Origin of the sequence: Catenulispora yoronensis, from assembly GCF_039531695.1 — a bacterium.
GTDB classification, from domain to species: Bacteria; Actinomycetota; Actinomycetes; order Streptomycetales; family Catenulisporaceae; genus Catenulispora; species Catenulispora yoronensis.
Map to the genome: position 1 here is coordinate 1 of NZ_BAAAQN010000036.1, position 115,343 is coordinate 115,343.

At 70.4% G+C, this 115,343-nt stretch carries 69 protein-coding genes and 3 pseudogenes (1 of these 72 running past the window's edge); 44 read left to right on the plus strand and 28 right to left on the minus strand.

Annotated elements, in window-relative coordinates:
- Window positions 1-204: 204 nt before the first annotated feature.
- Window positions 205-636 carry a nitroreductase/quinone reductase family protein gene (locus ABD481_RS26410; protein WP_344668455.1) on the minus strand — a complete coding sequence of 144 codons (432 nt, stop codon included), beginning with the start codon at window positions 634-636 and terminating at the stop codon, window positions 205-207.
- A 146-nt stretch (window positions 637-782) separates the two neighbouring features.
- Here ABD481_RS26410 and ABD481_RS26415 point away from each other — a divergent pair, with 146 nt between their 5' ends.
- On the plus strand, window positions 783-1,445 hold the full coding sequence (locus ABD481_RS26415) for a hypothetical protein (RefSeq protein ID WP_344668456.1): 663 nt from the start codon (window positions 783-785) through the stop codon (window positions 1,443-1,445).
- Here ABD481_RS26415 and ABD481_RS26420 read toward each other — a convergent pair.
- The 5 genes from ABD481_RS26420 to ABD481_RS26440 form a co-directional block, all read right to left on the minus strand.
- Complete coding sequence (locus ABD481_RS26420; protein ID WP_344668457.1) at window positions 1,433-2,371, minus strand: hypothetical protein; 939 nt, start codon at window positions 2,369-2,371, stop codon at window positions 1,433-1,435. The two genes, ABD481_RS26415 and ABD481_RS26420, sit on opposite strands and share 13 nt — an antisense overlap.
- Window positions 2,364-3,803, minus strand: coding sequence for a phenylacetate--CoA ligase family protein (locus ABD481_RS26425; RefSeq protein ID WP_344668458.1), 1,440 nt, complete (start codon window positions 3,801-3,803; stop codon window positions 2,364-2,366). The genes ABD481_RS26420 and ABD481_RS26425 overlap by 8 nt, the downstream gene beginning before the upstream one ends.
- 292 nt (window positions 3,804-4,095) lie before the next feature.
- The gene (locus ABD481_RS26430; RefSeq protein ID WP_344668459.1) at window positions 4,096-4,488 is read right to left on the minus strand and encodes a cupredoxin domain-containing protein; all 393 of its coding nucleotides are present in this window, start codon (window positions 4,486-4,488) and stop codon (window positions 4,096-4,098) included.
- 320 nt (window positions 4,489-4,808) lie between these two features.
- The gene (locus ABD481_RS26435) at window positions 4,809-5,819 is read right to left on the minus strand and encodes a helix-turn-helix transcriptional regulator (protein ID WP_344668460.1); all 1,011 of its coding nucleotides are present in this window, start codon (window positions 5,817-5,819) and stop codon (window positions 4,809-4,811) included.
- 80 nt (window positions 5,820-5,899) lie between these two features.
- Window positions 5,900-6,892 (minus strand): aldo/keto reductase, encoded by a 993-nt coding sequence (locus ABD481_RS26440; protein ID WP_344668461.1) that lies wholly within the window; start codon window positions 6,890-6,892, stop codon window positions 5,900-5,902.
- Window positions 6,893-7,090: 198 nt separating this feature from the next.
- On the opposite strand from ABD481_RS26440, the gene ABD481_RS26445 reads away from it, so the two are divergent.
- On the plus strand, window positions 7,091-7,543 hold the full coding sequence (locus ABD481_RS26445; protein ID WP_344668462.1) for a VOC family protein: 453 nt from the start codon (window positions 7,091-7,093) through the stop codon (window positions 7,541-7,543).
- An 11-nt stretch (window positions 7,544-7,554) separates the two neighbouring features.
- On the opposite strand, the gene ABD481_RS26450 is transcribed toward ABD481_RS26445, so the two are convergent.
- Complete coding sequence (locus tag ABD481_RS26450; protein WP_344668463.1) at window positions 7,555-9,042, minus strand: hypothetical protein; 1,488 nt, start codon at window positions 9,040-9,042, stop codon at window positions 7,555-7,557.
- A gap of 167 nt (window positions 9,043-9,209) precedes the next feature.
- Here ABD481_RS26450 and ABD481_RS26455 point away from each other — a divergent pair, with 167 nt between their 5' ends.
- Both ABD481_RS26455 and ABD481_RS26460 read left to right on the plus strand, forming a co-directional pair.
- A complete protein-coding gene (locus tag ABD481_RS26455; RefSeq protein ID WP_344668464.1) occupies window positions 9,210-10,034 on the plus strand; it encodes a helix-turn-helix transcriptional regulator in 825 nt (274 codons plus the stop codon).
- 95 nt (window positions 10,035-10,129) lie between these two features.
- Window positions 10,130-11,158, plus strand: a complete 1,029-nt coding sequence (locus ABD481_RS26460) for an LLM class F420-dependent oxidoreductase (RefSeq protein ID WP_344668465.1) — start codon at window positions 10,130-10,132, stop codon at window positions 11,156-11,158.
- Here the strand turns inward: ABD481_RS26460 and ABD481_RS26465 are convergent.
- Window positions 11,118-12,359 (minus strand): arylsulfotransferase family protein, encoded by a 1,242-nt coding sequence (locus ABD481_RS26465; protein ID WP_344668466.1) that lies wholly within the window; start codon window positions 12,357-12,359, stop codon window positions 11,118-11,120. The two genes, ABD481_RS26460 and ABD481_RS26465, sit on opposite strands and share 41 nt — an antisense overlap.
- Before the next feature lie 394 nt (window positions 12,360-12,753).
- Between ABD481_RS26465 and ABD481_RS26470 the strand changes: the two genes are divergently transcribed.
- Window positions 12,754-17,118, plus strand: a complete 4,365-nt coding sequence (locus ABD481_RS26470; RefSeq protein WP_344668526.1) for a Pls/PosA family non-ribosomal peptide synthetase — start codon at window positions 12,754-12,756, stop codon at window positions 17,116-17,118.
- A gap of 102 nt (window positions 17,119-17,220) precedes the next feature.
- Here the strand turns inward: ABD481_RS26470 and ABD481_RS26475 are convergent, their stop codons facing one another.
- The gene (locus ABD481_RS26475) at window positions 17,221-23,646 is read right to left on the minus strand and encodes a ricin-type beta-trefoil lectin domain protein (RefSeq protein ID WP_344668467.1); all 6,426 of its coding nucleotides are present in this window, start codon (window positions 23,644-23,646) and stop codon (window positions 17,221-17,223) included.
- A gap of 536 nt (window positions 23,647-24,182) precedes the next feature.
- On the opposite strand from ABD481_RS26475, the gene ABD481_RS26480 reads away from it, so the two are divergent.
- On the plus strand, window positions 24,183-31,094 hold the full coding sequence (locus ABD481_RS26480) for an RHS repeat domain-containing protein (protein WP_344668468.1): 6,912 nt from the start codon (window positions 24,183-24,185) through the stop codon (window positions 31,092-31,094).
- Window positions 31,095-31,142: 48 nt separating this feature from the next.
- Window positions 31,143-31,895 (plus strand): hypothetical protein, encoded by a 753-nt coding sequence (locus ABD481_RS26485; RefSeq protein ID WP_344668469.1) that lies wholly within the window; start codon window positions 31,143-31,145, stop codon window positions 31,893-31,895.
- A 49-nt stretch (window positions 31,896-31,944) separates the two neighbouring features.
- Here ABD481_RS26485 and ABD481_RS26490 read toward each other — a convergent pair whose 3' ends face one another.
- Both ABD481_RS26490 and ABD481_RS26495 read right to left on the minus strand, forming a co-directional pair.
- Window positions 31,945-33,075 carry a hypothetical protein gene (locus ABD481_RS26490; protein WP_344668470.1) on the minus strand — a complete coding sequence of 377 codons (1,131 nt, stop codon included), beginning with the start codon at window positions 33,073-33,075 and terminating at the stop codon, window positions 31,945-31,947.
- Between the two features lie 157 nt (window positions 33,076-33,232).
- Window positions 33,233-33,334, minus strand: a pseudogene (locus ABD481_RS26495) (4-hydroxy-2-oxovalerate aldolase); the annotation flags it as partial.
- An 11-nt stretch (window positions 33,335-33,345) separates the two neighbouring features.
- Here ABD481_RS26495 and ABD481_RS26500 point away from each other — a divergent pair.
- The 3 genes and pseudogenes from ABD481_RS26500 to ABD481_RS26510 all read left to right on the plus strand — a co-directional run.
- Window positions 33,346-33,609 (plus strand): annotated as a pseudogene (locus ABD481_RS26500) (3-hydroxybenzoate 6-hydroxylase); the annotation flags it as partial.
- 103 nt (window positions 33,610-33,712) lie between these two features.
- On the plus strand, window positions 33,713-34,918 hold the full coding sequence (locus ABD481_RS26505; RefSeq protein ID WP_344668471.1) for a helix-turn-helix domain-containing protein: 1,206 nt from the start codon (window positions 33,713-33,715) through the stop codon (window positions 34,916-34,918).
- A gap of 38 nt (window positions 34,919-34,956) precedes the next feature.
- The gene (locus ABD481_RS26510; protein WP_344668472.1) at window positions 34,957-36,318 is read left to right on the plus strand and encodes a TIR domain-containing protein; all 1,362 of its coding nucleotides are present in this window, start codon (window positions 34,957-34,959) and stop codon (window positions 36,316-36,318) included.
- A gap of 23 nt (window positions 36,319-36,341) precedes the next feature.
- Here the strand turns inward: ABD481_RS26510 and ABD481_RS26515 are convergent, their stop codons facing one another.
- Together ABD481_RS26515 and ABD481_RS26520 are read right to left on the minus strand one after the other, a co-directional pair.
- A complete protein-coding gene (locus tag ABD481_RS26515; RefSeq protein WP_344668473.1) occupies window positions 36,342-37,880 on the minus strand; it encodes an amino acid permease in 1,539 nt (512 codons plus the stop codon).
- A gap of 133 nt (window positions 37,881-38,013) precedes the next feature.
- Window positions 38,014-38,988 carry a hypothetical protein gene (locus ABD481_RS26520; RefSeq protein ID WP_344668474.1) on the minus strand — a complete coding sequence of 325 codons (975 nt, stop codon included), beginning with the start codon at window positions 38,986-38,988 and terminating at the stop codon, window positions 38,014-38,016.
- Window positions 38,989-39,381: 393 nt separating this feature from the next.
- Between ABD481_RS26520 and ABD481_RS26525 the strand changes: the two are divergent.
- The 3 genes and pseudogenes from ABD481_RS26525 to ABD481_RS26535 all read left to right on the plus strand — a co-directional run.
- Window positions 39,382-39,582, plus strand: a pseudogene (locus ABD481_RS26525) (helix-turn-helix domain-containing protein); the annotation flags it as partial.
- A 307-nt stretch (window positions 39,583-39,889) separates the two neighbouring features.
- The gene (locus ABD481_RS26530) at window positions 39,890-40,165 is read left to right on the plus strand and encodes a hypothetical protein (RefSeq protein ID WP_344668529.1); all 276 of its coding nucleotides are present in this window, start codon (window positions 39,890-39,892) and stop codon (window positions 40,163-40,165) included.
- A gap of 131 nt (window positions 40,166-40,296) precedes the next feature.
- Window positions 40,297-41,094 (plus strand): hypothetical protein, encoded by a 798-nt coding sequence (locus tag ABD481_RS26535; protein WP_344668530.1) that lies wholly within the window; start codon window positions 40,297-40,299, stop codon window positions 41,092-41,094.
- Between the two features lie 22 nt (window positions 41,095-41,116).
- Here ABD481_RS26535 and ABD481_RS26540 read toward each other — a convergent pair whose 3' ends face one another.
- Both ABD481_RS26540 and ABD481_RS26545 read right to left on the minus strand, forming a co-directional pair.
- A complete protein-coding gene (locus ABD481_RS26540) occupies window positions 41,117-41,812 on the minus strand; it encodes a 2OG-Fe(II) oxygenase (RefSeq protein WP_344668475.1) in 696 nt (231 codons plus the stop codon).
- Window positions 41,809-42,228, minus strand: coding sequence for a hypothetical protein (locus ABD481_RS26545; RefSeq protein WP_344668476.1), 420 nt, complete (start codon window positions 42,226-42,228; stop codon window positions 41,809-41,811). Before ABD481_RS26545 ends, ABD481_RS26540 begins: the two co-directional genes overlap by 4 nt.
- Window positions 42,229-42,524: 296 nt before the next feature.
- Here ABD481_RS26545 and ABD481_RS26550 point away from each other — a divergent pair, with 296 nt between their 5' ends.
- Window positions 42,525-42,845, plus strand: a complete 321-nt coding sequence (locus ABD481_RS26550) for a hypothetical protein (protein WP_344668477.1) — start codon at window positions 42,525-42,527, stop codon at window positions 42,843-42,845.
- A 462-nt stretch (window positions 42,846-43,307) separates the two neighbouring features.
- Here the strand turns inward: ABD481_RS26550 and ABD481_RS26555 are convergent, their stop codons facing one another.
- The gene (locus tag ABD481_RS26555) at window positions 43,308-43,994 is read right to left on the minus strand and encodes a TetR/AcrR family transcriptional regulator (protein ID WP_344668478.1); all 687 of its coding nucleotides are present in this window, start codon (window positions 43,992-43,994) and stop codon (window positions 43,308-43,310) included.
- 228 nt (window positions 43,995-44,222) lie between these two features.
- Between ABD481_RS26555 and ABD481_RS26560 the strand changes: the two genes are divergently transcribed.
- Both ABD481_RS26560 and ABD481_RS26565 read left to right on the plus strand, forming a co-directional pair.
- Complete coding sequence (locus ABD481_RS26560; RefSeq protein WP_344668479.1) at window positions 44,223-44,837, plus strand: alpha/beta hydrolase; 615 nt, start codon at window positions 44,223-44,225, stop codon at window positions 44,835-44,837.
- A 1-nt stretch (window position 44,838) separates the two neighbouring features.
- Window positions 44,839-45,330, plus strand: a complete 492-nt coding sequence (locus ABD481_RS26565; protein ID WP_344668480.1) for a DUF2255 family protein — start codon at window positions 44,839-44,841, stop codon at window positions 45,328-45,330.
- On the opposite strand, the gene ABD481_RS26570 is transcribed toward ABD481_RS26565, so the two are convergent.
- From ABD481_RS26570 to ABD481_RS26585, 4 genes are all read right to left on the minus strand, one after another.
- Window positions 45,327-46,202, minus strand: a complete 876-nt coding sequence (locus ABD481_RS26570; RefSeq protein WP_344668481.1) for a serine peptidase — start codon at window positions 46,200-46,202, stop codon at window positions 45,327-45,329. The two genes, ABD481_RS26565 and ABD481_RS26570, sit on opposite strands and share 4 nt — an antisense overlap.
- The gene (locus tag ABD481_RS26575; RefSeq protein WP_344668482.1) at window positions 46,195-50,748 is read right to left on the minus strand and encodes a WD40 repeat domain-containing protein; all 4,554 of its coding nucleotides are present in this window, start codon (window positions 50,746-50,748) and stop codon (window positions 46,195-46,197) included. Before ABD481_RS26575 ends, ABD481_RS26570 begins: the two co-directional genes overlap by 8 nt.
- A gap of 151 nt (window positions 50,749-50,899) precedes the next feature.
- Window positions 50,900-53,233: a preprotein translocase subunit SecA gene (locus ABD481_RS26580; RefSeq protein WP_344668483.1), complete on the minus strand. Its 2,334-nt coding sequence runs from the start codon at window positions 53,231-53,233 to the stop codon at window positions 50,900-50,902.
- Window positions 53,234-53,303: 70 nt separating this feature from the next.
- Window positions 53,304-54,641 carry an FAD-dependent oxidoreductase gene (locus ABD481_RS26585; protein WP_344668484.1) on the minus strand — a complete coding sequence of 446 codons (1,338 nt, stop codon included), beginning with the start codon at window positions 54,639-54,641 and terminating at the stop codon, window positions 53,304-53,306.
- Between the two features lie 395 nt (window positions 54,642-55,036).
- Here ABD481_RS26585 and ABD481_RS26590 point away from each other — a divergent pair, with 395 nt between their 5' ends.
- From ABD481_RS26590 to ABD481_RS26600, 3 genes are read left to right on the plus strand one after another with little or no spacing between them, the layout of a single operon-like run.
- The gene (locus ABD481_RS26590) at window positions 55,037-55,525 is read left to right on the plus strand and encodes a hypothetical protein (RefSeq protein WP_344668485.1); all 489 of its coding nucleotides are present in this window, start codon (window positions 55,037-55,039) and stop codon (window positions 55,523-55,525) included.
- 32 nt (window positions 55,526-55,557) lie between these two features.
- Entirely contained in the window at window positions 55,558-57,567 is a 2,010-nt protein-coding gene (locus ABD481_RS26595) for a GMC family oxidoreductase (protein ID WP_344668486.1), read from the plus strand.
- Entirely contained in the window at window positions 57,564-58,691 is a 1,128-nt protein-coding gene (locus ABD481_RS26600; protein ID WP_344668487.1) for a ferritin-like domain-containing protein, read from the plus strand. The genes ABD481_RS26595 and ABD481_RS26600 overlap by 4 nt, the downstream gene beginning before the upstream one ends.
- A 704-nt stretch (window positions 58,692-59,395) precedes the next feature.
- Here ABD481_RS26600 and ABD481_RS26605 read toward each other — a convergent pair.
- Entirely contained in the window at window positions 59,396-59,779 is a 384-nt protein-coding gene (locus ABD481_RS26605) for an ester cyclase (RefSeq protein WP_344668488.1), read from the minus strand.
- 377 nt (window positions 59,780-60,156) lie between these two features.
- Here ABD481_RS26605 and ABD481_RS26610 point away from each other — a divergent pair, with 377 nt between their 5' ends.
- Complete coding sequence (locus tag ABD481_RS26610; protein ID WP_344668489.1) at window positions 60,157-60,744, plus strand: TetR/AcrR family transcriptional regulator; 588 nt, start codon at window positions 60,157-60,159, stop codon at window positions 60,742-60,744.
- Window positions 60,745-60,796: 52 nt separating this feature from the next.
- On the opposite strand, the gene ABD481_RS26615 is transcribed toward ABD481_RS26610, so the two are convergent.
- Both ABD481_RS26615 and ABD481_RS26620 read right to left on the minus strand, forming a co-directional pair.
- Window positions 60,797-63,142, minus strand: coding sequence for a tetratricopeptide repeat protein (locus ABD481_RS26615; protein WP_344668490.1), 2,346 nt, complete (start codon window positions 63,140-63,142; stop codon window positions 60,797-60,799).
- 15 nt (window positions 63,143-63,157) lie between these two features.
- Window positions 63,158-64,450, minus strand: coding sequence for a hypothetical protein (locus ABD481_RS26620; RefSeq protein WP_425559292.1), 1,293 nt, complete (start codon window positions 64,448-64,450; stop codon window positions 63,158-63,160).
- A 695-nt stretch (window positions 64,451-65,145) separates the two neighbouring features.
- Here ABD481_RS26620 and ABD481_RS26625 point away from each other — a divergent pair.
- The gene (locus tag ABD481_RS26625) at window positions 65,146-68,565 is read left to right on the plus strand and encodes an AfsR/SARP family transcriptional regulator (RefSeq protein ID WP_344668491.1); all 3,420 of its coding nucleotides are present in this window, start codon (window positions 65,146-65,148) and stop codon (window positions 68,563-68,565) included.
- On the opposite strand, the gene ABD481_RS26630 is transcribed toward ABD481_RS26625, so the two are convergent.
- Complete coding sequence (locus ABD481_RS26630; RefSeq protein WP_344668492.1) at window positions 68,460-70,025, minus strand: MFS transporter; 1,566 nt, start codon at window positions 70,023-70,025, stop codon at window positions 68,460-68,462. The two genes, ABD481_RS26625 and ABD481_RS26630, sit on opposite strands and share 106 nt — an antisense overlap.
- A 122-nt stretch (window positions 70,026-70,147) precedes the next feature.
- Here ABD481_RS26630 and ABD481_RS26635 point away from each other — a divergent pair, with 122 nt between their 5' ends.
- Complete coding sequence (locus ABD481_RS26635) at window positions 70,148-70,678, plus strand: ArsR/SmtB family transcription factor (protein ID WP_344668493.1); 531 nt, start codon at window positions 70,148-70,150, stop codon at window positions 70,676-70,678.
- A gap of 21 nt (window positions 70,679-70,699) precedes the next feature.
- Here the strand turns inward: ABD481_RS26635 and ABD481_RS26640 are convergent, their stop codons facing one another.
- Window positions 70,700-71,425 (minus strand): AfsR/SARP family transcriptional regulator, encoded by a 726-nt coding sequence (locus tag ABD481_RS26640; RefSeq protein ID WP_344668494.1) that lies wholly within the window; start codon window positions 71,423-71,425, stop codon window positions 70,700-70,702.
- A 244-nt stretch (window positions 71,426-71,669) separates the two neighbouring features.
- On the opposite strand from ABD481_RS26640, the gene ABD481_RS26645 reads away from it, so the two are divergent.
- The 15 genes from ABD481_RS26645 to ABD481_RS26715 are packed head-to-tail and all read left to right on the plus strand — an operon-like array spanning window position 71,670 to window position 99,710.
- Window positions 71,670-76,730 carry an amino acid adenylation domain-containing protein gene (locus ABD481_RS26645; RefSeq protein ID WP_344668495.1) on the plus strand — a complete coding sequence of 1,687 codons (5,061 nt, stop codon included), beginning with the start codon at window positions 71,670-71,672 and terminating at the stop codon, window positions 76,728-76,730.
- Complete coding sequence (locus ABD481_RS26650) at window positions 76,730-78,133, plus strand: condensation domain-containing protein (RefSeq protein ID WP_344668496.1); 1,404 nt, start codon at window positions 76,730-76,732, stop codon at window positions 78,131-78,133. Before ABD481_RS26645 ends, ABD481_RS26650 begins: the two co-directional genes overlap by 1 nt.
- Window positions 78,130-78,459 carry a phosphopantetheine-binding protein gene (locus ABD481_RS26655; RefSeq protein ID WP_344668497.1) on the plus strand — a complete coding sequence of 110 codons (330 nt, stop codon included), beginning with the start codon at window positions 78,130-78,132 and terminating at the stop codon, window positions 78,457-78,459. The genes ABD481_RS26650 and ABD481_RS26655 overlap by 4 nt, the downstream gene beginning before the upstream one ends.
- A complete protein-coding gene (locus tag ABD481_RS26660; protein ID WP_344668498.1) occupies window positions 78,456-79,256 on the plus strand; it encodes an alpha/beta hydrolase family protein in 801 nt (266 codons plus the stop codon). Before ABD481_RS26655 ends, ABD481_RS26660 begins: the two co-directional genes overlap by 4 nt.
- A complete protein-coding gene (locus tag ABD481_RS26665) occupies window positions 79,253-81,172 on the plus strand; it encodes a non-ribosomal peptide synthetase (RefSeq protein WP_344668499.1) in 1,920 nt (639 codons plus the stop codon). Before ABD481_RS26660 ends, ABD481_RS26665 begins: the two co-directional genes overlap by 4 nt.
- The gene (locus ABD481_RS26670; RefSeq protein ID WP_344668500.1) at window positions 81,169-82,092 is read left to right on the plus strand and encodes a TauD/TfdA family dioxygenase; all 924 of its coding nucleotides are present in this window, start codon (window positions 81,169-81,171) and stop codon (window positions 82,090-82,092) included. Before ABD481_RS26665 ends, ABD481_RS26670 begins: the two co-directional genes overlap by 4 nt.
- 21 nt (window positions 82,093-82,113) lie before the next feature.
- A complete protein-coding gene (locus ABD481_RS26675) occupies window positions 82,114-82,320 on the plus strand; it encodes an MbtH family protein (RefSeq protein WP_344668501.1) in 207 nt (68 codons plus the stop codon).
- Window positions 82,317-87,992 carry an amino acid adenylation domain-containing protein gene (locus tag ABD481_RS26680; RefSeq protein WP_344668502.1) on the plus strand — a complete coding sequence of 1,892 codons (5,676 nt, stop codon included), beginning with the start codon at window positions 82,317-82,319 and terminating at the stop codon, window positions 87,990-87,992. Before ABD481_RS26675 ends, ABD481_RS26680 begins: the two co-directional genes overlap by 4 nt.
- 4 nt (window positions 87,993-87,996) lie before the next feature.
- Complete coding sequence (locus ABD481_RS26685) at window positions 87,997-92,577, plus strand: amino acid adenylation domain-containing protein (protein ID WP_344668503.1); 4,581 nt, start codon at window positions 87,997-87,999, stop codon at window positions 92,575-92,577.
- Window positions 92,578-92,590: 13 nt separating this feature from the next.
- Window positions 92,591-94,291 carry a condensation domain-containing protein gene (locus ABD481_RS26690; protein ID WP_344668504.1) on the plus strand — a complete coding sequence of 567 codons (1,701 nt, stop codon included), beginning with the start codon at window positions 92,591-92,593 and terminating at the stop codon, window positions 94,289-94,291.
- 5 nt (window positions 94,292-94,296) lie between these two features.
- Complete coding sequence (locus ABD481_RS26695) at window positions 94,297-95,091, plus strand: thioesterase II family protein (RefSeq protein ID WP_344668505.1); 795 nt, start codon at window positions 94,297-94,299, stop codon at window positions 95,089-95,091.
- A 13-nt stretch (window positions 95,092-95,104) separates the two neighbouring features.
- Entirely contained in the window at window positions 95,105-96,010 is a 906-nt protein-coding gene (locus tag ABD481_RS26700) for a thioesterase II family protein (protein WP_344668506.1), read from the plus strand.
- A 3-nt stretch (window positions 96,011-96,013) separates the two neighbouring features.
- The gene (locus tag ABD481_RS26705) at window positions 96,014-97,300 is read left to right on the plus strand and encodes a cytochrome P450 (protein WP_344668507.1); all 1,287 of its coding nucleotides are present in this window, start codon (window positions 96,014-96,016) and stop codon (window positions 97,298-97,300) included.
- Window positions 97,301-97,308: 8 nt separating this feature from the next.
- Window positions 97,309-97,584, plus strand: a complete 276-nt coding sequence (locus ABD481_RS26710; protein ID WP_344668508.1) for a phosphopantetheine-binding protein — start codon at window positions 97,309-97,311, stop codon at window positions 97,582-97,584.
- 8 nt (window positions 97,585-97,592) lie between these two features.
- On the plus strand, window positions 97,593-99,710 hold the full coding sequence (locus tag ABD481_RS26715; RefSeq protein WP_344668509.1) for an amino acid adenylation domain-containing protein: 2,118 nt from the start codon (window positions 97,593-97,595) through the stop codon (window positions 99,708-99,710).
- 75 nt (window positions 99,711-99,785) lie between these two features.
- On the opposite strand, the gene ABD481_RS26720 is transcribed toward ABD481_RS26715, so the two are convergent.
- Entirely contained in the window at window positions 99,786-100,811 is a 1,026-nt protein-coding gene (locus tag ABD481_RS26720; RefSeq protein ID WP_344668510.1) for an alpha/beta fold hydrolase, read from the minus strand.
- Window positions 100,812-101,021: 210 nt separating this feature from the next.
- On the opposite strand from ABD481_RS26720, the gene ABD481_RS26725 reads away from it, so the two are divergent.
- The 6 genes from ABD481_RS26725 to ABD481_RS26750 all read left to right on the plus strand — a co-directional run bounded on the left by ABD481_RS26725 (window position 101,022) and on the right by ABD481_RS26750 (window position 112,612).
- Window positions 101,022-101,894 carry a maleylpyruvate isomerase family mycothiol-dependent enzyme gene (locus ABD481_RS26725; protein WP_344668511.1) on the plus strand — a complete coding sequence of 291 codons (873 nt, stop codon included), beginning with the start codon at window positions 101,022-101,024 and terminating at the stop codon, window positions 101,892-101,894.
- 441 nt (window positions 101,895-102,335) lie between these two features.
- Window positions 102,336-104,321: a CRTAC1 family protein gene (locus ABD481_RS26730; RefSeq protein WP_344668512.1), complete on the plus strand. Its 1,986-nt coding sequence runs from the start codon at window positions 102,336-102,338 to the stop codon at window positions 104,319-104,321.
- Window positions 104,318-105,361, plus strand: coding sequence for a hypothetical protein (locus ABD481_RS26735; RefSeq protein ID WP_344668513.1), 1,044 nt, complete (start codon window positions 104,318-104,320; stop codon window positions 105,359-105,361). The genes ABD481_RS26730 and ABD481_RS26735 overlap by 4 nt, the downstream gene beginning before the upstream one ends.
- Window positions 105,358-111,462 (plus strand): type I polyketide synthase, encoded by a 6,105-nt coding sequence (locus tag ABD481_RS26740; RefSeq protein ID WP_344668514.1) that lies wholly within the window; start codon window positions 105,358-105,360, stop codon window positions 111,460-111,462. Before ABD481_RS26735 ends, ABD481_RS26740 begins: the two co-directional genes overlap by 4 nt.
- Window positions 111,463-111,464: 2 nt before the next feature.
- A complete protein-coding gene (locus ABD481_RS26745) occupies window positions 111,465-111,992 on the plus strand; it encodes an acyl-CoA thioesterase (protein WP_344668515.1) in 528 nt (175 codons plus the stop codon).
- Window positions 111,989-112,612, plus strand: a complete 624-nt coding sequence (locus ABD481_RS26750) for a flavin reductase family protein (RefSeq protein WP_344668516.1) — start codon at window positions 111,989-111,991, stop codon at window positions 112,610-112,612. Before ABD481_RS26745 ends, ABD481_RS26750 begins: the two co-directional genes overlap by 4 nt.
- Before the next feature lie 153 nt (window positions 112,613-112,765).
- On the opposite strand, the gene ABD481_RS26755 is transcribed toward ABD481_RS26750, so the two are convergent.
- Window positions 112,766-113,890: a carboxymuconolactone decarboxylase family protein gene (locus ABD481_RS26755; RefSeq protein ID WP_344668517.1), complete on the minus strand. Its 1,125-nt coding sequence runs from the start codon at window positions 113,888-113,890 to the stop codon at window positions 112,766-112,768.
- Between the two features lie 200 nt (window positions 113,891-114,090).
- Here ABD481_RS26755 and ABD481_RS26760 point away from each other — a divergent pair, with 200 nt between their 5' ends.
- The gene (locus tag ABD481_RS26760) at window positions 114,091-114,882 is read left to right on the plus strand and encodes a TIGR03084 family metal-binding protein (protein WP_344668518.1); all 792 of its coding nucleotides are present in this window, start codon (window positions 114,091-114,093) and stop codon (window positions 114,880-114,882) included.
- Window positions 114,883-114,976: 94 nt separating this feature from the next.
- On the opposite strand, the gene ABD481_RS26765 is transcribed toward ABD481_RS26760, so the two are convergent.
- Window positions 114,977-115,343: the 3' portion of a P-loop nucleotide/nucleoside kinase family protein gene (locus ABD481_RS26765; protein ID WP_344668519.1), read on the minus strand. It continues 146 nt past the right edge of the window; 367 of the gene's 513 nt are visible here — the last part of the coding sequence; its start codon lies beyond the right edge, outside the window; it ends in the stop codon at window positions 114,977-114,979.

The following is a 115,343-nucleotide window of genomic DNA, read 5'->3' on the forward strand; positions in this document are numbered from 1 at the left end:
CGCCCGGGTGTCAAGTCCACGCGCTTGCTTTTGAGGTGTTGGCGGCGGTTGCGTACAGCGTGGACTGGACACCCGGTCGGCGGCACTGTAGGCAAAGCCCTGCCGACGTGACCGAGGGGAACGAACCAAAAACCCGGGCAGGGGACTGTGGACTCGGGGGCGGTGGGCGTGGCCTAGTCTTGCGGCTGCCGGTGGGTGGGTCGGCTACTGTCGCGTCAGGGCGAGTACCGGGATGGTGCGGATGCCCTCGGTCTTGCGTTCGTAGTCGGCGAAGCCGGGGTAGCGGCGGGCTTGTTCGGCGTAGATGCGGTCGCGGTCGGGGCCGGTTAGTTCGGTGACGGTTGCGGAGTAGGTTTCGGTGCCGCGTTCGAGGGTGGCGGTGCCGGTGGTTGTTGTGTTGGTGTACCAGTCGGGGTTGGTGGGGGCGCCGCCCTTGCTGGCGAAGACGTAGATGGTGTCCTCGCCTTGGGTTTCTGCGGGGAGGTACATCATCGGGGCGACGAATTCGCGGCCGCTTTTGCGGCCGATGTGGTGGAGGAGGATCAGGGGGGCGCCTTCGAAGGGGCCGCCGACCTTGCCTTCGTTGGCTCGGAATTCCGCGACGATGTTTGCGTTCCAGTCGTCTGCTTCGGTCATGTCGAACTCCCTGTCGAGTGGTGGTCTTTCTGTCGACTGCTTGAGTACCTCGGCAGGTGGTGCGTCATGCATGGATTTGCGCTGCGGTGTGGGCCATCGGGGCGAACGGTGGAATGGTGGGGCTGGGGTCGGACAGGAACGTCGTTATGAGTTCACTGGTCAGGGTTGTTTTGGTCGGGGCGACGGTGGTGGTGGCTGCGTGGGCTGGGGTGGAGGCTCAGCCGGTGGGGCGGCCGGTTGTTGGGGCGGTGCAGCGGCCTGTGGCGGAGCGGCCTGTGGCGGAGCGGCCTGTGGTGCGGCAGCCTGTGGTGGTTGATCCGGGGACGTTGCCGCAGACGCGGGTGTTGCCGCGTGCTGATCAGGAGTTTCAGGGGCGGTTGCGGGCGTTGTGGCAGGGGATTGTGGATGATCGGCCGGAGGAGGCTCGGGCGTTCTTTTTTCCGAAGGCGGCCTATGTTCGGTTGAAGGATCTGGGCGATGCGGGGCGGGACTATGACTATCGTCTTGTCGGGTACTTCGATCTTGATGTGCATGCTGCGCATCGGTTGCTTGGGGCGGGGGCGGGGAGGGCTCAGCTGGTTGGGATGGCTGTTCCCGGTGGGAGTGCGCAGTGGATGCCGCCGGGGTCTGAGGAGAACAAGATCCCTTACTATCGGGTGTATGGCTCCCGGGTGGAGTACATGCTTGATGGCAAGCCGCATTCGTTCGGGGTCTTCTCCATGCTCTCCTGGCGGGGGCAGTGGTACGCCGTTCACTTCGGGCCGTGGCCGCGTTGGGAGCGGTACGGGGATGTGCTTCAGCCTCGGTGAGCCAGGGGTATGGGGCGTGGTTGTGGTTGGGTGACCTGTTCGGCGTCGAGGTCTGCGCGGAATTGGGCGGTGGTGCGTTCGGGGCCGTAGTGCTTGTGCATCCAGCGGTAGAGCAGGAAGGCCGGTGGGCCGAACCAGGATTGGACCGGGACCACGATGTTCAGGCTGCCTCGGGTGAAGGTGTGCAGGACCAGTGGGGTCAGGCTGGGTGCGGCGGCGCCGAACAGTACTACCAGGGGGAAGACCAGGCGCATGGCCTTGGCGCCGTAGGCCTTGTAGGCGGCTGCTGCGAATACGGCGAAGGCGAGCAGGTCTCCGACGCCGATCGCTGCGTTGAACACATCCCATCGCATTCCGATCGCGGCGTTGAGGGGGTGGCCCTGGAAGCGGTCGGCGAGTTTGGGTGTCAGCGGAAGTATTGTGCTGAAGGTGAAGTCGTAGACCGCCAGTGCGAGGGTGAACCATGCGGCGTGGCGGAGTTTCATGCCGCCTTGTACGTAGAGGTTCGATACGCAGACTGCGGCGCCGAACACTACTAGGCCGACGCATATCCAGTAGAGCTGCCAGCCGGCCTGGGTGCCGAGCATCGTGCGGGCCACCCAGAGGTTCGTGCCGAGCAGGATGCCGATCACGGTCCAGGAGGCGGTGGCCGGCATCACCGGGCGTAGTCCGATGGACAGGGCGCCGCCGAAGGTGAGGACCAGGAAGGGGGTCAGGATCCAGTAGGGCAGGCTCAGGTAGAACAGTGGCAGCACGGTGATGAAGACCATCATGGTCGCGACGTCGCGGAGGTTGAAGGTTCCGATTGCCGGGCGTTCCAGGCGGTAGCGCCGGAGGTAGGCGACGGCGGCGGCGGTGACGCCGAGGGAGGCGCAGATGGTCACGGCGAGTTGCAGCATGCTCTGCCGCACCAGCAGGTCAGACATGGTGCTCCAGGGGGCGCGGCGGCGCTGGGACGGCGCCGGGGAAGGTGGTCTCGGTCAGGTCGGCGCGGACGGCGCGGGGGGTCGCGGTGGCGGGCTCGACGGTGGCGTCGAGGCCTCGGGCGGCGAAGGCCTTGGCCAGGTCGGTGGCTCCGAGGTCGGCCAGGAGCTCTGGGGGCACGCCGACGTGGAGCCGGCCGTCCTCGGCCCAGGTGTGGAAGCGGGCCGGCCAGGGGTGCGTCGGCAGGGCTTCGAGGACTTCGAGGACGTCGCGGGTGGTGACCGGGCCGTCGGCGGTGCGGACCAGGAGGGCGGCCTTGCCCTGGATCGCTGATACGCCGGGGATGCCGGCCAGGCTGCACCGGGCCGTGTCCTCCGGCAGGCGCCGGATCAGGTCGCCGGTGTCGTAGCGGAGCAGGGGCATGCAGTCCCGGTAGGGGAAGTAGGGCGTGACCACCAGGCGTCCCAGTTCGCCCGGGTCGGCCGGGGCGTCCTCGTCCAGGCGCAGGACTTCGACCAGGCCGACGTTCAGGTCGGGGTGCAGGTGTCCGCGTTCGCAGCTGCGGCCGGACAGCGGCAGCACCTCGGTCATGGCGAAGGTGTCGGTGACTTCGGCGCCGAAGGTCTCGCGGGCGGCGTCGGCGACGGCGGTGGACAGGAGCTCGCCGGCGACGTCGATGCGGCGGAGGGTGAAGTCGGCCGGGGTCAGGCGCCGGGCCCGGGCCTCGGTGACGAGCTGGGCCAGGTAGCTGGGGTAGGTGCCCAGGATGGTGGCGCCGTCGAGGAGGGCCTCCAGGCTCTGGGCGACCGGGACCAGGCCCAGGACGCGGGTGCGGGCGCCGACCAGGCGGCAGACCTCGATGTCGTGCTGGACGGCGGCGGTGGCCCGGGAGCTGAGGTTCACCTGGAGCAGGTCGGCCGGGCTGATCTCGTGCCGGAGCAGGCCGGCCAGCGCCGCCAGGGCCGGCCACAGGCGGGACTCGTAGACCGAGAGCCAGATCTCGACCGGGGTGCCGGTGGTGCCGGTGGTGCGCGTCGACAGGTGCGGCTGGACGTCGTCGCAGACGAAGTCGCGGGCGTGGCGGACCAGTTCGTCCTTGGTGGTGACCGGGATCCGGTGCAGGGCGGCCGGCTCGAAGGACTTGAGCTCGAGGGCTGATATGCCCGCCTCGGCCAGGCGGCGGCGGTAGAACGGGGAGTGCTCGTGGAGCCGGCGCAGCGTCCGGCGGATGCCCTGGGTCTGGAAGTGCTCGCGCGCCTCGGGGTCGGCGAACGGCCCTTCGAGCAGCTGCCGCACGTCGTCGCCGGGCGCGCCGAACTCGGCGAGGGTCGCGGCGGCGTCGGCGATCAGCTTCTCGATCACCTCCGGCCGGATGCGGCGCCCGGACACCATGGCCAGCGCCATGCGGAACTGTCGGATACCGGTCTCGAACACGGGTGGGCCCTTCCTGACGGGATCTGCGACGATGACGGGGGCCGGCCGGTGCCCGCCCGGCCCCCGCGCTGGGCGCTCCAGCCCGCCCGGGCCCGGTTCGGCGAACCGGGCTCAGGCGGTGCCGATCATCAGGAGCCGCCGCCGCACGCGGCAAAGAGCACGCCGGTGAGCGAGCCCATCGCGTAGCGTGCGTGCTTGACGGAGCACTTCAGGGTCTTCATCTGCTGACCTCCCTTCGGGACCTCGAAGCGGTCGGGTCTCCCGGTCCGGCGCGGCCACGCCGGGCCGGGGGCTAGGAAGACGGCAGCACGATCACCGTCAGGTTCATCTCCGGGTGCAGGGTGCAGGTCACGTGGTAGGTGCCGGGCGCGCCCCAGGTCATGGTCTGGTAGGCGGTGCCGCGCGGGACGCTGACCACGTCCCGCGCCCCGAAGCGCGGCTCCCCGGCCTGGTCGGCCACCCGGGCGTCCTCACCGGGGGCCACGACGTGCAGGAAGTTGGAGTCGTTGAACAGCTTCAGGGTGTCGCCGACGTGCAGGGTGACGGTGTCCTTGCTGAAGTCCTCCTGGCGCATCCCCACGAGGTTCGGGGCGTCCGCCGGGGCGGCGGTGGTGTGCGCCAGGGCCGGCGCGGCGGCGCCGAGCACGAGCAGGGGGAGGGCGAACAGGATTCTCGGGACGGCCACTGGTGCGCTCCAAGATCGGCTTCGTCACGCCGCGTCGTTGCGGCACGAGGGCACGTTCCGGGCGTGGCCGCGCTCCGGATCGCAGGTACGGGTCCTGCGTTCTCTCAACGGCGAGTGTGCGTCAAACGTTCGATGTAGGCAAGGAGTCGGTCACGGCGAGTGCGACTGTCCTTCACGGGCTGTTCAGGCGGTGGATGGCGCGTGGCCCGGGGCGGAAACGGCAGGTTGTGCGAGCGCGCGGCGGGCCGTGTTCCTTCGGCGCCGGTGCCGGGCGAGGTGAACAGGGTGGGATAGCACCTAAGGATTCTTCATCGCTGGTGTCAGGGGCCGGCGGGACCGGCTGCCTTGGCCGCTCGTCGTGCGAGGTCCGCGAAGGCCGCGCGGAGCTCCGGCGGATCGAGCACTTCGAGGTCGGCGCCGAAGCGGGCGAGGTCGGCGGCCAGCCCGGGCCAGGACCAGGAGCCGATGCGCAGGCGGCAGCGGCGCGGGCCCAGGGGCTCCACGACGGCGTCGCGGGCGAAGGGCGCGATGGCGTCGGCGGGCGCGTCGAGGATCACGGTGGCGGTGCAGGGCCAGGTGTCGGCGTGGTCGGAACCTTTGAAGCGTGCGGCGAGGAAAGCGGCGGGGTCGGCGCCGGGAAGCTCGTGGAGCGCACGGGGCGTGAAGCGGGGGCCGTTCGGAGTGCGGAGGGTCATGCGGTCGACGCGGTAGACGCGCCAGTCCGCACGGGCCGCGTCCCAGGCGATCAGATACCAGCGTTTCGCGTGGGCGACGAGGTGGTGGGGTTGGGTGCGGCGGGGCGGCGCGGCGTCGTCCGGTGCGGAGGCCGGGGAGTGGTAGTCGAACCTGAGTTCTTCGTGGGACTGGATCGCGGCGCCGATCGCCAGCAGGACCTCCGTGTCCACGGGAGCTTCGGTGGCGTCGGGCGAGTTCGCCATGACCACCGGGTCCAGGACGTCCAGTCGGCCGCGCAGCCGGGCCGGCATCACCTGGCGGAGAGTGGCCAGCGCCCGCAGCGCGGGTTCCTCGATTCCGGCGCCCGCCAGAGTGGCCGTGCGCAGGGCGATGGCCAGGGCGACCGCTTGGTCGTCGTCGAACAGCAGCGGCGGCAGGTGGGAGCCGGCGTCGAGGCGATAGCCGCCGTCGGGGCCCTTGATGGCGCGGACGGGGTAGCCGAGTTCGCGCAGCCGGTCGACGTCGCGGCGCACAGTGCGGGGACTGACGTCGAGACGCTCCGCGAGCAACTGGCCCGGCCACTCGCGCCGTACCTGCAACAAGGACAACAGGGAGAGCAGGCGGCGGGAGGCGGAGGGGGCGGAGCTGGTCGGCATGTCTTTCATGATGCGCCTCGGCGCGTCTGGAGTTGTGATCGGCTTCAGTGCCGGCTACTCCGCCCCTGCCCCCGCCCCGGCTACTCCGCCCCGGCCTCCGCCTCCGCCTCGTCCACGGCCACGGCCAGCGCCGCGAGCGCGTCCGCCGGCACGGCCGGCGCGCCGAGGGCGTCGTCGAGCTGGGACAGGGTGCTGACACCGAGAACGGGGATGATCTGCGGGTCGCCGCGCAGCACCCAGGCCAGGGCGAGCTGGGCACGCGTGACACCGGCCTCCTGGGCCGTGCGCCACAGGGCGGCGCGTCTCCGCTCGTTCTGCGGGGTCTGATACTGCCGGGGCAGCGGTCGGTCCTCGCGGACCAGCGCGCCTTCCAACAGGGCCGTGTACGCCATCATCGAGAGGTCGTCCTGCGCGCGGACCAGGGCCAGCAGGTCGTCGTCGGCCGCCTCCTGGATCTCGAAGCTCGCGCCCGGCTTCGGGGTGAGGAAGCTGTGCCGCTGCTGGACCGCGGTGTAGCCGGGGACGCCGAGCTCGACGGCGGCGGCCCGCGCCTGCTTGATGCGGGACGTCGGGTGATTGGAGACGCCGGCCTGGCCGATCAGGCCGTCGGCGACGAGGTCCGCGAAGGCGCCGACCGTCTCGACGAAGTCGACGGACCGGTCCTCCAGATGGGCGAAGAGGACGTCGACGTGGTCGGTGCCCAGGCGCCGGAGGCTGCCCTCGGCGGCGGCGCGGACGGTCTTCGCCGAGAGGCCCTCGGCGTTGCGCGGCCAGGTCGTGGCCAGCTCCGGGTCCGGCTGGGCGCCGAGTTTGGTGGAGATGACCAGGCCGTCGCGGTTCTTCCGGGACGCCAGCCAGCGGCCGAGCAGCTCCTCGCTCTCCCGTCCGGTCCTGCCGGCGACCCAGAAGCAGTAGCAGTCGGCCGTGTCGATGAACGTGCCGCCGGCCTCGACGAACCGGTCGAGCAGGGCGAACGACGTCGGCTCGTCGACGCCCGCGCCGAAGGGCAGGGCGCCGAGCGCCAGGGTGCTGACCCGCGGCCCCTCCGGGCCGCCGAAAGGTGTGTATTCCATGTCGTCGACCGTGCACCCTGGAGCACGCTCCAGGTCAAGGTCCGCCCGCCGAGCCGTGCTGCCTGCCCGGTGCCCGAGACCGACTCGCCCGCCGATGCCGACGCGTCCTAGTAGCGGACACTCCCTGTCCGGTACTGGAGCAATGCTTGTTGGTGTCGCGCCGGTGCACATCCGGCGGACAGGGACGGAGGAGACATCATGACGGTCCACACGACTGCGCATCTGAACTTCCACGGCGAAGCCCGGGAAGCACTGGAGTTCTACCAGTCCGTTTTCGGCGGCGAGGTCATGGTCGCGACCTACGGCGACTTCGGGATGCCGAAGGACGCGCCTGGCGCGGAACACGTGGTCTTCGGCCAGGTCGTCGGGGCGAACGGCTTCCGGGTCATGGCCTACGACGTTCCCGGCGAGGGCGAACGAACGCCCGGCGGGGAGACCACGCGTGTCAATGGTCTGACGATGACGACGGAGCGGTTCTTCCTGTCAGTGCGCGGCGATTCCGTGGAGGAGATCGCCGCGCACTGGGAGAAGCTGCGTAACGGTGCGACCGTCATTCAGGACTTCGGGCCCTCCCAGTGGGCCCCCGGATTCGGGATGCTCACCGACCGGTTCGGCACCACCTGGATCCTGGATGTCGAGTCAGGATACTGATTACATGCTGATCAGTCGTACTGCTTGGTGGTGTTCCCGCAGGACGGGTCCGCGCCGTAGCCGTACCGCTGGATGATCGCCGTGTTCTGACAGACCAGCGAGTTCTGGCCGACGAAGACCGTGCTGTAGGGCGCCGTGTTGACGTACTGCGTGGCGATCACGTTGTCGACCTCGTTGCCCGCGGCGAAGTTCCGGTTCACGGTCAGCGGGTTGACGTTGTCGATCATGCCCAGCGACGCGCTGCCGCGCACGTCCGGGACCGTACCGCCGGCCTGCGCGAGGTAGGCCGAGATCGACATCGGGACCAGGGACGTCGCGTCCAGGACCCGGCCGTCGTTCTCGGCGATCGGGACGCCGAGACGCGTGTCGGAGACACAGGGGTACTGGCCCGCGGCCAACTGGGAGTCGGTGATGTTGACGGCCGACTCCCAGGCGGCGCGCGCCGCCGTTCCGGCCTTGGGCAGGAGCGGGTGGACGGCGTAGTTCGGCGCGGTGCCGACGTAGGCCGGGTCGCAGTGGTAGATCTGCACCAGGTCGGAGCGCGTCACCTGGCTCGGGATCGTGCTGCCGCTGCCGACGGCGAACGAGTAGCCGCCGAAGGCCGCCGGGAAGGCGGGGCTGGCGAGGTCGGGGGCGGTGCCCTGGATCGAGCCGAGGGTGGCGGTTCCGCGCACATCCGGGATCACGCCCGCGGCCTGGGCGTTGTAGGAGGCGATCGAGATCGGCATCAGGGTGTTGCTTGTCAGCATCCGCAGATCGCCGGGAGGGTAGGCGCCTTGGCTGCCCTGGTCGCTGACGCAGGGCAGGTGGCCGCTTTGGACGTCGGTCTCGCTGATGCCCATGATGCGGAGCCACGCGTTGCGGGTGTCGGAGCCGTTCTCCGGGAGCAGGGCGCGGATCGTGTAGTTGGGGCCGGTGCCGACGTAGCCCGGGTCGCAGGTGTAGATGGCGCGCAGGTCCGCGAAGGTCAGGTCGCGGGGGATGATGCTCGTGCCGGTGACGGCGAAGGTGGTGCCGTCGTAGGCGTAGGGGATGTAGGTGAGGCTGACGGCGTACTCGGCGTAGGGCCGGGGGTCCACGAACGAGGAGCGCGAGAACTGGACGCAGCCGTGGGCGCCGGCGTTGACGAACTCTTTGACGAGCGCGTCGTAGCCGCCGCCGGAGAAGTTGGGGACGCCGCCCAGCGGCGGTTGGTACCGGTAGACGCAGGCCGGGTCCGCTTTGGTCTGGACCGGGGTGGACTGGCCGTGCGGGTTGTAGGAGCCGAGGACCTTGACCCCGTTGATGGTCACCGCGTTGGACAGGGCGTCCATGACCGGGGCGGTCTCGCGGGAGCCGAAGCCGGCCAGCTGGCGGTAGGTGGGGGTGCCGGTCGGGTCGGCGTGGCCCGCGGGCGCGGTGACGGCCGTGGTGGCCGCTATGGTGGCCAGGCCGGCGGCTGTCAGGGCTGTGATCCTGGTCGGCCTCAGCCTGCGGTGGTTCAGTTTGATGAGGTTCATCCCCGTCCTGTCTTCCCGTTCGTTGTTTCAGGAAGGCCCATGATCTGTGGGGGGACAGGGTGCTGAGGTGAACTGCTCGTGGACTCGGGATGCGCGGCGGACATCAGTTGTCGACGGCCTTTGACCGGCGGTGCTGACAGACTTCTCTTGATCGAGAGGAGCTCCGCATGTCGACCCCCGCCGCCGGCCAGGAACTCGGCACTTTTCTCCGTGCCTACCGCGCGCTTCTCAAGCCTGAAGACGTGGGCCTGCCGACCGCCCCGCGCCGCCGGACCCCGGGACTGCGGCGGGAGGAGGTCGCCTCCCTCGCGGGCGTCAGCATCGCCTGGTACACGTGGCTGGAGCAGGGCAGAGTCGCGGCTTCGCGCCAAGTGCTGGAGTCCGTGGGCCGCGTTCTGCGCCTCGACGACACCGAGACCCGGCACGCGCTGCGCCTGGCGGGCTTCTACGAACCCGAAGTCGAACCCGGGCCCGCTGCCGGTCCGCGATCGGCGCTGCAACCGGTGCTGGACTCCTGGCCGGTCAGCCCGGCGGTCCTGCTGGACCGCAACTTCGACGTGGTGGCGTGGAACGCCGCCTGGTCGGCGGTCTGGGGCGATCCCTCGGCGGTGCCGGCCGACCGTCGCAACCTGATGTGGCTGCTGGTCGCCGACGACCGGCTCCGCGGGACGCTCTCGCACGCGGATTGGGAGCCGCTCGCCATGAGCGTGTTCCAGCACTTCCGGGCCCAGGCCACCACGGCGTCGTCCGACGAGCGGATCGCAGCCCTCTACCGTCGCCTGACGGCGGACGCGCCCGAACTCAGCCACTGGTGGAGCTGCCACTCGGTCGGCGAACTGACCACGCGTGTCGTCACCGTCGCCCCGCCCGGCGCCGAACCGCTCCGGATGTCGCTGGCTTCCCTGCGCCCGGTGGATGCGCCGTCGTCGCTGATCCTGCTGTTCACCCCGGAGAGCCCGGACGACGCCACCAGGGTTCTGACAGTGCACTGATCGTATTAAGCAGAAGTAATGGCATAGACGCCTATCTGGCTGGGACGCGTCCAACCCTGAAGGCTGGACTCCTCACCGGAAAGGACGTCGTCGCTGTGCCAGTCACCAATTCCGTCAGCGCTCCACCCACGTGGGGCGTCACCCTGCCGCTCCCGGGCATCTCGCTCGGCCAGCACCGCCCCATCGTGGAGCAGCTCCCCGCGATCGGCTATACCGATGTCTGGACAGCGGAAGGCGGCGGCACCGACGCCTTCACGCCGCTCGCCGCCACCGCGGCCTGGTCCCCGTCCTTGCGCGTGGGCACCGGCGTCATCCCCGTCTACACCCGGGGTCCGGCGGTGATCGCCCAGACCGCCGCCACGCTGGCGGAACTCGCTCCCGGACCCGGGCGCGTGCTGCTGGGCCTCGGTTCCTCAGTGCCCGCACATGTCAGCGACATCAACGGCATCCCGTTCGAGGCGCCTTTCAAACGCACGCGCGACGTGCTCCGCTTCGTCACCCGCGCGCTCCGGGGCGAATACATCGGCGACGACTTCGAGACGTTCACCATCGCCGGCTACCGCATGCCGCATCCACCGGCCGACCCGGTCAAGGTGATCCTGGGAGCGCTGCGTCCCGCGATGCTGCGGCTCGCGTTCGCCGACGGGAACGGCGCGATCACGAACCTGCTGCTGCCCGGCGACGTGCCCAAGGTCCTCGAAGCGGTCGGACCGCAGCCGGCCGGCAAGGAGCTGATCGTCAAAGTGTTCGTCTGCCCGACGACGGACCGGCACTATGCCCGGGCCAGCGCGCGCTCCTTTCTCGCGTGGATCCTTAATCAGGAGCCTTATCGCAAGTTCCACGAGTGGCTGGGCAACGACGACCTGCTCCGCACGTCGCATGCGGCATGGGAGGCGGGGGACCCGGCGGGGGCTCAGCGGGCGCTGCCGGACGAGATCGTGGACGGGCTGTTCATCAGCGGCTCACCGGAGGACTGCCGGGAGCAGATCCTGCGGTACCACGTGCCCGGTGTGACCGGCATCCAGCTCTACGTATCGCTGCCCCCTGAGATCCCCCGCACTCTGGAATCCGTGCTCGACCTGCTTAGGAGGCTTGGTCCTGGCTCCGCGGCGCGCTCCAGCTGAACCGGTATGCGCGGTAGGTGTTGACCCCGGCCGGGAACTGCGCGTTGAAGACCAGCGCGCCGTTCCGGCCGAACTCGGACACGAACGGCAGCGAACCCCAGCCGACGAAGGTCTGGCCGCTCCGCTCCCGCTGCGCGTTGCCCTGCGACGACGCGAGCAGCTTCGAGGGCTGATCCTCGGCCCGGACCAGCGTGGCCTCGTGCTTCGCCGGATCCAGCTTGAGCGTCACGACCCGGCTGCGGTCGTAGGCCGAGGAGACGCCGGTGCCGCTGTTCGCCGCCCCGGCGGCCTCGTTGTCGAACACGCTGTAGTAGCCGTGGCCCAACGACGTGGCGTCATGCTGCCAGGCGAACGGCGCGTCGGCGGTGTTGAGCTCCAGCCCCGGCGCGGCCTTCACCGCGAAGGAACTCGCCTTGCCGCCGAGCTGCCACTCGATCTTGCCGGAGGTCCGCGAGATCTCGTAGGCGGTCCACGTGTTGCGCGCGTCGATCAGCAGGTGGTGGTTCCCGTCCTCCTTGACCGCGTTGACGTGGAACCAGTCCCACGGGGTGTCCGGCGATTTCGGCAGCGGCTGCTCGCTCTGCGAATACGGCACGTGGTCGGCGCTGTTCCACTGGAACAGCACCTTGCCGGTGGCGATGTCGATCTCCTGCACGACCCCGTCGATCACCTTCTGGTGCGCGGAGCCGCCGATCGCCGTCAGGTCGGCGGTGGCCTCGGTGTAGGCGAGGATCAGGGCGGTGTTGCGGGGCGTGATGACGAACTCGTGCCCGTCGGCCTTGTAGCCGTTGCCGGCCCGCACTTCGGCGATCTTCCGGTAGTGGGCGTCGTAGATCTCGTCGACGCCGTCGGCCAGGCCGCCCAGTCCGGTGCCCTGCCACCAGGTCAGGACCGGCCGGCCGTGGTAGCTCTGCTTGCGGAAGTCGGCGGCGAGCTGGCCGGCCGGGACGGCGTGCGACCAGACGACGTGCTTGGCGTCGGGAGACAGGATCTCGACGCCGTTGAGGTAGGCGGGGTCGGCGGAGGTGGGGGTGAGGAAGATGTCGCCCCGGCCGGTCCCGGCGGTGTCGGTGAGGACGGTGAGCTGCGGGAACTGCGGGGCGGAAGCTGCCGCCTCGGCCGTGGCCGGGATGGCGACGGCGCTCGCGACGGAGAGGGCGGACGCGGCGGTGAGGACCGCGCCGAAGGTGCTTTTGCGCATGGCGAAAAGACTTTCGGAGAGAGGGGATGTGTCAGCGATCGTCAGACTGCGGCGCGACAGATCGCGCTGTCGACGCGCATGAGGTCGACATGGCGCCGGAGGACGTGCAGCTGGAACATGGTGCGACGGTAGTCGCGGCCGCGCGCGGGGCGGAATGCGAGTCCGGGCCCTGAGATGCACTGTGACGCGATGTGAGAATCCGCTGGTCGGGCCGCTTTGCGCGGGGTTCTTAACGTTCTCTTTATGCAACGCTCATGAATCATGGTCAGGACATGACCGGTCGCGTTGCCACAGAAGGCTGCCGGGCCTGGCGTACTGCTGGTAACGACGACACAAGAATGACTAGTGCATGCACCCTACCCACGACACGGCAGCGACCTGGCCGCTCGGCCGGATGTCGCCTGTCTCGTTGGACCGCGCCGTGTGGCCGGTCGTCGATCCCGCACCGCCTCGGACGCTGGTCGAGGTGCTGGACGCCACGGTCCGCGGTCATCCCGACGCTCCCGCGCTGGAGGCCGGAGGGGTCGTGCTGTCCTATCGGGCGCTGCGCTCGGCCGCCGAGTCGTTTGCCGGGACGCTGCGTGCGCACGGTGTCGGGCCGGGTGACCGGGTCGGGGTGCGGGTGCCGTCGGGCACTACTGATTTGTATGTCGCGATTCTTGGTGTGCTGGTTGCCGGCGCTGCTTATGTGCCGGTCGATGTGGATGATCCGGACGAGCGGGCGGGGCTGATCTGGCAGGACGCCGGGGTGTGCGTGGTGGTCGGTGAGGGCTTGGGGTTGGTTGCTGGGCCGGGACGGGCCGGTAGCCGTACCGGTCCGCCGGACCTGGGCGACGACGCCTGGATCATCTTCACTTCCGGCACCACCGGACGCCCCAAGGGCGTAGCGGTCACGCACCGCTCGGCGGCGGCGTTCGTGGACGCCGAGGCGCGCCTGTTCGTGCGGAGCGCGCCGCTCGGGCCCGGCGACCGGGTCCTGGCCGGGCTGTCCGTGGCGTTCGACGCCTCGTGCGAGGAGATGTGGCTGGCCTGGCGGCACGGCGCGTGCCTGGTACCGGCGCCGCGCTCACTGGTGAAGGCCGGGACCGACCTGGGGCCGTGGCTGGTCGAGCGGGGCATCACCGTGGTCTCGACGGTGCCGACGCTGGTCGCCCTGTGGCCGGCCGAGGCCCTGGCCCGGGTCCGCCTGCTGATCGTCGGCGGCGAGTCGTGCCCGCCGGAACTGGTGGAGCGCCTGGCGGTGCCGGGCCGGGAGTTCTGGAACACCTACGGGCCGACCGAGGCCACGGTGGTGGCCTGCGTCTCCCTGATGCGGTCCGGGGAGCCGGTGCGAATCGGCATCCCGCTGGACGGCTGGGAGTTGGCAGTGGTCGACGCCGCCGGGAAGCCGGTCCCCTGGGGCACGACCGGCGAACTACTGATCGGCGGAGTCGGAACCGCACGATACCTCGACCCCGACAAGGACACCGAGAAGTTCGCCGCGCACCCGGCCCTCCGGAGCCCACGGGTCTACCGCACCGGCGACCTGGTACGCGCCGAACGCGAAGGATTGATCTTCGTAGGCCGCGCCGACGAGCAGGTGAAGATCGGCGGCCGCCGGATCGAACTGGGCGAGGTCGACGCGGCGTTGCAGGCACTGCCCGGAGTCCGGGCGGCCGCCGCGGCGGTGAAGGACAGCCCGGCGGGCGGGCAGGTGCTGGTCGGGTACTTGGTGCTGGCGGTGAACACCGGTCATGAAGCTTCGCAGCTCACGAACATTCCGCATCAGCGATCTGCCGGAGATCCGGCAAATCTTGATATCAACGACGGGCTCGGCTTCGCTTCCGACCCGAGTCAAAGCACCGATTTCAGCGATCGGCCCGGCTTCGGTTCCGACCCCGGCCTAAGTTCCGGTTCCGGCGATCGGCCCGGCTTCGGTTCCGACCCCAGCTTAAGCGCCGAATTCAGCGACCGGCTCGGCTTCGGTACCGACTCCGGCCGAAGCTCCGGTTCCAGCGATCGGCCCGGCTTCGCTTCCGACCCCGGCCGAAGCTCCGATTCCAGCGCCGCTTCCTTTTCCGGCCCGCGCTCTGGCGCAACCTCCGGCTCCGGCGGCGGTTCCACCTCCGGGCCGGGCCTCAGCGCAGGCTTCGGGCCTGGCAGCGACCCCGCTCCCAGTATCTCCTTCGACCGCGACGCTGCCCGCGCCCTGCTCCTCCAGCGCCTTCCCCCAGCCCTCGTGCCGGTCCTAGCCGTGGTCGACAACTTGCCGACCCGCACCTCCGGCAAAGTGGACCGCAAAGCCCTGCCATGGCCCCTGCCCGGCCACGCATCCGCCTCCTCGGACGCTGGTGCGGAGCTCGGCGGCACCGCGGGATGGGTCGCCGAGCAGTGGCGACGCCTGCTCGGCGTTCCCGTCGAGCCCGACAGCGACTTCTTCGCCCTCGGCGGCAGCAGCCTCACCGCCGCGCGGCTGGTCGCCGAGATGCGTGAGCGGTTCCCGGCCTTCACCGTCAAAGATCTCTACCAGCATCCGCGTCTCGTCGACCTGGCCGCCTTCCTCGGTGAGGACGACGACCCCGCCGCAGGCCGCAAGCCGCGCGTCCGGCACCGGCGCGTCCACCTGACGCCGTCGACCGCCGGCCTGTACCAAGGCGTCGTCCTCGTCCTGCTGTTCCTCATAACCGCCATCCCGTGGGTCCTCGGGGTGGCGGCGCTGGACAACGTCCTTGGGCCGGTGCCATGGGCTCCGCACACCTCGTGGTGGCTGATCGTCGGCGGCTGGCTCGCGCTGTCGAGTGCTCCGGCGCGGGTGGTGTTCAGCGGGCTCGGCGCGCGTCTGTTCACCCTCAACCTGCAACCCGGCTCCTATCCGCGCGGCGGTTGGACCCATCTGCGGCTGTGGACCGCCGAGCGGCTGGTCGGGGCCTTCAGTCTGGGCGCGGTGGTCGGCACGCCGCTGGCCGGCCGCTATGCGCGCCTGCTCGGCTGTCGCGTCGGCCGCGATGTGGAGCTGCACACGCTGCCGCCGGTCACCGGTATGGCGGCGTTCGGCGACGGTGCTGTGCTGGAGCCGGAGGTGGACGCCGCCGGGTGGTGGATCGAGGGCGATCTGTTGCACGTCGGCGGCGTCCGGGTCGGTCCCGGCGCCTCGGTGGGGACTCGCAGCATGCTGATGCCCGGTGCCGATCTGGAGGCCGGTGCGCTGGTGGCGGCGGGCAGCTGCGTGACCAGTCGGGTGCCGGCCGGCGAGCGCTGGCATGGCACGCCCGCGCGCCGCGACGACGTCCCGCCGACGTTCCGCTGGCCGCCGCCGGAGTACGGGCGCTCGGCGCGGATCGCGCTGCTCCACACCCTGTCGCTGCCCGCGCTGCAACTGCTGCCGCTGGTGGCCGCCCTCCCGGCGCTGGCGCTGCTCACGGCGTGGAAGGGCCCGCACCCGACGCCCGGCAGCCTGGCGGGTCTGCTGCTGGCCACGTCCGTGCCCCTGACGCTGCTCACAGTGTTCTGCTACGCGCTGCTGGTCGCGCTGACCGTGCGGATCGCGTCGCGGACCATCCGGCCCGGCGTGTATCCGGCGCACGGCGGCGTCGGCTTCCGGGTGTGGCTGGTGCACCGGCTGATGGCGACCGCGCGCGGAACGCTGTTCCCGCTGTATGCCAGCATGCTGACTCCGGTGTGGCTGCGGCTGCTCGGGGCGCGGATCGGGCGTCGCGTCGAGGCCTCGACCGCGCTGGCGCTGCCGAGCCTGCTGACCGTGGACGACCACGCCTTCCTGGCCGACGACACACTGGTGGCGCCCTACGAGATCCGCGGCGGCTGGCTGCGCCTGGGGCCGTCCCGGATCGGCAAGCGCTCGTTCGTCGGCAACTCCGGGATCGTCGGACCGTTCCGCACCGTCCCCGACGAGTCGCTGATCGGCGTGCTGTCCGACGCCCCGCCGGACGCCGGGCCCGGCGGCTCGTGGCTGGGGCGGCCGAGCTTCCCGGTGCAGCGGCAGGCCGAGGGCGGCGAGTCGACGGACCGTACCTACGACCCGCCGGCGCGGCTGCTGGCCGCGCGGGCCGCGGTGGAGCTGTGCCGCTGGCTGCCGGTCCTGGCGACGGTGCTGCTCGGCGACCTGGCGGTGATAGCGGTCCAGGCCGCCTACGACCGCTTCGGCCTCTACCCGGCGTTCCCGATCGCGATGCTGGCGCTCCTCGGCTGCGGCATCACCGCCTGCCTGCTGACGACGGCGGCGAAGTGGCTGCTCATCGGCCGCTTCACGGTGTCGCAGAAGCCGCTGTGGAGCTCGTTCGTGTGGCGCAACGAGCTGTTCGACACCTTCGTCGAGGAACTGGCGATGCCCTGGCTCGGCACGTCGCTGATCGGGACGCCGTTCCTGAGCCTGTGGATGCGCAGCCTCGGCGCCCGCATCGGACGGGGCGTGTGGTGCGAGAGCCACTGGCTGCCGGAGACCGATCTGGTGCGGCTGGGCGACGGCGCGACCGTGAACCGGGGCGTGGTGCTCCAGACCCATCTGTTCCAGGACCGGCTGATGCGCATGGACACGGTGACGCTGGGACGGGGCGCGACGCTGGGTCCGCACGCGATAGCGCTGCCGGGCAGCCGGTTGGACGACGCCGCCGTGGCGGGGCCGTCGTCGCTGGTCATGCGCGGCGACCGGCTGCGGGCCGGGACGCGGTGGCACGGGAATCCGGTGGCGCACTGGGATCCCGTGGAGACGCCGAAGGCAGAGGGGCCGCGCACCGTGGTGCGCGACCCCGTTTCAGCGAGCTGAGATCCGGTCTGAGATCCGGTCTGAGATCCGATCTGGGATCCGACTTGGGATCCGTCTACGCGTGCGAGGCGCCTGACGCCTGCACGGCGCGACTACTCGACGCTAGCCCCACAATTGAGACGTACCCCCTGTTCGAGTGCTGTTGAAGTACGGCGTCCCGTCGGACTGCATGTCGAGGAACTTGCCGGATTGGACGTGGGCGAAGACCCAGCCCGAGGTGCTCTTGGTGAGTCGCCACTGCTGGAAAGGGTTGTTCCCGGTGCAGGGGCGCGTGTAGACGCTGGTCCCGTCGCCGTCCAGGCACAGGCCGGTGGCGTTGTCCTGGAAGGTGTACGACCCGTTGCCGATGGGAGTGATCATCCACCGCTGGTAGCCGTTGGTGGTGTCGCAGGGGTTGCTGTAGAGCTGGCCCTGGGCGTTGCTGTCCAGGCAGCGGCCGACCGCGACGTTCGCGAGGTTCCAGATGTCGCCGTACGTGCCGAAGACGCCGCCGGACGGGGCCCGGACCACGGCGTTGCCGTCGGTCTGCACCACCAGGCTGTAGGCGCCCTTGTTGTAGGTCACCGAACTCCACAGGTCACCGGCGTACAGGTTGCCGGCGGCGTCGTCGAGCGGCATAGCCGGCCGGATGACCATGTTGCCGTCGTCCTGGAGGGTCAGGGTCGCGTTGGGATTCCCGGCGGTGTTGGAGGCCCAGATCGGCTGGCCGGTGTTCTTGTACAGCACCAGGTTCCCGTCGGTCTGCCAGACCAGCGTGGTCAGCGGTCCGACCCAGCTGGTCGGGCCGGCGGCGGCGGAGTAGACGGTGCTGTCGAGGAACGCCCCGGCCGCGCCGGTCGCCGGCGTCGCGGCTTGTCCGTTCACTGATACGCGCACGTAGCAGGTCGGGGACACGGCCGAGACGGCGCCGGTGGCGCTGCGGGCGCGGGCCGCGAATCCGTACTCGTGGCCGTTGGTGAGCGCCGGGGTGGTCAGGCTGACCTGGGCGCCGGCCGCGGTGCTGAAGCCGGTTCCCTGGTAGGACAGCGGCGGTGCCACGACGGGGTCGGTGACGTCCCGCATCTCGAACTCGGCGTGCCAGGTGGCGTCGGTCAGCGAGGCCCCGAGCGCGGGCGTCGCCAGGGTGCTCGTCGTGGGATGCGCCGGATCGGTGCTGCACGCGGCCGCCGTGCCGTCCGAGCTGGTGAGCGCGGCGGGCGTGGACAGTGCGTAGGTCAGCGTGGTGGGCGGGGTGAAGCCGGTGTTCTGGAACAGCTGGCCCGCCAGTTCGCTGCCGAAGGACTGCTGATAGACCCGCACATCGGCGATGCCGCCGCCGAGGTAGCCGGTCGCGGCGCCGTTGAGGAACCCGGCTCCGATCGTCAGCGGCCCGGTGGCGGCGATGGGAGAGGTGTCGGTGCTGGTGCCCGCCAGCTGCCCGTTCACGTACAGGGACATGGCGCCGGTGGCGGCGTCCCAGCTCCCGATCAGGTGCGTCCAGGTGTCGGTCTTCGGGCTGTTGGCCGGCGAGTTCGCGTGGGCGTAGCCCGGGTTCGCGACGTCGCCCGTGGCGCGGGTGAACGACCACACGTTCCCGGCCAGGCCGTTGTTCTCGAATTCGAGCTGGAAGCCTCCGGCCTGGCTCCCGCGCTGGGTGACAAAGGTCTGATTGCTCGTCGCGTAGTCGAGATAGACCCAGGCCGACACGGTGAACGACTTGGTGGTGTCGATCGCGGGCGCGGCCGTGGCGGCGTACCCGGAGCTGGGGCCGCCGAAGACCCCGTACCGGCCCGGCGAAGCGCTGGCCGCGCCGGTGAACGTCGCCGGGAAGGCGGCGCTGCTACCGGTGTCGGCAGCCGTGGTCCCGGAGCCCTCGTTGAGTTTCCACTCGCTGGTCGGCCCGGTGCTGATGACGATGGTCGAGGCGGTCGTATTGCTGGTGGTCGCGTCGCTGACGGTCACCTTGACCTGGTAGGAACCGGCCGCTGAGTACGCGTGGACGGCCTTCGCCGCCGCCTGCGGCCCTACGACGGTGCCGTCGCCGAAGTCGAAGGTGTATCCGGTGATCGGCGAGGCGCCGGGATAGGTGGTGCCGGCGTCGGCGGTGACCGACAGGCCGACGACCCCGGAGGCCGGGACGTTCAACGCCGGTGTCGGAGCGGTGTTGCTGAACGGTACGAGGATGAGCTTGTCGATACCGAGGTTGTAGCGGTTGGCCGTGCTGGCCGGGTTGGTGCCGGCGGCCTTGAAGGTGAAGCTGTGGTTGCCCGCGGCCAGTGCGACGGTGCCGAAGGGGACCACGGCGGTGGACACCCCAGAGCTCTGATACCCGTCGAACACGGTGGGCAGCGGTTTGGCGGCGTTGTCCACGGTCAGGGAGACGGTGCCGTAGTCGACGGCCTTGGTCATGATCGGTGCGACCTGGTAGATGCCGGCGACCGCGACGTCGTAGTTGAGCGTGATGGTGGATCCGACGGTGCTGTTGGCCAGCATCAGCTGTCCGTTGTTGGACCACGAGGCGCCGCAGCAGTTGGTCTGGACCCCCGGGCTGCCGCCGTTGTTGCTGCCCCACGGTGCGCCGAGGTTCTCGGCCTCGATGGCCTGGGTCTGCGCGGGGACTCCGGGCAGCGCGAAGGTCTGTTGCGGTGCCGGGGAGCTGGTGGTGTCAATGCACTGCCAGCTCTGGAACTGGGTGGCGTTGGCGTTCGAGCGGTTGGTGTCGTCCAGGCAGAATCCGGTGTTCGGGTTGTAGATCCAGAAGTGGCCGGGTGCCGAGGGTGAGGGGATGGTGCGCCACTGTTGCCATATGTTGTTCGGCTGGCAGGAGTACAGCACGACCTTGGATCCCTGTACGGCGGGTCCGCCGCTGTCCAGGCAGAGGTTGGCCGCGCCGGTTCCGTCGACGGAGCGGATGGTGCTGTCGGCTCCGAACTTCCATTTCTGGGGTCGGGTGCCGTTGCACTGGTAGATGTCGGCGATGGTGTTGTTGGTCTGGGAGCCGTTGAGGTCGTCGAGGCACATCTGGCCGCCGGGGCCGCCGGTGATGTCGGAGACGACCTGTCCGATCGAGCCGGGGGTGACTTGGCTGCCTTGCAGGCTGGTGACGCCGAGGCTGGCGCCCCATTCCATCAGGGTGGCAGTGGTCTGCGACTGTTCGGAGAGGTCGATGGTGCCGGTGAGCGGCCCGAACAGGACGTCGAGGCGCCCGTTGGCCATGGTCCACAGGTCGGGGTTGCCGTCGCCGTTGAGGTCACCGGCCGAGGACACCCAGCTGTACGCGCTGAACTGGCCGGGGGCGCCGAGCCGGGTCTTGGCGTCGAGGTTGGCGATTCCGGCGCCGAGGATGCCGGTGTCGGAGTGGTTGGTGAACTGCCAGAGGGTGCCGTCGTAGTCGGCCCACAGGTCGGGCATGCCGCCGGCGGCCGGTGCCCCGGTCGGAGCCGGGTGGTGCGAGGCGTTGCCGGGGGCGATGAGGGTGAGGTCGGGTGACGCCCAGTTCCAGTCCGGGGTGGAGGTGGACAGCAGGATGGGGTTTTTGAGTGAGCCGGTGCCGGCGGCGGTGAACAGCCATACTCGGGCGGGGGAGACGCCGTCGGTTTCGACGGTGATCAGGTTGGTTTTGCAGGCGATGGTGGGGTGGACGATGTCGCAGCCGCCGGTCACCGGCCCGAGGGCGATGATCTTTTTGACGTCGTTCCAGCTGGTCTGGTAGCCGGTGCACCAGCCGTTGTTGGCGGCCGGGGTGCAGGCGGGCCGCTGGACTTGGGTCCGGGCGGTCTGGGTGAAGGCGTTGACGGTGTCGGGTGGATTGTAGCCGGGTTGTGTGGATGCTGATGCGGTCTGGGCGTTGCGGTAGTAGTACATGTGGCCGGTGCCGTCGCCGGTGTGGTCGAAGGCGAACAGGTCGTCGGTGGGTTGGACGACTTCCGCACCGCGGTGGGTGTAGAGCGCGCTGGCCCAGGATGTGTCGTTGGGTGCGGTCGCGGCCGGTGCGACTTGGATGGCGTTGGCGGCCGCGGTGGCGTTCGGGTCAGTGCTCTTGGACATGTCGCGGTTGGTCGGGTAGACGATCAGGTTCCCGGCGCTGTCGGTGGACATGACGTTGGGGGTGCCGTCGCCGGTCACATTCCCGAAGGAGACGGGCTGGAAGGCTTGGGCTTCGAAGAAGTCGAAGCGTGCGTAGGCCGAGACGTTGCCGGCGGCGTCGATGGCGCTGACGTAGATGTAGTTGTTGCCCCAGTGCTCACCGTTGCCGGCGCCGGCGGGGATCGAGATGGTGGCGTTGGTATTGGTGCTGTTTCCGGCGTTGACAGACCCGCAGTTGTTGCCGGTCTTGGTGCAGTGGCCGTTGCCTTCGTTGGTGGAGGCGGTGTTCAGGGCCCAGTCGAAGCGGACGATGGGCGTCGTCGGTGCGGTGGCGTTGACGGTGAGGTTGCCGCCGGTGCCGACGGTGGGGTAGGAGGCCAGGTGCTGGCCGGTGCGCTGGTAGGTGGTGTTGCTGAAGGTGGGTTGGTTGGGCGCGCTGGTGGCGGCTTTGAACCAGCAGGTTCCGCCGCTGCTGGCCGACCATTGGCCGCCGTCGGGGTTCTCGACGTTGTCCCAGGCCCACGGGTTGATCACGTACTCTTGGCCGTCGATCCAGTTGGTGGACAAGGGCGCGGTGATGTGCCGGGGGGTGTTGGCTGTCGGGTAGGGGAAGGTCTGTCTGGACAGCGGAGTGTTGCTGACCCAGTTGCCTGCCGCGTTGTAGGCGTCGAGTTCGTAGGCGAAGCCGAGGTCGTGGCCGCCGTCGACGTCGCTGACGTCGGCGGACAGCTGGACCGGGGTGCTGGTGATGGGCAGGTAGCCGAAGTTGGATTCTGTTGGTCCGCAGATGTTCTGGGTGGCGCCGTGGTTGTTGATGGGTGCGGTGGTCACGCCGAAGTTGGCGACGGTCGGCCAGCTCCACCAGTGGGCGGTCAGGGTGGGCTCGCTGGCGCCCCAGTAGCCGGTGCCGGAGGCGTAGTAGGCCATGTAGTTGGACGTGGCGTGGTTGCCTTCGTTGGCGGCCTGGAAGCCCAGGGTGATGGTGCCCCAGTCGTTCGAGGCGGCATCCTTGGCCTGCTGGAGGTCATCGATGGTGAACTGCTGCCCGGTGTTCTGGGTGGGGCAGCCTTGTCCCTGACCCGCGAGCGGTCCGGCCAAGCCGCCGGTCCAGATGCTCTTGCCGCCCTGGTTGCTCCAGGTGACGCCGCTTTGGATCGGCCCGGTGCGGAACACCGTCACCGGGGTGCACTGGTACTGGTTGTGCAGGCTGATGTGGGCCTGATCGATCCGCTCGGGGATGTCTTCCAGTCCGACCAGTTGGCTGGTGTCGAACTGGAGCATGCCGCGGATCAGTCCGCCGCAGGAGTTCCAGCCCACGCGCATGGTCTGGGTACCGGTTTCACCGGCGCCGTTGATGTATTCGGTGTCGCCGCACTGCCAGATCTCGGCGCGCTCGTTGGAGTACACCGGGTTGATGACAGGGTCCAGATAGACCGGGTAGACGGTGCCGGGATCGCCGAGCATTTTGGCGTCGGGGCGGAAGTCGACTCCGTTGCCGCCGGCAGTGATCGGCATCTTGGCCAGATGCGAGGTCAGCGCCGGGGACTTGGTGAGGTCGGTGGTGTCCGGGGCGGCCGTGTTCGAGCTCTGATCCGGGGTGGCGGCGGCCTTGGCGGCCGGTGCCGTCGCGGAGTCCCACATCATCGGGGTGGTTCCGGTGAAGCGGTCCTTGCCGTCCTTGTCGGTGACCTTCAGGCCGCCGGCGTCGTTGGACTTCACCGTCAATCCCGGGCTGGACATGCCCAGGTGCAGACTCTGCAAGGCCGGGTTGGCGGCGGCTTTCGCATCGTGGATGACCAGGACGTCACTGACCCCGTAGGCCGTGGCGGTCAGCTTCAGGTCCACGCCGGGCAGAATCGCCGGGTAGGTCGCGGTACTGCCGCTGACCTGCGGCTTGGGCAGTGCCGAGGGCCAGGTGATGGTCAGCACATGACCCGCGTGGTCGTCCTCGACTGCCAACGGCGCGGTGCCGCCGCCGGAGATGGTGACTCCGAACACTGAGGCCTTGGAATGCCAGGTGCCATCGGCTGCCTGCGTCAGGGTGCTGTCGACCGGGACCCAGGCGTTGTTCTGCTTTACCCGCTGCGGCGCGATGTTCTCGGTCGAGGTGAACGAGCCATCAGGGTTGGCCACGGTCGTGGCGTAAATCGTGGTCTGCGGGTCGACCGGGGCCGGCTTACCGGTCGCCTTGGCCTTCGCAGTCGCGTCGGCGAGGTCCTTCTGCGCCGCCAGCTTGTCCGGCGAGGCAGCGGCGACCTTCTGCACCGGCCCGGTATTGGCCGCCTTGCCCGAGCTGTCAGCTCCGGGCTTCGGGGCCGGGGTGGAGTGCGGCGCCGGCGGCGCCGTGGTGGTCTGAGCCCACGCCTGGCCGCCGGTGAGCACCATGCTGACGACCAGCGCGGCTCCGAGCGTTGGCCCGGTGAGTTTTTTGATGTATTTCGAGCGTTTCAGGGCATGGCGCATGGTTGCACCTTCCGTGTCCGGATGTAAGGGTCACGCATTGAGTCCTGCGTCAGCGGACCCTAGAGCGTCGCAGAGCTCTGCGTCAATCGTCATGCGTTGCGAAATCGTTATGTATGCGATTTGAGATAGCCAGCTCTGTATCCCATATAGCAAAAATGCGTTATCCATCCGTGACTCTTGGCGGATCTCCGCCATGGTCGACAGTCGACAGTATCGCAGGGTTCGAATACAGTGCGGTCCGGTGCCGCCGCCCGACGTGTCGGCGCTTGTCATGTTCGGCTACGGGGCTCGGGGGTCTCATGGGAGCTTGGCGTTCTACGGCATCAGCGATCTCGGCGAGTCGACTAAGACGCGCGCGCGGTGTCATGGTCTGGACAGCTGCGGCAGCGGTAGCGCTCCCACTGTTGTCGGCACCGTCGGTCGATGCGGCGGGTCGTGCGTACAAGGGCAAGATCTGGCAGCCGCGGCCGGTCGTGAAAGAAGCGGCAGTGCCGTCGCAGGGCGGGTTGGCGACGAAGCGTTCTACACCGCAGAGTTTGCCCGGGTATAACGCCCCGGCTCCGACCTGGCCGTCGGCCGCGACCGCGACAGTGGATCTGGCTCCCGCAGCGGCTCCGCTGAAGCCGTTGGCCGCCGGGGCGGCGTCGGATGCCACTGCGGGCTTGGCGGCGATCGCCGGTATGCCGGTGAGTATCGCAGCGCCCAGCGATGGCGCGGATGTGCTGCGCGCGGCAAAGGCGCCTGGCGCGCCGGCGCAGTCGGTGCCGGCGCCGAAGGTGACGGTGAGCGTCGCGGCGCATGATGCGGCGCAGCAGGCGGGCGTGGCAGGCGTGATCGTCACCGCGGTCCGGGCCGACGGCACCACGGCCGGCACCCCGGCGACGGTCGCGGTGGACTATTCCGGCTTCGCCACTGCGTTCGGTGGCGATTTCGCCGACCGGATGGCGTTGGTGGCGTTGCCCGCGTGTTCGGTGACGACGCCGAGCGATCCGGCGTGTCGCAAGCAGACCCCGGTGTCGTTCACGAACGATCGGCAGCATCACAAGCTGGTGGCGACGGTGAGCGTCCCGGCGGCTGCTTCGGCGGCGCCGTTGGTGCTGGCGGCCAGCTCGACTCCGTCGGGGATGAACGGTTCTTACTCGGCCACGTCGTTGAAGCCGTCGGACACGTGGACCAGCGGCGGCAACGAGGGTTCGTTCAACTACACCTACCCGATCGCGACCCCCGCCTCGCTCGGCGGCGCGGCTCCGTCGGTGGCGTTGTCGTACAACTCGGCGAACGTCGATGGTCGGACGTCGGCGTCGAACGGGCAGGGTTCGTGGGTCGGTGATGGCTGGGACTACAACTCGGGCTTCATCGAGCGTTCCTACAAGCCGTGTTCCAAGGCTGGCTTCCCGACTTCCGGTGACGAGTGCTGGGGCATACCGAACGCGACGGTGTCTCTGGCCGGTCACAGCGGCGAGCTGGTCCATGACGATGCCACGGGTGTCTGGCGCATCTCCGGTGATGACGGCACGCGGGTGGAGCAGCTCAGCGGCGCGACCAACGGCAACGCCGGTGACGGTGGTACGTACTGGCGTCTGACCACGACTGATGGCACGCAGTACTACTTCGGTGCGAACCGGCTGCCTGGTGGTACGAACAGCGGTACCGAGCCGGTGACGTATTCGGCTTGGGGCGCTCCGGTGTTCGGTACCGGCAGTCCGGCGGGTTCGAAGTGTGCGGATCCCACGACGGCAGTGGCCACTGACTGCCGGACCGGGTGGCGCTGGAACCTCGACTTTGTGATCGACCCGCATCACAACTTGACGCGCTACACCTATGCGCGCGAGGAGAACTTCTATCTGCGTGGCGCGGCCAACAGTCCGACCGAGTATCAGGCTGGCGGTTTCCTGCGGCAGATCGACTACGGCTGGCGCACCGATGACTACTACAACTCCACGATTCACCCGGCTGCCACTGTGGTGTTCAACCCGGTGGCGCGGTGCATCAGCGACACCAGCCAGGCCGGGCATGACAGCCGCTGCCCGACGGGTGTGGTCCCTGTTTCCAGTGGCATCGCGCAGACTGGGATCACCGCCGCGAACGCTCCGTCGTTCGTGGACACTCCCTGGGACTTGTCCTGCACCTCGGCCGGGACGAAGGACGGTACGGCTGGTGGCACGAAGTGCACTGACCTGTGGCCGTCGTTCTACAACACTGAGCGCCTGGACTCGGTGACCTCGAACGTGTGGACCGGATCCGCTTACCGTCCGGTGGACAAGTTCACGTTGATGCATCAGTTCAACGCGGTGCCGGATCCCTCCACCTCCGGGAATCAACCGACGTTGTGGCTGGCCGGGATCAAGCACAGCGGTTGGGTGGTGAACCAGGACGGCACCACCACCCAGGCCGATGATCCGACGGTCTACACCTACGGCCAGTTCCTGCCGAACCGGGCCGCGACCCACTCGTTCAACGCCAGCAACAACGCCTCGGACTACAACCGTCTGCGGATGGACGCGATCACCGACACCACCGGGTCCGAGGTCGACGTGTCGTATGCCGATCCCAGCACGTTGTGCCCGGGTTCTACCGCGCCGACGATTACCGCGAACTCAACTCTCTGTTATCCGGAGTATTGGAGTTTGCCTGGCAGTACGTCGTCGACTCCGACGTTGGACTGGTTCAACAAGTACACCGTGACCTCGGTGACCCGGTACGACGACACACTGTTGGCGCCGATGCGGCAGGTGAACTACAGCTATCTCGGTACTCCGGTGTGGCACACCAACGACTCGGAGCAGGCTGACGCCCAGCATCGGACGTTCGATCAGTTCCGCGGTTATGCGCAGGTGCAGGCGATCGCGGGTGGCGAGGTCGATGGCAGCAACACCAAGACGGTGGCCACGTACTTCCGTGGTATGGATCAGGACGGTAACGCCACCTATCCCTTCCAGGATGCCAACAAGCACGTGTGGGTCGTCGACGGCCACGGCGACGTCTTCGCCCCCGGCGTCCCCGGGCTGCGAGACGACAACTCGCTGGCGGGACAGGTGTTGGAGACGCAGACCTACGCCTCGGCCACGAGTAGTGACGTCGTTTCCGACGTGGTGAATATCCCGGTGGATCCGACCAGTTCGGGTCCGGCCCATGTGGTGAACCTGCCATCCGGTGGTCCGGACCCGGGGAACATGGTGACCGCCGCGCACGATCGTGGCTCGGGTTTGCCGATGCAGCGTGCGCACTTCGCCCACACCGCTAAGACGGTGACCTACCAGAAGGTGAGCACCGGTACTCGTCGCAGCGAAATTGATTACGACTACGACAACACTCTGCCGAACCCCGCCACCAATACTCCCGGCGGCAACGGCCGGTTGTTGATGACCGACGACAAGGGCGATGGCACGGTTCAAGAGCTGTGTACGACCACCGGATACGCGTTGCAGACCTCGAACACGCAGCGCACCAGTGTTCCGTGGGAGAGCACGAAGGCGCTTGGCCCGTGTACCTACAACGTGACTCTGACCAGCGCCAATCTGATCTCTGACTCCATCACGCTATACGACGGCTCCCCGAACAACGGCGAGCTGCCGGGGGCTGGGGATCCGACGACGGTCAAGACGGCCAAGGGGATCACGCTCACCAATCCGGTTACCAACACCTACACCGAGTCTTGGGCCGTGACGAGCGCCGTTTTCGACGGCACCTACGGTCGCATTACCTCGGCCACCGATGCTGATCAGCACACCACCCACACCGATTACGCCCCGACCGGCGGTGCCCTGCCGACCGGTTACAAGGTCACCGATCCGATGGGTTGGGCGAGCACGACCACCTTGGATCAGGGTCGTGGTATCCCGGAGACGTCCACCGACATGAACGGGCATCTCACTACTGAGATGTTCGACGGCATGGGGCGGTTGAAGGGGGTGTGGAAGCCGGACCGCCCGTGGGCGTCGAACAAGACCTCGCCGAACATGCGGTTCACGTATCTGACCAACGGTACGACTCCGCATCTGGCGACCCCGTCGCAGCCGGCGCAGCCCAACGGGTACGCCGAGACCGAGACGCTGCTGGAGGACGGCAGCTATGCGGCCACCTTCGGCATCATCGACGGGTTCGGCGAGGTGGTGCAGACGCAGTCGCCGGCTCTGGACGAGTCGCACGGCCGGATGATCGTCAACACCCGGTACGACACGCTCGGCCGAGTCATGGAGACCAACCAGCCTTACTTCGATCAGGGCGCGACGACGCCGACCGGGGTGTGGGCTTCCTGGAGTGACAACCTGCCCGCGCAGACGGTCACGACGTTCGATGGCATGTCCCGTCCGGTCACCGTCACCCAGAAGCACAACGGTTCGACCATCTCGGGCATGGTGACCACCACCTCCTACCCGGGGCTGGACCGCACCGATGTGGTCGGCCCGGCGGGTAATGGCACCGGAACCTCCTCGGCGACCTCGACGTTCACCGACGTCCGCGGCCGTACTACGGCGCTGTGGACGTACAAGAACAGTCCGCCGACCCCGACCGGCAATTCCGGTGACGCCGACGTCACCAGCTACGGGCTCACCTATAACCCGGGCGGCAACGTGGGCGCCACGACGACGGTCACCGACGCCGCCACCCCGACCCACAATGTCTGGACCACCACGGTGTCGGACCTGCTGGGGCACCAGGTGACCAAGAGCGACCCGGATACCGGTCTGAGCACGACCTACGCCGACGACGCCGGCTTGCTGCTGGCGACTGCCGACGGGCGTGGGCATGTGCTGGGATACACGTACGACGCGATGAACCGCAAGACCGGTGAGTACGACGGCGGCACCACGGCCGACCGCTCGCCGACTGCGGTGGGCAACGCGGGTGTGCAGGCGACCGGCAACAGCGCGGCGCAGCTGGCCGGGTGGACGTTCGACCCGGCCGGGAACAAGGGCCAGGCCGACTCCACGATCCGCTACTCCGGAGGCAACGCCTACAAGCAGCAGATCACTGGCTACGACGCCGATTACCGGCCGTTGGGCAACAGGACCATCATTCCGGCCAGTGAAGGTGCGCTGGCGGGGACGTATCAGAGCAACAACTACTACACCTCGATGACTGGGGAGCTGTCCTACTACGACACCCCGGCCGTTCCGAACGCGGGTATCGCCGCGGAGACGATCTACAACTCCTACAACCGGTTCGGGTTGCTGTTGTTCACCGGCGGCAACGCTGATTACCTCGTGAGCACCATCTACGACCGTGACGGCAAGACTCTGTCCCGGACGCTGGGCGATTACCCCTATCAGATCGTGCAGCAGAACCTGTATGACGCCGGTACTGGCCGGGTGACGAACACCTTCGTCGATACCACGGCCGGTCAGAGCACGGTCAACCCGACGCAGCTGAACACCTACAGCGTTGACGAAGTCTCCTACACCTATGACGCGGCAGGCCAGCTGACCTCTACCGCGGACCTCCAGAACTGGTCGGTGTCGGGATCCTACAATCCTGGTCCGGCGCAGCGGGACATCCAGTGCTACACCTACGACTACGCCAGTCGTCTGACCAATGCCTGGTCCGATTCCGGTGACCAGTCGCCGTCGGCGACCACCAACCCGAACAGCCCTACCACCGCCACCGGCGCCCTGGGCTCCTGCGCGTCGTCGAGGACCAACAACCCGCCGACCGATGCCAGCTCCACCACACAGATCGGCGGCCCGGCCCGGTACTGGCAGTCCTACACCTACAGCGGTGCCGATGCCCAAAGCGGCAACCGGACCAGCGTCACTGACCACGACCCGGCGGGCGTCACCGCCAATAGCGTCACCCGCACCTCCAGCTACGCCGCACCCGGCACCGTCAACACCGGCGGCGCCACCAACCCCGGCACCGGACCACACCTGCTGAGCCAGATCACCAAAACCGGCGGGGCCACCGACAACTACTCCTACGACGGCGCCGGCAACAGCACCCTGCGACCCAACGGCACCGCCGTGGGCCAGCAGCTCACCTGGGATGCCGAAGGCCGCCTCAAGCACGTCGACAACAACAACGGCACGACGGTGGACTACCTCTACGACGCCGACGGCAACCAGCTGATTCGGCGCGACATCGGTGGCACCACCGCAGGCACATCTCTGTACGTGGGCACCACCGAAATCCACCTGGCCGGTGCGAACACCGTCACTGCGAACCGCTACTACAACTACCCCGGTGCACCGGGCATCGTGGTCGCCAGCAACGGCGCCATCACCTACCAGGTCAACAACAGCCAAGGCACCGGCGGCACCACCGTCAACGCCGCCACCGGCAAAATCATCGCCCGCCGCTACACCAAGCCCTTCGGCGACAGTCGCGGCACAGCGGTCAACCAAACCACCACACCCGCCTGGGTCGACGACCACACCTTCCTCGGCAAAACCACCGACGCCTCGACCGCACTCGTCGACATCGGCGCCCGCAAATACGACCCCACCACCGGCCGCTTCATCTCCGCCGACCCGGTGTTCCAGCCGTCCAGTCCGCAGGGCATCGGCGGCTACAGCTATTCCGGCAATGACCCCGTCAACCTCATCGACGCGAGCGGCCTGCGCGCGATCGATCCCTCGGACTCGGCCAACTCGATGAAGGCGCCGGCTCCGGAACCGGCTCCGGCCCCGGCTCCGTGTAGTGGTCTGTCGGGCTATGCCAAGCGGGAGTGCGCGAGCGACATCGATCGCAGCTCCTCGCACGTCATCACGATGGTGCAGATCAGTCCGCACTTCAGCGTGGCGGGGGACAACCCGAACCTCGGGGTCCTCGAGTCCTTGTACGTGAAGCAGTTCGACCACGGATTCGGCATCTATTCGCAGCTCGTACCGCCGCTGGACAGCGGGCTGGCGACGCCGCCGGACGCCGTGGTCGGCTACGGCAAGGAGCTGGTGGCGTGGGCCGGCGTCTGCAATGCCGCGCCGAACGCCTGCGGGCCCGATTTCACCAAGACGGTGAACACGCTGGAGGGCACGCTCCTCAAGTCGATCGGGAACGCACAGAACGGCTTCATGTGCCAGCTGATCGGGGATTGCGACTGGAGCGGTGTCAGCAATGCGATGACGGCCGTGTTCCGTCGGATGATCAAGGATCCTGAAACAGGAAAGCCCGCGCTGGGTAACACTGGAAGGTACCTCGGCTATCGAGACTCCGACTTCAAGGATATGAACCCGGACGGAACCATCGACACCTCCAAGGTCCAGGGCACGTCGACGCGTACCGACGGGAAGTACCTGCCACAGCAGATGCGAGATCCGGAATGGTCGCTGGACGTCAGCAAGCTGCCGCCGAACCTTCAGGTCCGGGTCGATCCCTCGGATCCCGGCCACCCGATGATCGGGCCGGCGGACGACGTCCTGATGACCGGTCCGGAATTCGATGACGCGATCAAGGGAACCGCGAGCCTCTGGGAAGAGGTGGGTACTATTGCGGAAGACATTGTTGCTGAGTAAGTAGCCTGCGGTCCTCGGTTCGTTCCCGTGAAATGAGGAAGGTCCACCATGAATGGCGAGTCGCTGATTTCTGGTACCAGACATGTTCTCTTGGATGTCGATCGAGAAATCGTGATGAGCGCTCAGGGCGGTGGGCCTTCCTCTCTGGGGGACTGGGGAGCCGTGGTCGCGGCTGCTGTTAAGGAGACCCGTTTCAGGACTGTGCTCACGGACGCGACTCCGGTTGCGTGGAAGGGTTCGGCCTCATCGCGGCCCGGCTGGTCGCTCACCGGTCTGGGCTTCTACGAGTCGGACTCTCCCGAGTCGTTTGCCAACGCGCTCGGGAAAGCCCTCGCTGAGGCAGGCGTGCGTCCGGAGAACTGTCTCATCGTCACCAGGCGCGACGCGATGGCACGGATCGCTGCCGAGCAGGGTGTGGCGGTCGCGTTCCTGGCGGGTCTTGAGCAGGCGTCCGCTTCTTATGCCCTACAGCTGGAAAGCGGCGGGCTTCAGCTTCTCGCGGAGCAGCTCAGTCGCTATTACGAGCCGAAGAGTATTGATACCCACGCCGAGATCGGTGCGAATCTGAGCACGCTGCTCGCGAACTGGAGGGAGATCGACGAGGCGGCGCTGGGGCTCGGGCTTGTGCTCGGGGTCTTCGAGTCGTCGGACATCTCCAAGGCGCAAAGCGTGATGTCGTCGTCGAATCCGACCAGCCTGATGCTGCTCGACATGATCTCCACTCTCGCCGAGGCGGGCTTCATCGATCTCGATGAGCACGGGACCGTGGCCAAGTGGCGCCGGAGAGACTCCGCAGTCTGATTCAGTCGGGCCCGGTCGGAGGCTGACACGGGGCGCGTCCGCCGACCGGCTACGTGGTCGTGCGGATCGCCCCGCAGTTCGGGACCGTGGCCAGTCCGGACCCGGTGAACGCCGAGGTGGCCACGGTGCCGCAGATGAAGCCGGTGGCGCGGCCCTGGCCGAGGAGCGGTACCAGGTTCGGGGGCACCAGCGGCGTGGTGGTGCTGCCGGCGTTGCGGAACACTACATACAGGATGTTGATATACGAGCCCGGGAACGTCGCCGTGTTCAGGGTGTGGGTGGCGGTGATCGGCGCGACGCCGTCGATCTGGCGGGCGGTCAGGGGGCCGGCGTTGCCGGCGCAGCCGCTGACGGTCTGGCAGATGTAGTGGCTGGCGGAGTAGGGGAAGATCAGGTCCTTGTACTGGGCGCTGGTCCCGGCCGTGAACACCGGCTGGCTGCCCTGGTCCTCCTCGATCTGCTGGTCGTTGAACAGGCCGTCGATGCCGCAGGCGCCCATGGCGCTGATGCCCAGGCCGGCGAGCCAGCGGGTGCGGGTCTCGGAGCCGGCGATCCAGGGCAGGACGGGGACGACGAGGTCGGGGCTGGTGCCGTGCTCGAGGGTCAGGTCGCGCCAGGCGACGGCGCCGGTGTGCTGGAAGTCGCCGGCGGGCAGCCGGGTGGCGTCGCAGGAGAAGATGGCGCGGAGCTCGGCGTCGGTGAGGTTGGCCACCGCGTTGCCGTCGGACGGCGCGGCCCAGGTGACCAGGTCCCGGCCGAACTGGAGGGCTGCCAGGCCTCTGCCGTCGTCGGCGGTGACGTCGCGGGTGGACAGGGCCAGGTCGACGCAATAGGCGCCGCTGGCGGTCCGGCGCGGGGTCTCCAGCTGGGCGATGGCGGCGGTGGAGCCGAAGGGGCGCGAATAGGTGCAGTTGGGGTCCCTCTTCACCGGGATCGTATCGTACTGGCCGATCGGCCCGATGGAGTCCCAGTTGTAGTACTTGGGGCCGGTCGGTGCGGTGGCGTTGTAGAGCACTGAAAGGCGGTCACCGAAGTTCTGGGTGGCGACAGAGCTTATCGAGACGTTGTCGGTCGGTGCGGCCTGTACCCCGACCGGCGGGTCGGCCTGGGCGGCGCCGACGCCGGTCAGCAGGAGGGCGGCTGCTGCTGCCGCACAGGCCAGGGGGCGGATCTTGAACATGGGATACCTGCCTTGGTCGCGACACGGCCGGGCTCGACGCCCGTGAGCTTCCCCTCGGCGGGCGAATTCGGGCACTGATGTTTATGGCCTGGGTGCGACCGGGGCGACACGGGCGGGGGAGGAGCGGAACGCGTGCACAGCGAATCGGCGGGGAGGAGCCCAGGGTCAGGGTTTCCCGGTCGACGCGGACCAGGCGGTCTTGCAAGGGGCGCACGATGTCGTCGGCGGCGTCCTGGAGGGCGAACAGGTCGCAGTGGTGGTCGAAGCTGTAGAGGCGAGAGCATGGCCATCGAGGACGGCTGGGTCCTGGCCGAACACGCCCGTCGCCGCCAGGCCGCCGACGGGTCCGTCGACTGGGCCGGCACCCTCGCCGCCTACAACGCGGTCCGCCCGGAGCACTGCCGGCGCGTCGTCACGACGTCCCGCGCCTGGGGCCGGCTGTGGCACCACGACCGGATCGAGCGGGAGCCTGAGATGTTCGTACCGGTGCCGCTCGGTTCGGTGGAGCTCGACCCGGCAGTCATCGGGGCCTGAGATACCCGGCCGTGATTAGGGGAAACGCCTCGTCTCCACGATCTGGAGACGGTAGTTTCGCCAATCGCGTTCCGCCCCCGGGGCTCGTTCGTACTCTGACTGCGTGGAAAGCGATCCGCGTCATGAGTTCGGCGTCAGGCTGCGCCGGCTGAGAGCGGCCAAGGGCTGGTCGCTGGCTGCGTTGGCGCGGCGCTCGAACGTGTCGAAGCCGCACCTGAGCAGTCTGGAGCGCGGGTCGCGCAGGCCCTCGCCGACGGTGGCGCAGGCGGTCGACGCGGCGTTGGGCGCGGACGGGGCGCTCGCGGCGCTTGTTGCCGACGGCCGCCATGACCACGACCATCACTGTTGCGACCAAACCCGGTGCGACCAACACCTCCACGACCGCCGCCGCGAGCCCGCGCTCGCCGCGGACGAGGCGGAGCTGCACCTGGAGCTCTACCGTCGCCTGTTCGCCGACCTGCGGGCCCTGGGCCAGACCGGCTCCTCCGACCTGCTGCTTCCCTCCCTGCGCGCCGGGGCGACGACCCTGGCGTCGGCTGCGGCCCGCTGCGACGGCCAGGTCGCCAACGACCTGTGGCTGCTCGCCGCGCGCTACGCCGAATACGCAGGCTGGATGGCTCAGGAACGCGGCGCGGACGCGGCGTCGGCCGCGTGGACCGAGGACGCCGCACGCTGGGCCACCAACGCCGGCGACGCGGACATGGTCGGCTACGCATGGGAACGTCGCGCGCTGCTGGCGCTCTACCGTGGCGACGCCGCCGAGACCGTCGCCCTGGCGCGGCGGGCCGGGGCCGAGCCGAAGGTGTCGGCCCGAGTGCGAGCACTGGCCGCCAGGCGCGAGGCGCAGGGGCACGCGCGGGCGGGTGACTACGACGCCTGCTATCGCGCGCTCGCGCAGGCCGAGCTCTTGTTCGCCGACGCGCCCGCGCCCTTCCCGGCCGGGGCGTCCTGGGGACCGAATTCGATCCCTGACGATTCACGGCTGGTCGAAGGCTGGTGCCTGGCCGATCTGGGCCGCCCGGCGCGCGCCGCCGAGCTGCTGGCCGCCGAGGTGGCGCGCGTCCCGGCCGGCTGCCCGAACACGCGGACGCGGTTCGTGGTCCGCCGGGCGCTCGCCCTGGCCCGGGCGGAGGCCGTGGGGGAGGCCTGCGCGGTGCTCGCGGAGGCGGTGCCGGCGGTGGCCCGCGCCGATTCCGCGACGATCCGTTCCGACGTGCGCGAGGTGGCCTCGACGCTCGGCCGGTACCGCCGTCAGCCCGCGGTGCGCGCCCTGCTGCCCGATCTCGAAGCAGTACTCCGAGGGCGCTGACGAACGCGCCGAACGTCTCTGGTGGGGGGAAGAAGCAGATGCCGAACGTGTTCATCAGCTATCGCAAGGTCGACACGCCGTGGACCCCGGACCTGGTCTACCTGTATTTGAAGGGCCGGTTCGGCGCCGAGCAGGTCTTCAAGTCCGGCCAGTCGATCCAGGCCGGGGAGGACTTCGCCGACCGGCTCGTGGTGCAGGCCGCGACCAGCGACATCATGCTGGTGCTGATCGGTCCGGGCTGGCTGGCCGCGCCCGCGCCGGACGGCAGCCGCAAGATCGACGCGGCGGACGACTGGGTCCGCCGCGAGATCGCGACGGCCCTGCACAACCGGCGGCACGTCGTCCCGCTGCTGCTCGGCGACGACGTGATGCTGCCGGGCGCGGACGAGCTCCCGGCCGACATCGCGCAGCTGGCGCGGTCGCAGTTCGTGCGGCTGTATCGCAGTAGCGCCGATTTCGGACTGAACAAGATCGCGGAACGGCTGCTGGAACTGGTGCCGGGGCTGGCGCCGGACGAGGCTCCGGGGTCGGTGGGCGATCCGGCGGCGACGCCTGCGGGTTCGGGGCTGGGTTCGGGGCCGGGTCCCGGTACGGGTCCGGTGGACATCCGGGGCGGCAAGGGCCCGACGACCACGATCGTCGGCGGCTCGGGGGAGCTGTCGGCGGCCACCGGCAAGCACGCGATCGCCGTGACCACCGGCGACGGCGGTGTCGTGAACATCGTCAACCGGGCCCGCAGGTTCGCGGCCGCGCATCCGTTGATCGCCACGCTGGTGGTGGTTGGCACGCTGAGCGGGACGACGTTCGGGACGTATCAGATCGCCGCGGCGTCGCAGGGGCCGTCGACGGGGGCGGGGTTGTCGCAGCCCTCGAACCTCAACGGGGCGGGACGGACCTCGGGCGGAACCTCCGGCGCCTCGGGGCCGGCCTCGGCCACCGGTCCGGCGCAGCCGACGGCGGCGGGCGACCCGACACCGGTGCCGTGCCCGAGCCTGGACCAGATGACGCAGGCCACCGGGCTGCCGATCGACGCCATCGCTGATCGGCAGTCGCCGCCCACGTTCTGCAGCTACGTCCATCTCGATCAGCGCAAGAACCCTGAGTACGTCGTCAACATCTATCAGCCGCCGGGGCATCTGGGCGCCGCGGGCAACTGGACATTGGCCCAGTACCGCGCCGAGTTGGACCACGGCGACCTCACCGAGCAGCCGGCGCTGGGCAACGGCGCGTTCAGCGGGCTCCAACCCGGGACCGCGTGCATGGTGTGGTTCGTGCCTCCGGGCCACCAGCTCGTCGTCGAGGCCCAGACCATCGAGTATCTCGCCGACCAGCGCACCGACGTGTGCACCCCCGCCGTCCATGCGGCGGCGCTGGTGGCGGGGGTGCTGCCACCGATCTGACGGCGGCGGGAGGCGGGTCGGCCCTACAGGTCCGCCTCCATCGCCGCGAGCTCCTCGGGCGTGCCGTAGCTGATCGGGCCGCGGTACGTCCGGCGGGCCGTCACGAACCACCAGACCGTCGCGATCAGCAGCACCACGGCCAGGGCGACCGGGGCGTAGTTGAACGACTTGAGCGTGATCGGGCTCGACTGCGGCAGCAGGAACAGGATGCTGCTCAGCGCGATCCACACGACCGCGACCGTCGCCACCGGCCGGCTCCAGCGGCCCAGGCTCCACGGCCCGGGGGTGAAGTCGTCGCCGCGGCGCAGGCGCAGGAAGATCGGCACGCCGTAGGAGCCGAACAGGCCGATGACGTTGACCGAGACGATGGCCTGGAAGGCGACGGTGTTCCACAGCGACGGCACGCCGAGCAGGAAGGCGCCGGTCGCGGCGAACCAGACCGACTTCACGGGCGTGTGCGTGCGCTTGCTGACCGAGCGCCACAGCTGGCCGCCGGGGATCGCGCCGTCGCGGGAGAAGGCGAAGATCTGGCGCGAGTTGGAGGTCATGTTGGCCAGGCCGCAGAAGAAGATCGCGCCGCAGATCACCAGCAGGAAGATCTTGGCGGTGGTGTGGCCCAGGGCGTCGACGAAGATCTCCGCGGCCGGGACGTTGGCCTTGGACTCCTTGTCGTACTGGGTCATGGAGTAGGTCAGGGCCAGGATCAGCACCAGGCCGGCGGCCCAGGAGAAGACGATCGCGCGGACGATGCCCTTGGGCGCCGAGACCGCCGCGTGGGTGGTCTCCTCGGACATGTGCGCCGAGGCGTCGAAGCCGGTGAAGGTCCAGCTGGTGAACAGCAGGCCGATCATGCCCGCGTACAGGCCGGACTTGAAGCCGGTGCCGTTGACGAAGTGGGTGAAGGCGTAGCTCGTCGTGGTGTGGTGGGACGGGAACACGATCAGGTAGAAGGTGATCACCAGGCCGCCGGCCAGCAGCCAGGCGACGCTGATCTTGTTCAGCAGGGCCACCAGGCCGACGGTGTAGGTGTTCAGCAGCGCGTGGACGAGCAGGATGCCGCCGTAGATGGCCAGGATGCCCTTGGCGTCGGGATGGAAGCTCGGCCACTGGAGCGTGGCCAGCGCCACGGCGAAGTTCGCCAGCGCGAAGTCGGTGGCCGCGGTGCCGCCGATCTGGCCGATGAAGTTCAGCCAGCCGGTGAACCAGCTCCAGCCCGCGTTGTGGCGCTTGGCCAGCTTCGCCGACCAGTAGTACAGGGCCGCCGAGGTCGGGAAGCCCGAGGTGATCTCGGCCATCGCCGCGCCGACGAACAGGACCAGCAGGCCGACGCCGAGCCAGCCGAACACCATGATGCGCGGGCCGCCGGAGACCATGGCGAAGCTCAGCGCGGTCATCACGCCGGAGATGAAGTTGATGATCGTCGCGGAGATGGCGAAGTTGCCGAACGCGTTGACGCGGCGGGCGAGCTGGCGGGGGTAGCCGAGTTCGCGCAGGGTCTGGTCGTCGTCGGGCAGTGCTGACGTACCGCCGCGGCGGCTCGTCGAGGTGGCGGAGGTGGCCATCTGCCGTTCCTCTCTGGGGAAGGGGTGAGGGGCAAGGGGTGAGGGGTGCTGGGTGTTGGGCTGAGGCGTGCTGGGCCGAGGAGTGCGGGGTGCTGGGCGAGGAGTGCTGAGCGAGGGAGTGTGCGGGGCTGTGTCAGGGGCCGGACATGCAGCGCTCCCAGGCCGTGACGAACACCGCCTCCGGATCCCCGTGCAGCGACCAGGGCGTGGTCAGCGCGTAGGGGCCGATGGCGCCGAACACTTTGCGGGCTGGCTCCCAGTGCGATCCGGCCCACAGCGCGTGGGCCAGCAGGTGCAGATCCGGCAGCAGCGCGCCGCGTCCGCCGGTCGGCGCGAACCAGCGGGTATAGCAGCGTTCTGTCTCCTGCTGCGCGTAGGCCGTCGACCAGTTCCGGTACGTGAGCAGGATCTTGTTCGGCTTCTCGCCGCCGAGCTGCTGGCGGAACGCCTCGATGAAGGCGACCAGTTGCAGCACCGACAGCGCCGACCCGGCCGGGGCCCGGCTGGTCACCCACAGCGCCACGCCGGCCACCGCCGATACCGAGCCGCCACTCTTGGGGCCGACCGCGGCGAGCAGCCGATGGTGCGCCTCGCGGTTCCACGGATCGCGCTGCCAGAGCTGGGCCATCGTCCGCCACGGGCCGTCCACCGCCAGGCCGACGGGACCCGGCACGTTCTCCGGCGCGGCCGGCGCCAGGTGCAGCAGCGCGACCCAGGGCAGGGGGTCGCCGGGGAACCGCTCGGCGGCCTCCAGGCACTGGGCCCGGGCCAGCTCGATCAGACCGCCGGCCCTCGGATGCCGGACGCGATGCGCTTGCAGGGCCCTGATGACGTTCGCGCGCATCCGCAGCAAAGCGGCCTCCGCGCTGCCCGGCTCCTCGGCCAGCCACGCGGTGTCCACGCCGGTGGCCGCCGCGACCTGCGCCAGGACCAGGTAGCGGTAGTCCCGGAGATCCTCGCTCGCGCTGCGCACGTCCTCCTCGGCGCTGTGCGCGTCCCCGTCGGCGCCGCGGTCTGCCAACAGCTCCGCGGCCAACGCGTACCGGCCCGCGCGCAACTCCTGAGTGGTGGTCGCCAGCCGCCGGTCCCCGCCCGCGGGATCCCACACCAGCTTCGGCCGACCCTCACCAGGTCCTTTTCGCTTCACCACGGACGCGGCGCTCCCGCCTGCGGGGTGGTAGGGGGAATCATTCCAGCCGTCCCCACGTGGGGCATGCCCAACCGCTTCCCGCAGCCGCCATGGCGCGCGCCGGGAAGGGAGGGCGGATCGTGCGGTGTCTGCACACCGGCCGCCACCGCCTTTTGGAGTCTGTTGTCAGGGCCCGAACCGAACGCGGATTACCCAAGCGGAAAGCCGGCTCCCACGGGAAGCGCAGGAATCGCGCGCAAAACATGCACGAACCAGGCGACAAGGCCTCTGACGAATCAGTATGCTGGCGAAAATCTTACTGTCCGCATATCACCGATCGCACTCCGGCAACACGCAAATGGTGGAGCATTGATGCCTAAATCCAGGAATTCCACTACCCGCCGCCCCGCCCTGGCCCACGCCCGCGAAGCAGCCGGCTACACCCAGGAAACCTTCGCCGCCCGCGCCGGAGTAGAGGTCTCCACCGTCGTCCGCTGGGAAAGCGGAACCACCACCCCACTACCAGGAAAACGCCCCCGCATCGCGCGAGTCCTGGGCGTAGGACTGCATGAGCTGGAACAACTGCTGATGACGGGACGCGCAGGCGGCGCGGCAGCACGAGCTGGGAGGGGCGCCGGTACGGCGCGCGGCGCGGAGCCGGACGACGCGCTGCTGGCGGCGCTGGCGGGGATGCGGGAGGAGATCACGCGGTTGGTGGCCGAGTACGAGGTGCGGCCGGGGATGGGGTTGGTGGTTCGGGCGGCGGGGGTGTTGGCGCGGGTGGAGGAATTGAGGAGTTCTGAGGTTGGGGGGAGGGGTGGAGGGGGGAGTGGGGTGGTTTTTGGTGGTGGTGATGGCGGAGGCGGCGGGGCGGTTGTGAGTGGCGGCTTTGGTGGTGGCGGGGGTGGAGCGGGCGGCAGTGGCGGCGTGGTTGGCGGTGGCGATAGTGCTGCGGCTAGTGGTGGTCTTGGCGGTCGCGGTGGTGGTGCTGGCGACACTGTCGGTGCCGGTGCTGGCGCCAATGGCAGCATCGGTGCTGGCGGTGGGGCGGCTGCGAGTGGCGGCTTTGGCACTGGCGGCGGCACTGGCGGCGGCGTTGGTGGCGGTTCTGGTGTCGGCTTTGGAGTTGTTGCGGGTGCTGGTGGCGCCGGCATAGTTGGCGGTGCTGGTGTCGGTGCTGCCGGTGCCGATTCTCGTGTTGGCGGAGTCGTCGGCGGCGCTCGCGGTTTTGGTTTCGGCGGCGGCGGTGTCGGGGCGGCTGCCTCTGCTACCGCTTCGGGGACCCGCGTGGATGGCGAGGATCGTTCGTTCCGGACCGTGATGCCTGCGCGGTGGCGTCGTGATCTGGACATTGTTGAAGCCGAGGCGGCTCTGCTTGTCGGGCGGTTGTTGTGGGATTCTGCTGGGCGGCGTGATCCGGTGGCGGCTGAGGAGCTCTTTGATCGTGCTGCTCGTCGTGCTGCGCAGGCTGGGGATTCGGTGCTGCAAGCATCGGCTGTTCTGCGTGCGGCGTTCCTTGGCCTCTATGGCGGTGATCCGCGGGCCGGCATTCGTCGTTGTGTGCAGGCCGCTTTCATTGCCGCGCCGGTCAGTCATGCGTTGTTCGCCCTGGCCCGCCTTCATGCCGCTGAGGGGCATGCGATGCTCGGTCACGTTGGCGAGTGCGAGCGTGCGCTTGCGGCGGCGCGGGGTGCGATGGCGCTGATCGATGCGGATGATCCCGCGTCGGGTGCGTGTCCGGCGCGGACTTACCGGCGGTTGGCTGGTGCCGCGCAGCTGGCGCTTGGGCGGTATGCCGAGGCGCGCGTTGAGCTGGGTGCGGCTGCGGCTGCTCATGAGCCCGGGCGGGTGCTCGCGCTGCTGTGCGGTCAGCTGACGCTCGCGTGTCTCGGGGAGGGTGATGTCGACGCGGCGTTGCGGTATCTGTGGTCGGCGATCGAGCTCGTCGAGCTCACCGGGTCGCTCGGGGCGCTCGCTGTCGCGTCCCGGGCGACGCGGGAGTTGGTCGCCGTTTCCAGTGGTGCGGCTCGGGGTGGGGCTTTGCAGGCTGTCGATCGGTTGTTGGCGGTGTCGGCTGCGGGCTGATGGTGGGAGTAAGGGGTCTGGTTCACCGCGACGCGGGTTTGTGGAAGAACCCTGCGACGGAGAGGCGGGAGGACTGGCCGGCGTTGACGTCCACGCGGGTGAGCAGATGCAGCGCCGTCGGCGAGATGAACACCAGCCGGTTCGGCTTGGGGAAGATGGTCAGTGCGAAGCCCGGGTCGAAGGCGCGTACGCTCTCGGCGGCGTCGTCCAGGAACGGCGGCCACAGCTCGTCGACGCCACGTGCCTGCGTGCGCCGGTCCAGCACCATCAGCTGGCCGCCCCAGTGCAGGCGCCAGTCGGGGTGGGCGAAGTACGTGAAGGCCCCGGTGTAGAGGTTGCCGTCCTGGTGCAGCGACAGCCCGGAGCCGGGCGGATAGATCCACGGCGCGAGGGACAAGCGGTCCCAGCCCGGCGGCGTTCCGATGATGTCCTCGACCTCACCGGCATGGCCGGTGATCCAGTCGGTGAGGTCGTCGATCGGCGTCCCGGTCGGATAGGCGGGCGCCTCGCTCGCCGCGACGTCCGGGGCGTGGTACCAGAACGCCCGGGAGGTCAGCGGGTTGCCGTCGTGGAGGCGCCAGACCTTGCGCCACTCGGACGCGTGCACCGACGTGTAGCTCATGGCATTGAGATGCCGGAGCAACGCCTGGAAGCGGTCGGCGGGGAGGACGTCGTCATAGACGGCGACGTCCTCGTTCCGGAAAGACGCCTCGGTCACTGTGCGCCTCCCGAATCCGGCACCGCGGCGATCCGCCCGGTGAGGATCGTGGCTTCCGCAGCATCGGCGGTGTCGAGCCGATACCCGTACGGCGACTCGAACAGCAGCAGGCTTCGCGCGGGGACCTGGAGCGGAGTCGCGCTGTCGTACAGGAACGTGACGTCGACGGGCTGGTCGATCGTGTGGACGAACTCGACGGTGCCCGCCGCGGTGGGGGACGCGTAGAGCGTGGTCCGGCCGACATGCACCTGGATGCCGGACACATCCGCGCTGCGAGCCGCGGGGCCGACCGCGCCCGCGACGCCTTGGGCGAGCCGGTCGAGCAGTCCGGACAGGTGGGCGCGGGTGGCGAGGGTCGACGACTGGAGGGCTGTGACGAGCGGGGCCTGGTCCTCGGCCGCCTTCTTGATCTTCACCCAGATGTCGCCGATGAGGATGCGGCCGGGGTCGGGACCCGGGTCGGGACCGGGGCCGGGGCCGGAGCCAGGGCCGGGACTCGGGCCGGGCTCGGGTTGTGGCGCAGGTTCGGGCCCTGGCTCCGGCTCGGGTTCAGGCCTGGGGCCTGGTTCGGGGAACGGCATGGGCTCGGGCCTGGGGTCGGGGAACGGTCCCGGCAGCGGCATGGGCTCCGGCCTGGGTTCGGGCGATGGTGACGGCGTCGGCATGGGGCTGGGTTCGGGCCGAGGTTCGGGCTCCGGCCTGGGCTCGGGAGATGGCGACGGCTCCGGAGAGGGTGACGGCCCAGGTGCTGGCCCCGGTGACGGAACTGGCGCCGGCGACGGAGCCGGCGATGGCGCTGGCGCCGGCACTGGCCCAGGTCCCGGCTCCGGCGCCGGCTGTGGTTCCGGCTCGGGTCGCGGCTCAGGCGTCGGCTGCGGCCCGGGCTCCGGCCGTGGTCCCGGCTCCGGCCCTGGACTCGGATGTGGCCCAGGTCCCGGCCCCGGCCCGTCCGGCCCAGGCCCCGGCACAGGCCCAGGAGCCGGCATCGGCATCGGCGCCGGCCCGGGCCCAGGCCCCGGCTCCGGCGGCGTGAAACTCGTCTCGAACTCCGGCGCGTCGGTGGCCACCGAATACGTCCCCGTCTTCAGCGCCCCGAGCGGGATCGGCACCGTCGACGTCAGCTCGACCTGGTACGAGCCCGGCGGCACGGTCCAGGTGAACTGGCGTACAGCGCCGTCCGCCGCCACCGTCTGCTGCGGCTGGATCACCTTGCTCGGATGGTCGACATCCACCACCCGCATCCGCACGTCGCCCGGCGGATCCGGCTTCGCCGAGATCGACAGCCGCAGCATGATCTGCGGGCTGCCCGCCACTGTAACGCGCCGCGTCTTGGCCGAGTCGTGGAAGGCGTACTGCCGCGTGCCCGTCAGGTCGGTGAAGTTGCCAGGCATGCCGCCTCCGCCCGTAGTCGATTTCGTATACGACACTGGGCCTACCCCCGCGCACCGCCTTCACCCCACCGTCTTCACCCCCGACCCACGCCCCTTACGCCCGTTCAGCCCCGTCCCTCGGCGCCCCGAATCCCGTCAAGCAGCCTGTCGACGTGCACCTCCGCCTCCGACGGCTTCAAGTGCTCGTGCCCGAGCAGCAGCCGGTACCAGAACACGCCGAAGATGACGTCGACAGCGTGATCGATGTCGGTCGTCGCGGCGAGTTCTCCGCGCGCGACAGCACGAGCGAACATGGCCCGCACCACCGCGCGCCGCTGCCCGGTCCACTCCTGGAAAAGCGGCGCGAAGGATGCGTCCAGCTGCGCCTCCGCCATCAGACCCTGGAGCGTCCGGACCCGCAGCGGGTACTTGCCGACCCGATACAGCTCCCTGACGAACCCGACCAGGTCCCCGCGCAGCGAGCCCGTGTCCGGCTCGGGCATCCGCGCGGCCACCACGTGGGCGTAGGCGTCCATAGCCAGCACGCCCTTCGACTTCCACCAGCGGTAGATCGTGCTCTTGGCGACGTCGGCGCGCGTCGCGATGCCCTCCATCGTCAGGCTCGCGTAGCCGACCTCCTCCAGCAGTTCGGCGGTCGCGTCGAGGATCGCGGTGTGGGCGTCCGCGTTGCGGACCCGTCCGCCGGTGCGACGGGGCCGCGCGGCGGGCTGCGCCGACTTGGGGGCCGACTTGGGGGCCGACTCGGGGGCCGACTCGGGGGCCGGCTCGGGGGTCGGCGGGGGAGCGGTCATGGCAGACAGCTTAGGACGTTTTCGTGGCGTGACCTTTGGGTTGTTTCCATCATCCTCTCTGCGAATCGGAACTGCGCTCGGCGCCGCGTCCTGTCGGAAGCTCGCGCCAGTGTGCTACCTTCAATCGAAACGCGACGTAGTGTTTCGATTAATGATGGCCATGGACTGCCGATCGGCGTTCCGATCGAACGCCGAGATGAATACGCACATTGAGACGAAGGGGTGGAGATGTCCACGATCCTGCTAGCCCACGGTTACGCGATGGCCCCGGACCAGCACTGGTATCCCTGGCTCGGCGAAGAACTGAGCACCGCCGGCCACACCGTGGTCGTCCCCCCGCTCCCCGACGCCGCGGCCCCCGACCCGGACGCGTGGCACAAGGTGCTGCTGGCGGCCGCCGACGCCGCGCCGGCCGACACGGTCCTCGTCGGGCACAGCCTCGGCGGTGTCAGCCTTCTGCGACTGCTCCAGGAACACGACACGGAGCGGCACGGCGCCTACCGCGGCCTGGTACTGGTGGCGTCGATGGCCGGGGAGGTCGGCTACGACCAGCTCGCAGGGTTCTTCCACCCCGCGTTCGACTGGGCCAGGATCCGCGCCGCCGCGGGTACTGTGCGCGCGCTGCACGCCGCTGACGATCCGGTCACCGGTGCCGCGACGCCGCAGCACATCATGGACTTCGCCACACGGCTGGGAGCCGAGGTCATCGTCACGCCCGACGGCGGGCACTTCCCGACCGTCGGGGAGAGCCGGACGGAGTTGCGCCACGCCTTGGAGCTGGTGCGGAGCCTGGCCGAGGGACGCTCTCATGCGAGTGGCGCGGAGCGGGGTGACACTAAATGACATGACATCCACAGCGCCTGCCGCTTCAGCCTGGACCCCCGACGAACTGAGGCTGCTCGCGAACCACGAATCGCTCGTGCTGACAGTCGGCCCGACAGGCGGCGACGGCCCGACACTCGGCGTCGGCTCGACATTCGGCGTCGGCCCGACTCTCGGCGCCGAAGCCCGCGAAAGCGTGGAGATCGGGATGGTCCTTGTAGACGCTCAGCTGTTCGTCCGCGCCTACAGGGGAACCGGTTCGCGCTGGTACCAGGCCGCACGCAAATTCGGGCGCGGGCAGATACGCGTCGGCGAGACCACTCGCGACGTCGTCCTCCACACCAGCGGTTCCGGACTCGGCGAGGAACCCGACCCCGACGCGGCGACGGGCCAGGCCGTCGACGCGGCGTTCGTCGCCAAGTACGGGGCGGCCGCGGCCGGACTGGTCGCGTCGGCCCCCGCGCGGGAGGCCACGATCCTGATCACCGCTTGGACGCCGTCAAAGCACCGCTAAATGCCGAGCAACGGAGCGAGCGTCGCCGCGGTGGCCGCAGCCGAGAGGTAGTTGGCGGCGTGGTGGAACCCGACATGGTGATGGACCACTTCACTGAGATCCAGCCCGATCCCGTCGAACCCCCGTGCCAACCGCGGCGGGATCGCCACCGGGTCGCCGGGGTCGGCGATGTTCACCCAGCGCTGCACCCCCGGCGGCCGCACTCCGAACGCCTTCCCTCCACGCGTGCTGTCGGCGACGGGGGTGGGGAGCAGGCGGGGGTGGACGGCGTGAGGGAGCGCCAGCGGCGACCCGAGCGTGATCAGCAGAGGCACGCGCAGATCGGGCAGACTGTGCAGAGCCTCATACGCCACGACAGACCCGAGCGAGTGAGCGATGACCACATCAGGCTCCTGCTGCTTGATGACGTCGGCGACGATGCCGCGCGCCTGAACCCGCGCCGGAGAATCAGGCGCGCGGAGGTACGTGGCGACCTCCCGGAAGAACACGCGGACGAACGCGGTAGTGGTTCCGGAGAAGCGTTTCGCGACCGCGCTCGCCAACTGGCGAAGCGGGATGGTGAGCGCGCCCTGGACCACCGGCGCACTGATTTCGAGCTCCGCGAGGTAGGCGGCGAGGAGTTCGGTGGCCAGAGGGTCGTCGAGCTCCTCGCTGTCGTCGCCCTGGACGACGGGGCCGCCGCGGTGGAGCGCGGGGGCGTAGTAGGCGAAGGCGAGGTCGAAGCGCTCAGCACCGCAGCCCAGCCCGCCGGCGAGGTGACCGACCCAGTTGCGCGCGTAGGACTCGGCGGCCTGCTCGGGGGTGCGGCGCGGGGCGTAGTGATGGACGCCGTGGACGCCGACGACGCGGAGCTTGGCGGTCTGGTCAGGCAAGGAAATCTCCGGGGTGGTGGGTGGGCTTGAGGACGATGACTTCGGGGCCGCAGCCGAGAACCAGGCGGTCGCCGCTGGGGGAGAGGACGGCGACGGTCGCGGTGACCGGCAGCTGGAGCGAGGCCGACTCGGCACCGGTGTTCAGATTCCAGACGCGAACCATCCGGTCGTAGTCGGCGACGATCGCGACGGGCCGGCCGTCGACGTGGCCGACTGCCAGTGCCGCCACGTCGAATGTTCCGGGCAGGACATGCAAGCATTTGCCGGTACCGAGACTCCAGACACGAGCAGTGGTGGCGCCGATGGTGACCGCGATGGGTTGACCATCGCGTTCAGTGGCGATCACTGCGTTCACGGGTCCTCTGTGCCCCTTGAGAACGCGCAGGCATTTGCCGGTGGTCAGATCCCATACCCGTGCTGTTGCGTCGTCGCTCGCGGTGATAGCGATCGGTCGGTCGTCGAGTTCGCTGAGAGTCACGGCGTTGAGCGGACCTCGATGTCTTCGCAGCGTGTGCAGGCAGTTGCCGGTAGCCAGGTCCCATACGCGGGCAGACTGATCGTGGCTGGCAGTGACAGCAATGGGCATGCCGTCGAGGCTGCCGGTGATCACCGCCCTCACCCAGTTGCTGTGGCCGGTGAGTATGCGCAGGCACTCGCTGGTAGTCAGATCCCATACTCGTACGGTCTGGTCAGTGCTGGCGGTGACGGCGATGGGCTTGCCGGTGATCTCGCTGGTGGCGATGCCAGTGAGGAAGTCCCGGTGTCCTGTGAGGGTGTTCAGGTGCTCGCCGGTGGCCAGATCCCACGTACAGGCGGTGTTGTCGTAACTGGCGGTGATGGCGATCGGCCGTCCGTCGAGGTGGCTGGTGGCGACGGCGGTCACCCAGTCAGTGTGTCCGGTGAGGGTGTGCAGGCAGGTGCCGGTGGTCAGGTCCCAGACCCGGGCGGTGTTGTCGTTGCTGGTGGTGATGATGGTGGGCCGGTCGCCGAGATGCTGGATGGCTATGGTGTTCACGTGACTGTCGTGGCCGAGCAACTCGGACGATCGAGCCTTGGCGCTCAGGTTCCAGACCCGGGCGTATCCGTCTTCGCTGGTGGTGATGGCGACGGGATGATCGTCGAGGTCGCTGGTAGCCGCGGCTGTCACCCAGCCTCTGTGTCCAGTAAGGGTTTGTAGGCAGACGCCGGTCGTGAGATCCCACATTCGAGCGGTCTCATCGCTGCTGACCGTGATGGCGACGGGCCGGTTACCGAGGCGGCGAGTGATGACGCCGGCTATGTTCGTTTCGTGTCCGACCAGGGTGTGTAGACAACTGCCCGTTCTTAGATCCCACACGCGGGCGGTCGCATCACTGCTGGCGGTGATGGCGACGGGTTGGCCATCGAGCTCGCTCGTGGCGACAGCCGAGATCCAATCTTCATGTCCTGCGAGGGTTCGTAAGTGCTTGCCGGTGGTCAGATCCCATACGCGTGCAGTTCCGTCGGCGCTTGCAGTGATGGCGACGGGTTGGCCATCGAGCGTGCTGATGGCGAGAGCCAATACTCCGTCACGGTGCCCGGTGAGTGTGTGAAGGCAGACACCGGTTGCCAGATCCCATACACGTGCGGTCCGATCGTGGCTGGTGGTGACTGCGATGGGCTCACCGCTGATCTCACTGGTAGCGACAGCTGATATCGGGGCGCTGTGCCCGGTGAGGATGAATCGGTATGTGCGAGCGCCTACGTTCCATACGCACACTGTTTTGTCGCTACCAACGGTGATGGCAACGGAGTGTCCAGCGATTTCGCATGTGGCTACAGCGTCTATGGTCTGCCTGTGTTCGGTGACAGTATGCAGACACTTTCCCGTCAGGAGGTCCCATACGCGTGCCGTTCCATCTGCGCTGGTGGTGATGGCGATGGGCTGGCTGTCAAGGCGATCAATAGTTACCGCGGTCAGTTGATCGCTGTGCCCGGTGAGGGTGAGCAGGCAATCTCCGGTGTTCAAATCCCACACATGCGCAGCATGGTCATGGCCGATAGTAACGGCAATGGGCCGTGACCTGCGAACTCCGACTGCGACAGCCTTCATGGGAAGTCTCTGATCGGCGAGCGTATGCATCAGGTGCGGCGGTACCAGCGACCGGGTCGCCCAGGCCGGGATCCACGACGAGCGCTGGCTCAGTAGGCTGACAAGCCTGGTGTTCCCGTAGCGTGCCGCGTCGATGGCCAGGAGCGACTTCCGCCTGTGCGGCGGCAGCAGCCGGTGATATCCGTAGGAAGCTCGGTAGACCTGGGCATTGCCGTGTGCACGGACCCTGGGAATGGCCGGCAACTCCTGGTTGATCAGGTCGGGCGTGCCGTGGACCAGGAACTCCGAGTCCTCAAGCAGGTCGTCGAGCTGCCCGGCGAGTGACGCGTGTCGTGCCGTGTAGTCGAGCAGGTAGGGGTCCGCGTCGCGCCACCAGCGCTGCCCGTTGTGCATCGGAACGGCCTGGAGGACGGCCTCGAAGATCATCGCCTGCGCGGTGGTCGGCGTGACGTCGTCCAGAGGTCCCTCGGGTCCGCGCGGAAGCGCCCGCAACTCCTCAGCGAGCCGCTCGTGGAACAGCCGATACAGCGTCGTGCCGTCCCGCTCGACCTCGCGGCGCAGATAGAACCGGCCCGCCTCAAGCCCTTCTCGTACCTCCGCGATCGGCAACGGACCATTGCGTCCCGGGCTGAACACCGCTGCGACGTGTTGCAGAACCCGCTCAGGCATGCCTCGCCCGAGTGCGAACGCCAGTGCCGTCAGCACCGGTCCCACGCTCCTGGGATGCTCAGGCCGGCTGAGCTCCATGTCCAGCAACCGATCCAGCGTGCAGGGCACCCGCTCCCCGAGCGCCCGGCCGCGCTCCGGGTCGCTGATGTGCGGGCTGTCGAGACGGTGCCGAGTGATGAGGCCGGCGGCGAGGAACTCGCCCCAGTCGCGGGGCTTCTCGGTCAGGCGCGCCGCCGCGTGGTGGGCGAACGCGACGGCGGCGCCGACGTTCGCGGCGTTGTCGTACCACTCGTCCTCTTGAAGCAGAGCCTTGATGTAGTCGGCGAGCTCCCGGCGGAGCTGAGCGGGGTCGATGGCGTCGAGGTCGATCAGGCCGCCCTCGGTGCCCGCGGCGTGGCCGAGCAACAGCGCGGACGCTCCGCCCCGACGGGTACCCGCCAGCAGGCGGATCGGCCAGGGCCCGGCGGATCCCGGCTGCGGCAGCAGTCGCAGGAGCAGCGTTGTGACCAGGCTCGTCGGGTCGCCGGCCTCGTCGACGGCGTCGATCACGATCGTCACCGGCGCCGCGACGCCCCGGCTCCGGGCCAGGTCCAGCAGCGACTCCGCGGTCCAGACGACGTTGCCCGTGGCGCCCTCGCCGACCGACTCGTCGCCGCCGGACAGCGTGTGCGCCGCCGCCGACATCTGCCGCGCTATCGCCGCGGCGACCTCGTCCGTCCCCAACTGCCGAGCATGCACCGCCACCAACCGCTCGTTCTTCGACGGCATCGCCGGCAGATGCCACCACAACCGCTCATAAGGCTTCCGCAGCAACGGATGCGCCGCACACACCAGCGCTCCCAACAACGCGGACTTCCCCACTCCCGGCTTCCCCGTCACCACCCGCAACGCGTCGTCGCCGCCGGCAGCCTCCTGACTGTCCATCCACTGCGACAACGCCCGCAGCTGCGCGGCCCGCCCCTGGAAGTGCCCGTGTCCGGACTCCACCCCCACGACCTGCGTCCCCGACGCCCGACCGGCGAAGTGCTCCCGGTCCAGCGTGGTGTCCGCGAACGGCCGTGCCGCCTCGTCCACCTGGTCGAGCCCGCTGACCGTCCCCATCCACCGCGGGTTGGGAAAGAAAGGAAGCTGATCCACCACGTCCCGCTCGTGCGCCAGCAGCGGCGTCCCGTCGGGCTCCTGCGGCAGCGAGTTCTCGCCCAGTTCCCGCATCACCCGGCCGACCTCGCCGGCGAACGTCGTGTAGGGCAGGTACCGCACCGACGGGTCGACCCGCAGTTCCTTGGTGTCATACCGGTGCAGCACTTCGACCACGGCGCGGGTCAGGCGGTAGTCGTACGCCTTGTCGCGCGATCCGCTCGCCGCGAGGATCCACGCGCGCCGCTTCTCGGCACGGATCCGGTGGGCCCACTGCCACGCCGATCCCGCCCCGGCGTGGCAGACGTCGAGCAGGAACAGCACATGCGGGTGCGGCAGTCCGTCGTCGAACTGTTTGGTCCAGGTGTCGACCGACTCCCGCATCGGCTTGCCGTCGGTCTGGTGCAGGCGCAGCTCGCCGGTGTCGACGACCGTGCCGTGCGCGACCACGTGCACGATGTGGACGTCGTCACTACCGCCTTCGGCGACCTCGCGCATGGTCGAACCGAGCGTCTCGTGCCCGGTCACCGTTTCGGCGGCGTACTCGAACTCGCCGAGGATCCGGGCCAGGTTCTCGGCGTGCTCCAGCGCCTCGTCCAGCGGGTTCAGCGCGCCGGGCTCCGGCGGGCCGTCGTCCAGTGTGTCGTCGACCGCCAGCGGAATCGCCACAGCGACAGCTTTTCGAACACCACGCACCGTGCTCTCCCTGAGACCCCTCGGTGACCGCCTGATGACGAGCGTAGAGAAGCGGGTTCCTGATCCGAAGGAGAACGCGCGCTTTGGGAACAAGCGTTTTCCTAGCGCGCCTCGGGCCGTGATCTCAGCTCGGCATCTCCACCACCAAGTTGAACCAGTACCCGATGAACTGTTCCGCGATCTCCCGCCACAGCTTCGCGTCCAGCTCGGTCGCAGCCTTCTGATACATGGCGAACGGGTCGCCGCCGGCGGCCGTCCGCAGGCTGACGCCGGACGCCGCGTCCTCCAGGCTCCGCAGGTGCTCCCGCCACTGCCGGTCCATGACCGAGAGCATGATCCGGTACCGCAGCTCGTCCGCGATATCCGCGCCCAGGTCCGCCGCTCGCCGCACGGAGACCGCCCGCGCGTCGCGGACCACCGCGTCCGCCAGGTCGGTCCGGGCCTTGGACGACGCCCCGCCGGCCAGGCCCGCCGCGATCTCCTCGCGGCCGATCGTGATCGCGTAGATGGTCGCCAGCTCCTGCGTCAGCCCGCCCACGTGGGCCGCGCCGGTCGGCGCCGCTCGCACCACGGCCCGCAGCGCCTGGTCGATCAGCTCGTCCGCCTCCGCCATCGTGACTCCGTGGGCGAGGAGCGCGTCGCGCTTGGCGTAGAACACCGACCGGTGTGATTCCTGGACGGCGGCGTAGCGCAGGTTTTGTGCCAGTTGCTGTGCCTGCCAGTCGGAGAGTGCGTTGAGCCTGCCGTGCAGGCTCCAGGCGACGCCCCGGCTGTCGAGCGGCTCCTCGGTGTCGGCCAGCTCGACCATCCGCGCGGTGAACTTGGGGAGGTGGATGTTCTTGTCCTCGCCGGAGAAGAAGAAGGCCGATTCGCCGGGATCCCCGCCGCGGCCGGCGCGGCCCCGCAGGTGCAGCTCCATGCGCCGGGAGGACAGCGGGCCGACGCCGAGCACATACAGGCCCGGGCCCTCGGGTTCGGCGAGGCGGATGTCGACGCCCCGGCCGGCCATCCTGGTCAGCACGGTGACCGAGCCGGGGTCCCCGGCCCGGGCGATGATGGCGGCCTCCAGGTCGTGGTTGCGCGCGGTCAGCATCTCGTGGTCGATGCCCTGGGCGGCGAGCGCCCGCGAGATCTTGTCGGCGACCTCGTCCGAGACCGTCCCGACCAGGACCGGCCGGCCGGTGCCGCGCTGCTGCTCGACGGTCTTCACCACGGCCCGGAGCAGCGCCTTGTCGGTGGCGTACAGGACCGGGGCGTGGTCGACACGCCGCACCGGCCGGTGCGGCGCGATCCGGACGCACTCCATGCCGTACAGGTCCCGGTACGCCTCGACCTCGCCCTCGACCACCCCGGTCATTCCGGCCAGCCGCCGGTAGAGGCCGAGGAAGGCGAAACCGCTGATGGTGGCCATCACGACCCGTTCCGGCCGCGTCTCCAAGCCCTCCTTGGCGTCGAGCGCCTGGTCCAGACCTCCGCCCAGGACGCGGTCGGTGAGCGCGCGCTGGGTGGGCCCGTCGATCATCCGGATCGCGCCGTCGACGACCACGTAATCGCGGTCCCTGACATACAGTTCCTTGGCTTGCAGGGCGAGATCCAGGCGCCGCGCCATGTCGACGTCGGCGCCGTTGTAGATCTCGGCGCCGAGCCAGTCCTCGACCGCAGCCATGCCCTGCTCGGTCGGCAGGACCGTCCCGCGCGCCTTGTCGACGGCGTAGTGCTCGCCGGGCCGGAGGCGATCGGCGATCCCGGCCAACTGCCGGTGATCGGACGGCCCGTCCCCGTCCACGCTGATGTGCGGCGCGGTGGTGGCCTCGTCGAGCATGAGCAGATCTGCTTCGTCGACGATCGCTGAGAAATAGGGGCGGTGGATGGTGTCGCGGTCCCGGTCGCCCAGGTGGTGCCGCAAGTAGTCGTAGGCGAGTTCGCGCGGGGTGCCGTAGACGATGTCGGCGCGGTAGGCCTCGCGACGGGCGTCCGGACCGGTCTCGTCGGTGATCTGCACGCAGGTGAAGCCGAGCATGCGGTAGACGGGACCCATCCAGGCGGCGTCGCGGGCCACGAGGTAGTCGTTCGCGGTCAGGACGTGCACGCCGTTGCCCGCCAACGCGTGCAGGCAGGCCGGAAGGGTCGCGGTCAGGGTCTTGCCCTCGCCGGTCTTCATCTCGATGACAGAACCCAGATGCAGTGCCGCCCCGCCGATGACCTGCTCGTCGTGGGGGCGTTCGCCGAGGGTGCGGGCGGCCGCCTCGCGGACGAGCGCGAACATCTCCGGAAGCAGCGAGTCCAGGTCCTCGCCGTCTTGGTGGCGCTGCCGGAGCCGGTCGACGGCTTGCCTCAGACCGTCGTCCGGCAAAGCCCGGACCTCGTCCTCGGCCTGCGCGACGATGCGGGCCCAGGCCCGGCATCGCTCCAGGACAGGCGGCGTTTTCCCCGAGCCGAACAGCCGGAATCTCGACATGGCTAAACGCTACTGATCGCGGCTGCTCTGTGCCACGTCGAAGGGTCCGTTCATGGGAGTGTCAGCCTATTCACACCCGCAGTTGGACGGCCGGTCTGGGACGTGCGGCCAAACGCCACAGCACGCCGGGGGTGGCCAGCGTTCCGGCGCCCGACAGCATGTGCTGGACGTGCGCGAAGCGGTTGAACAGATCCGGGTCGCCGGGTATCCGGGTGATGACGCGGTCCAGATGCCAGTGCGACAGCCGGGCCAGGATGCCGGGGCTCCGGCCGCTGTCCCACAGCAGATCCGACGAGGACGCCATCAGCCACGGCGTCAGCGTCACCTTGGCGGCGCGGCGGTGGTACTCGCGGGCGTCGCCGCCGTTGTCGAGCGTCGCGGCCAGCGCCTTGGCGTGCAGCGCGGCCACGGTGAGCCCTTGCGCGTAGATGGGGTTGAACCGGCACAGGGCGTCGCCCGCCACCAGCAGCCCCTCGGGCCAGCGCCGCATCCGGTGGACCTGCAGCCACCAGTCGCCGTGGTCCACGAACCGGTGCAGCTCGCTGAGCGGCTCGTGGCCGTCGATGTAGTTGGCCATGCCGGAGAAGGGCAGCGACTTGGCGAAGCGCGCGAACTCGGCCTCGTCCGGCGGGCAGCCCTCCTCGCCGATGCCCATGGCCAGCGCCATGGCCGTGCCGGACTCCAGCTCCAGGACGCCGCCGCCGCGCCGGACGTCGGGCGCGTAGACGTAGGCGAACGTCACCTTCCAGCCGTCGTCCGGCGGCGCTTGGTAGATCCGGCTGGTGTAGGACACCTTCACGTCGATGCTTTTCACGGTCGGCATCGGCAGGTCCGCGCCGCGCAGCCAGTGGTCCAGGCGGGAGCCGCGGCCGGTGGCGACGACGACGGCGTCGGCGTACAGGCACTCCTCCTCGCCGTCGGCGTCGCGGCCGATCACCCCGGTGACCGCGCCCGACGAGCCGTCGAACAGGGGCCGGTCCACGGTGAAGCCGTCGGCGAGCGTCACGTTGGGCAGTTCCAGGAGCCGCCGGCGGATGCGCTGCTCCAGGAACGGGCGCGAGAAGCCCTGGATCTGGATGCCGGTGGTGGTCTTCGGCGTCCAGCCGGCGGGGAACTTCAGGCGGATGTTCTCGCCGTAGTCGTAGAACGGGGATCCGGCGTCGGCGATCTCCTCCAGGAGCCCGGGGAACAGCTCGCCGATGATCTGGGCGCCCTTGGCCAGCAGGAAATGCGGGTGGTACCCCTGCGGGACGCCGGCGCGGAAGGTCGTGTCCGGATCGACGCGGTCGCGCTCGACGACCGTGACGGTATTGAAGTGCTCTGATAGCACCCGCGCCGCCAGCAGACCGGCGTGGCCGCTGCCGACCACGATCGCGTGGTCCCGGGCAAACCCTTTGTCAGGAGCCATTCGCCTGACACCCCTCAACGTCGCTGGCCATCGGCACGGACGGGTCGTGCCCGCTCACTTCATACGTAGGGGCGGCCTCAGGGGAGCGTAAAGGTGGCTATTGATACGCCAGGGTCGCGCAGCGGGGGCGTGCATCACCCGGATGGCCGGGGCCGCACGAGTGGGTCCGCCCGCTCCCGCGAATCTTTCCGGTGGTGGTAAAAGGGCTGGTCAGAGCCACTGTTTCGGTGGCGCGCCGGCTAAACGTCGCCTACCTGCCACCGGAACACGCCGGTCGGCGTCCCGCCCGCGCATCGTGATCGACGTCATGGTTGTTCTGGTGGCTTTTGCCCTGGAACAGGCGGCCACTGCACGTTGACCCCTTACTCATCCCGCATCAGCAGGGAGCACCCCGCATGAGTACCGTCGACACACCCACGCGTCCGGATCCGCTCGCGGTCTTCACCGAACTGTCGGTCGCGCTGACCGGGTTCGACCGCGTGGAGCTGGCCGGGACCGGACTGATCGAACAGCACTACGACACCGTGCTCCGGCTCATCGGCGAACGGGAGGCCGGACACCTGTTCCAGGCCGCCGCCGACGCGCTGGACGCCGACCGGGGCGACCCGGAGGGCACCGCGCTGCGGACCCAGGTCGTCGAGAACAAGCGGTACGGGCCGGTGATCATCAACCTGATCAAGCTGTGGTACCTCGGGAGCTGGTACCCGCTGCCCGGCTCGTATGCCGACGTCAACGGCTCCACCGCCGACGACGTCGAGCACGTCGTCTCCGCGCAGGCCTACCGCGAGGGACTGGTCTGGATCGCGGCCGGGGCGCACCCCATGGGGGCCAAGGCGCCCGGCTTCGGCTCCTGGGCCGAGCCGCCGACGATCGTCGTCCTCTGAGTCGTGAGCCGTACCTAGAAGAGAGCCCTGACATGCAAGACGATATTACGAACGCTGATACTAATTATGACCTGGTCATCGTCGGCGGCGGGATCGCCGCCGCCACTGTCGCCAAGACCGTCATCGACAAGGCCGCCGCCGGCCGTCCGGCGCGGCATCCCAGGATCCTGATCCTGGAGGCCGGCCGCGCCACCGCCATGAGCGCGGACAAGTACGACACCTATGTGGAGGCGTATCAGCAGGCGCTCGCCAAGGTGCCCAACGCGCCCTACCCGCCGACCGTGTCCGCGCCGCAGCCGAACGTGCTGGACATCGGCCGCCCGGTCATGGGCCCGGACGGCACGACGAAGATCCCCAGCGCCAACGGCTACTTCGTCCAGATGGGCCCCCTGCCCTTCGGCAGCGACTACGCCCGCGCGCTCGGCGGCACCACGCTGCACTGGCTGGGCACCTGCCTGCGGATGCTGCCGAACGACTTCAAGATGTGGACGAACTACGGCCACGGAGTCGACTGGCCGCTGTCCTACGACGACCTGAAGCCCTATTACGAGCGCGCCGAATGGGACATCATCGGCGTCTCGGCGAACGTCGAGGACCAGAACTACCCCGGCATCGGGGGCGACCCGGCGAAGTTCTTCCAGAGCTCGAACACGAACAAGTTCCCCGACGGGGCCTACCACTTCCCGATGGAGCGGATCCCCAGCAGCTACCTGGACGACTACCTGGCCAAGAAGTCCGCCGGCCTGGTGGTGAAGCTGAAGGACTCCGCCGGCAAGGAGTACTCGTTCCCGATCCTGGTCTGCAACACCCCGGTCGGCCGGAACTCGCAGCCCGCACCCGGCTACCAGCCGGTCGGCGCGGTCGGCAACGCCGACCGGGGGCAGCGCTGCGAGGGCAACTCCAGCTGCATCCCGATCTGCCCGGTGCAGGCCAAGTACAACGCTCTCAAGACGCTGTACGAGCTGATCGTCAAGTACCCCGACCGTGATCCGCGCGACGGCGAGAAGCCCCGGGCGCGCGTCGCCATCCGCAGCCAATGCGTCGTGTCCAAGGTCCAGCACACCCAGACCAAGGGAAAGCAGGGCACTGTCACTGGTGTCGCGTTCCTGCGATACTCCGACGACGGCAGCCCCGCCGCGGAGTCGACGGTGACGGCCGACCGCTACGTCCTGGCCGCCAACGCGATCGAGAACGCCACCCTCCTGCTGGCCTCCGACGCCGCCAACAACAGCGACCAGGTCGGGCGCAACCTGATGGACCACCCCCTCCTGCTCACCTGGGGCCTGCTGGAGGACAACGCGGGTGCCTTCCGCGGCCCCGGCTCCACCTCCGGCATCCCGGCCTTCCGGGACGGCGCCTACCGCTCCGACCGCACCGCGTTCCGGGTCGAGATCGGCAACTGGGGCTGGAACTTCCCGGAGAACGCCCCCTACGACACCGTCCACGACCTCGTCGGCGGCGCCCGGACAGGCACCGCGCAGCTTTACGGCCGGGCCCTGCGCACCCGCCTCGGCCAGATCCTGCCGAACCAGTTCCGCATCGCGTGGGAACTGGAGCAGGACCCCGAGCCCACCAACCGCGTCACGATCGACGACCGCTACCTCGACGCCCTGGGCAACCACCGCCCGGTGATCCACTACGACCTGTCGCCCTACGTCCGCGCCGCCCTGCCCTGGGCCGCCGAAGCCAGCCGCCAACTGTTCGAACAACTAGGCATCGGCACCCCGGCCCACCGCCCGGACTACCAGCCCGGCGACTACACCCACTGGGACCCCAACGACCCCGCAGCGGTGACCTACGACGGACAGACGTACTGGGTGCGCGGCGCCGGCCACGTCGTCGGCACCCACCGCATGGGCGCCGACCCGGCCCACTCCGTGGTCGACAGCTACCAGCGAAGCCACGACCTGCCGAACCTCTACATCGTCGGCTGCGGCAGCATGCCTACCCTCGGGACCTCCAACCCGACACTGACCATGACCGCGCTGGCCATCCGCACCGGCGACCACATCGCCGGGCTGCTGAAGGGACAGGACGCATGACCACGAGGATCTCCACCCTCGAAGACCTGAAGGCCGCCCTGCAACTGGCCATCGGCCTGGAACTCAGCACGATCCCCGTCTACCTGACCGGGCTCTACTCCATCCGCGAGAACACCAACACCGACGCGGCACAGACCATCCGCAGCGTGGTGATGGAGGAGATGCTCCACATGACCCTCGCGGCGAACGTCCTCAACGCCCTCGGCGAACCACCCAGCACCAACCCGGTCGACTTCCAGGACCGCAAACACCTGAGCCCGATCCCCACCTACCCCCTGGAAAGCCCCCTGATCTCCGGCATCGGCACACTGGAACTCCTACCCCTGTCACCCCGCGCCGTGGAGAGCTTCGTCCGCATCGAGCACCCCCTCCACGGCGCCGCAACGCTTAGCGCAATCACCGCAGAGCCCGGCTCCTACCGCACCATCGGCGAGTTCTACGAAGCAATCGACACCGCCCTGAACGACCCCACCATCTGCCCAGACACCCTGTTCAACCCCACCAACCAGACCCCGGACAGCGAGTACTACGGCGGCGCGGGCAACGTCATCCAAGTATCGAACCGCGCCACCGCCCGCCAAGCAATCAAGAAGATCATCGACGAAGGCGAAGGCCTCCCCCAAGAAGCCCTGACCAAACCCGCCAAAACAGTCACCGACACCGACCGCCTCACCTCCGGCTGGCAGATGTACTCCCACTACGCCCGCTTCCGCGAACTCCAAACCGGCCGCCGCTTCCGCACCAACCAAACCGCAGGCGAAACCCCCACAGGCGCCATGCTCCTACTCGACTACAACGAAGTCGAACCAGCAGAATTCACCCCCCGCAACGGCGACGGCGGACCAGAAGCCCTAGCACTGGACTCCTTCGACCTGTCCTACTCCCAACTCGTCGACGAGGTCTACTACGCCTTCGCCGGCGGCCAACGGACCACACAGAGCACCGCCCTCCAGTCAGCCGTGCACGGAATGTACGCCCTGAAGAACAAAGCCACAGCCCTGATGCGCACCCCCAACCCCACCCACCCCGGCCACACACTGTGCCCCCGCTTCAGCTACGTAGCCCTCGGCGGCGACCGCGACAAACTCACCCGCCGAGTCGAGGAGGCCACAGCGACGCGCTAGGTACAACGCCACAGCTTGACGGCCGCGCCGGCCGCTGATGCGAGCCCGGCGCGGCTGGCGACGGAGACCTGCGAGGCGGGAACTGGCAGCCGCATGCCTGAAGCAAATCACCAGCCGCACACGCGAAGCGCAAAGCAACGGCCTGCGAACCGGCAGCCGAACGCCTGAACGAGCAGCCACCGGCTACCAAACCGGCGGCCGCACGCCTGAGCCTCCGAACCACCAGCTACCGAACCGGCGCCCGAACGCCTGAACGAGCAAGCCACCAAACCATCGGCCGCACGCCTGAACGAGCAGCCACCACCTACCAAACCGGCGGCCGACATCTCCACGCGCCCACCCGAACCCCCGAGACTGTCAGTCCCCTACCTGGGTTTTGGTTCGTTCCCCTCGGTCACGTCGGCAGGGCTTTGCCTACAGTGCCGCCGACCAGGTGTCAAGTTCATGCAAGCGCAACCGCAGCCCATCAGTCCTCACCGCAACGGCATGGACTTGATACCTGGGCGGCGGCGCTGTACCCGTAGGGCTGCTGACGTGACCGAGGGGAACGAACCCCCACCTCACCAACCGCCAGCGCAGGGCCCTGAATGTACCGACCTATGGAGCCGGCGCCATTTCCCCGAGGGATCTGAGGCCCTCGCCGGAGGCGCCGGCCTTTAGGGGCCTTTAGCTTTTCACCAGAGACATTCCGCCGCTACTCGCCGCTACTCGCCACCACTCGGCAGCGGCGCGGCGTAAGCCCAGTGTTCGACCAGCAAGCCGTCCACCACGCGGACCATGTCCATACCGTTGATCTCAAAACGCTGACCACTCGGAGCAGCGCCGAAGAAATCACCAGTATGAGTACCGCGAATGGTGTAGCGGTTCGACACCCACTCACCGTCCTCCACGCTGTGCTCGGTGACCACCTCCATGTCAGGGCTGCCGATCTGCATCAGCTCCCACTTACGACGCCAGTCCTCGCGGGTGACGCGGTGTCCCTGGTCGCGGGACTCCGGGGCGATGAGGTGGAGGGCTGAATCGATGTCGTTCGCGTCGCGGCTGGCGATGATGGCCTGGACGACGGCTTTGGGTGTTCGGTTGGGCATGGCAGTCTCCTTGTATGGAAACGGGGATGGCTCCCCGGTTGGTTGACGATATGGGGACTGGTCCCCGGTTGGCAACCGGAAACCCAAACCAAAACCCAGAGCAGGCACCGGCCAAAGGGCAAGGGCGGGCGCAAAGGCCAGGGGCGACGGCAAGGCCAAGAGCGAGGTCGAAGGCAAGGGCAAAGAACAAGCGCAAGGACAAGGGCGAGGGCAAGGACAAGGGCGAAGGCGAAGGTGGAGGCAAGAGCGAGGGCAAGAGCGAGGGCGAAGGCGAAGTCGGGGACAAGCGCTAGGGCAAGAGTGCCGACAAGGCAGCCCCCACCTCCCCAACCCCCACCTCCACCCACCACCCCCACCCCGCCAACTACCATGTCCGCATGGTCCCCCCGCCCTCCCGCCGGGCCGACGCACAGCGCAACCGTGAACGCTTGCTCGCCGCCGCCGAAGCTGTCCTCAACGAGCGTGGTGTCACCGCGTCGCTCGATGACATCGCCAAGGCTGCCGGTGTCGGTAACGCGACGTTGTATCGGCACTTCGCGACGCGGGAGACGCTGATTGAGGCCGTCTACGATCAGCGGATTCGGACTCTCTGTGAGAGTGCCGAGCGGTTGAGCGTTGCGGCGGGGGAGCCTGGGGCTTCGTTGTTGGTGTGGCTGCGGCAGGTGGTTGTCCACATCACCGAGAGTCGGGTGTTGGGTGAGGCGTTTCTGGCTGAGCGGAAGGAGCCCGGGGGTGTGGAGCCGCCGCAGATCGCGGAGTGGCATCACGCCATCCATGTAGCGGCGGCGCCGTTGGTGGCCAGGGCGCAGGATGCCGGTGCTGTGCGCGCTGATCTCGATGTGCTTGAACTGATGGCACTCACTACCGCCGTGGCACGCGCCGGGAATCCTTCGCAGGCCGAGCGCTTTCTTGACGTGCTCCTAGACGGTGTCGTACCTCGAAGCGCGCCGGACTCGGACTCCTGACACTCAGCAGCACCAATAGCGCGGCTACCAGCACCAGCACCAGCACCAGCACCTACCCACCCAACTCCCCAGCCCGCCGCCGATCCCCAGCAGCACCATCGCCCTGGCCGACGCGCACCCGACACTCCGCACGGTGAGCCCAAGTATCAGAATCCTGCGGATCAAGATCAAGCGCAGCACTGAAGTCAGCTATCGCCAACTCCCACCTCCCGGCCTCCTCATACATCACCCCACGGTTGAAATACGCCGCAGAGCTAGGCACCAACTCCAGCGCCCGAGACAAGGCGTCAACAGCCTGCGAGTGCTCATCACGTGCGTAGTGGAGCATCCCCAGCAGCGCCCAGCCCTCAGCCAAGTCCGGATCCGCCGTCAGAGCGCGGTTCAGCGCGGAGCGAGCTTCAGTGAATCGGCCGGCTTCCAGCTGGAGGCGGCCGTTCAAACAATGGAGATGAGGGTTGTCTGGCGCCACGACCAAGCCTCGGGCAACCACCACAGCAGCAGACGTGTCCCCACCCTCACCAAACTCATCCGGCGCACCAAAATCCGCAAGCAACCCTGCCAAGTTGACATAAGCATCCGTATACTCCGGATCAATCTCCAACACATACCGAAAGTCAGCAATCGCCCCATCAACATCACCCATCGCGGCCCGCACATCACCACGGTTGTAGAACAACTCAGGAAACGGCGGCGACAACCGCATCGCGGCCTCATACTCAGCGACCGCCTCCGCCCCCCTCCCAAGCCGGTTCAGCAGCAACCCCAGGTCGAAGTGGTACTCAGCGTAATTCGGATCCTCGTCGATCACCGCCGTGTAATCAGCCACCGCCTCGTCAAGCTTGCCGATCGCCGCGTACACCTGAGCGCGGTTATAGCGCAGCACCGACCGATGCAGACGGTGCGCATCAGGACCGAGTTCACGATCCAAGCGGTCCAGCCCCTCGGACACCAGCGCCAGCGCCTCCTCAGGGCGACGCAGATGGTTCTCAATCAGAGCTTTACCATTCCGGTGAAACACAGAGTTGAAAGCACGTTCCCGCGGATCGGCCAACAGGCTGGAAATAGCGATCGCCTCGTTGATCCACCCCATCGCCGTCTGATGATCCTTCCGGGACTCATCATGGTGACGCGTATAAAGCATCGCCGTGGCGTACGCAGCCTGCATGTGGACCATCGGATCATCGGTAAGCGCCCGAGCCTCGTCGTAGAGCGCCTCAGCCTCCTCAGGACGGCTCAGCGCCGCCAACGACGTCGTCATCTTGGTGGTGAAAGCCCACCAGTGCTCCGGCTGCGCACGCCAGTCGATCGCCGCACGTCCCCGCTCACCGAGGTCAACAGTCGCCTCGTAGAAACCCATATCGATGCAGTAGTCCAGGGCATTGCGCAGCGCGCCGGCGGCCCGCGCCCGGTCGGAGCCGCGCTCCCGGTGGAACGGTATGGCGCCCAGCTCCAGCGACTTCTCACCGAGAGACGCCAGCGCATCCGCGCGGGCATCATGCAGTGCCGCACGCTGCGCCACCTCAAGGCCCTCATACGCACCACGCAACGCTTCATCGACCTCGGTGCATTCAGAGTCGACGTACCGGTGTGCCAACTCATAAGGATCCGTCGTTGCGGACAACGCGGGCCCGTCGACGGCAGAGCGGCTCACCATCCGGCCATAGCGGCCATAGCGGCTATATCGGTCACGCTCGCTAGGTCGCGCATAGCGCAAGACCGCCGCCCCCAGCGTCGTCTGCGGATTTAACACCCGCCCAACGCCAAGCACAAGCGTCACCAACCCCGGATCGAGCCGCCGGACCATAACCGAGACCAGCTCCTGATCAGTGCCATCAGCCTCATCAAGCCGGTCGACGACCAAACTCACCGGCCGCTGCCCGCTCGCCCGGACGTAGTCGCGGACGAACTCCGTCATGCCGTGCGCCAGTCGCAGGGTACGCATTCGCGAATAGAAGCGAGTCCGCTCCTCAGGGACTGCCAACGACGTCAACGTCTCGTGCGTGGCCGGGACGATGGTGCGCAGCTCCGGGGCGACGCTCAGGATCTCGATGTTGTGGACCGAGACCAGGGCGGGACATTGCACCAGGGCGTCTGGGACGATCGCGCGCATCAGCGTTCCGGCGAACGTGTAGGGGCCGCGCAGGCGCCGGTGCGCGTCGATCGGCGCGGTCAGCGGTGGCGGCAACGGCGCGGCTGACGGAATATCAAATGCTGACGGTTCATCATCTGCGATCCGCGCACCAGGAACGCCGGTGAGGACCAGACGGTGCGCTGCCACCGGGGATGCGGGAGAAGTCGGCCGGTCGGACAAATACAGCTGCTCAGACCGCTCAGGCTCCTCAGTCCGCTCAGTCCGCTCTGACTTCTCTGCCCACTCAGGCAAATTCGGCTGGTGCATCGTCGGAGCCTCCGCTCAGGACAGAACATGTTCGTAGCGCGGCGCCGATGCCGCCCGGCGTCGCTCCCGCCGGACGATCCACCAGATCACCGCGAGCTGGGCGACATTGATCAGCAGGAACACCACACTGTCGGCCAGACCGGCGAGGCTCTGCCCGGCCGGGTGCGTCAGCCGCCGGCCCACCGTGGACAGCACGTGGTAGATCAGCGGAACCAGCACCAGCGGCAGCATCGCCAGCGACAAGCTCCACCCCACCAGCAGCAGCCACGAGTACCAGCGCCCGATCTTCCGGTCCTGCGGATGCCAGGTCTCCGGATCGATCAGGGCGGCGTCGCGGCCGCGCAGCCGGTTCCATCGGTTCTTCAGGATGGCGCGCGCGGTCTTCTGGAGGTCCACACAGCCCAATACGGTGACGGCCACGTAGTAGAGGTCTGTCTCCAGATAGAAGTAGAACTGCCACAGCAACCGGATCAGCGTCACGTACGCCAGCGACAGGCAGATCGCCCCGGTCGCCGACAACCCGCCGTCGGACTTCCGCGTGGCGGCCGCGATCAGCGTCAGCGCGGCGATCGCGAGCAGGTCGGCCAGCATGCCGGCGAGCATCGGCAGGTAGCGCTTGCGTCTGGGCACGGTCACCAAGCCGTCGAGTTGGGTGATGACCACCACGAAGTACAGGCGGCGCCCGATCGACAGCGTGGAGCGCAGTCCCAGCCGGCGTCCGGCCAGAGCGTGGAAGGACTCGTGGAACAGCAGCAGCGGGATCTGGCCGAGGAACACGGCGAGTTCGACCACTGACATGTAGCGCGTGAAGAAGACGTCGTGGTTGGCGGGCCGGACCAGGGGCTCGCGCCAGATCGCCACAGCCGCCGCGACGATCAGTGCCGTCATGCACAGCCAGCCCGCGGGGGAGAAGATCGCCTCGCCGAGCCGCTGCCAGCGGACCCGCCCCGGCCCCACGCCCCCACGAACACGCGCCCTTACGCCCCCACGAACACGCGCCCCCACGCCCCCACCACCACGCGCCTCCGCCTCACCCACGAACTCAGGCGGACAGAGAAACTCCAACTCCTCCAAAGCCTCGACGAACTCGACGACGTCCACATCCTCGCCGTACTCCCGCCGATACCACTGCCCGGCCTCGTCCACGGTCAGCCCCGAGCCCAACTGCCGCAGCAGCGCTGCTCCATCGGTCGGCAGGACCGCATAGGAACCGGTCTCGGCGCACCCGACGGTGACCTCCTCGCCTTCCTCCAGATAGGTCAGCGGGTAGAGCGTCAGAACCGTGTCCCCGGTCAAGCCCACGTTCAACGGAAAGCCTCCCTCCCCGGCCATGCCAGCAGGCCGTGCCCCGGCCCGCGCACAGCGGACCGGAGCACGGCGTCAGCAGCAAGATCAGACCGGGCTCGGGACGACGATGCCGCAGGCGCTGTAGAGCGGGTGGGCGACACCGGTCAGCCGGACGTTGCCGGCCTTGCGCACCTTGATGGACTTCACGGGTCCTCCATTCCACGAACCGAATGATGATTGCGGGAAAGCATCATGGAACTGACACATTCCCCAGGGCGCATGGAATCGCCTTTGTAAATCTGTGGCTGGGCGAATCCCATGTCAGGTGATGCTGTGCTCCGCCTCGACAGGGGGACCGTGGTCGTCGGTCTGAAGTCCCTCCGCGGTCGGCGGGTCGAACGTGACGCGGGAGACCCCCGTCGATCCGAGCATGCATGCCGCTTCGCCGCGTTGTCACGGGGCGTTGGCGGGAAAACCGCGACGACACCGGCAGATGGCCGAATTCAGAAGAAACGCGTGGGGCAGACGTTTCTGCCTTTTACTACTGACGCCGCATTTATGCACCCAGAAACCAGCATCGCGCTAGTGGAGGGCACTACCGTACCGCTACTGATCGGCGATCCCGTCAGGCGTGTCAAGGCGCTCACTTCGTCGACCGAGGTCAGCGCACAGCCCTCGTACAGCGGCGGCCGGCGGCGCGGAAGGGGTAGGTCTGGGTGGATCTCCAAGTTCGCATGCTCGGCCCGTTCGAGATCGTGGTGCAGGGCCGGAGCCGGCAGATCGGCGGGCCCCGGGAGCGGCGGGTGCTCGCGATCCTGCTGTTGAACGCCAACACCACCGTCCCGATCGAACGCATCATCGACGTGCTCTGGGACGAGCCGCCGTCCTCCGCGCGGCAGCAGGTCTTCAACGTGATCGGGAACCTGCGCCGGCACCTCGGCGGGATCCCGGGCGTCGGGCTCGCCACCGACCCGGTCGGCTATCGCGCCGATCTCGACGCCGAAAAGCTCGACCTCACCGCGTTCCGCTCCGGCGTGGTCCGTGCCCGCTGCCAGGCGAGCGCCGGCGACCGCGGCGCGGCCGTCGCCGAGCTGAGCGCCGCGTGCCGGCTCTGGCGCGGGCCCGCGCTCGCCGGGCTCGATCGCACGTACTTCACCAACGTCGGCGCCCGGCTGGAAGAGGAACGGCTCGAAGCCCTCGACTCCCTGATGGCGCTGCGCATCGACCTGGGGGAGAGCACCCACGTGGTCGGTGAGCTGCGCGAACTGGTCGCCACACAGCCGTATCGCGAGTCCACGCGCGTGAACCTGATCGCGGCGCTGCACGGCTCGGGGCGGCAGGCCGAGGCACTCGCCGTCTACGACGAGGGGCGGCGCTTGTTGCGCGAGGAGTTCGGCCTCGATCCTGGGGACGAGCTGAAGAAGATGCAGGAGGCGGTGCTCCACGGAGAGCCGGTCGCGCATCCAGACCCATCGCCGAATTCGCAGCCAGCCTCGCCCTCCACGGCGCTGACCATGCCACGGACCGCTCTGCAATCAACTGCCCTGCCCCCGACCGCCCTGCCATCAACCGCCCCACCACCGACCGTCCCGTCGCTGACCACGCCACCACAAACTGCTCCACCACAAACTGCTCCACCACAAACTGCTCCACCACATACTGCTGCTCCACCACAGACCACCCCACCACCAACCCCCAAACGCAAATTCCTCCCCCGCGACAGCCCCGACTTCGCCGGCCGCCACGAGGAACTCAGACAACTGCTTCCCGAGCCCCACCCCGACCGGCCCCGCTCCCTGGTCGTCTCGACCATCGACGGCATGGGCGGCGTCGGCAAGACCGCGCTGGCCGTGCACTTCGCGCACTCGGTCGCCGCCGACTACCCCGACGGCCAGTTCTTCGTCGACCTGCGCGGCTTCACCATCGGCATGGTGCCCCTCACCCCCGGCGAGGCGCTCAGCCTGCTGCTGCGCCAGGCCGGTGTCCCCGAGGAGCAGATCCCTGCCGATCTGGAGAGCCGCAGCGCCGCGTGGCGCGCACAGATGGCGGACAAGGCCGCGCTGGTGCTGCTCGACAACGCCGTCGACGCCGCGCAGGTCAGGCCACTGATTCCGGGTGCCAGCGGCGCGCTCGTGCTGGTCACCAGCCGGCGCCGCCTGCCTTCGCTCGACGGCGCGCGGTCGCTCTCGCTCGGGCCGATGCCGCGCGACGACGCGATGACGCTGTTCACCCGGATCGTCGGCGCCCGGCGCGTGTTCGGGTCCGCGGACGGACTGGCCAGTGTGTCAGAGCTCTGCGGCCGCCTCCCGCTGGCCATCCGCATCGCCGCTGCCCGCTTCCGAGACCGCGGCAGCTGGTCGGTGGCCGACTTGGTCGCGTTGCTGAGCGACCACCGGGCCCGCGCCCGGTTCCTCGACATCGGGGAGCGCAGCGTCTCCGCCGTGCTGCAGCTGTCCTACCGGTACCTCACGACCGGGCAGCGACGCGCGCTTCGGCTGCTCAGCCTGGACGCCGGGCGGAGCTTCTCGCCGGCCGTGGTCGCGGCGCTCGCCGAGGTGCCGCTCGAAGACGCCATGGACATCCTGGAGACGCTGTTCGAGGACAACCTCGTCGTGCAGGCCGAACCCGGCCGGTACTTCTTTCACGACCTCGTGCGGGACAGCGCTCACACCCTTTGCCTGCGCCATGACTCCGACGCTGCCCGGGAGGATGCGTTGCGGCGTTTGGCCGCCCACCACGTGCGATGGGCGTCGGCGGTGTGCGGGCCGCTGGCCAAGGGGCCGTTCCGCGAGCTCCCCAAAGCCGGCGATACGGATGGCTCGGATGGCCTCTGTCGCTCAGACGTGGAGATCCAGCGGCCGCCCCGGGACGCTCCCGGGGCCCTGGACGTGCTGAAACGAGAGGGCCCCGACCTCGTCGCGACCGCGCTCGCGGCGTTCGCCGAAGGGCTGTGGCCCGAGGCGTGGCGGCTCACCTGCGCATTGCAGCCGTACCTGGCGCGCGGCAACTATCCGGACCCGTCGCTGGAACTGTTCTCGCAGGCGGTGCGGGCGGCGCGCTCGCTCGGCGCCGAGCATGGCGAGGCGTTGTCCCTCACCGGCCTGGCCCTTGCTCAGCGGGAGCATCGGCGGCTGCCCGAGGCGGAGGAGTCGCTGCGGGAGGCCATCGCCATCAGCAGGCGCACCGGCGACCGGTTCGGCGAGCTGTGCCAGCTCACCGAGCTCGGAGTCACGAGCAGGAGCCGCGAGGCGTTCACCGAGGCGTATCGGCACTTCGGGGCGGCGCTGGCGCTCGCCGAGGAGGTTGGCGACCGCGATGTGCAGGGGGTCCTGCGCACGCACTTGGGCTCGGTGTGCCGGCAGTTGGGGCTGGACGCTGAGGCGTTGGCGAACCTGGAGGAGGCGCTTGCCGCGTACCGGGCCTTCGGCGACGGCGGTGCCGAGGGCTCGCCGCTGGTCGACCTGGGTCTTCTGCTGCTGCGGCGGAACGATCCGGTAGCTGCTGAGAGGTGGCTTACCGAGGCGGCGGTCGCGGCGGTCTGTGAAGGAGACGCTGCTGTGGAGGCGACGGCGAACGCTGCGTTGTGCGTCCTGCACCGGACGACCGGCAACTTGGGCTTGGCATTGGAGTACGGTCGCAACGCTTTGCGGGCCAGCCGTGAGCACCGCCTTTTGGACGTCGAGTGCGATGCCCTCAACGCGCTGGGCGAGACGCATCTTGTCGGGGGCGATGAGACGAACGCCGAAACCACGTTCCGTCTGGCAGCTGATCTGGCGGCGGAGCGGTCTTTGCGCTCCTGTCGGGCTCGCGCGCTGGAGGGGCTTGCCCACCTGGCGTTGCAGCAGGATTGCGGCGAAGAAGCCAGAGAGCTGTTCCACGCCGCGTTGGCCGAGTATCCGCCGGGAGTCGCCGATGCGGCGGGCATCCGGGCCCATCTGACCGACCTCACTGACGGTACCGACGCCTGGCGGGAGTGCCAGCGGTGCCGGGTCGCGAAGGTTCCGGTCCGAGTGAGCTCGGATTCGTATGCTCAGACTCGGGACGCCGCGGCGGCCAGGGTCGGCGACTCCTCGTCCCGCTCCGGCAGGCGGCCGCGCATCGGCGACATGAGCAGCAGCAGCGGCACCACGAGGTAGCCGACCTGGGTGAGCCACAGCGTGTCGCGGGAGCCGAGGGCGTCGCCGAGGAAGCCGCCGAGCAGGGCGCCGAAGGGCATGACGCCCCAGGACAGGAAGCGCATCGTGGCGTTCATCCGGCCGAGCAGGGAGCGCTCGCACAGCTGCTGGCGCAGGCTGACGGCGGCGATGTTGTAGACGGTGATGGCGAAGGAGAAGCCGAACCAGCCGACCACGAACAGTGCCAGCGACCAGCCGCGGTGGGTCAGCGGCAGCACCATGCCCAGCGGGCAGCCGACCAGCAGCGGCAGCCAGACCGTCCGGGCGTGTCCGATCCGGCGGATCATCGCCGACGTGGTCAGCGCGCCGACCAGGCCGCCGACGCTGCCGGCGGACAGCAGCAGCCCGATGCTGCCGGGGGTGACGCCCACGTCGTGGACGAGGAACACGACGATCACGGCGGCGAACACGGCGGTGAGGAAGTTGGCCGCGGCGGTGGCGGCGGCGAGCACGCGCAGGATCGGGTGCCGCAGGACGACGCGCAGGCCCTCGACGATCTCGGCGCGCAGCCGGGGATGCTCGGGGCGCTCCGGCGTCGGCTCCGCCTTCCGGATGGCGCCGATGCCGACCGCCGAGGCCAGGAAGCCCAGGGCGTTGACGGCGACGGCGGTCGGCGCGGTGAGGGCCTGCACCAGGTAGCCGGCGAACCCGGGCCCGGCGGTCTGCGCCACCGAGGCACTGCCCTGGAGCTTGGAGTTGCCCTCCACGAGCTCGCCGGAGCCCAGCAGCGAGGGCAGGTAGCTCTGGTAGGCGACGTCGAAGAAGACGGTCGCCACGCCCTGGAACAGCGCCACCGCGTACAGCTGCCAGATGGTGAGGACCCCGGCCCAGGCCGCGACCGGCACCGAAGCCAGCAGCGCGAACCGGACGACATCCGCCGCGATCATCACCGGCCGCCGCCGCCACCGGTCGACCCACGCCCCGGCCGGCAGCCCGACCAACAGGAACGCCGCGAACTCCATCGCCACCAGCACCCCGACCACGCCCGCACCGCTCTTGAGCGTGACGACGGCGACCAGAGGCATCGCCAGGATCGACACCTGCGTACCGAACTGGCTGACCGTCTCGCCGATCCACAGGCGGCGGAAGTCGCGATGCCAGAACAGGCCGCCGCGGCGGCGGGGGGTGGGGGGCGGCGGGGAGGCGGAGTCGGCGGTGACCTGCCCGGCAGTGAGGGAACCAGAAGCGGCGGACTCGGAACCAGCGGCGGCAGGCTCGGCGATCCGGGGCCCGGAAGCGCCGGAACCGCCTCCAACGGCGACCGGCTTGGCGGCGAACGAGTCGGCAGCGGCGGCAGTAGTGGCAGCGGCACCCGAACCGGCCGCGACCAGCGACCCGGAGTTGCCGGCCGGGCCAGCCGCAGGGCCGGCGGAAGCCGCCTCATCGCCGGCTGACCTGGTGGAAGGCGGTTGTGCTCGCATGGTCGGTCCATTCAGCAGGGGTGAACGATCCGATATGGTTGAGAATGCCCAATCGATCGTCACTTGTCAATTTGTGGAGCTTTTGGGTCGTTGTGCCGCGGGGGCTCGGTTACGCTCGGGGTATGGCAGCAGAGGGTCGGCGGGCTGGTCGGCGGTCGCCGAGTGAGGAGGAGGCTCGGGCGCTGGCGTCGGCTACGCGGATCAGGATTCTGCGGATGTGTCTGAAGGAGGAGCTGACCAACAAGGAGATCGCTACTCGGTTGGGGGCTAATCCGGCCACTGTGCTGCACCATGTGCGCAAGCTGGTCGCGACCGGGTTTTTGGAGGCGCAGGGGGCGCGGGCCGGGGCCAGGGGTGCTTTGGAGGTTCCGTATCTGGCGACGCGGAAGTCGTGGCGGCTCAATCTCGATGCCAGCGATCTGCGGTTGCGCAGTGCCATGATCGGCGCGTTCGTCTCCGAGGTCGGGCAGGTGCCGGCTTCGGCGGAGGTGGAGATCTCGCGGTTGGGCGTCCGGTTGGGGCGGGAGGACCATGACCGGCTGCTCCAGCTGATCCGGGACTTCCTGGACGAGGTGGCCGGGCGCGAGGCGGCCGAGGACGCGATCCAGTACTCGATCTTCGTGGCCGTTCATCCCGATCCGGTGCAGGGCTGACGAGGTCACGTCCGTTCCGCCTCAGATCCGGATGAGCTCGCTGTAGGTCTCGCGCAGTTCCGGGCCGGGGGCGGCGGCCAACTCGTCGTTGAGTCGGCGGCAGATGTCCCAGTAGACGGTCTGCGCGTCCTTCTGGCGTCCGCTCAAATGCAGGGCCCGCATGTAGATCGCGTGCGGTCGCTCGCGCAGCGGGTGCGCCGCGGTGAGCTGGGCGAGTCCGGGGACCGCCTCGCGGTGCTGCCCCAGCTGGATGTAGGCGGCGTTCAGGTCCTCCAGGGCCTGGAGCCGTAGCTCCTCCATTCGCTGGACGTGGCCCTTGAGCTGCACCGGCAGGACGACGCCGCCCAGCGGGTTGCCCCGCCACTGCGCCAGGGCCGCGCGGAGCCGGGCCGTCGCCGTGGGCAGGTCGCCGGCGCGGAACGCCCGGAATCCGGCGTCCGCCAGGTCCTCGAAGACCGCGAGGTCCAGCTGGTCGCGGGTGATGTTGATGCGGTAGCCCGGCTTGATTCCCTCGATCAGGGACTCGTCGGTGTCGCCCAACGCGGTCCGCAGCCGCTTCACGCTGTTGTACAGAGTCGCCCGCGCCGACGACATCAGGTCGGCGATGTCGTCGATCGGCACCACCTCCCCGCCGTCCAGCAGCAGGATCGCCAGCAGCAGGCCCTTGCGCCCGGTGATGGTGCTCGCCGAGTCGCCGCGCCTGGCGACGACCGTTCCCAGCAGGCCGAACGAGATGCCGTCACTCACATCAGTCAACCCCATTCTCAGCCGAAGGTGGCACTTCCTGAGAATCATGCGGGGTTCTAACAATTGTCTACCGCACCACTACCGGATTACTAACGATCCACTACCGATGATGCAGAGTGCTGCTTTCTCTGCGCGCTGACACCCAGGTCAGAGCCCATGATAGGAGAATGATAGCAGTTTGACTCCCGGGCTGGCTTTAATCGCTTCAGTGCGATCGCCGCCAGCCAAACAAGGGAGATGCCCGATGAATCGCTCGTCGGCGGGCTCATCGTCGCAGGAGTTCACGGATCTGCTGCACGCCGGATTCGAACACAGAGCTCGCAGCACCCCCGATGCCCTCGCGCTGGTCGTGGGGGAGGAGCGCCTGACCTACGGCGAGCTGGACGTGCGGGCGAACCGGGTGGCCCGGCACTTGCTCGGGCACGGCGTGGCGGTCGGCGACCGCGTCGCCCTGAGCGCCCGGCGCGACACGAACCTCTACACCGGCCTGCTCGGCATCCTGAAGGCCGGGGCCTGCTACGTCCCGCTCGACCCCGACCTGCCGGCCGAGCGCGGCGAGTTCATCCTCCGTGACGCCTCCTGCCGGGCCCTGGTCGGCTCCGGCGTCGACCTCGCGAAGCCGGCCGTCGCCCGGATCCCCAAGATCGACCTGCGGGCCGACACCGAGCTGATCGCCTCCCGGTCCGCCGAGCGCGTGACCCGCACGGCCCTGCCCGACGGCGAGGCGTACGTCATCTACACCTCCGGGACCACCGGCGTCCCGAAGGGCGTCCCGATCCGCCACCGCCAGGCGGCCGAGCGGATCGCCGCCATGCGGGAGATCTACGGGATCGACCCCGCCGACCGGGCCCTGCAGTTCGGCTCCCTGGCCTTCGACGCCTCGATCGAGCAGATCTTCACGGCCCTCACCTCCGGCGCGGCGCTGGTGGCCCGGCCGGACGCGTGGAGCGTCAACTCCGTCCTGCACCTCCTGGACCGCGAACGCGTCAGCATCGCCAACTTCACGCCGTCGGTCTGGAGCGCCCTGACCCAGGCGATCATCGAAGGGGGCTCCACTGCCCCCGCCGCGCTGACCCGCGTCGTCCTCGGCGGCGAGCGCCTCGACGCCGCCAAGACCGCGCTGTGGTTCGAGCACTTCGACATCCCCCTGTTCAACTCCTACGGCCCCACCGAGGCCGTCATCACCGCGACCGTGCACCGGCTGGAGCACGCCGAGGACCCGATCGTGATCGGCCAGGCCGTCCCCGGCGTGCGGGCCGAGGTCGTCGACGAGTCCGGCCGCCCGGTCGCCGCCGGCGGCGAGGGAGAGCTCTGGCTCGGCGGCACCGGCATCGCCGACGGCTACCTGGACCGCCCCGAGCTGACCGCCGAGCGGTTCGTGGCCGGCCCGGACCGGGAGCGTTTCTACCGCACCGGCGACCGCGTCCGCCTGACCGCCGAGGGCACGCTGGAGTTCCTCGGCCGCCTGGACGACCAGGTCAAGATCGGCGGCGTCCGCATCGAGCCGGACGAGGCGGCGGCCACCCTGGCCGCGCACCCCGAGGTCGGTGCGGCGCACGTGGCCCTGCGCGAGGTCCACGGCCAGGACAGCCTCGTGGCCTACGTCGTCCCCGAGGACTACCGCCAGATCCCCTCGGTGCGGCAGCTGCGCGCCTACCTGTCCGCCAAGCTGCCCGCCGCCCTGGTGCCCGCCTACTTCACCGTCCTGGAGCGGATGCCCCTGCTGCCCAGCGGCAAGCTGGACCGCGCTGCGCTGGCCGGGATCGAGGTCGCGCCCCGCCGCTTCTTGGACGCCGGCGGCCATGTGCCGCCCCGGCCCGGGTACGAGGCCCAGGTGGCCGCGCTGTGGGCCGAGGAGCTGGGCCTGGACCAGGTCGGCGCCGAGGACGACCTGATGTCCCTGGGCGCGCACTCGCTGCGCAGCATGCGCGTCGCGGTGCAGATCGCCCGCCTGGCCGGGGTCGACCTGTCGGTCGGCGACCTCATCCACGCCCCCACGGTCCGGGCCCAGGCCGAGCTGATCGAGCAGCGCCAGGGCGGCCCGCGCCGGTTCCCGGCCGTCACCCCGGCCCGGGTCTCCCAAGTGCCGATGTCCGTCCAGCAGAAGCAGCTCTGGTACATGGCCGACCTCGACCCCGATGACATGTCCTACCGGTTCCAGGCCATCATCCGCGTCTCCGGCGCCCTGGACCTGGAGGTCCTGGACCGGGTCCTGACCGAGCTGCACCGCCGGCACCCGGTCCTGCGCACCACCTACTCCGAGGACGTCGACGGCTACTGGCAGGACACGCACCCGCCGGCGCCGGTCGCCGCGGAGCGGGTCGACCTGCGCGAGGTGCTCCCCGGCGAACGGCGCGCCGCCGCGGACGCCCGCATCCAGGAGGCCATCGCCGCGCCGCTGAACCTGACCAGCCTGCCGCTCCAGCGCTGGACCGTGGTGCGGACCGCCGAGGACCAGTACGAGATCGTCCTGCTGGAGCACCACATCATCCACGACGGATGGTCCTTCGGCCTGATCATGCGCGAGTTCTCCGTCCTCTACGACGCCTACCTGTCCGGCGAGCCCTCGCCGCTGGCCGAGCCCGCGCTCACCTACGGCGACTACGCGGCCTGGCAGCAGCGCGAACTCGGCACGGACGGGGCGCTCGCCGCGCAGCTGGCGCCGTGGCGCGAGCGCCTGTCGACGCTCGGCGACCCGGTGGCGCTGACGCCCGACGTCGCGCGGTCGGCGGTCGTGGGCCACGCCGGCGCCGTGGTGCGCGTGAGCCTGCCCGGATCGCTGCCCGACCGGATGCGCGCCTTCTGCCGGGAGCGCCGCATCACCCTGTTCGACATGATGTCCGCGGCGTTCCACGTCTTCCTGTCCCAGCACACCCGGCAGGCCGACCTGTGCGTCGGGTCCTGGTTCGCCAACCGGCGCCTGGCCGACACCCAGGACGTCGTCGGGATGTTCGTCAACACCGTGCTGCTGCGGGCCACGGTCCGGCCGCTGGACTCGTTCGAGGACCTGGTGCGCCAGGTCCACGACGACGTGACCGGCGCCGGGGACCTCCAGGAGGTGCCGTTCCCGGAGATCGTGCGCGCCCTCAACCCCGACCGCGGCTCCCCGGCGAACCCCTTCGCCCAGGTGATGTTCAGCGCCCACGACAGCGCGTTCCCGGAACTCAGCATCGGCGAGGCGACCGGCACCATCTCCTACCCGTCCAACCGCTCCGCGAAGTTCGACCTGAGCATCATCGTGCTGCCGGCCGGGGAGGCGTACACCGGCCGCCGCGAGGTCGCCGACCAGCGCATCACCATGACGTGGGAGTACAACAGCGCCCTGTTCGCCGCGGCCACGGTCCAGCGGTGGGCCGGACGCTATGTCGAGCTGCTGGACCGGCTGCTCGCCGAGCCGACCCGGCCGTTCTCGACGCTGCCGCTGGTCGGCGCGGGCGAGCAGGGCGAGTTGGCGGTGCTGGGCCGGAGTCCGGCGCGGCCGGAGGGGGAACCGGCCGCGGAGGCCGCCTCGGAAAGCCGTCCTGAGGCCGCCCGGGTCGTCGACCACATCGGGACCTGGGCCCGCCGGACGCCGGACGCGATCGCGGTCCAGGACGACAGCGGCCGGATCACCTACGCGGAACTCGAAGCGCACTCCGACGCCGTCGCCCGGACGCTGCTCGCCGAGGGGCTCCCGCCGCAGTCGATCGTGGGCGTGTTCGTCAAGCGCGGACGTGATCTGCCGATCGCGGCCGCGGCCGCGCACAAGGCGCGGCTGGCCTACGCGCCGATCGACCCGGCCGAACCCGCCGAGCGCCTGGCGACCATGCTCGACGGCGTCGACTTCGTCCTCTGCTCCGAGTCCACCCGCGAGCGCGTCCCGGCCGGGACCGCGCCGGCCGTCACCGTCGACGAGGCGGTCCGGCTCGGGCAGGACCTCACGACAGCGCTGCCCGCGGACGGCGACCAGGCGGACCTCGCCTACGTCATCTACACCTCCGGGTCGACCGGCACGCCCAAGGGCGTCATGATCGAGCAGGGCGGCCTGGCCGCCCACATCCGCTGGAGCACCGCGGAGCTGCCGCTGCCGAGCGGCTCCCTCGTCCCCTGCACCGCCAGCCAGTCCTTCGACGTGTCGGTCTGGGAGATGTGGCGGGTCCTGGCGGCCGGCGCGACGTGCCTGCTGAGCACCGTCCGCCTCACCCCCGAAGAGGTCGTGCGGCTGCTCACCACGCACCGCGTCACCCACTGCTATCTGCCGACGCCGCTCGCCATGCACCTGCTGACCCACCACCACGACGCCGTGCCGGACCTGAAGTGGCTCGGGGCCGGCGGCGACCGGCTGGAGCTGCCCGTCGGCACCCGGCTGCCGTTCACGCTCACCAACCTCTACGGCCCGGCCGAGGCGACCATCTGGGCCACCGCCTACACGGTCCCGGCCGGCACGCTCATCGGCGAGGACCTCGCCGTCCCGCCGATCGGCCGCCCGCTCGCCGGAACCGAGGTCGTCGTGGTCGACGACGCCGGCCGGCCGGCGCCGACCGGGGTGCCCGGGGAGCTGCTGATCGGCGGACGCTGCGTCGGTCGCGGCTACCACCGCAGCCCTGAGCGCACCGCCGAGCGCTTCGTCACGCGCGCCGGGCTCGGCGGCGGCACCGTCCGCTACTACCGCACCGGCGACCTGGCCCGCTGGAACCCGGACGGCGAGCTGGAGTTCCTCGGCCGGCTCGACCGCCAGGTGAAGGTCCGCGGCTACCGCATCGAGCTGAGCGAGATCGAGGCCGCGCTGCGGGCCAAGACCGCCGTCAAGGACTGCGCCGTCATCGCCGAGCGCCGGCAGCGGTCGGGGGTGGCGGACATGGAACTGGTCGCCTTCGTCGTCCAGAGCGCCGAGCAGGAGCTCGACGTCCGGTCGCTGCGCGCCGCGCTGAAGGACCGGCTGCCCGGCTACATGATCCCGGCCGTGTTCGTCACCGTCGACGAGATCCCGCTGACCGTCAACGGCAAGGTCGACGTCGCCGCGCTCGCCCGGGGCACCCGCCGGCGCCTGCGCGTCCAGGAAGCACAGACCGTGGCCCCGCGCGACGAGATCGAGCGCACCGTCGCGGACATCTGGGCCCAGGCCCTCGGCGTCGAGTCCGTCGGGGTGCACGACAACTTCTTCGACCTCGGCGGCCACTCGCTGATGGTCACCCAGCTCATCAACCGCCTCGACCAGGGCCTGGGGATCCGGCTCAGCATCCGCGAGGTCTACGAGGCGCCGACGGTCGCGGAGATGAAGACCGCGCTGGTCGAGCGGGTCGCCGCCGAACAGGCCGGGTCCTGATGGACACCGCCGCCGCCGAGCGCGAGCTGCTGGCCCGGATCGCCGGGGCACGGCGGTCCGAGGCCATCCGGCCCCGCGCCGCCGGGGTGCGCTCCGTCGTCGCCTCGCACGGCCAGCAGCAGCTGTGGCTGATGGACCAGATCAACCCGGGCAGCCGCGAGTACGTCTACCCCGAGGCGATCCGGCTGACCGGGGCCCTGGACCCCGACGCCCTGCGCGCCGCGTTCGTTCGGCTGGTCGAGCGGCACGAGGTGCTGCGGACCCGGTTCGTGCTCGACGACGACGGCGTCGTGGTCCAGCTCGTCGACGAGGCGGCGCGCGTGCCGTTCGAGTACCGCGACCAGGCGGACCTCGGCGGCGAGAGCCTGCGCGCGCTGGCCGACCGGCAGGTGCGCGAACTCGTCGCGGAGCCCTTCGACCTCGAAGCAGGCCCGCTGCTGCGCCTGCGGCTGACCCGGCTGGCCCCGGACGAGCACCTGCTCACCCTGGTCGTCCACCACATCGTCTGCGACGGCTGGTCGCTCGGCGTCATCGCCCGCGAGCTGCCGCTGCACTACGAGGCGGCGCGGACCGGCCGCGCCTCGGACCCGGCACCGCCGGCGATCCAGTACGCGGACTTCAGCATCTGGCAGCAGAGCGAGGCCCAGGAGCACCGCCTCGAACCCCAGATCGCGTTCTGGCACAAGTACCTGGCCGGCTTCGAACCCTTCGACCTGCCGACGGACCTGCCGCGCCCGGCCACCCGCAGCGGGCACGGCGAAGCCCTGCGTGTGCCCCTGCCCGGAGGACTCTCCGCGCGGGTGTCCGAGCTGGCCCAGGAGCTCCGGGTCACTCCCTACATGTGCTACCTGGCGGTCTACCACTTGCTCCTGAGCAGCCTGAGCGGCGCGACCGACATCGCGGTCGGCACCCCGGTCTCCGGCCGCGTCCGCGCCGAGACCGAGGACCTGATCGGATACTTCGTCAACACCGTCGTCGTGCGCACCGACACCTCCGGCGCCCTGTCCTTCGCCGACTACCTCGGCCGCGTGCGCACCGCCTGCCTGGACGCCTTCTCCCACCAGGACGTGCCCTTCGCCCGCCTGGTCGACGAGTTCCGCGTCGCCCCCGACCTGTCCCGCACCCCGCTGGTCCAGCACGCCTTCGTCTACAGCGCCGGACTCGCCTCCGCGTGGGACCTGCCCTACGTCCGGTGCGAGAACCTCCGGCCCGAGATGCACATCGCCAAATGCGACCTCAGCATCTCGCTCTCGGAGTCCGAGGCCGGCGGCAGCGTCCGGATCGAGTACTCCACGGACCTCTTCCGCCAGTCCACCGCCGAGACCATCGGCGCCCAGTTCCTCGCCCTGGCCGGGACCGTCCTGGACCGGCCGCACGCGAGGCTCGAAAGGGGCACCCCATGACGAACACCGACGAGGTCTCGCAGCCCGTGGCCTCCGACGAGCAGACCGACCCGCGCACGGTCGAGGAGCGGGTCGCGGCCCTCTTCGACGACCTGCTGGCCGAACGCGCGCCCGCCGGCGGCGCCGCCACCGGCTTCCCCGCCACGGGCTTCCCCGCCGCCGGCGACTTCTTCGAACGCGGCGGCAACTCCATGCTCGCCGCCCGCCTGGTCGCCCGGCTGCGCCGCGAGTTCGACGTCAAAGTCTCGATCCGGGACGTCTTCCGCGGCCGCACCGTCGCCGCCGTCGCCCAGGCCGTGCACGACCGGCTCGGAGCCGAGCGGTGAACCGGCCCGACTGGCACCGGATCGGCGCCGGCGCCGAGGGCGACCTCGTCCTGGCCGTCGACGTGGACGGCACCGCCCGGAGCGAGGCCACCTTCCATGACCTCGCCCCGCTGCTGGCCCGCAACCACGACGTCCGCCTGACCACCCTGCCCGACGACCTGCCCGACGGCCCCGGCGAACCCTCCCTGGAATGGTTCGTCGACGGCTGGGCGCACGCGATGGGCGCCTGGGCCCCGCGCGTCGAGGCAGTCTTCGGATACTGCTCCGGAAGCCTGTTCGCGCTGGCGCTGGCCGACCGTATGGAGGACGGCTACGGCGTCCGGCCGCGCGTCGTCCTGTTCGACCCCGAGCGGCCCACCGCCGCGACCTTCCTGGACGACTTCACCGCCACCGTCCAGGCGATGTCCGCCCTGACCGCCGACGAGCGCGACAGCCATGTCCGGCGCGCGCGGCGGGCGACCGAAGGCGAACCGGACCTGGAACAGGTCACTGAGATCCTGGCCACGGCCTACGGCGAAGCATGCGGTGCGAACCTCGAACGCCTCGGCATCGCCGCCGACATCGGCGTCGAACTCGAACTGGCCTTCCGCGGCTATGGCAGCTACCTGCTCCGCGCCTCCCAGATCGAGGACGACGGCCTGCGCTGGGGCGACACCACGGTGCTGCTCTCGGCCGGCGCCACCGCGGACGGCTTCGACGGCCGGCACCTGCGGATCGACGCGGCGCGCGAGGACCTGCTGCGGAGCGAGGCCACGGCCGCGCAGGTCCGCGGTCTGTTGAAGCGGGTCGCCGCGTGACGGCCCCGGGGAGCGGCCCGGAGACCGGATCGGAGAGCGGACCGGAGTGCGGAGCGGGGAGCGGATCGGAGTGCGGACCGGGGAGCGGATCGGAGTACGGACCGGGGAGCGGGTCGGAGTGCGGACCCGGCGCGTTCGTTGGGCTGCTCGCGCTGTTCCGCCGCCAGGTGGAGCGGAACGGGCTCGCCACGGCGGTGGTCGACGAGCGGTCGGCGGTGACCTATCAGGACCTTGATCGGCGCTCGGAGCTGGTGGCCCGGTCGCTGGCCGCCCGCGGCCTCGGGCCGGGCGGGCTGGTCGCGGTGCGGATGCCCAACTCGGCAGACCTGCTGGTGGCGCTGTTCGGCGTGCTCAAGTCCGGCGCCGGATACGTGCCGCTGGCCGCGGACGACCCCGAGGAGCGGACCGCGGCGATCGTCGCGAGCTCGAAGGCCGGACTGGTCATAGCCGACCGTGCCGGCCTGGTCCAGGCCGGGGCAGCGCCGGAGACAGTGCTCCTCGCCGACCTGGAGGCGGCCGGCGAGGCGCTGGTCGGCGCCGTCGACCGCCCCGTGGGCCCGGCCCCCGACGACACCGCCTACGTCATCCACACCTCGGGATCGACCGGCGCGCCGAAGGGCGTCGTCATCGACCACGCCGCGCTCGCGGTCTACCTGCGGGTCGCGCTGACCGAGTACCCGGCGCTGGCCGGACGCACCCTGGTGCACTCCTCCATCTCCTTCGACATGTCGGTGACCTCGCTGTTCGGCCCGCTGATCGCCGGCGGGACGATCGAGACCGGCAACCTGATGGCGATCGCCGCCGACGGCGTTCCGGCGCACCTCGGCAAGCCCTCGTTCCTCAAGGTCACGCCGTCGCACCTGCCGCTGCTGGAGGCGTTGCCCGAGGTGGTCTCGCCGAGCGAGCAGCTGGTCATCGGCGGCGAGGCGCTGTATCGGGAGGCGCTGAACCGCTGGTGGGCCGGCCACCCGGGGGTGGAGGTGATCAACGAGTACGGCCCGACCGAGGCCACTGTCGGCTGCTGTATCCACCGGGTGGAGCCGGCTGGCCCGGGCGGCCCGGATGGTGCTGTTCACGGACCGGTGCCGATCGGCGTGCCCACCGCGGGCACCCGCCTGCACGTGCTCGACGGCGAGGGCCGCGAGGTGCCGGACGGGGACGTCGGCGAGCTCTACATCGGCGGGGCGCAGGTGGCGCGCGGGTATCTGCACGACGCCCATCTCAGCGAGCTGCGGTTCCGGCCCGATCCGTTCGGCGCCGAGGGCGCCACCTGGTACCGGACCGGCGACCTGGTCCGGCGCGACGCCTCCGGGATCCTGGAGTACCTCGGCCGGGAGGACGACCAGGTCAAGATCGACGGCCACCGGGTCGAGCTGGGCGAGGTCGAGGCCGCGTTGCTGCGCTGTGCCGGGATCTCCCAGGCGGCGGTGCTGGCCACCGCCGCCGCGACCGGGTCGAAGCGGCTGTCGGCGTTCGTCCGGCCGGTTCCCGGCGCGGAGCTGGATGCCGCCGCGATCCGAGCCGAGCTGGAGGCAGCGGTCCCGGCGTTCCTGGTGCCGAGCCGGATCACGGTCGTCGGCGACTTCGTGCTGACGGCCAACGGCAAGGTCGACCGGGCCTGGCTGGCCGCGATCGAGGACGCCTCCGGTGCCGCCGGGCCCGGCGACGGTGAGGCCGATCCCGCCGACCTGCTGTGCCGCCTGGTCGCCGAGGTGACCGGCGCGCACCGGGTCGGCCCGGACGACGACTTCCTGAACCTCGGCGGCGGCAGCGTCGGCGCCGCTCAGCTCGTCGGTCTGGCGCGGGCCGCAGGGATCGGGATCGGTATCAGGGACGTGCTGCGCCACCGCACGGTCAGAGGAATGCTCCGCCACGCTCGCCCCGCGAGCCGCCCGGTGAGGGAGGAAGTCCGATGAGGGGACTGGAACAAGGGAACGGCTGGACCACGGCGCTGGAGTTCGCACCTCCCGGCGGGGTCTCGCTGCGCTGGGTCGAGGACAACAAGTCGCAGCTGACGCACGAGCTCCAGATCCACGGCGCGGTCGTGCTCCGGGGCCTGGCCGGCGGGGTCGACGAGTTCGGCGACGTCGTCTCGGCGCTCGGCGGACCGCAGCTGTCGTACACCGAGCGCTCGACGCCGCGGTCGTCGGTGAAGGGCAACGTCTACACCTCCACCGAGTATCCGGCGAGCCAAGAGATCCCGATGCACAACGAGAACTCCTACTCGGACTCCTGGCCGGGATACCTGTACTTCCTGTGCGAGGTCGCGCCCGCGACCGGCGGCTGCACCCCGATCGCCGACAGCCGGCAGGTCCTGGAGAACCTCCCCGGCGACGTCCGGGACCGCTTCGACGGCGGCGTCGTCTACACCCGGAACTACCGCGAGGGGCTCGGCCTCACCTGGCAGGAGGCGTATCAGACCTCGGACCAGCAGGCCGTCGAGCGGTACTGCCGGGAGCACGGGATGGATGCGGTGTGGGCCGACGGGGAGCTGCGGACCGACGCGCTGCGCCCGGCCACCCGGGTGGCGCCGTCCTCGGACCAGGAGGTCTGGTTCAACCAGGCCAACCTGTTCCACCCCTCGACGCTGGATCCCGAGGTGCGCGAGGCGCTCCTGGAGCTCTACGACGAGTCGGAGCTGCCGCGCAACGCCCACTTCAGCGACGGCTCGCCGATCCCCGAAGCCGACATCGAAGCGGTGACGAAGTCCTATCGGAAGGTCGCGCTGGAGCTCCCGTGGCAGGCGGGGAGCGTGCTGATCATCGACAACATGCGGATGGCCCACGGCCGGAGCGCGTTCACGGGCGACCGCCGCGTCCTGGTCGCGATGACCTGACGGCGGGAAGGAGGCGGGATCGTGGCAGGCGAAGTGGCGGAGGAGTACGTGGTCGTCGTCAACGGCGAGGAGCAGTACTCGATCTGGCCGGGCTCCAAGGCGGTGCCCGCGGGCTGGCGGGCCCTGGAGGTCCGCGGGTCGAGGCAGGAGTGCGTCGACCACGTCGACGAGGTCTGGACCGATCTGCGGCCCAGGAGTCTGCGGGAGTTCCTGAGAGGACCGTCGTGAGCATCGACGCCGACTCGATCGACGGCAGCGCCGGGACCGGTCTCGACGCCGACGTCGACATCAGCCTGGCGGACCTCGATCGTGATGCCGTGCGCGCGGTGCTGACGAAGTTCCGCGCCGGATCGGTCACCCGGGTGTGCCAGCTCTCGCCGTTGCAGCAGGGACTGTTGTTCGAGACGCTGAAGAACCCCGGTGAGGGCAACTACCTGACGCAGACCGTCTACGAGGTCGATCAGGACCTGGACCCCGAGACGTTCGTCGCGGCCTGGCGGTTCGTCCGCGGTCGGCACGAGGCGCTGCGCACCACGTTCGTGGTCGACGACGTGCCGCACCCGGTGCAGGTCGTGCACCGGACTGCCCCGGCCCAGGTCCGCACCCACGACTGGAGCACGCTCGGCGCGCCGGACCAGGCCGAGCGCCTGGAGCTGCTGCTGAGCGAGCACCGGCACGGCGACCCGGAGCTGACCGAGGCTCCGCCGCTGGCGTTCGACCTGATCAAGGTCGGCGCCGGCCGGTACCGGATCGTCTGGCACGTGCACCACCTGCTCATCGACGGCGCGAGCAGCGCGAAGGTGCTCGACGAACTCGCGCTGGCCTACGCCTGCCTCGCGGACCGGGGCGAGTTCCCGGTGCTGCCCAGGCCGGCCCAGTTCGGCGAGCACGTCGCGTGGCTCGCGACCCGCGACCAGGACGCCGACGCCGAGCAGTGGCGCACCCTGATCGGCGACCTGTCCGAACCCACCCCGCTGGCGTGCGCCGCGCCCGCCGGCGCGGAGGAGGGGCATCAGAGCCGTTCGATCGTGCGCACCGCCGACTCCGGCTTCGTCGCCGACCTCGCGGACTTCGCCGGCCGCCACAACTGCACCGTCCACACCGTCGTCCAGGCGGCCTGGGCGCTGGTGGTCGCCAGCCGCAGCGGACGCTCCGACGTCTGCTGGGGCACGATCTTCTCCGGCCGGGGCGCGGACTACTCGCGGGTGGCGGACGTCGTCGGGCTCGTCATCAACACCGTGCCGGTCCGCAGCAGGCTGGATCCCGCCGAGACCGTGGGCTCGTGGCTGCTCCGGTTGCAGCAGACGCTGTCCACCGCGCGCCGGCTGGAGCACATGGGCCTGGACCGCATCCGCCGGGTCAGCGGCGTCGCCGGCGGCGAGGAGCTGTTCGAGACCCTGTTCCAGTTCGTGCCCGAGGCGGGCCCCGCCGACGACGGCTTCGCGCGCCTCGCGCTGCGCCGGGTCCACGCGGTCGAGCAGGCCGGCTACCCCCTGGACCTGTCCGTCGTGCTGCGCGGCCGCGACGAGCTGGTCGTCCACCTCACCTATGAGCCGGCCCGGATCGAGGACGCGGTCGCGCACCGGATCGCCGACCAGTACGAGCACCTGCTGCGCGAACTGCTCCACAACCCTGACGCGACACTGGCGCACCTGGAGCTGCTGCCGGCCGGCGAACTGGAGCAGCTCGCCGCCTGGTCGCGCGACCGCACCGAACCGGAAGCGACGGTGACGCTCACCGGCCTGTTCGCCGAAGCGGTCGCGGCGTTCGGCGACCACACCGCGGTGCTCGACGGCGACGGGTTCCTCGGCTACCGGGAGCTGGACGCCAGGTCGGACCTGGTCGCGGCCCGGCTGACGGCCGCCGGGGTACGGCCCGAGACGGTTGTCGGCGTGTCGATGCCGCGAACCAGTGACCTGATACCGGTCCTGATCGGGATCCTGAAGGCCGGCGGCGCCTATCTGGTGCTCGACCACAACCTGCCCGCCGACCGGCTGGCGTTCATGCTCGACCACAGCGGCGCGACGCTGCTGATCGCCGCCGAGGGCCACGATGTCGCGACCCGCCCGCTGCGCTGTGCGGCGCTCGACGCCGCTGTGGTGCTCGCCGACCGCGCGCCCGGCGCTCCGGAACCGGACGAAGCCGGAGCCGGAGCTGGAGTCGGAGCCGCGCCTGCGCCCGCGCCAGTGGCCGTGCATCCGGACATGCTGGCCTTCGTCACCTACACCTCCGGCTCGACCGGGACGCCCAAATGCGTCGGCCTGACCCACCGCAATCTGGCGCGGATCGGCCGCCACTCCGGCTACATCGCCAGCGGGCCGGGCCGCCGCTTCCTGCAACTGGCGCCGGTCGCGTTCGACGCCTCCGTCGAGGAGATCTGGGGCTCGCTGCTCAACGGCGCGACCCTGGTGATGCCCGGGCGCTCGCGGATGGACCTGCCGGAGATGGCGGAGCTGTTCCGGCGGTACGAGATCACGAACGTCAGCATCACGACCCCGCTGTTCCACCAGTTCGTCGACGAGCAGATCGACGCCTTCGCCGGGATCGACCAGGTGCTGATCGGCGGCGACGCGGCCCGGCGGCCGCAGTGCGACCGGGTGCTGGCCCGGCATCCCGAGCTGTCGCTGGTCAACACCTACGGCCCGACCGAGCTGACCACCACGACCACCAGCGACCTGGTCGAGTACCGCCCCGGCACCGAGGTGCCGATCGGCCGGCCGATCCCGAACGCCACCGCCTACGTCCTGGACGAGCAGTTGCGCCCGGTCCCGGTCGGGGTGCCCGGCCAGCTCTACGCGGGCGGGATGGGAGTGACCCGGGGCTACCTCAACGACGCCGGGCTCACGGCCCAGCGCTTCCTGCCGGATCCCTTCGGCACCGAACCGGGCGCGCGGATGTACGCCACCGGCGACCTGGTCCGTTGGCAGGCAGACGGCCGGCTGGAGTTTATCGGGCGCGTCGACCGCCAGGTGAAGATCCGCGGCTTCCGGGTGGAGCCGGGGGAGATCGAGGCCCGGCTGGCCGACCATCCCGCGATCCTGGAAGCGGTCGTGGAGACGGTGGACGACGCCGCCGGCGCGCGGCGGCTGATCGCCTACGTCGTCCCGGCGCCGGGCGCGGAGGTCACGGCGCCGGACGTCCGGGCCTTCGTCGCCGGCAAGCTGCCCGGCTACATGGTCCCGTCGCTGGTCGCGGTGCTGGAGAAGATGCCGCTGACGTCGGCCGGGAAGATCGACCGCGCGCGCCTGCCGCAGGGCGTCGCACCGGTCCCGGCCCCCGCTGCCTCCCGCGCGGCCGAGAGCGACAGCGAGCGCATCCTCGCCGCCGCCTGGGAACGGGTGCTGGGCATCAAGGACCCCGGCGTGGCGGACAACTTCTTCGACCGCGGCGGCGACTCGATCCTCGCCATGCGGGTGGCCTCGGCGGTGCGCCACGAGGGCCTGGTCATGGCGTCGACGGACCTGTTCAAGCACCAGACCATCGAGGAGCTCGCCGCGGTGCTGGACGTGCGGGACAAGCCGGTCCCGGCCGATCAGACGCCGGTGGCCGGCGCCGTGCGGCTGACCCCGGTCCAGCGCTGGTTCCTGGCGCACCACGGGGCGCAGGGCCGCTTCAACCAGTCACGGCTGCTCCGCTGGGGCGGCGAGGTGTCCGAGGCCGCGCTGCGGCAGGCCGTCAGGGCCCTGAGCGACCACCACGACGCGCTGCGGCTGCGGGTCGCCCGCGAGGACGCTGGCTGGCGGCAGTGGTTCCTGGCGGCGGGCAGCCAGGAACCACTGGAGGTGCACGACCTGCGCGACGTCGCGGACCAGGAGCGGCACTCCGCGCTCCGGGCCGTGGGCGACGCGGTGCAAGGCGGCCTGGACCTGCGCGACGGACCGGTGTTCCGCGCGGCGCTGCTCCGCACCGGCGCCAAGGCGGGCGACCTGCTGCTGCTGACGGTCCACCACATGGCGGTCGACCTCGTGTCCTGGAACATCCTGCTGGAGGACCTGGCCGGCGCCTACCGGTCGGCGGCGGACGGCCGGGCGGTCGCCCTGCCCGCGCGCACCGCCTCGTTCAAGGCGTGGTCGGACTACCTGCACGACCTGGTGCCGACTCAGGGTCCGGAGCGGAGCCGGGGCCCCGCAGCGGAGTCGGCCACTGATTCCCCGATGGTCCCCGCCGACCCGGCCGCCGCGACGGCCGGCCCCGGCCCCGCCTCGGTCCGGCTCGCGCTGACCGAGCCCGAGACCCAGCGGTTCCTGCGTGCCAGCCGGGGCAAGGGCAAGATCTCCGCGCTGGAGCTGCTGCTGTCCTCCGCCGTTCCGGCGCTGCGCGAGTGGGGATGCGCCGGGCACGTCCCGGTCGACCTGGAGGTGCACGGCCGCGAGGCGGGCCCCGGCGGCCCCGACGTCACCCGCACGGTCGGCTGGTTCACCGCCTTCTACCCGGTCACGCTCGACACCCGGGACGTCAACACCTTCGGCGGCTACGTGACCCAGGTCAGGGACCAGATACGGCGTGCGCCCCTGGACGTCCTCGGCCACGGCGTCGCCAAATACCTGGCGGCCCCGGAGCGGGACGCGGATCAGGACCCGGACGCCGCACGCCCCGGCTTCCCGGACTCCGAGGTGTGCTTCAACTACTTGGGCGAGCTGGGCTCCGGCGACGTCGGCGAAAGCCTGTTCACCCCCGAGCCCGGCAGCCTCGGCGCCGAGCGGCGCGCCGACGAGGACCCGGCCTACCTGCTCGACATCACCACCGGCGTGGACCGGGGGCGGCTGTTCCTCGACATCGTCTATCCCCGCCGCCGCTGGACCGAGGAGACAGTCCGGGCCTTCGCCGACCTCTACCTCGGCCGCCTCCGCCGCGCGATCGGCCAGGTGGCGACCTGGGAGCTGGACCGGACCCACCCCGCGACCTGGCTGGCCCGGCTGCGCCCCGGCTCGCCGCTCCTGACGGCGCCGATGAAGCAGTACCGGGTGCCCGGGATCAGCGTCGCGACCATCACCGAGGGCCGGGTCGCGGCCTGGGCCCACGGCGGCTCGGGACGGGAGGGGCACGAGCTCGACGTCCGCACCCGCTTCCCGACCGGCTCGGTGGCCAAGCACCTGGCGGCCATCACCGTGCTGCGGCTGGTCCGGGCCGGGACGCTCGCGCTCGACCAGCCGGTCGACGACCTGCCCGTCGCCCTGCGGCTCCCGGCCTTCGCCGGCGGCGGTCCGCTCACCATGCGCCATCTGCTCAGCCACCGCTCGGGGCTGGTGCCGGACGGCGCCGACGGCGCGCCGCGCGCGGCCCGGGCCCCCGGCGAGGCCTACGACTACTCGCTGTTCAACTTCATCCTGGTGGAACGGCTCATCGAGCAGCTCACCGGGCGGACGTTCGCCGAGAGCCTCGCCGAGCACGTCTTCGGCCCGCTCGGACTGGCCGACTCCGCCATGCTCCCGCTCCACCCCGACCCCGAGCACCACGCCCGGACCGCTGCCGGCCACAGCGCCACCGGCCGCCGGTACACCCGCCCGCGCCGCACCGCCGACCAGCCCCACGACCTGGAACTGTGGGCCAGCGCCTCGGACCTCGCCCGCATCGGCGCCGACCTGTACCGGGCCCTGGCCCGCGACGAGGGCGTGCTCCTGGACCGGGGCTCCGCGACCGAGCTGCTCGGCGGACTGCGCTCCGGCTACGGCCTCGGCACCGTCGTCAGGGACCTGAACTCCAGGCTCTGGATCGGCCACCCCGGCGACGGCCCGGGCTTCCGCACCATCTACGCCGTCGACGTCCAGGAGGGCCACGGCCTGGTGATCCTCGCCAACGGCGACGGAGCCACCCCGCTGTTCGAGGACCTCCTGGTCGAGCTGGGGACCGAACTGATCATGCGGGTCCGAGGACCGCTCATGGTCTGGGAGAAGGGATGACGAGGTGGCGACCCGAATAGCACGCCGCGAGCGCACGTCCGCCGCACTGGCCCCGGTCCAGTGGGGCGTCTGGATCGCCAGCAGCCAAGGGCTCGACGACGACCCCTACCTGGTCCACGACCTGTCCTGGGTGCACGGCGCACTCGACGCCGCGATCCTGCGCGACAGCCTCGCCGAACTCGCCCGCCGCCACGACGCGCTGCGGATCTCCTTCACCGCCGGCTCCGACCCGGTGCAGACCGTCCACGACACGGTCGGCATCGCCTTCGAGACCGTCGACCTGGCCGACCGCCCCGACGCCGACCGCCCCGACGCCGACCGCGCGGCCCTGGACCTGGCGCGCGACCGCTCCCGGCAGCCCTTCGACCTCACCGCCGCGCCGCTGTGGCGCGTGCTGCTCGTCCGCGTCGCCGAGGACCGGCACCTGCTCCAGCTGACCATCCACCACCTGATCTGCGACGAATGGTCGCTGAACCTGATCCACCGCGACCTCGAAGCCGAATACGCCGCCCGGATCGGGGGCGGCCGCACACCGCCGCCGGCCCCGGACACCCCCGGCTACGGCGACTTCGCCGACTGGCAGGCCGAGCGCTTCAACGCCGCCCCCGGCGAACGCAGCCTGAAGTACTGGCGCGAGACCCTGGACGGGATCCCGCACGAACTCGACCTCCCCACCGACCACGCCCGGACCGGCACCGTCACCCACACCGGCCACAAAGCGGGCTGGTCCCTGACCTCCCAGGAGAGCGCCGAGTTCAAGGAACTCGCCGACGGCCTGGGCGTCTCCCCGTTCCTGGTCATGGTCACCCTGTTCGGCGTCGTCCTGGCCCGGCACAGCGGCCGGCCCGACCTGGCCCTGGGCACCGTGCTGTCCGGCCGCCCCACCACCGCCACCGAGACGATGGTCGGCCACTTCGCCAACCTGCTGCCGATCCCGCTGCGCCTGGACGACGACCTCGGCTTCGCCGAAGCCGTCCGCACCGCGAAGAAGGAGTTCCTGGGACTGCTCGACCACCAGGACATCACCTTCGACCGGATCGTGACCGAACTCGGCGCGCGCCGCCCGGACCTGCGGATGCCGCTGTGCCAGGCGCACATCAGCTGGTCCGAGGGCGGCGAGGGCGGCTGGAGCCTGGGACCGGCGCGGACCGAGCCGGTCGGCCGGGACACCGGCTCGGCCAAGGCCGAACTCGTGCTCGCCGGGGTCCGCCGCCGGGGCGAGCTGAGCTTCGAGCTGATCGGCGAGACCGCCTTCTTCGACGTCGCGACCCTGCGGGTGCTGATGGACCACTTCCGCGCGGCGGCGAAAGCGGCGATCGCGGACAGCGGAACGTCCGTCCGCGCGCTCAACCTCGTCAGCGGCGCGGAGGCCGAGCGGCTCCGCCGGTGGGGCGGATCGGGCCGGCGGGACGGCATCGAGGCCACGATCGCTCAGCGGTTCGAGGAGGCCGTCGCGGAGCACGCCGACCGGATCGCCGTCGTCGACGCGGACAGGGCTCTGACTTACGCCGAGCTCGACGCGCGATCGGCCCGGTGGGCCGCCGAGCTGCGCCGCCTGGGCGTCACCACGGACACGGTCGTCGGCGTCGCCCTGGACCGGTCCACGGAGATGATCGCGGCGGTGGTGGGGATCCTGCGGGCGGGCGGCGCGTACTTGGCGCTGAACGTCGACAGCCCGGCCGACTACAACGCCTTCTGCGTCGCCGAGAGCAAGGCCGCCGTGGTGGTGGCCAGGCAGGGCACCCTGGAGATTCTCGGGGACGTCAGCTGCCCGGTGCTCCTGAGCGAGGACGTCGACGACGGCGCGGCATCCGGGAACGAGCCGGACGAGCCCGCCGCACCGGCCGAGGCATTGCAGCCCACGTGCACGCCGGACTCCCTGGCGTTCGTCAGCTACACCTCCGGCTCGACCGGCAAACCCAAGTGCGTCGGCATCACTCATCGCAACATCCTGCGAGTCTCCTACGCCTCCGAGCGCATCCTGCACGGCCCCGGCGCCACCTTCGTCCACCTGGCGCCGCTCGGATTCGACATCTCGGCCATGGAGCTGTGGGCCTGCCTGCTGCACGGCGGCCGGCTCGTCGTACCGCCGCACGGACGCCTGGACGTGCCCGAGCTCGCCGCGATCCTCCGGCAGGAGTCGGTCACCACCTGGGTCACCACCACCGCGCTGTTCAACCAGCTCGTCGAGCAGGACCTGGAGGCGCTCGCCGAGGTCGGGCAGGTGCTGATCGGCGGCGAGAGCGCCGCGCCGGCGGCGTTCGACAAGGTGACGGCGGACCCGCGCACCCGGGGTGTCAGCCTCCTGCATTGCTACGGCCCGACCGAGAACACCTGTGTCACCACGAACACCGTCATCGCCGAGCGGGTCGGCGCGACGGTGCCGATCGGCACGCCGATCGAGGGTTCGACCGTGTACCTGCTGGACGACGCGCTGGCGCCGGTCCCGGTCGGCGTTCCGGGCGAGCTCTATACCGGCGGCGTCGGCGTCAGCCGGGGGTACTTGAACGACGCCGGGCTCACCGCGGCCCGGTTCCTTCCGGACCCGTTCAGCGACGTGCCCGGGGCCCGGATGTACCGCACCGGCGACGTCGCGCGGTGGCGGCCCGACGGACAGCTCGACTTCGTGGGGCGCGCCGACCGGCAGATCAAGGTCCGCGGGTTCCGCGTGGAGCCCGGGGAGATCGAGGCCCGGCTGCTGGAGCACCGGGACGTCTCCGGCGCGGTCGTGGTCGCCCTGGCCGGCGCCGACGGCCACAAGCAGCTGGTCGCCTACGTGGTCCCGGCTTCGGGCGCCGTGCTGACGCCGGCCCACCTGCGGGCCTTCCTGGCCACCCGGCTGCCCGGGCACATGATTCCCACGGTCGTCACCGCGATCGACCACATCCCGGTGACGGCCAACGGCAAGGTGGACCGTTCGGCGCTTCCGGCGCCCCGGCTGGTCGCCGACAGCGACGCGTACGTGCCGCCGAGCACGCCGACGCAGACGGTCCTGGCCGAGGCCTGGAGCGCGGTGCTGGGCGTGCCCCGGGTCGGCGTCGAGGCGAACTTCTTCGAGCTCGGCGGCGATTCGATCCTCGCGATCCGGATCGCGGCCCGGGTGCGCGACGCCGGCATCCGGATCTCCTCCACCGAGCTGTTCGCGACGCCGACGGTCGCCGAGCTGGCGGCGGCGATCGACGCGCGGGCCGGGACCGCCGTGCCGACCGAGATCGTGCGGGTGCCGACCGGCGAGGCCGGGCTCTCGCCGATCCAGCGGTGGTTCGTGGACCGGTACGGCGCCGAGAACCACTTCAACCAGTCGGTGCGGCTGCGGTCGGAGGAGCCGCTCGACGAGACGCTGCTGCTGGACGCGTTCGACGCGGTGGTGCGGCACCACGACTCGTTGCGGCTGCGACTGCGCCGCTCGGACGGTGAGTGGACGCAGGCGGTCCTTCCGGACGACGAGATCGATCCCGAACTGGTGGCCGTCGTCGATGTCGAAGACGTCGACGACGACCCCGGGGCGCGGGAAGCGGCGATCGAGCGGCACAGCGCGGAGCTTCAGAGCTCGCTCGACGTCAGCGCCGGGGCGGTGGTGCGGGCGCTGCTGGTGCCGCATCCCGAGGGCCGGGACGACCTGGTCGTCATCGCCCACCACGTGGCCGTGGACACGGTCTCGTGGGAAGTGCTGGTGCGGCATCTGACGCTCGCCTACCGGCAGCTCCAGGCCGGGCGGACGCCGGCCCTGCCCGCCGAGACGGTCGGTTTCGTCGACTGGACCGCGGCTCTGTATAAGAGCGCTGCGGGCCAGCAGGCGGAACCCCGGGCGGAACCGCAGGCGGAACCCCAGGCGGAGGACGTGGCGGCGCGCTGGCGGGCGCTCGACGAGCAGCGGGCGGCCACGACGACCGACTGGGCCCGGGACAGCGGCGCGATCCGGGACGCCGGCCGGGTGCGGGCCGAACTCGGCGAGTCCGTGACGCACGATCTGCTGCGGCGTCCGATCGCGGCCTGTTCCGTCGACATCACAGCGGTGCTGCTCACCGCCTTGGCCCGGACGCTGGCCGAATGGTCCGCGGGGGCCAAGAAGCCGGGACGCCCGGAATGGGTCATCGACATGGAGGGCCATGGCCGGGACGCGCTGGGCCCGGACGTGGACCTGTCGGAGTCTCTCGGGTGGTTCACCACGCTGTTCCCGGTGGGATTGGCGATCGACGCGAACGCCTCGGTGGAGGACCAGCTGCGCGCGACCTATCGGCGGCTCCGGGAGCAGCCGGCCGGCTTCACCTACGGGATCCACCGATATCTGCGCCGGGACGTCCAGCCGGGACCGTCGGCGCGCTCGGCGGTGAGCTTCAACTATCACGGCCAGTCGGGGGAGCCGGAGCCGGGCCGCCTGCTGCGGCGGATCGGCGCGGGCATCGGCGGCGACCTCGGCGCCGATCTCCAGCGCCCCAACAGCCTGGAGTTCAACGCGGCGGTGGAGGGCGGGTCCCTCCGGATCCGCCTGGCCTATCCGGCGCACCGGTTCGCGCATCGCGAGATGCAGGGCCTCGCCGACCGATTCATCGACCACTGCCGGGCGATCGCGGCCGCATTCTGAGGACGGTGCTGGGGTGACTACGAAGGTCAAGCTTTCACGGATCCAGGAGCAGCTGTGGCTCGCCGAGCGGTTGGGGCAGCACGCGACCGCGTACATGGTGCCGCTGATCCTTCAGATAACGGGCCCGATTGACGAAAGTGCGCTGCGGGCTGCGTTCGTCGACATCGTTACGCGTCATGAGATCCTGCGCACTCGGTTCTTCGAGCAGGACGGCGTGCTGCGCGGCGAGGTGCGTCCGGTCGCCGACTTCGTCTTCGAGACGGAGTCCTATTCGCTCGCGGAGCTGGCCGAGCGAGGCGGTCCGGCCGGGATGCAGGCTGCCGAGACGGCGGTGCTCATCGACGTTTCGCAGAGCATTCCTATCAAGGTGAAGCTCATCCGCACCGGTGCCGGCGATCAGCTCCTGTCGCTGGTGCTGCATCACCTGGTTTTCGACGACTGGTCGCGGAACCAGTTCTACGCCGAGCTCGCCGAGCGGTATCGGGCTCATCTGGCCGGTGGCGCCGCGTCGCAGCCTCTAGCTTTGCAGTACCACGAGTACGTAGCGCGCCAAGAGGAGCGCGACGCCGAGTTCCGCGAGGAGTCGCTCGCGTACTGGCACGAGGTGTTGACCGACCTGGACCCGTTCGAGATCGAGCCCGACCACCCGCGCTCCGCCCGGCGTCGGGGACGGGGCGCGTCGACCGGCTTCGAGATCGAGGCCGGACTGGCCACCGGGATCCGGCGGCTCGGCCGGGCCCAGGGGGCCTCCCCGGCGATGGTGCTGTTCGCGGCGGCGCAGCTGGTCCTCGCGCGGTTCACCGGACGGGACGACGTGTCGTTCGGCACGACGCTGGCCGCGCGCGAGGAGGACGAGGCGCAGGAGCTGATCGGACCCCTGATCAACACGGTGCTGCTGCGCGGCGACCTGTCGGGGGATCCGACGTTCGCCGAGCTCGTGGACCGGATGGCCGACACGATGCTCGACGCCATGGAGCACAGCCGGATCCCCTTCAACGAGCTGATAGCCGCCCACGGCGTGGTCGCCGATCTGTCGCGCAATCCGCTGACTCAGATCATCGTCCAGTACGCGAGCGGAGTGCGGCGGCCGCCGGAGCTGGACGGCTGCGAGGTGCGCGAGCTTCCGCCGCTGACGACCGGGTCCAAGTTCGACCTCGTCATCCTGTTCGACGAGTTCGAGGACGGCCGAGTACGGGCCGGCATCGGGTTCGACCGCGATCTGTACGCCCCGGAGACGATCCAGAGCCTGGCCGACTCGCTGCGCGCGGTCATCGAGGACGTGGTCGCCGCGCCGGACACGCACATCAGTGCCGTGCGTATGCCGAGTCCGACGCATCGGAGCCACCAGCTGCTCGAAAAGCGGCACCGGGAGGAACCTGCCCAGAACCGCGAGGCAGAGCCCTCCGACGCCGGTACCGACCTTGGCGCCGAGACGCCTACCGAGACCCTTACCGCGACGCTGTCCGAGCACCAGCGCGAACTCCTGGAGATCTGGCGCGACGTGCTGGAAACGGACGACGTCACGACGACGTCCAACTTCTTCTTGAGCGGCGGGCAGTCGCTCCTGGCCCTGCGCATGACGAACCGCGCCAGGGAGCAGCTCGACGTGGAACTGCCGCTGAGCCTCGTCTTCGAGGCCCCGGTCTTCAAGGACTTCTCCGACCGCCTCGCCGAGATGCTCGTCGGCGCGACCACGAACGAAGGGGGCGAGTAGCCGCGATGAGTGGACAGCGTTGCGTCATCACCGTCGATCCGCAGCCGGAGCCGGCCGCGAGGCTGGTGGTCTTCCCGCACGCGGGCGGCTCCTCGACCACGTATCGGCGGTGGGCGGATCTGTTCAGCTCGGACGTCGAGCTGAGCGTGGTGGAGTATCCGGGCCACGGCAGCCGGATGGGGGAGGAGCTCGTCGACGATCACGCGGTGATCGTGGAGGAGGTGTGCGCGGTACTGGCGCGGAGCGATGCGCCGACCGCGTTGTTCGGACACAGCATGGGGGCGCTCATCGCCTTCGAAGCCGCGCGGACTCTGACGGCCGGGGGAAGGCCGCCGATCCACTTGTTCATCTCCGCGGCCCAGACGCCGCCGGCGTTGGACAGCTGGGCCCATCGGACTTGGACCGATGAGGAGCTGGCCGAGGAGATGCTCCGCTTCGGGGGCACGCCTCAGGAGTTCTTGCAGGATGTCGACATCTACGAGGCGTTCATCAAGATCCTGCGTTGCGATTATCGGCTGCTCGACCAGTACGTCTATGAGCCGGATCCGCTGCTGGCCATGGGGATCACCGCCTTCTACGGGCTCGCGGACGACTACGTGACCTATGAGCACGTGTCGGGCTGGCGGGCTCTGACCGGGGCGGGATTTGACACCTATCCGCTGGCCGGCGGGCATTTCTATGACGCCGCGTCCATCCCGGAGCTGTGCGGGGCGGTGGAGAGCGTGCTCGAAACGCTGTCCGGCGACTCCCTGATCCGTGAGCCGGTCGGGGTCCTCCCGCTCGGCGGCGGCACGATCTGAAGGGGTGGGTCCCATGACTTCGGTCACGGCGAACGAGATTGTGGCGAACGAGATTGTGGCGAACGAGACCGCGAACGAGACCGCGAACGAAACCGCGAACGAGATCGCGGCGAACGAGACATCGGCGGCCGATCCGCTGTCGGCCACCACCTCCGTGGTGCTCTGCCTGCCCTTCGCAGGCGCCGGTGCGGCGTTCTTCCGGAAGTGGGCGCCGCTGGCCCCGGCCGGTCTGACGCTCGTGCCGGTCCAGTTGGCGGGCCGGGAGGAACGGTTCGTCGATCCGCCCCCGGCCAGCGTCGAGCAGGCGGTGGCCGACGCCCTGCCCTGGGTGCTCGGGCAGGTGGCGGAGCTCGGCGCGGCCGTGGGCCAAATCGCGCTGTTCGGCCACAGCCTCGGGGCCGAGCTGGCGTTCGAGCTGAGCCGGTCGCTGGGCCGCGAGGGGGTGCCGGTGGCGCGGTTGCTGGTCAGCGGTTCGCCCGGGCCGCGCGACCGGAACGTGGAGCGGGTCAGCCACCTGGCGGACGAGGCGTTCGTCGAAGGACTGATCAGGGTGGCGGGCTACCACCACCCGGCGATGGACCATCCGGAGCTGTTGCAGCTGATGCTGCCGCTGCTGCGGGCGGACAACGCGATGCACGAGGAGTACGGATCTTCGCACACTGAATTGCTCACCGTGCCGATCACGTCGTTCCGGGGGCGCGAGGACCATCTCGTGAGCGCCGCGCAGGCGGGGGAGTGGGCGGCGGAGACGACCGGGCCGTTCCGGGCGGTCGAGGTCGCGGGTGGTCACATGTATCTCACCGAGCAGGAGCACGCGGAGGAGCTGCTGCGGCTGATCAGCGCGGAGCTGGAGCTGGAGCCGGAACAGGAACCGGAACACGAGTCGGAGCAGGAACCCGCGCCGGAAGGGAGTGAGTGAGTCGTGACCGTCGTCGATTCCAGGGCCGCCGGATGCCCGGTGGTCGCCGCCGCCGGCTGTCCGGTGGGCGCGGGGCAGGCCGACCTGGTCGATCCCCGGCTGTACAGCGACGGGTCCGCGTACGGCCTGTGGCGCGAGTTGCAGGGCCGCGAGGACCTGTACTGGCACCAGGTGGACGCCGATCGGGGCTTCTGGTCGGTGGTGCACTACCGCGAGGCCGATCACGTGCTGCGGGACACGGCCGCGTTCACCTCGGAGCGGGGGACGCTGCTGGACCTGCTCGGCACCGACGACCCGGCCGGCGGCCGGCAGCTCGCCGTCACCGACCCGCCGCTGCACACGGCGCGGCAGGCCCGGCTGAAGCGCGAGCTCACGAGCAAGGCCATCACCAGCCGGCGCGAGCAGATCCGGGCGCTGGTCGTCGAGCTGCTGGAGCCGCTGGGGCACGGCGGGGTGTTCGACTTCGCCACGGCGATGATGGCGATGCCGATGTGGGTCACCGGGACGATGATGGCGCTGCCCCGGTCGGACTGGGAGTGGCTGACGCGGGCCACGACACAGTGCATCGCCGCCGACGACCCGGAGTTCCAGGAGCCCGGTGGCCGGGCGGCGACCCTGAGCGCGGCGCACATGGAGCTGTTCGGGTACTTCCAGGACCTGACCGGGTTCCGGCTGCGGAATCCGGGGACCGATCTGCTCAGCGCGCTGCTGACGACCCGGTTCGAGGGCCGTGCCATGTCGCCGGGCGAGGTGGTCTCGAACTGCTACAGCCTGCTGCTCGGGGCGAACGTGACGACGCCGCACGGACCGACGTTCGTGCTGGCGGAGATGGTGGAGACCGGGGTCCTGGAGGACTGGGCCGCGCACCCGGAGGTCAACGAGAACGGCACCGGGTACTCGGAGTCGCTGCGGTGGGCCTCGCCGGTGAACCACGTGATGCGGTACGCGACGCGGGACGTCGTGCTGCGCGACACGAAGGTGACCGCGGGCGACGCGGTGGTGGTGTGGCTGGGGGCGGTGAACCGGGACGGGCAGGTCTTCGAGGATCCGGACCGCTTCGACATCCGCCGCAGGCCGAACAAGCACCTCGCGTTCGGGATCGGACCGCATTACTGCGTCGGGCACAGCGTGGCCCGGGTGACGCTGTCGCTGCTGTTCGAGGAGTTGTTCGGGCGGTACGAGGAGTTCCGGGCCGCCGGGGCGCCCGAGCGGCTGGTGTCGAATTTCGCCTCGGGATACAAGCACGTGCCGATCACTGCTCGCCGACGTTCGGCGACGACGGAAGGTTAGGGGACGCCATGCCTCAGGACACGCGGGTGCAGGAGATCGTCGGCGAGGCGGAGCTCGCCGACATCCGGGCTCTGTGGGCGGAGGTGCTGGACCGCGAAGTGGTGTCGGACGACACCAACTTCTTCGAGGCCGGCGGGGACTCGCTGCTGCTGGTGGCGCTGGTCGAGCTGATCCGGGAGTCGTCGGGGGTGGCGGTGCGGACCATCGACGTGCTGCGGGCGGCCACGGTGCGGGGGCAGGCCGAGCTGGTGGCGGCGGTGCGTGCGGGGACCTGGGGGACCTGATGGGCGGGATGGAGTTCCCCAGCGACGGGGGTCCGGCCTCGGTGGGCGGTGAGGCCGGTGTGGTGCCGGACGTGCTGCTGCGCAAGGACGTCAAAGCGCGGTGCGCGCGGCTGGGCGTGGGAGCGGACGCGTTGTTGCTGGCCGCCTACGCGCTGACGCTGTATCGGTGGACCGGGGTCGCGGGCGTGGCGGTGCGGTGCGGGACGGCGGTGCCCACGGTCACGCTCGTCGAGGATCAGAACACTGACGATCTGCTTCGGGTGGTCCATGGGCTGCTGGCGTCGGCGGCGGCGGCGCGGTCGGTGGCGCGGTCGGTGGCGACGTCGGAGGCGACCGAGGCCGACGTCCAGGCCGCCTTCGGACCCGGCGCCGGAGCGGCCGACGGCTGCGACGTCTGGGTGCGCGCCGACTGGGGACGATCCGACTGGCAGGTCGACGTCGGCTGCCGCCCGGGGGTCTGGGCGCCGACGGAGCTGGCGGCCTTCGCCGCTGATCTGCTCGCGGCGGTGAAGGGGCTCGCCACGGTGTCGGGACCGGTGGAGGACATCCGGTGCGTCTCGGCCGAGCGGCTGGCGCTGATCCACCGCGTCAATCAGGGGTCGAAGACGCTTCCGTCGGCCTCGATCGAGGAGCTGTTCTGGCAGGTGGTGCGGCGCCGGCCGGATGCGCACGCGGTTCGTGAGGGCGGGACGGTGCTGACGTATGCGGAGCTCTCGCACGCGGCCGCGGTCCAGGCGCAGGCACTGTACAAAGCGGGGGTGCGGGCCGGAGACACGGTCCTGATCGGCGTGCCGCGGTCCATCGCCGAGGTGGTGGCGGTGTTGGGGACGCTGATGGCCGGGGCCGCGTATGTCGGCGTGGAATCCGCTGTGCCGGACGCGTATCTCGGCGAGATCGTGAGGAAGTGCGCGCCGGCGGCGGTGCTGTGTGCCGATGAGCTCGCGGTGCGGATGCCGACGGGGATTCCCGTGGTGGAGGTGTGGTCGGCGCAGTGGTCGCAGGAGTCGAAGCACCCCGAGCCCGAGGTGGACTATCCGCAGACGGATCCGGCTGATCGCCTGGCGTATGTGGCGTTCACCTCCGGGTCCACGGGCGCGCCGAAGGGCGTCTGCGTGCCGCACCTCGGGGTGATCCGGCTCGCGCTCGGCGCCGACTACCTGGGGCTGGAACCGGGTGACAGGATGCTGCGGTTGTCGCCGTTGGCGTTCGACGCCTCCACCTTGGAGCTGTGGGGGGCGTTGCTGAACGGGGCGACGCTGGAGGTCTACACCGATCCGCTGCCCTCGCCCAGCGAGCTCGGCGAGTTCCTGGTGGAGCGGGGCGTCACGGTGGCCTGGCTGACAGCGGGGCTGTTCCGGATGGTGGCGCAGTTCGCGCCGGACTCGGTACGCGGGCTGCGGCACTTGGTGACCGGCGGGGACGTGGTGTCGCCGGAGCATGTGGCGAAGGTACTGGCGCGGCATCCGGATCTGGTCGTGACCAATGGCTACGGCCCCACCGAGAACACGACGTTCACGACCACGCACACCGTCACCGCCGCCGACGACCTCGACCGGCCGCTGCCGATCGGGACCCCGGTCGCGGGCACGGCGGTGTTCGTCCTGGACCGGCGCGGGCGGCTGCTGCCGCCGGGAGCGGTCGGCGAGCTCTACACGTCGGGTGCCGGGCTCGCGACCGGGTACCTGGGGGACGAGGCCGAGACCCGGCGCCGGTTCGGGCGCTTCTGTCCCGACGTCCCGGACCGGCTCTATCGGACCGGGGACCTGGTGCGTCTGGACGGAGCGGGGCGGCTGGCCTTCCTGGGGCGGGCCGACGACCAGGTCAAGCTGCGCGGATACCGGATCGAGCTGTCCGCCGTGGCCGGGGTGATCGCCGGGCTGCCCGGGGTGAAGGACGCGGTCGTGACCGCCGTGGGCGCCGACAGCGCGAGCAAGCGGCTGGTGGCGAGCGTCGTCCCCGCCGACGGCGCCGAGCCCGGGATCAAGGAGCTGCGCTCGGCTCTGGAGCGGCGGCTCCCGTCGTACATGGTGCCGACGCTGTGGGCGATCATGGACCGGCTGCCGTTGACCCGCAACGGGAAGGTCGACCACCAGGCCTTGGCCGAGGCGGCCCGGCCGGCCGGGTGATTTGGCCGGCCCCGGGGGTGCGCAGTGCTGAGGTGCGCGCTGCCGAGGTGCGCGGTGCCGGGGCCGGCGGCCTGCTCAGACGAAGAACTGGCGGAACTGGTCGATCACGGCCTGCGGCTGCTCCTCGACGAAGTAGTGGCCGGTGTCCGGCACCTCGACGACGCGTACGTCGTCGGCCTGGGTCGGCAGGGTGGCCTGCATCTGGGGTGCGAACAGCGAGTTGACCAGGCCCAGGACCGGGACGGTGAGCTTGCCGTAGGCGGCCAGATCGGCGATGTCCTGGCCGAAGGTCTGGTACCAGCCGTTGCCGCCGCGGATGCCGTCGGCGGTGTTGTAGGCGTTGGCGTAGACGGCGCGGTCGAAGGGTGTGACCGCGTTCTGGTTCACCAGCAGGTGGTCGAACATCCAGTCCACGATGAACCGGGCGCGGCCGACGACGAGCTGTTCGGGCAGGCCCTGGACCTGGTTGAAGGCGAACCACCAGGGATAGAAGGGCGCGCCGGGCGCCGGGAGTATCGGGATCTGGTAGTAGCCGGGGTCCGGGTGCAGGACGTCGAGCATGGCGATGCGGCGTACGGCCTGCGGGTGGTTGGCCGCGAGGCTGAAGGCGACCATGGAGCCGATGTCGTGTCCGGCGACGTCGGCTTTGTCATAGCCCAGAGCGCGGATCAGACCATAGATGTCGTCGGCCAGGGTCTTTTTGTCGTAGCCGGTGGCCGGCTTGTCGCTGCCGCCCATGCCGCGCAGGTCCACGGCGATGACGCGGTGCGTGGCGGCCAGGGCCGGCATCACCTTGCGGTACTCCCACCAGGTCTCGGGCCAGCCCGGGAGCAGGATGAGAGGAGCGCCCTGGCCGCCGGCCACGTAGTGCAGGCGCAGGCCGTTGACGGTGGCGTAGTCGCTGGTGAAGCTCCCGGGCAGGGAGCGGGCCAGCTGGCTGTCACTGACCCCCGAAGTGGGGGTCGGGGTGGCGGCGGTGGCGGAATCGGGAGGCGGTGCGGCGGTGCCGGCGGCGGCGTGGGCCAGGGCGGGGGTCTCGCTCGCCGTCAGCGCGGCGGCGCCCATGCCCAGCGTGAGGGCGCTCCGTCGGTTCAGGGTCACAGTGCTCGCTCCTCGGTGGGGGGACGATCTTTATCAGGGGCCTGCGACCTGAAACTACCCCGCGGGTCCCATCCGTACCGTCTGATCACATACATCTCAGCTGTCATGGAAACGCCTTTTCGGGTGTTGTGGCTGGTCGCGACACAGCAACGCCGAAGGCGCGATCGGGGAGAACCCTTCGCAGACTGGGTGGTGCGAGAGGAGGCCGCCATGGTCACGGGTCTGCACGGGTCGGCCGGTACGAGGATCACCCCGGCGCGCTGGGCGGCGGTGCGCTCGGCGGTGGCCGAGGCCGGGGAGCGCTTCGAGCAGCTGGTCCTGGGCTGCGACGGCGGGGTGATGGCCACGGCGGACTGGACGGTGGCCGACACCGCGGCGCACGTGGCGGGGATCGCGTGGAACTACACGTCGATGGTGGTGTCGTACGACACCGACCGGCCGATCGGCGGGGTGCGCGACCATCTGCTGGGCACCACCGTCGACAACATCCACACCGGGCTCAACGCCGCGCTGCTGCGGAACTTCCCGGAGCGGGAGCCGGCCAGACTGGTCGCGACGCTGCGGGCGTCGATCGGGAAGCTGCTGGAGCTGTCGGCCGACGCCGATCCGGCCTCGACGGTCACCTGGCTGGGCGGGGCCCGGCTGCCGCGCGCCGGGCTGCTGGCGCACCTGACCAACGAGATGCTCATCCACGGACGGGACATCGCGGTGGCGACCGGGCGGCCGTGGCGGATCCCGGAGGAGCACGCGGCCCTGTTCTTCGAGCTGTTCATCGTCGAGATCATCCGCAACGGCACCGGGGTGCTGCTCGACGGCGGACGGCCGCGGGCCGGGCGGATCGCCGTGGAGTTCCGGTCCCGGTACACCGCTCCGGTGGTGATCGTGGTGACCGACGGCGAGGTCTCGGTGGAGGACCCCGGCGGGCCCGTCGACGCCCGGGTCGGGTTCCGGCCCGCGGCGCTGAACCTGATGCTGTTCCACCGGGTGGGGCGGGTGCGGACCGCGCTGGGCGGGGGCGTGCGGGTGCGGGGGCGGCGGCCCTGGCTGCTGCCGGCGTTCCTGCGGAAGGTCCGCATGCCGTGATCCGCGGGCGGGCGGCGCCGGCGCGGGACCCTCCGCGCCGGCGGTGACGCCTGCCCCGATATCGGGACGATATTCGTATATTCAATCAGATTTTAACGTATCGGCTATTTTCACAGCAATACCGGAGAAGCGTGTGCAACACGGAGGAAGCAGGCTGGGAGGAGAACGGGGTTGTCCGCGCCGCGGCGAACGGGAGGTGGCCGCGGCGAGCGATTAGTTGAGGGTGATCTATCGGGCGCAAGTCAGTCTGCTGAGCGCATCAAGGACCGGTCCCATCCGACGCGTCGATGCGATTCCCTCGCCCAGCTTGGAGTCCCTGCCTGCGGTTTCTCTGTGTTCTGTGCAGATTCTCACCGCGGATTCCCTTTCCCTGCGCGAGGTTTTCCACGACGGTCGGTCGTCGGCTGACCGTACCCATCCGATGGAGTAGAGGAGTAGGGAATGGCGTTCTCCGAACGTCTGCGCAGAATGGTTCCCGGCATCGCGGCGTTGGTGCTCGGAATCGCAATGGTCTTCATTTCGAATGCTCCGGTCAGCGCGACCGGGGCGGACGCGGCGGCCCGGGGCTTCTCCTTCCAGGAGAAGCCGATCGCTTATCCGCCCGGATACGACAGCCTGCCCCACCAGACCCTCCGGCAGGTGAACCCGGCCTACTACAAGATCCGGTCCTGGATCTCCTCGGTCGGCGCCGGCGTCGCCATCAACGACCTGGTCGGGCACGGGCGCGCGGACGCGATGTGCATCGTCGACACCCGCACCGACAAGGTGGTGGTGACCTACACGCCCACCGCCGTCGAGGCCGACCGGTTCACCCCGTTCCTGCTCGACCCGGCCCCGCTGCCCTACGACGCCTCCTCGATGGCGCCGATGGGCTGCACGCCGGGCGACTTCACCGGCGACGGCCGGATGGACCTGCTGGTCTCCTACTGGGGCCGGACCCCGGTGCTGTTCCTGGCCAAGTCGGACAGCACGTCGTTGTCGGCGAGCTCTTACAAGCCGGTGGAACTCGTGCCGGCGAGCAGCCCCGACGGCCTGTACCACGGCCCGCAGTGGAACACCAACGCCATCGCGGTCGGCGACTTCGCCGGGCACGGCCACCCGGACATCATCGTCGGGAACTACTTCCCGGACTCCGCGGTCCTGGACCCGCACGGGCAGAAGAACGTCCACATGCCCAACAGCCTGTCCAGCGCCAACAACGGCGGCGGCGCGCACGTGCTGCGCTGGGTCGGCGCCGACTCGGGCCCGGACCCGACCGCCGCCTACGTCGAGGACAAGGACGCCGTCCCGTTCCCGAACTCCGCGGGCTGGACGCTGGCCATCGCCTCGGCCGACCTGACCGGCACCGGGCTGCCCGACGTCTACGTGGCCAACGACTTCGGCCACGCTTTCATGCTGCACAACGTCTCCGACGGCAAGACCATCAAGTTCCAGACCGTCTTCGGCAAGCGCACGGCCACCACGCCGAAGTCGTTCGTGCTCGGCAACGGCTCGTTCAAGGGCATGGGCGTGGACTTCGCCGACCTGGACGGCACCGGCCGGTTCGACATGATGGTCAGCAACATCACCACCGCCTGGGGCCTGGAGGAGAGCAACTTCCTCTGGAAGAACCAGGCCGCTGACAACGCCGAGATGAAGAAGGACCTGGACTCCGGTTACGCGCCGTTCGTCCAGAAGGCCCAGCAGTACGGCGTGGCGTGGACCGGCTGGTGCTGGGACGTCAAGATGGCCGACTTCCTCAATAGCGGCACCCCGGAGATCCTCCAGACCGACGGCTTCGTCAAGGGCGACATCGACCGGTGGCCGTGGCTCCAGGAGATGGCCATGATGAACGACGACCTGCTGTCCAACCCGGCGATGTGGCCGAACGTCGGACCCGGCGACGACATCGCCGGCGACCAGGCGATGGCCTTCTACGCCCGCAACTCCGACGGCAAGTTCGTCGACGTCAGCAAGCAGCTCGGCCTGGACGTGCCCACGCCGACCCGCGGCGTGGCCATCGGCGACACCACCGGCACCGGCCGCCTGGACTTCGCGGTCTCCCGGCAGTTCGGGGCCCCGGCGTTCTACGCCAACACCGCGACCGCCCTCGGCGACTACCTCGACCTGCACCTGGTGCGGCCGTCCACGGACAACGCGGCGAACACCGGGCTGGAGGGCGCGGGCACCCCGGCCTACGGCGCCACGGTGACCGTGAAGACCGCCGACGGCCACACCCAGGTCTCGCAGCTCGACGGCGGCAGCGGCCACACCGGCAAGCGCAGCTTCGACGTGCACTTCGGCTTCGGCGGCTACATGGGCCCGGTCCAGGTGCACCTCGAGTGGCGCGACATCCAGGGGCAGCTGCACACGCAGGACACGCAACTCACCGAGGGCAGCCACACCCTGATGCTCTCCGGTAACGCACAGGAGGTTCCGGCGTCATGACTTCCACCGTCAGCCAGAGCACCGGAGGCGCGGCGTCCCGGCCGGCCGCCGGGCCGATCCCGGCGGCGCCCGCAAAACCCAAGGGCAACACTGATCCGCGCTATCTGGCGCTGCGCAACTTCGCGATATCGATCAGCATCTTCAACATCTTCGGCTACACCCTGCTGGGCTTCGAGCAGCCGTGGCTGTGGCCCTTCATCTCGGTGCTGTACGCGTACACGCTGGAGATCGGCTTCGAGATGATCAGCGCCTGGGCGCAGCGGCGGCCCCGGCGCTTCCTCGGCAACGGTATGCGGGGCCTGTACGAGTTCCTGCTCCCGGCCCACATCACGGCCCTGGCCTGCAACATGCTGCTGTACGGCAACGACCAGATCTGGCCGATCCTGTTCGCCGTCGGGGTCGGCGTCACCGGCAAGCACGCGCTCCAGGCGCCGGTCCAGGGCCGGATGCGGCACTTCATGAACCCGTCGAACTTCGGCATCACCATGACGCTGCTGGTGTTCGGCGGCACCTGGATGAGCATCGCGCCGCCCTATGAGTTCACCGAGAAGGCGAACACCTTCTTCCGCGTCATGATCATCGTCATCATCGCCACCGCCGGCACCGTGATCAATGCCCTGCTGACCAAGAAGACCCTGCTGATCGTGGGCTGGATGGGCGGCTTCTTCCTCCAGGCCGCGGTGCGGCACTGGATCTGGGACGTGGCGCTGTTCAACGCCTGGGGGCCGATGACCGGCGTGGCGTTCATCCTGTTCTCGAACTACATGATCAGCGACCCCGGCACCACGCCGTCCCGGCCGCGCAACGGCTTCATGTTCGGGGCCTCGGTCGCGACCGTCTACGGCGTGATGATGGTGTTCAACGTCGTCTACACCCTGTTCTTCGCCACGTCCTTCGTCTGCGCCGCGCGCGGCGCCGGCTGGTGGGTCGCCCACCTGCTCAAGAAGCGTAAGGCGGCCCGCGGCGCGCAGCCGATGGCGCCGCTGCCGTACGGCCGGGCGGCGCCGGCCGGCGCCGGGGCCGGGGCGGTGGCGACATGAGCGGCCGGATCGCCGTCGTCGGGGTGGCCTGCCGCTATCCCGACGCCGACTCCCCGCAGCAGCTCTGGGAGAACGTCCTGGCCGGGCGCCGCGCCTTCCGCGTGCTGCCGGACGAACGCATGCGCGCCGAGGACTACTACTCGCCGGACCCGGCCGCGCCGGACAAGTTCTACTCGCCCAAGGCCGCGGTCATCGAGGGGTTCGAATTCGACCGGGTGCGGCACCGCGTCGCCGGCAGCACCTTCCGCTCCACGGACATGACCCACTGGCTGGCCCTGGACACCGCGGCGCGGGCCCTGGCCGACGCCGGGTTCCCGGACGGCGCCGGGCTGTCCGGGCGGACCACCGGCGTGATCATCGGCAACACCCTGACCGGGGAGTTCACCCGGGCCAACGTCATGCGCCTGCGCTGGCCGTACGTGCGCCGCACGGTCGGCGCCGCGCTGCGCGCCAAGGGCTGGGACGACGCCGAGACCGGGACGTTCCTCGCCGACCTGGAGGGCCGCTACAAGGCGCCCTTCCCCGGCATCGACGAGGACACCCTGGCCGGCGGTCTGGCCAACACCATCGCCGGCCGGATCTGCAACCACTTCGACTTCGCCGGCGGCGGCTTCACCGTCGACGGCGCCTGCTCCTCCTCGCTGCTGTCCGTGGCCACCGCGTGCGACGCGCTGGCCGGCGGCCGCCTGGACGCCGCCGTGGCCGGCGGCGTGGACCTGAGCATCGACCCCTTCGAAGTGATCGGGTTCGCCAAGACCGGCGCCCTGGCCACCGGCGAGATGCGGGTCTACGACAAGCACTCCAACGGGTTCTGGCCCGGCGAGGGCTGCGGGATGCTGGTGCTGATGCGGGAGGCCGACGCTCTGGAGCGCGGCCTGGCCCCGTACGCCACCATCGCCGGCTGGGGCTACTCCTCGGACGGCAAGGGCGGCATGACCCGCCCCGAGGCCTCCGGGCACCGCCTGGCCATCGAGCGCGCCTACGCCGCCGCCGGGTTCGGCATCGACAGCGTCTCCTACCTGGAGGGCCACGGCACCGGCACCGCCGTCGGCGACGCGACCGAGCTGCGGGCCTTCTCCGAGGCCCGGCGGGCCGCCGACCCGGCGGCCGGCGAGCGCCCGGCGGCGATCAGCACCGTGAAGGGCAACTTCGGCCACACCAAGGCCGCGGCCGGGGTGGCCGGGCTGATCAAGGCCGTGCTGGCGGTCCGCCACCAGGTGATCCCGCCGGCCACCGGCCACGTCGACACCCATCCGGAGCTGGCCGGCGACCGCCCGGCGCTGCGGGTGCCGGACCGCGCCGAGCTGTGGCCGGCCGACCGGCCGGTGCGCGCCGCGGTGTCCTCGATGGGTTTCGGCGGCATCAACGCGCACGTCATCGTCGACCAGATCGCCGCCCCGGCGGTCGGCGGCCGGCGCGCGGACCTGGACGCGGACACCGCGCGCCTGGTCCGGTCCCGCCAGGACGCCGAGCTGCTGCTGATCGACGCGGCCGGGGTCGCCGAGCTGCGCGGCCGGATCGCGCAGGTCGCGGCGCTGTGCGGACGCCTGTCCTACGCCGAGGTCGGCGACCTGGCCGCCACGCTCCAGGCCGGGACCGCCGAGCGGCCGCTGCGCGCGGCCGTGGTGGCCGCCTCCCCGGAGGAGGCCGAGCGCAAGTTCAGCAAGCTGCTGACGCTGCTGGACGACGGCGCGCGGGCGGTGCTGGACCCGGCCGACGGCGTGTTCCTCGGCAGCTCCGCCACCCTGCCCCGGATCGTCTTCCTGTTCCCCGGCCAGGGCGCGGGGCGGCGCGGCGACGGCGGTGCGCTGCGGCACCGGTTCGCCGAGGTCGGCGCCCTCTACGAGGCCTGCGGGCTGCCCGTGACCGGCGACCTGGTCGCCACCGAGGTCGCGCAGCCGCGCATCGTCACCTCCTCGGCCGCGGGTCTGCGGGTGCTGAGCCGCCTGGGCATCGAGGCGGTCGGCGCGGCCGGCCACAGCCTCGGCGAGCTCACGGCGCTGCACTGGGCCGGGGCCCTGGACGAGGCCGGGCTGCTGGCCGCCGCCGCCGCGCGCGGCCGGATCATGGCCGCCGCCTCCGAGGGCGGCGGCGCCATGGCCGGCATCGTCGCCGGACCGGAGGAGGTCGAGCCGCTGCTGGCCGGTGAGCCGGTGGTGATCGCCGGGTACAACGGCCCGACCCAGACCGTGGTCTCCGGGCCCGCCGACGCCGTCGAGCGGGTCGGGAACCGGGCCGCCGAGCGCGGCCTGGACGTCGCCCGGATCGCCGTCTCCCACGCCTTCCACTCCGAGCTGGTCGCCCCGGCGGCCGAGGAGTTCCGGAGCTGGCTGGCCGGGCGCGGATTCAGCCCGCTGAGCCGCCGCGTGGTCTCGACGGTGACCGGGGCCGAGCCGGCCGCGGACGTCGACGTGGCGGAGCTGCTGGCCCGGCAGATCCGCGAGCCGGTGCACTTCGCCGCCGCGGTGGGCACCCTGGCCGCCGACGCCGACCTGCTCATCGAGGTCGGCCCGGGCCGGACGCTGCGCGGGCTGGCCGCGCAGATCGCGCCGGCGGTGCCGGTGGTGTCGATGGAGACCGACAGCCCGTCGCTGGCGGGGCTGCTCAGGACGGTCGCCGTCGCCTACGTGCTCGGCGCGCCGGTGCGCCACGGCGAGCTGTTCGCCGACCGGTTCACGCGGCCGCTGCCGCTGGACAAGGAGTTCTCGTTCTTCACCAACCCGTGCGAGGCCGCGCCCGCGGACATCCCGTCCGCCGACGCGATCGGCGGTGGTGCGCAGGACGGCCGGTCCGGGCTCGACATCCGGCTCGACGCCGCGCGCGGGGCCGACGCGGGCGCCGCGTCAGGCGCCGGGCCGGGTGGCGGATCGGCCGCCGGACCGGGCGCCGGCAGCGGGGAGAACCCGCTGGAGGTGCTGGTCCGCCTCGCCGCCGAGCGCGCCGAACTGCCGGTCGCCGCGGTGCGCGCCGACAGCAACCCGCTCGACGAGCTGCATCTGAGCTCGATCACGGTCGGCCAGATCGTCAACCAGGCCTGCCGCGAACTGGGCCTGGTCCCGCCGGCGGCCACCACGGCGTTCGCGACGTCGACCATCGCCGAGCTCGCCGCGATGCTGGAGGAACTCGGCGCCACGGCGCGCGAGGACGACCGGGAACGGCCGCGGGCCGCGACCGGCGTCGCGCCGTGGGTCCGGGCGTTCGCCGTCGACCTGGTGCCGGCCGAGGCCGGTCCGCCGGCGCCCGGTGCCGAGGACGAGACCGGTGGCGCCGGTGGCAGCGGCGGCAGTGGCAGTACCGGGGTCAGCGGTACCGCGACCGGCACCGCGAACACCAGCGACGAGTGGCGGCTGTTCGCCCCGGACCGGCACCCGCTGGCCACCGCGCTGCACGAGGCACTGCGCCGCGCCGGACTCGGCGACGGCGTCCTGCTGTGCATGCCGCGGTCGGCCGGCGAGGACGACGTGCAGATGATGCTGCGCGCGGCGCGCGCGGCGCTGGCGGCGGCCGACGCGGTCCGCTTCGTCGTGGTCGGCGAGCGGCGCGGCGCGGCCGCGCTGGCCAAGACGCTGCACCTGGAGGCGCCGTCCGTCGTGACGACCGTCGTCACGCTGCCGCTGCCGCTGGGCATGTCCGAGGCGCGGGCGGACCGCGCGGTGCACCGCATCGTCCGGGACGTGGCCGCCACCTCCGGCTTCAGCGAAGTGCACTACGACTCCGGCGGTCAGCGGCGCGTACCGGTGCTCAGGGCCCTGCCGGCGGGGCCGGCCGGCGCCACCGGGTCCGGGACCTCCGCCGGCCCGCTGGGCTCCGAGGACGTCCTGCTCGTCACCGGCGGCGGCAAGGGCATCACCGCCGAGTGCGCGCTGGACCTCGGCCTCCGCACCGGCGCCGCGGTCGGCCTGCTGGGCCGGTCCGACCCGGCCGAGGACGCCGAGCTCGCGGGCAACCTGGAGCGGCTGGCCGCGGCCGGCGTGCGATTCCACTACGCCCGCGCCGACGTCACCTCAGCGGACGAAGTCAAGGCCGCGGTCGAGGAGGTCCGCCGGACCCTGGGCCCGGTGACGGCGGTGCTGCACGGCGCCGGACGCAACGTCCCGGTGGCGCTGGTGAACCTGGACGAGGCCGCGTTCCGCCGCACCCTCGCGCCGAAGATCTCCGGCCTGGAGGCGGTGCTGTCCGCCGTGGACCCGGCCGGGCTGCGGCTGCTGGTCACCTTCGGCAGCATCATCGGCCGGGCCGGCCTGCGCGGGCAGGCCGACTACGCCGTCGCCAACGACTGGATGACCGACCTCACCCACCGGGTCGCCGAGGAGTTTCCCGGCTGCAAATGCCTGGCCCTGGAATGGTCCGTGTGGTCCGGCGCGGGGATGGGGGAGAAGCTCGGCGTCCTGGAGTCCCTGGTGCGCGAGGGCATCGAGCCGATCCCGGCCGAGGAGGGCGTGGCGCTGCTGTCCCGGCTCATCGCCGATCCGCAGGCGCCGACGGCGGTCGTGGTCATGGGCCGCGCCGAGGGGCTGCCCACCATCACCCTGGAGCCGGCCGAGGTGCCGCTGCTGCGGTTCCTGGACCGCGTCCAGGTGCACTACCCCGGCGTCGAAATGGTGGCGGACTGCGACCTGTCCGCCGACAGCGACGCCTATCTGGCCGACCACCTCCTGGACGGCGACCTGCTGTTCCCGGCGGTGTTCGGCATGGAGGCGATGACGCAGGCCGCTTCGGCGCTCGTCGGGACCGGCCGCACGCCGGTGCTGGAGGACGTCGAGTTCCTGCGGCCGATCGTGGTCCCGGTCGAAGGGGCCACCACCCTGCGGGTCGCGGTGCTGGCCGAGGGCCGGGACACGGTCGCCGCGGTGATCCGCAGCAGCGAGACCGGGTTCCAGGCCGACCACTTCCGGGCCACGCTGCGGTTCGGCGCGGACGCGCCCGACGGCGGCCCGGTGCCGCAGGCCGCTGCGAACCGCCTGCCGCTGGACCCGGCCGCCGAGCTCTACGGACCGGTGCTGTTCCAGGGCGCGCGCTTCCAGCGCCTGATCGGGTATCGGACGCTCACCGCGAAGCGGTGCGTCGCCGATCTGGCCAACCAGGCCGAGGCGGCGTGGTTCGCGCCGTTCGTCGCCGGGGAGCTGCTGCTCGCCGATCCGGGGACGCGCGACGCGGCCATGCACGCGATCCAGTGCTGCGTCCCGGACGCGACACTGCTGCCGGCCCGGGTCGAGCGCCTCCACCTGGCGGACCGCGAGGTCGCGCGTGAGCTGAAGACCGTCACTCTGCACGGCACGGAGCGGTTCCGCGACGGCGACACCTACGTGTGGGACGTCGACGTGCGGGACACCCAGGGCCGCCTGCTGGAACGGTGGGAGGGGATGACCCTGCGCGCCGTGCGGCGCCAGGACGGGACCGGACCGTGGCTGCCGCCGCTGCTGGGCCCCTACCTGGAACGGCGCGCGGAGACCGTGCTGCCGGCCGTGCTCCGAGGCGGAACGGCCGCCGGGTCCGAATCCGGGCCCTGGGACGGACCCGGGTCCGCGTCCGGGACCGGACCGGTGCCCGGCTCCGCGTCCCGCCTGCGCGTCGCCGTCCGCCCGGACGAGCCCGGCGAGGACAGCGACGTCGGCACCCGGCGGCGGCAGACCGCGGAAGCGGTCGGCTGGCTGCTCGGCACCGACGCCGGCGTGCGCTACCGGCCGGACGGCAAGCCGGAGACCGACGGCGCCGCCGTCTCCTCCGCGCACGGCGCCGGCCTGACGTTCAGCGTCGCCGGCACCGGTATCGCCGTGGCCTGCGACGTCGAGGCCGTGCAGGTCCGGACCGAGCAGGACTGGGCCGGACTGCTCGGCGAGGACGCGCTGGCCCTGGCCCGGCTGATCGCCGCCGAGTCCGGGGAGGGCCTGCCGACCGCGGCCACCCGGGTCTGGGGCGCGCTGGAGGCGCTGGGCAAGAACGGCCGGGCGCGCGCCGACCTCGTCGCCGACGGCGGGGCGCGCCCCGATCACTGGGTGGTGCTGCGCTCGGGCGGCGCGCGGATCGCGACGTTCGCGACGACGCTGCGCGACCGCTCCGAGCCGACGGTGTTCACCCTGCTCGTCGAGGAGAAGGAGTAACAGTGGAGGCCTACTACGAATACCGCCACTTGGTGGGTTTCGAGGAGACCAACCTGGTGGGCAACGTCTACTACGTCAACTACCTGCGATGGCAGGGCCGGTGCCGGGAGATGTTCCTGCGGGAGCGCGCGGCCGAGGTGCTCGACGACGTGCGGGAAGACCTGAAGCTGTTCACGCTGAAGGTGGAGTGCGAGTTCCTGGCCGAGCTGACGGCGTTCGACGAGCTGTCGATCCGGATGCGGCTGGAGGATCTGACGCAGACGCAGATCGGGTTCGCGTTCGACTACGTGAAGCTGGTCGACGGCCTGGAGGTGCTCGTCGCGCGGGGGCGGCAGCGGATCGCGTGCATGCGCGGGCCCAACGGCGACACGCGGCCGGCGAAGGTGCCGGAGGTGCTGCGGGAGGCGTTGTCGCGGTATCAGGTGTCGGCGTTGCGGTCCGGGGCCACGGCCGCGGCGGCTTCGGGCTCGACCTCGCCTTCGGCCGGCGCGAGATCCGGAGTGTCGCTCCTGGAAGGGTCCGCGCCATGAGGGGCGCCGGAACGACGGTGGCGGCGGACGCGGCCGAGGGCGCGCAGACCCCGGACGCGGCGGACGCGGACGGGACCGCGGCCGCCACTCCGGCGGAGCTGCGCGGCTGCTTCGGGATGTTCGCGACCGGGATCACGGTCCTGACCGCGGGCGGCGAGTCGCCCTGCGGGATGACGGCGAACTCGTTCACCTCGGTGTCCCTGGACCCGGCGCTGGTGCTGGTGTGCGTGCAGCACGACGCCGTGATGCACAAGGCCATCCTGAGCGAGGAGAAGTTCGCGATCTCGGTGCTGGCCGCGCACCAGGAGGCGGTCGCCCGCCGCTTCGCCGACCGCACCCGGCCGCGGGGCCGGCGCGAGTTCGAGGGCGTCCGCTGGCGCCCCGGCGCGCTGACCGGGGCCCCGCTGGTCGCCGACACGCTGGCCTGGATCGAGTGCGGCCTGGCGGCCGTGCACGACGGCGGGGACCACTCGATCTTCGTCGGGTCGGTGCTGGACACGGGGAGGGCCGAGGCCGGGGACGCGCTGCTGTTCTTCCGCGGCAAGTACCACCGGCTGGAGCCGCAGAGCCACGACAGGGACGGCGCCGCCACGCGTGGCGGCGCCGGGGACTCAGCGTAGGGGTGCACTGATGTCCCACAGGGCTGAGCGGCCCGGCGTGATGCCGGGCCGCTCGGTCGTTCTCGGTCGTTCTCGGTCCTGCTCGGTCGTTCTCGGTTGTGGCTCGGTCGTGGCTTGATCGGGCTCGGGGTTCGGGTTCTGCGATCCGGCCGGCTAGCCGAGGCCGCCGGTGCGGGGGATCCAGGCACCGATGTGCCGCGCCGCGCTGAAGGCCGCCCAGGAGGTCAGCTGAATCAGAGCTTTGTCGGACCTGCCGGAACTGCCGGAGCCGCCGGAGCTGCCCGAGCTGCCGAAAGCGGGCGCGACAAAGTCCGCGAGGGTGTCGGCGTCGATCCGCCACGAGGCGACGGCCACCAGGAGCGCGAGCCGGCCCGCCGGGCGGTCCGCGGGCGGCAGCTCCGCGACGGCCTCGTCCAGCCAGCCGCGGCCCAGGCCCGGCGGGCGGCCGTCCCAGGACTTCAGGACGCGAGGAAGCAGGTCGGCGACGGAGCCGGGGACGGCCTCGTCCCGGGCCTCGTCGACGGCGCGCGCCGCCCGCGCGAACGCGGCGGCGACGGCGGGGTTCCCGGCGGCCCAGGCCAGGTCGGACGGCAGTTCGGCGTCCGGCAGCAGGTCGGCCGACGTGCCCGGCGCGATGGCCCGGCGGGACGCGCGGCGCATCAGGGTGCCCAGGACCCGCGCCACCATGGGCAGCGAGGAGCGGGGCACGTTGTCCGGCATCGGGGCGTCGGGCAGGAACACGTTGACCATGCGGTTGAGGTAGTGGAAGACCACTGCCACGCCGATCAGCTCCGGCGCCTGCACCGAGGTGAACGGCGGCGTCAGCGGCGCCGCGGTGTCGCGCACGGCGCTGTCGCGCGCCCAGGTGGCGATCGCCCGCAGGTTCGGGTCGGCGACGGCGTCGAAGTGGTCCTGCGCGATGGCCTCGGCGTCCCGGCCGCGGGTCAGGCTGTTGACCGTCGCGGTGTGGACGGTGACGCAGTAGGGGCAGGTGTTCGCGAGCGAGACCGCCGAGGCCGCGGCTTCTTTGACGGCGCGGTCGGCCAGGCCGTCGGCGACGAGGGCCTCGCGCAGCGTCAGCCAGCTCGCGGCGAGCAGCTCCGGCGCCGGTGCGTGCAGGGCCAGCGGCGGGGCCAGGACGCCGAAGTCGCGCTCCATTTCGGCGTAGACGCGCGCGACCAGCGGCGGTGCGGCCCGGACGGTGACCGGGGTGACGTGCCGGACTTGCGCGAGCGCGGTCCGGCGCAGGGCCGATCGGAAGGGGAGGGTGCTGCTCATCGTCATCTCCTTCGGCGTCTTCCCCTTGATTCTTGGGCGGGGTGCGGGCCGGGGGCACCTTCGAGACTGCGTGCGGCCGGGATCGGGGGCCGGCGGGATCCGCACAGTGGGAGATGGCCCGGCGGAGCCGCGCGCCGATACTCGTCAACGACCCCAAATGTGCTGCTTCGCCCGTGAAAGGGCGGGGAGGGACCGGAGCGATGACGACGATGCAGGACGTTTACACCGACCTGGCCGCGGAGGCCGACGAGCTCGACGCGCTGGTGTCCGGGCTGGACGAGGAGGAGTGGAACCGCGCCACGCCGTCGCCGGGCTGGACGGTCGGCCACCAGATCGCCCACCTGGCGTTCATCGCGCACCTGGCGTGGGCGGCCGCCGCCGACCAGGAGCAGTTCCAGCGGCTCGCCGCGCAGGCGAAGGCTGATTTCCAGGGCTCGGTGGACGCGGCGCTGGAGGAGTACACGGCGGGCGGCCGGGCCGAGACGCTGGCCCGGTGGCGCGCGGAGCAGGCGGCGGCGACGAAGGCGCTGGCGGCGGTGCCGGCCGACCAGGTGGTGCCGTGGCTGGTGAACCCGCTGCCGCCGTCGATCCTGGCGGCGGCGGGGCTGATGGAGCTGTTCGGGCACGGGCAGGACGTGTACGACGCGCTCGGGGTGGAGCGGGTGCCGAGCGACCGGATCGGGCACTTGGCCTTCTTCGGCGCGCGGACCAGGGACTTCGGGTACCTGGCGCACGGGATCACGCCGCCGGAGGGGGAGTTCCGGTTCGAGCTGGCGGCGCCGAGCGGCGCGGTGTGGAAGTTCGGGCCGGAGGACGCGGCCGACCGGGTGGTGGGGCCGGCGCTGGACTTCTGCCTGCTGGTGACGCGGCGGCGGCATCACGCGGATCTGGCGTTGGCGGCCGAAGGGGACGAGGCGAAGCGGTGGCTGGAGATCGCCCAGGCGTTCCGGGGACCGGCCGGCGAGGGGCGCAGGGCCGGGCAGTTCCGCTGAGTGGTGGGTGGCGCGAAGGGCGGTGGTCGAGCGCGAGCACATCGCAGCTCGCTGAGTAGGCGCGCGATCGGGGCAAGTCAGTGCCCGGCGACGGTCAGGACTCCGTGGCCAGGAATTCCAGGGCCGTCGCGATGTTCTGTGACATCTCGCCCATGCTGTCCAGGGTCAGCCGGTTCTCGCTCCACGCGGCGAACTCCTCCCGCCGCCGCTGCACCGCCTCCCAGGTCGGCTCGAAGAAGCCCTCGATGTTCCGCGACCGGCCCTCCAGCCGGCGGCGATGCGTTTCCGGGTCCGAACACACCACCTCGACGAACACCAGTGGCACGGCACGACGGGATGACAGCGACCGCCACTGCTCCCGCGCCTCCTCCACCGCGTTGACCGCGTCGACGATCACCGTCTGGCCCAGGGCCAGCACGCCGTCGGCCACGGTCTCGGCGACCACGTACGCGGCCAGGCCG

Excerpts from the sequence above, each read along its gene's own strand:
- ABD481_RS26650 (WP_344668496.1), top strand. The coding sequence starts at position 76,730 with ATGGACACCGCCGCCGCCGAGCGCGAGCTGCTGGCCCGGATCGCCGGG.
- ABD481_RS26560 (WP_344668479.1), top strand. The coding sequence starts at position 44,223 with ATGTCCACGATCCTGCTAGCCCACGGTTACGCGATGGCCCCGGACCAG.
- ABD481_RS26490 (WP_344668470.1), bottom strand. The coding sequence starts at position 33,075 with ATGTTCAAGATCCGCCCCCTGGCCTGTGCGGCAGCAGCAGCCGCCCTC.
- ABD481_RS26465 (WP_344668466.1), bottom strand. The coding sequence starts at position 12,359 with ATGCGCAAAAGCACCTTCGGCGCGGTCCTCACCGCCGCGTCCGCCCTC.
- ABD481_RS26440 (WP_344668461.1), bottom strand. The coding sequence starts at position 6,892 with ATGGAATACACACCTTTCGGCGGCCCGGAGGGGCCGCGGGTCAGCACC.
- ABD481_RS26550 (WP_344668477.1), top strand. The coding sequence starts at position 42,525 with ATGGCGACGGCTCCGGAGAGGGTGACGGCCCAGGTGCTGGCCCCGGTG.
- ABD481_RS26670 (WP_344668500.1), top strand. The coding sequence starts at position 81,169 with ATGAGGGGACTGGAACAAGGGAACGGCTGGACCACGGCGCTGGAGTTC.
- ABD481_RS26645 (WP_344668495.1), top strand. The coding sequence starts at position 71,670 with ATGAATCGCTCGTCGGCGGGCTCATCGTCGCAGGAGTTCACGGATCTG.
- ABD481_RS26555 (WP_344668478.1), bottom strand. The coding sequence starts at position 43,994 with ATGACCGCTCCCCCGCCGACCCCCGAGCCGGCCCCCGAGTCGGCCCCC.
- ABD481_RS26510 (WP_344668472.1), top strand. The coding sequence starts at position 34,957 with ATGCCGAACGTGTTCATCAGCTATCGCAAGGTCGACACGCCGTGGACC.
- ABD481_RS26710 (WP_344668508.1), top strand. The coding sequence starts at position 97,309 with ATGCCTCAGGACACGCGGGTGCAGGAGATCGTCGGCGAGGCGGAGCTC.
- ABD481_RS26750 (WP_344668516.1), top strand. The coding sequence starts at position 111,989 with ATGAGGGGCGCCGGAACGACGGTGGCGGCGGACGCGGCCGAGGGCGCG.
- ABD481_RS26735 (WP_344668513.1), top strand. The coding sequence starts at position 104,318 with ATGACTTCCACCGTCAGCCAGAGCACCGGAGGCGCGGCGTCCCGGCCG.
- ABD481_RS26475 (WP_344668467.1), bottom strand. The coding sequence starts at position 23,646 with ATGCGCCATGCCCTGAAACGCTCGAAATACATCAAAAAACTCACCGGG.
- ABD481_RS26730 (WP_344668512.1), top strand. The coding sequence starts at position 102,336 with ATGGCGTTCTCCGAACGTCTGCGCAGAATGGTTCCCGGCATCGCGGCG.
- ABD481_RS26740 (WP_344668514.1), top strand. The coding sequence starts at position 105,358 with ATGAGCGGCCGGATCGCCGTCGTCGGGGTGGCCTGCCGCTATCCCGAC.
- ABD481_RS26630 (WP_344668492.1), bottom strand. The coding sequence starts at position 70,025 with ATGCGAGCACAACCGCCTTCCACCAGGTCAGCCGGCGATGAGGCGGCT.
- ABD481_RS26760 (WP_344668518.1), top strand. The coding sequence starts at position 114,091 with ATGACGACGATGCAGGACGTTTACACCGACCTGGCCGCGGAGGCCGAC.
- ABD481_RS26565 (WP_344668480.1), top strand. The coding sequence starts at position 44,839 with ATGACATCCACAGCGCCTGCCGCTTCAGCCTGGACCCCCGACGAACTG.
- ABD481_RS26450 (WP_344668463.1), bottom strand. The coding sequence starts at position 9,042 with ATGAACCTCATCAAACTGAACCACCGCAGGCTGAGGCCGACCAGGATC.
- ABD481_RS26605 (WP_344668488.1), bottom strand. The coding sequence starts at position 59,779 with ATGCCCAACCGAACACCCAAAGCCGTCGTCCAGGCCATCATCGCCAGC.
- ABD481_RS26410 (WP_344668455.1), bottom strand. The coding sequence starts at position 636 with ATGACCGAAGCAGACGACTGGAACGCAAACATCGTCGCGGAATTCCGA.
- ABD481_RS26595 (WP_344668486.1), top strand. The coding sequence starts at position 55,558 with ATGCAAGACGATATTACGAACGCTGATACTAATTATGACCTGGTCATC.
- ABD481_RS26615 (WP_344668490.1), bottom strand. The coding sequence starts at position 63,142 with ATGCACCAGCCGAATTTGCCTGAGTGGGCAGAGAAGTCAGAGCGGACT.
- ABD481_RS26725 (WP_344668511.1), top strand. The coding sequence starts at position 101,022 with ATGGTCACGGGTCTGCACGGGTCGGCCGGTACGAGGATCACCCCGGCG.
- ABD481_RS26420 (WP_344668457.1), bottom strand. The coding sequence starts at position 2,371 with ATGTCTGACCTGCTGGTGCGGCAGAGCATGCTGCAACTCGCCGTGACC.
- ABD481_RS26635 (WP_344668493.1), top strand. The coding sequence starts at position 70,148 with ATGGCAGCAGAGGGTCGGCGGGCTGGTCGGCGGTCGCCGAGTGAGGAG.
- ABD481_RS26435 (WP_344668460.1), bottom strand. The coding sequence starts at position 5,819 with ATGCCGACCAGCTCCGCCCCCTCCGCCTCCCGCCGCCTGCTCTCCCTG.
- ABD481_RS26755 (WP_344668517.1), bottom strand. The coding sequence starts at position 113,890 with ATGAGCAGCACCCTCCCCTTCCGATCGGCCCTGCGCCGGACCGCGCTC.
- ABD481_RS26715 (WP_344668509.1), top strand. The coding sequence starts at position 97,593 with ATGGAGTTCCCCAGCGACGGGGGTCCGGCCTCGGTGGGCGGTGAGGCC.
- ABD481_RS26470 (WP_344668526.1), top strand. The coding sequence starts at position 12,754 with ATGTCGCCTGTCTCGTTGGACCGCGCCGTGTGGCCGGTCGTCGATCCC.
- ABD481_RS26600 (WP_344668487.1), top strand. The coding sequence starts at position 57,564 with ATGACCACGAGGATCTCCACCCTCGAAGACCTGAAGGCCGCCCTGCAA.
- ABD481_RS26415 (WP_344668456.1), top strand. The coding sequence starts at position 783 with ATGAGTTCACTGGTCAGGGTTGTTTTGGTCGGGGCGACGGTGGTGGTG.
- ABD481_RS26610 (WP_344668489.1), top strand. The coding sequence starts at position 60,157 with ATGGTCCCCCCGCCCTCCCGCCGGGCCGACGCACAGCGCAACCGTGAA.
- ABD481_RS26590 (WP_344668485.1), top strand. The coding sequence starts at position 55,037 with ATGAGTACCGTCGACACACCCACGCGTCCGGATCCGCTCGCGGTCTTC.
- ABD481_RS26700 (WP_344668506.1), top strand. The coding sequence starts at position 95,105 with ATGACTTCGGTCACGGCGAACGAGATTGTGGCGAACGAGATTGTGGCG.
- ABD481_RS26515 (WP_344668473.1), bottom strand. The coding sequence starts at position 37,880 with ATGGCCACCTCCGCCACCTCGACGAGCCGCCGCGGCGGTACGTCAGCA.
- ABD481_RS26655 (WP_344668497.1), top strand. The coding sequence starts at position 78,130 with ATGACGAACACCGACGAGGTCTCGCAGCCCGTGGCCTCCGACGAGCAG.
- ABD481_RS26585 (WP_344668484.1), bottom strand. The coding sequence starts at position 54,641 with ATGGCTCCTGACAAAGGGTTTGCCCGGGACCACGCGATCGTGGTCGGC.
- ABD481_RS26580 (WP_344668483.1), bottom strand. The coding sequence starts at position 53,233 with ATGTCGAGATTCCGGCTGTTCGGCTCGGGGAAAACGCCGCCTGTCCTG.
- ABD481_RS26455 (WP_344668464.1), top strand. The coding sequence starts at position 9,210 with ATGTCGACCCCCGCCGCCGGCCAGGAACTCGGCACTTTTCTCCGTGCC.
- ABD481_RS26485 (WP_344668469.1), top strand. The coding sequence starts at position 31,143 with ATGAATGGCGAGTCGCTGATTTCTGGTACCAGACATGTTCTCTTGGAT.
- ABD481_RS26695 (WP_344668505.1), top strand. The coding sequence starts at position 94,297 with ATGAGTGGACAGCGTTGCGTCATCACCGTCGATCCGCAGCCGGAGCCG.
- ABD481_RS26445 (WP_344668462.1), top strand. The coding sequence starts at position 7,091 with ATGACGGTCCACACGACTGCGCATCTGAACTTCCACGGCGAAGCCCGG.